The following is a 115343-nucleotide window of genomic DNA, read 5'->3' on the forward strand; positions in this document are numbered from 1 at the left end:
CGGGGAAACCATCAACTTTAGTTTAAAGGGCTATGCCGATGCAAAAAAGGTATGTGTTGCAGGCAGCTTTAACGGTTGGAAGCCCAACCAATTATTTTTAAAGCGTGTTAATAACGAATGGGTATTGCCCGTAACCATGGCTGCCGGCAACTATCAATACAAATTTATAGCAGATAATAAGTGGATAACCGACCCCTCCAACAACTGCTATGCGGTTAGTGACGGCATTACCAATTCATTTATATCGGTAGGTGCTAACCATACTTTCAGGTTAAAAGGATACAATAACGCGCAAACAGTAAGGATTGCAGGCGATTTTAACAATTGGGACCCGGAACAATATACCATGGGCCGCAAAGGCGACGAATGGGTGATCAGCATGCGGTTTAAGCCGGGCAAACACCACTACAAATACATTGTTGACGGCAACTGGATAATTGACCCCGGCAACAAACTTTGGGAACCCAACCAGCAAGGCACCAACAACTCCATTATATGGGTTGATAAGTAACCCCCCGGCCCCCTGAAGGGGAGCAAATATAATAGTTACGCTCCCCCTTCAGGGGTTGGGGGAATATCAATTTTTATAGCTATTTTAAGAGCCTTAAAATACAGCGAGGTACGGTTAAACATAAATGCAGCTTACACGGTTAGAAATCAAGGGGTTCAAGAGTTTCGGGGATAAGATCACCATTAATTTTAATGATGGTGTTACCGGTATTGTTGGGCCAAATGGCTGCGGAAAATCAAACGTGGTTGATTCGATACGCTGGGTATTGGGCGAACAAAGCACGCGCGCGCTGCGGTCGGAAAAGATGGAGAACATCATTTTCAACGGCACCAAAACCCGTAAGGCAGCCAACCTTGCCGAAGTATCGCTCACTTTCGATAACACAAAAAACATACTGCCTACCGAGTTTTCGCACATTACCATTACCCGTAAGCTTTACCGTACCGGCGACAGCGAGTACCGCCTCAACGATGTACAGTGCCGACTGAAGGACATTACCGACCTTTTCCTCGATACGGGTATCGGCTCCGACTCCTATTCTATCATCGAGCTGAAAATGATCGACGAGATCATTACCAACAAAGAGGGTTCGAGGCGTAACTTATTTGAGGAAGCTTCGGGCATATCGAAATACAAGCTTCGCAAAAAGCAGACCTTTAATAAACTAAAGAACACCGAGGCCGACCTGGAACGCGTGGAAGACCTGCTTTTCGAGATAGAAAAGAACCTGAAAACGCTGGAAAACCAGGCTAAAAAAACCGAGCGTTATTATCGCTTAAAAGATCAGTATAAAACACTCAGCATTATGCTGGCTTCGTTCCGGATAGCTTCGTTCAGTGAGTCGCTGGCTAAGATAGAAGATCTGGAACAGGCACAACGCGGCGATAAATCGGGTATAGTAGCGCAGATAGATACGCTGGAAGCCACCGTGCAGCAGCAAAAACTGGATAGCATAACCCGGGAAAAAAATCTATCGCTACAACAAAAGACCACTAACGAATACGTATCAAAAATACGTGCTTACGAGAGTGAAAAGAAAATAAAGAACGAGCAGCTGAAGTTTCAGCAGGATAAAGAAAAACGCTTAAGCGAAGAGCTTGAACGCGACCGCGGTCAGCTGAACCATGTGTTGTACAACCTTAAACGTCTTGCCGAAGAAAAGGCGCAGGAAGATGAAAACCTGCTCACCGTACAAAGCAAGGTTGCTGACCTGAAAGAAGCCGTTGACGATCTGCGCGAACAGCAAACCAACGACCGTAACCAGCTTACCGAAATCACCAATATCAACAACAGGCTGCAAAGCCAGGTATACAAGGCCGAAAAAGACCTTGATATATTGCAGATACAGCAGCAGGCTTTAGAGCAGGAAAGTCAGCGCAATATGGAGGACGCCACCAATAAGGAGGCCGAACTTTCGCACTTTAACGACGCCGTTGCCGAACTGCAAGGCCGTACCGAAGCTTTAGAAAGCGAATACCAGCAGGCAGTTGATTTTGAAACCAAACTACAGGAGCAAATTGCCGACACCGAAAGGAACATCGGCACGCTGAAAGATACCATTACCGCCGATAGCCGCAAGCTGGATGCCAAGCAGAACGAGTATAACCTTACCAAAAGTTTGGTTGACAACCTCGAAGGTTTCCCGGAATCGATACGTTTCCTGAAAAAGAATACCGACTGGGCTAAAAACGCGCCGCTGTTTAGCGATGTGCTTTTTTGCCGTGAGGAATACCGCATTGCCATTGAGAACTATTTAGAACCGCTGATGAACCATTACGTGGTTGACACGTATGACGAGGCTATAAAAGCGATCAACCTGTTGAGCAATGCCACCCGTGGCCGTGCACAGTTCTTTATATTAAGCAATTACACTACCGACAGCGTTGCCGATTCGGGCAGTGTGGATAGCAAATGGATCCCGGCGCTGAGCGTTACCGAGGTAGAAAAACGCTATCAATCGTTATGCAACCACCTGCTCAAAAATGTGTATTTGGTAAACGACGATAACGAAGAAGAATTGAACAGCGCCGACCTGCCGCCCCACGTAATTATACTGGGTAAAAGCGGTAAGTTCAATAAATCAAAGCATACCATGGCCGGTGGTTCGGTGGGTTTGTTTGAGGGTAAACGGATCGGTCGTGCAAAAAACCTGGAGAACCTGCAAAAAGAGATCAAGCAACTCGACGCGCAGGTTAATGCAGCCAAACAGCAACAGGAAGACTTGCAAGGCAAAGTAACTTCGATGAAAGCCGCCGTCAAAGCCAACGAAATTAAGCAGCAGCAACAGGAGCTTAACCGCCTGAATACCGAATTTATCACCATAAAAACTCGGCAGGAACAATACCAGGAATTTATAGTGAACAGCCTTAACCGTAAGGAAGATATTGCCCGCAAGATCAACAGTATTCACGAAGAGATGCAAACGCTGCATCCGCACCTTGCCGAACTGAAAGAGCAAAAGCTGATGCAGAACGATTTGCTGGTAGATAAGCAGGCCGAGTTTACCGAACTTACCGAACTGGTCACCGTACGTTCAAACGCTTACAACCAGGAGAATATCCGCTTCCATCAGCAGCAAAATAAGGTATTTGGCCTGATGAAAGATTTGGAATACCGCGAATCGCAGCAGGAAAGTTTGGATACCCGCATCAGGCAAAACAATGCCGAGATGGAAAAGGTGAAGGCTGCCATTCAGGAAAACTTACAGCAGTCTGGCCACTCGGATGATGACCTGCTGGAGATGTATGCCCAGAAAGAAGAACTGGAAAAGGCCACCCAACAAGCCGAGCAGGAATATTACGCGTGGCGGGGCAAAGTAGCTGAAACTGAAAACGAAATATCGGCACTGCGCCGCAAAAAAGACAATGCCGAACTGATAGAGAACGAACTAAGAGAGCAGCGCAACAGCCTTAAACTGGAACTGAACGCGCTGAAGGAACGTTTATCGGTTGAGTTTAACATTGATATACAAGACCTGTTGGAAACCGAAGTACCGGCAGACGAGAACGAAGCCGATCTGCGCGAGAAGACAGAGAAGATGAAAAAGCAGCTGGATGATTTCGGCGCTATTAACCCGATGGCGGTAGAAGCCTATAACGAGATGAATGAGCGTTATACCTTCATCCAATCGCAAAAGAAAGACCTTGCCGAAGCTAAAGCCTCGCTGTTGGCTACCATACAAGAGATTGACGATACGGCGAAAGAGAAATTCATGTCGGCATTTATTATGGTGCGTGAAAACTTTATCAAAGTATTCCGCTCGCTATTTAATGAAGAGGATTCCTGCGATTTGGTACTCACCGATCCGCAGCGCCCTTTGGAATCAGACATCGATATTATCGCGAAGCCAAAAGGAAAACGCCCGCTTTCTATCAACCAGCTATCGGGTGGTGAAAAAACACTGACGGCTACGGCTATCCTGTTCTCGCTCTACCTGTTAAAACCCGCCCCCTTCTGTATTTTTGATGAGGTGGATGCTCCGTTAGATGACACCAATATCGATAAGTTCAACAACATTATCCGTGCGTTCTCTAAAGATTCGCAGTTTATCATCGTATCGCACAATAAGCGCACCATAGCCAGCAACGATGTTATTTATGGCGTTACTATGGTGGAGCCCGGCATATCGCGCGTAGTAGCGGTCGACCTACGCGAACTGGCCGATTAAAAAACATCTTTATAGCACAAAAAAAAATGCGGTTACCTGTTTAGATAACCGCATTTTTTTGCGTTATAAGTTTATTTAGCCTTATTAAATATCATTCCCCTAAAGTGTTGATTAGTGAATGAGCTGTTTATCGCGTTCACTTGTTTTATCGAATTAACACTTAAATTACCCGATTTGGATGTAGTAGCTAAGAATTTATTATCGCTGATATAACTTATCGCATTAGCTAATAAAGCTTCGCTTGGGTCGCCAAATTCTTTAGTCAAATCGTCGTCTACAGATTTACCCGGGTAATCTGTTGTGCCGGGAGTCATACCCGGATAATACCCTCCTTTTGAAAGTGAATTTTTAGTTTCAAATTCGGGGATGTATAATTCGTACTTATTTATGTCTATCGCGAAAAAGCCAACCGGTTTACCATAAGTGGTTTCACCTACAATTTTCACATCCATATGAGGTAACAGGTTGTTAACCAACAATTCGCTTGCCGATGCTGTATTGCCTGTAACTAAAAATACTACCTTTTGTATAACTTCAGTTCCCTCTTTTGCAAACTTAACAATGTTATTTTCAGGTTTGAAGTCGCCGGCGGTTAATTGATTATTAAACACGTTCTTATTGATCAACGGAAATTTACCATCCTGCAAATTCTGGTTAAAATAATAAGTATACATCGTAGTATTATTTTTAGCGGCAGGAACTATCAAATTAGCCAGGTATTCAGATGTAGAAATATACCCGCCACCATTATACCGAAGATCAATTACCAGATCTGTAACCCCATCCTTAGCGAAATCAGCAAAAGCCGCAGCAATTTTAGGCTTCGCGTTTTTTTCAAGATCAGTAAAACTGTTAAATACCATGTAACCAATTTTATGGCTACCGGCAGTAATAGTTTTATGAGTAATTACCGGGTTAATGGTATACGTTCCCCTGCTAATTGTAGGTGTTATTATACTTCCATCGGGTTTTGATAATTTTAATGTTATATCGCTACTGTTGTAAAAAGCATTGACCAATGCTTTATTGGTAAAGCTGTTTATTTCTTTTTTGTTAACCAAAAGAATTTCATAACCTCTTTTGAAACCAGCCGAAGCGGCAGGTGAATTATCATAAACATATTTAATGTAAAATTTACCACCCACAGCAAATGCCGGTTCAAAACCAAAATCTCCTGCTGCGCCACCTAACTCACCTGAAACACCACCTTCATCAATAAATGAATATTTTGAAGTACCGGGATTTTGTTCATAGTATTCGTAAGGTAGGTTTGTAACCGGGTTAATTTTAAACTGTGAAATAGCATCTACTTCACTTTGCAAAGCATCAAGATCGGTAGGCCCGGTAAATGAGCGTGGTTTAAAGTCGTCATAAGCGGGTAATGCGTCATACCATAGATAATCCTCTTTTGCGTAAAAAAAAACAGAATCCTTTATTTTATTCAGCGCCTCATTGGTATTATCATCAGGCTTTGGGTTATCTTTTTTCTTACTGCAAGCAGCGGCCAACAGCACTACCACAGCTATACCTGCAAGGCGTAAATTTTTCTTCATTTGTAAGTGTTATAATTTGAATGTATTAACGGAAGATACGAAATATTGTTACATACAGGTTTATAAAAACAGCGCGGAACTAAAATAATCTGTTCCAGCGGCTTGCGCGCATAATTCGTCGGCTTCGGAGTTGCCTATCATCACCACATTCCGGCGCTCCAATTGATGGTCTTTTAACAATTGGTTAATAACATCCGGCTCGGGTTTGGCGCTTACTTCGTCGGCAAAGTAGCAGGTTAAATACGGCTCTAAACCGTTCCACTCGGTATGCTTTATTTTGTTGAGTTGCTGCCGCGGATTGCCGTTGGTTACAATGAAGATCTTTTTACGGTCGACCACAATAGCCTGCAATAAATCGAGCATATTTTTATACAGCAACAGCATCAGGGGTACCTTGGCGGTTAGCAGCATATCATCAAAGTTGGCGCGGTATTTTTCGTCGACATTAAATTTTTGCTGCAATACGTTAAATACCTCATCCTTACCTTTTTCTTCGTAGGTTTTAGCCATGAGACTTACCATGGCTTTGGCATCCCATAGTTCGGTATATTCCAGTAAGTTGGCATACAGGTAATAAACCTGGTACAGGTAGTCTTTTTCGGGATAAAGCACATTATCCAGCTCAAATATAAAGGCGGTTTTACGCTGATCTATATCGCTATATTTCATTAGCGGGTGTTAGTATATAAATATTGTATTCGTTAAATAGTAGTTCGGCCTCTTTTAAAAGCAGCATTTCTTCCTGTTTTAAAGGATACAATGCTTCAATATCATTATCAAGGCAAAGGGTAAGCATCAGGTGCGCGTAACTGGCCGCCTGCGGATCGGGCAGTTTGATCATAGCGCCGGGTTTCAGCATAAAATCGGGCAGGTCTTTATAGTCGCCCAGTATTACCTGCTTGCCGGTTAAAGCGTTCTTTATTTTATGCGCTGCCGCGGATGTGGCATGGGTTATTAAAGTATAAGGCATGGGTTACTGTGCAATCAATCCGTCTTTCATTAATACCTTACGGTTTGATAGTGCCGCAAGATCTTCGTTATGGGTTACGATAACAAAGGTTTGGTTAAAATCGTTCCGCAGCCTTACAAACAGTTCGTGGAGTTCGCGGGCATTGGTGGAGTCGAGGTTACCCGATGGTTCATCGGCAAATATCAGCGCCGGATCATTCACCAGCGCCCTTGCCACAGCTACTCTTTGCTGCTCACCACCCGATAACTGGTTGGGTTTATGGTGCAGCCTGTCACCAAGGCCTAACAGCTCCAGTAGTTCTGTAGCTCTTTTGCCTGCTTCAGCTTTTGATTTACCGGCAATAAAAGCCGGGATACATACATTTTCCAGCGCGTCGAACTCGGCCAGTAAATGATGAAACTGGAAGATAAAACCGATCTCGCGATTACGGAAACCGCTCAATGCTTTATTGTTCAGTTTATTTACCTCGATGTTGCCTATGAATATACTGCCCGAATCGGGTCTGTCCAGCGTACCTAATATATTTAGGAGCGAACTTTTGCCTGCGCCGGACGCGCCAACTATAGTAACAATTTCGCCGCGGTTAACTTCCAGATCTACACCCTTAAGTATTTGCAGCTGACCGTATGATTTATGTATGGATTGTGCTTTGAGCATGTTGCAAAGGTAAAAATTTAGTGAGTAGTTAATCTGCCCAATTAATGATGGGCTTAAATTAATAAAACAGTAATATAGCCTGTCAGTTTAATCTAACAAATCAACTTAATAACACACTAAACTTTCACTTAATACAAAAAAGTGTAGATTTACCGCAAATACTTTAAAAGACTATGAATATTCACGAATATCAGGGTAAAGCCATATTAAAAAGCTTTGGTGTAAGGGTTCAGGAAGGTATAGTTGCCGACACTGTTGACCAGGCTGTTGAAGCTGCACAAAAGCTAAAGGATGATTATAATTCAAGCTGGGTAGTTGTAAAGGCACAAATACATGCCGGTGGCCGTGGTAAAGGCGGCGGTGTTAAACTTGCTAAAAACCTTGATGAGGTTAAAGAAAAAGCAGGCGCTATTTTGGGCATGCAGTTAGTTACCCCGCAAACCGGACCTGAAGGTAAAAAAGTAAGTAAAGTATTAGTAGCGCAGGATGTTTACTATCCGGGCGAAAGCGAAACCAAGGAGTTTTACATCAGCGTTTTGCTTGACCGCGCTAAAGGCCGCAACATTATCATGTACTCTACCGAAGGTGGTATGGACATTGAAGAAGTTGCAGAGCACACTCCGGATAAAATATTTAAAGAAGAAATAGATCCTAAAGTTGGTTTACAGGGTTTCCAGGCACGTAAAATTGCCTTCAACCTTGGTCTTTCGGGCGATGCCTTTAAAGACATGACCAAGTTTATCACCGCGCTTTACAAAGCGTATATAGCTACCGACTCATCAATGTTTGAGATTAACCCGGTGCTAAAAACATCTGATAACAAAATATTAGCAGTTGATGCTAAGGTAAACCTTGACGATAACGCGTTATACCGTCACCCGGATTATGCCGCTTTACGTGATACTGCCGAAGAAGACCCAACCGAGGTTGAAGCAAGCAAATCAAACCTTAACTATGTAAAACTTGACGGTAACGTAGGTTGTATGGTTAACGGTGCAGGTTTAGCTATGGCTACCATGGATATTATTAAACTTGCCGGCGGCGAACCTGCCAACTTCCTTGACGTAGGCGGAACTGCTAACGCGCAAACTGTTAAAGCTGGTTTCAACATCATCCTGTCTGACCCTAACGTTAAAGCTATCCTGATCAATATTTTTGGTGGTATAGTACGTTGCGACCGTGTTGCACAAGGTGTTATTGATGCTTACCAGGAAATTGGCAACATACCTGTACCTATCATTGTACGTTTGCAAGGCACCAACGCTGCCGAAGCAAAAGAACTGATAGATAACTCAGGCCTGAAAGTATTCTCAGCTATTTTATTAAAAGAAGCTGCTGAAAGAGTTAAAGAAGTTTTGGCTAACTAAAGTTAGATTCGAGATATTAGATGTGAGATAGCATCTTAAAAACAAGAAAAGCCACGCATCAGCGTGGCTTTTCTTGTTTTATGTATAATGTTTGCTTGAGAGGGTAACGTTATATCGACTCACCCCGACATCGCTTCGCTCGTCACCCCTCTCTCCGCAAGCGGAAAGAGGGGGGTGTTATTATTTTTTTTTCAGCCCTCTTTACAGCAAAGTCGGAGAGAGGGCTGTCCAGCGAAGCGTAGACCGGGTGAGTTAATTATACACTTTGCTTAAACCCTTAACTTAGCAGCTATTCTTCTTTAAAGAGGACGATTTAAGTAAGGCAAATAAAGCATTCGCTCAACCTAAATATCATGACGTATAAGCGCTCGCTCCCCCATATTCTACAGCACCCACCTTATTATAATCAGGTACAAAGGTATGTTCGCTGCTGATGGCCATATCCAGTTCATATTGTAATGGGTAGGGCGTTTTAAGCAGGCTGCCTATCGGGATATAAGGGAACAGCTGGGCATAGGTTTGGATCTGGTTAGGACTTATCCTGCGGTAAATGAACTGACGGTGCAGATCGCAGGGCTTTTGCAGACCGGCCGCGCCAATCATTTGTATGGCGCTGCTTACCGTTAAGTTATGAAAACTGGCTACCCTCGTTTTTTTATCGTCAACCACCAAGCCTTTCATCAGGCTTTTATTTTGTGTGGCCACGCCTGTTGGGCAGGTATTGGTATTGCACTCCAAAGCTTGTATACAACCCAGGGCGAACATCATACCACGGGCGCTGTTGCACATATCGGCACCTAATGCGAAGTTCTTCACCAGGTCAAAACCTGTAGCCACCTTGCCCGAAGCGATCAGCTTGATATGCTTTTTAATGTCGAATCCCGTAAGGGCATCATACACAAAAGCCAGCGCTTCACGCAGCGGCATACCTACCGAGTTTGAAAACTCCAGCGGTGCCGCGCCTGTGCCCCCTTCACCACCATCAACCGTTATAAAATCAGGGTAGATCTGCAACGCGATCATCGCTTTACAGATAGCTAAAAACTCACTTTTATGACCAATGCACAATTTAAAGCCCACCGGTTTACCGCCCGAAAGCTCACGCAGCTTTTTGATGAACTGCATCATCTCCGTAGGGGTACTAAACGCGGTATGGTATGGTGGCGACACTACATCCTCCCCCATTTCCACCAAACGGATGCGTGCTATCTCCGGCGTTACCTTGGCCGCGGGCAAAATACCGCCATGTCCCGGCTTTGCTCCTTGCGATAGTTTGATCTCTATCATCTTCACTTGCGGCAGCACGGCTCGCTGGGCAAAGGCTTCTTCGTTAAAAGTGTCGTTTTTGTTGCGGCAGCTAAAGTAGCCTGTACCTATCTGCCATATAATATCGCCGCCGGGTTTCAGGTGATAATCGCTCAGGCCACCTTCACCGGTATTATGGGCAAAGCCGCCTATTTGCGCGCCGCTGTTAAGGGCCAGTATGGCGTTCTCACTCAACGAGCCAAAACTCATGGCCGATATATTATAAATGCTGGCCATATAAGGTTGAGCGCATTGCTCGTTACCCACCTTAACCCGTGGATGCAAATTGAGCTTTGAATGATCGATAGCGGCAATACTGTGGTTTAGCCACTCGTAACCGTTTTGGTATACATCTAACTCGGTACCGAAAGGGCGGGTATCATCAACCTTTTTAGCACGCTGATATACCACGCTGCGGTACTGCCTGTTGAACGGCGTTCCGTTGGTATCGCTCTCAATAAAGTACTGGTATATTTTAGGGCGAAGATCTTCCATCACAAAACGCAAATGCCCGAATACCGGGAAGTTGCGCACAATACTGTGCCTCGGCTGAAACATATCGTAAACGCCTAATGCAAAGATGGGTAGCAGTATAACCAATGCCCAGGCAGCCGGTGGCCAGATAATAGTCCACCCGCCTACCAAACCCAGTATTACAATGGCCGATATAACGAAAAGCTTTCTCATAAATAATAATTAAAAAATGTAAATCTAACCATAAGGTTAAACATTTTATGTACTTATGTGGTTAAACACCTACCCCATTGTCTGGCAAATGTAAATTAGAAAAATCAAATTACATGTTTAAACATCTATTTGTATATTTGTATCATAAAACAATTTAAAAACAACAATCATTACAATCATGGCAACTACAAAATGGGCATTAGACCCAACCCACTCAGAAGTACAATTTAAAGTAAAACACTTAGTAATTTCAACCGTAACAGGTTTTTTCAAAACATTTGAAGGCACTTTGCAAACCGAAGGTGACGACATTACAGGCGGCGAAGTTGATTTCTCTTTAGATGTTGACAGCATTGCTACCAACCAAGAGCAACGCGATGGTCACCTGAAATCGGCAGATTTCTTTGATGCTGAAAAATATCCAAAGATCACTTTCAAATCAACTGCAATAACCGCGGCAGGTGACGACGAATATAAAGTAGAAGGCGACCTTACCATTAAAGACGTAACCAAACCGGTAACATTAACCGCTGAATTTGGCGGCTCGGCTGATGACTTTTATGGTAACACCAAAGCTGGTTTTGAAGTAACCGGTAAAATTAACCGTAAAGATTTCGGCTTAACCTGGGATGGCGTAACCGAAGCAGGTTCTATCGTTGTAGGTGAAGACATTAAATTGATCTTCAACGTACAATTCGCTAAACAAAAATAATTTTTCTGAAGTTGATATATAGGAATGAGGCCATCTGTTTTACAGATGGCTTTGTTATTTTAAAACCTTTTTAGGAGTATATTTGCTATACTACTATGTTAATAAAAATATACCCCGAAAATCCTAACCCTAAAGCAATTGAACAGGTGGTGGAAGTATTGCGTAAAGGCGGCCTCATCATTTACCCTACCGATACCGTTTACGGTTTAGGTTGCGATATTACCAACCACCGCGCTATCGAAGCTATTTGCCGCATTCGTAATATCAAACCCGAAAAAGCGAATTTCTCGTTCATCTGTTACGATCTCAGCCATATATCCGACTATATAAAGCCCATCGATAACACCACTTTCCGTGTGCTGAAGAAAGCATTGCCGGGGCCGTTCACCTTTATTTTTAACGCCAGCCACATGGTGCCCAAGCTGTTAAGTTCCAACAAAAAAACAGTAGGTATCCGTGTGCCCGATAATGATATAGCGCGCGAAATTGTACGGGTTTTAGGTAACCCTATCCTGTCAACCTCTATTAAGGACGAAGACGAGATCATCGAATACTCTACCGACCCCGAACTGATCTATGAGAAGTATGAAGACAAGGTGGACATAGTGATCGACGGTGGATATGGCGGCAATGTGGCTTCAACCGTTATTGATTGCACATCCGGCGACTTCGAAGTGATACGTGAAGGTAAAGGCGACCTGGAACTGTATCTTTAATTATCCTGCTTAACCGCTTCGTATTTTTCTAACTGCTGCTTTATTTTACTGTATAGTTCGGTAGTGCTAAATGGCTTTGATACATAATCGCTCATGCCTATTTCCAGGCAACGCTCGTATTCCCCTTTTATGGTGTGCGCCGTCATGGCTATAATGGGTATATTCTTTTTGGGCGATGTCATATTCCGGATGTACACAGTAGCCTCATAACCGTCCATTTCTGGCATTTGCAAATCCATCAATACAATATCGTAATGACCGTCTTCTAATTTTTCAACGGCAATTTTACCATTGTCGGCAATGTCAATTTCAAATTCCTGCTTTTTAAGCACCTTTACCACCAATAACTGGTTGATCTTGTTATCCTCAACTACCAATACCTTTTTGCCCTTACCTATCCTGTTAAAAATATCCTGCCGCTCAACAACCGCTGTTTCGGCCGGTGCAAAAGGATCTTTCTTTTTAGCCTTTTTAAATGATAACCTGAAATGAAATGCCGAACCCGCGCCAGGATGGCTGTTCAGGAATATGGTGCCGCCCTGCATTTCAACCAACTGCTTAACTATACTCAAACCCAGACCTGTACCGCCAAACTTACGCACGCTGCTGTTGATGGCCTGTTCAAACACCTCAAATATCTTATCCTGCTTATCCAGCGGTATGCCTATGCCGGTGTCCTTCACTACAAACTCAACCACTATGTCATCGGCAGTTTCTTCGGCACATACTACGGAGATGCTTACATCCCCGTTATCGGTGAATTTTATAGCGTTTGATATCAGGTTAAGCAATATCTGGTTCAGGCGTACGGCATCGCCAATTAATACGGCAGGTACATCGCCACCGGTTTGGTAAGTGAGATTGATGTGTTTTTCGAGCGCCTTCGGCTGCATAATATTATAGGCCGAACTCAGTATATCCTTCAGTTTAAATGGCAGGCTTTCAAAAATGATCTTACCAGCTTCAATACGCGAAAAATCAAGAATATCGTTCAATATCACCAGCAAATTATCGCCCGAACGGATGATCGTCCGGATAAATTCGTGCTGTTCTTTATTCAGTTTCGATTCGTCAAGCAAACGCGCGAAACCCAATATAGCATTTAGCGGCGTGCGGATCTCGTGGCTCATATTAGCCAGGAATAACTGCTTTACCTTTTCAGATGCCTCGGCTTTTTCCTTCTCCCGGGTCAGGTTTTCTTCTACCACTTTAAGGTCGTGGATGTTTTTTTCAAGCTTATCGGTCATGGAGTTGAACGAGGTAGCCAGCTGACCGATTTCGTCGCTTGAGTACACCTTAACACGGGTATCTAAAATACCCTGCCCTATCAGCCTGGCCCCGTCAATAATAGCCTTTATACCCCGCTCAATACCATTACTTACCGATACCGTTATAATGATGCTGGTAGTACCAATGGTTAGCGATAGTGTAAGCAGCAGCTTCAACACAATGCCCTCGAGCCAGCGGGCGCCTTCGCCAAGCGTGTAGGAGAATACATCCTCCAGTTTGGTTACTTCGTTGTTCATGGATGCCAGTTTTTGCAACTGTACATCAATTTGCACTTGCGGGGCACCGTCCAATATCATGCTGTGCATTTTTTCGCCGATGGGAATCAGTTGCGACATCATGGCTTCGGCTTTAGACCAAGCGGTGAATGCTTTTTCGAGATAAGATACATCATGAAAATTCCTGATCAGCCTGATCATGCCGTCAATATCATCGGGATGATTACGGCCTTCTATAAAACCCTGGCGGGTGATGGCTATATCGGGCTCTTGTTTAAGCAACTCTTTACGGGCTTTGCTATCGCCGAGCGGCACCTTCAAAAAATCTTTAAACGCGATATAATCTTCTTCCTTATGCGAATAGGCATAAATACGCAGCCTCAGCACAGCGTCCTTCTGCGATTTAGACCACAAGCCCTCACCGTTTACATACGAACGGACAGAAGACAGCGTAGTAATAGCAAACCATAGTGTACACAATTCGAGCGTGATCAGCACCGCCATGATCGCTATTGTGAAATACAGTTTTCTTGATATAGAAATGTCATTCAGCTTTCTTTGCAGAATTGATATCATATCGTGCTTAGATATACGTAAGCAGTACACATAGTGCCTTACCCGTTAATTTTAATTTAGTTAATAGTGATAATATAGGATGTTAATTGATTTCAAATGGCAGATGCACGCGGCACCCTAATGTGAAATAAAACTATACTAAAAGAAGGGAAAAAGCAACTTGTTCTGCATGCAGATGACCGTTCATTATAACCATTTTGATATCGATTGCCTAATAATTTAAATAAGCAAACCGATATCAATCTTTGGTTAATAAATATTATGGCCGTATGGATTTCACAAAGGCGGGAATAGTTTCGAGATAATTTTCGGTGCCTAAATGTTTAACAAAAGCACTGCCTACAATGGCGCCGTTGGCATGTTCGCAAGCTTTTACAAAGGCCGCGTTGCCCGAAATACCAAAGCCGATAATAGCCGGATTTTTCAACTGCATAGCTTCTACCCGTTTATAATAATCTTCAATAGCGGTAGATACTTGCAGGCTGCTGCCGGTGATAGATGATGACGACAAGAGGTAAATAAAGCTGTTGCTCAAATCGTCGATCTTACGGATACGCGCTTCGGCAGTTTGCGGGGTTACCAGAAACACATTGCTCAGATTATTATCAGTAAAGTAAGATGAATAGAGTTTTTCGTACTCGTACATAGGCAGGTCGGGTACAATAACGCCGTCTACCCCAACTTCGGCGGCTTGCTTGCAAAAACGCTCCACACCATATTGTATAATGGGGTTTACATAACCCATTAATATTACGGGGATACTTACACGTTTGCGCAATTCTTTCAGTTGCTCAAAAAGGATGTTCAGCGTCATGCCGTTTTCAAGCGCCTGCTCAGAGCTGTGCTGAATGGTAGGCCCGTCGGCAACCGGATCGGAATACGGGAAACCTATTTCAAGGAAATCAACCCCGGCTTTTTCAAGCGCTTCGGCAATATCAACGGTAGTATTCAGTTCGGGATAACCTGCCGTGTAATAAATGGATAACAGGTTATTAGTTTTTGACGCGAAAAGGTTTTGTAAACGATTCATTAATATCCAAAGTGCTTTATGTATGTATCTAAGTCTTTATCTCCCCTGCCCGATAAGCAGATCACCACGTTATCAGTAGGTTTAAAGGTCATTTTTTCGAGGTAAGCTATGGCGTGCGCGCTTTCAATAGCCGGGATGATGCCCTCGAGTTGTGAGCATAGCAAACCCGCCGCTAACGATTCATCATCGGTAATGCTTACATATTGCGCCCGGCTGGTTTTGTATAGGTGCGCGTGCTGCGGACCGATACCCGGATAATCCAAACCTGCCGAAACCGAATAAGGTTCAATTACCTGCCCGTCGTCGGTTTGCATCAGAATGGTACGAGTACCATGTAACACGCCCTCGCGGCCTAAAAAAGTAGTCGCTGCCGAGTGGCCGCTGTTTACACCTTTACCGGCTGCTTCAACGGCTACCAACTGTACCGATTCATCACCTAAAAAGTGATAGAACATCCCCATGGCATTGCTGCCGCCGCCTACGCAGGCCATTACATACTCGGGCAATTCCTTACCGGTTTGTTCCAGCAGTTGCTTTTTGGTTTCGAGAGAGATAATGGATTGAAAACGGGCTACCATCTCGGGGTAAGGGTATGGCCCAACTACCGAGCCTATAATATAGTGGGTATCTTCAGGGTTACCTATCCAATCGCGCAGGGCCTCGTTAGTGGCATCCTTCAAAGTCTTACTGCCCGATTTCGCCGGAACAACCGTAGCACCCAACATCTTCATACGCGATACGTTTGGTGCCTGGCGCTCCATATCAATTTCGCCCATGTAAACTACACACTCAATACCACGCAAGGCACATACGGTAGCAGTTGCCACACCATGCTGACCAGCACCGGTTTCGGCAATCACGCGTTTTTTACCCAAGCGTTCAGCCAGTAAAATTTGGCCTATGGCATTGTTTATTTTGTGCGAGCCGGTGTGGTTCAAATCTTCGCGTTTGAAAAATATGTTGGCGCCATATTTCTCCGAAAATCTTTTGGCCAGGTATAGTGGCGATGGCCTGCCTACATAATCGCGCAATAGCTGATCGTACTCGGCTTTAAAAGTGTCATCTTCCAACACCTGCAAATATTGCTTGCGCAGGGCTTCAATATTGGGGTATAACATCTCGGGGATGTAAGCCCCGCCAAAATCACCGTAATATCCGTCTTCGTTAACTCCGTAATTCATGGGTACCAAGTTCCTTAATTATTTTAAAAGCTGTTCTTAAATCTTCAATATTCTTTACTCCCGGCGCTGTTTCAAACCGGCTGTTTAAATCAACACCATACAACTGCGGGTGTTCTATTTTTGCTATCTCACTCAAATTATCAAGGCTTATACCGCCCGATAAAAAGAATGGCACATTCAGCGTATACTTATCCAGCACCCGCCAGTCAAATGTTTTGCCCGAACCGCCATGTTTATCCGTCTTAGTATCGAACAGAAAAAAGTCGACATGGTTTAGATAAGGCTTCAATAGCTCAAAATCAAATTGCTCATCTACACCAAAAGCCTTCAATACTATTACCTTATCTTTAAACAGGGCGCAAAACTCCGGGCTTTCGTTACCGTGTAATTGTATGGCGGCAAAATTGTATTTAGTAATTAGCTCTGTGATTACCTCCGCTGTTTCACTTACAAAAACGCCTGTTTTTTGTATGGCAGCAGGTATGGCCTGCGTTACCGCTACCGGCAATTCATCTATATAGCGTGGCGAAGGTTCATAGCATATAAAACCCATATAATCGGGCGCGAGTGTGGTTAGCGCCTCAATATTACTGGGTTCACGCATGCCGCAAACTTTTATCTTCATGGCTTTAGTTAGCAATTAAAATTTTGAAACTGTTCAGCGCTTTTTTCGATAGCAGCGACTCTTCGGCCTCGTAAAAGCTATCGGCAAAGCTTTTTTCGGGGTTGATGGTTTTGATGGCCAACGCCGCGTTGCACAGCACCACGTTGTTTTGGGCCGATGTGCCCTCGCCGTTCAGCACGCTTGTAAATATCCCTGCCGATTCGGCAACGGTGTGCCCGCCTGTAATTTCGCTCGCGTTCAAGCGCTCGAAACCTAAAGCGTCTATCTTGTTGATCTTTTCGCCATCGGCCGAAAATGTTTTAAAATCGCCGGTAAGGGACACTTCATCGTAACCATCCAGGGCGTTAACTATGGTATAGTTAGCATCTGATTTTTGGTAGAGGTAAGCATACACCCTTGCCAGTTCCAGATTAAACACCCCTACCAACTGATTTTTAGGCTTCGCCGGATTTACCAGCGGCCCCAGCATATTAAAAAATGTTTTTACCCCCAGTTCGCGGCGTATTGGCGCTACGGTTTTCATAGCCGGGTGAAACAAAGGCGCGTGCAGAAAGCAAATGTTAGCCTTATCGGTACTTTGCCTCAGCTTATCCATATCGCTGGTGAACTGGTAGCCCAGGTATTCTATCACGTTTGACGAACCGCAGCCCGATGACACCCCGTAGTTACCATGCTTAGCCACCTTATAACCAGCACCAGCCACTACAAAGGATGCAAGAGTTGATATATTAAAGGTATCCTTACCATCGCCACCGGTACCGCAAAGGTCTATCAGCGAATCGGTTTGCAGATCAACCGGCAGGCAAAGTTCCAGCATGGCATCGCGGAAACCTTCCAGCTCGGCAACAGTTATGCTGCGCATGCAATAGGCCGTCATGAAGGCTGCCATTTGCGAGGTGTTGTACGCACCCTGCGCTATGTCGGTAAGTATTTGTTTTGACTGCTCCCTTGTGAAGGTTTTGTGCTCAAATAAATGATTTAATATAGCTTTCATCAGTACCGCTCTCGTTTGGAGATTTATGTTAATCAATTTCCTGCTGTTATGGCCCTGCCAGGATAAAGGGCATAAAAAAAGGGTTACCTTATGGCAACCCCTCTGTATATTATTTAAAAAACAAACATGGTTTTGCCTTACGATTACTCGTTAAGCCACCACCAGTTGTTGTTTAATACTTTCATTATTTTTTGAATGGCACAAATATGGAAATATTTTTCTGAAAAGCAAGCAGAATGATAATTTTACAGAAACGCTTCAGCAATCCGCAAAAAAACACATGGCCGACCATATACCCAAAGAAAACCCCGAAGACGATCTTGGCTTTGGCCCGCAGCCCGTACTTAAAAGTCAGCCGCTGTTAAACAAGGATGGCTCGGTAAATATAAGGCGCACCGGTATCCCATTTTTTAATACGGCCGATAACTACCATTCACTCATCACCATGAGCTGGGCCAAGTTTTGGGCGATAGTATTGAGCGGCTACCTGGTAACCAATTTGATATTCGCCTGCATATATGTAGCATTGGGCAGCACTTCGCTCGATGGGCATAGCGGCCCAACCATGGTCGACCGCTTTCAGGATGCCTTCTTTTTTTCTGCACAAACCATATCAACGGTAGGTTACGGGCATATCAGTCCGCAGGGAATAGCGGCAAACACCGTGGCCGCCATCGAATCGATGATGGGTTTGCTGGCCTTTGCACTGGCAACAGGTTTGCTTTACGGTCGTTTTTCACGACCTACGGCCAAGATCATCTACAGTAATAATATCCTGATCGCCCCTTATCGTGATGGCGGTAAGGGCGTGATGTTCCGCCTGGCCAATTTAAGGCGCAATGTATTGCTTGATCTGGAGATTGAAGTGATCTTCTCTTATAACGAACTCGTAAACGGCAAACCTACCCGCCGTTTCTTTCAACTGGAACTGGAACGCAAAGCCGTGAGCCTGCTCACCATTAACTGGACTGTAGTGCATCCGCTGGACGAGAATAGTCCGCTGCACAATATGCCGCCTCAGGAAATGGAAGAAAAACAAGCGAGTTTTTCGGTATTGCTGAAAGCATTTGACGACACCTTTTCCCAAACCATCCACTCCCGTACGGCCTACCGCCATTGCGATATAGTATGGTATGCCAAATTTGTGCCATCATTTGATCGTGATGAAGACGGCCGTATAGTGTTTGATTTAAGTAAGATCGGGAGTTATGAAGGGGTAAGTGGTTAGAAGCGTTGGGCGTCAGTTTGTAAGCAAATTCTACTTAGGTTGAGCTTTTGCTGTAATTAACGTTAGTCTGCTCTTGGGCGCAGGGCGCCATTACTTTTGAGGGCAAAAGTAACAAAACCCTTGTCCAGCAAAAGGCTTCTTTGCCGCACTTGGCCAAACCCTGCAAAGCGTGCAGAACTTGGGGCTGGAACTTTTGCCCCGCCGCGCTATCCATCCCACATGCAACAAGTTCGCTATGCCCGCCTTTGCGCTCCTACCCTCCACAGTTCTGCCCGCTTTCACCCGAAGCTGTTTGCTGACGGTGAAAAAGCCCTCTCCTTTGGAGAGGGTTGGGTGAGGCAAACACTCCATTGCGATGAACGAAGCAATAACAAATCACCTTTATTTCAATAACGAATTACGCTCTTTAGCGAACAAATCATACACCTTTCCATCTAACCAAGCCGGTAATATTTTATTGAGTAAAACGGTGAGTTTGCCCTGCCTTGTTAATATTAATGTGCGTGACCTATTTTCAACCGCGTCGGCTATAGCTTTTGCTACCTCTTCGGCGGTCATCATGTTAGCTTCGTCGAGGGTGCTTTCGCCTTGCGATTGGCCGTTTTTGTTTAAGGCGGTGTTACGGATGTTTGATGCCGTAAAACCCGGAGAGGCGGTTAATACATGGACGCCGGTTTTTAAGTTCTCTACCCGCAGCGCATCCAAAAAACCATTCATGGCAAATTTTGATGCCGAATAACCTGAACGTCCAGGTAAACCTTTATACCCTGCAATGGAAGACACGCCTACTATGCTGCCCCGGGTTTTCAATATTTCGGGCAGAGCATATTTAGTACAATAAACTGTACCCCAAAAGTTTACATCCATTAACGTTTTTAAAACTTTAACATCGGTATCTTTAAATAAAGCCCGCATAGTTATACCCGCGTTGTTGATCAATATATCAATCCGGCCAAAAGTGGTAATAGCTTGTTTGATCAAATGCGCGCAGTCTTCTTCAATGGCTACGTCGCAGCTAACAGCTAAAGCACGTATGGGATATTGTTTTTCGAGCGATTCGGTAATTTGGCATAAGGTGACATAGCGGCGTGCGCCTAATACAAGGTTAGCACCTCTCGCGGCAAATTCTGCTGCCAATGCCTTGCCTATGCCTGATGACGCGCCTGTAATTACAACGATCTTATCTTTCAACTTCATATTGTGCCTGGTACATTTGAGGCATGCCGCCAAGGTTTATTTTTGGCACCTCAAACAAGTATTTGGCCACGAATATAAACATCGCCCCATAAAAATGGCGGACGTAGTTCCAGCTAAATTTATGTGCCTTATGCACATTAAAGTTGATGATATATGTTTTAGGGAAGTAGTAATTTTTAAAGCCTTCCATCTTTAAGCGGAAAGAAATATCAATATCGTACCCGTATTTAAAGAAACGCTCGTCGAGCAAACCGGTTACGTTGAGCGCTTCGCGGCGTAATAAAAAGCAGGCGCCATTTAGCACATCAACCTCGGTGGTTTCAAACTCTTCGGCCCAGTTGGCGTATTTGCGGTTGGCGATATGCGATTTCGGGAAATATTTGGCCAGTCCGGTAAATTTAAAAAGCTTAGCCCAGCCCCTGTTAAATCCGTATTTTGAAGATGCCAGGAAATGCCCCTGGGGGTTAACCATGCGGACACTTACGCCACCGGCATGCTGGTGAGCATCCATAAAATTAATTATTTTTTCGAGAGTATCGCTGCCGGTAATCGTGTCGGGATTAATCATGAGGATGTACTCTCCATGAGACACTTTGATGGCCTGGTTGTATGCTTTTGTTACACCTATATTTTTATCGTTCTCTATAAGCTTCACTTCGGCAAATTCTGTCTTCAGCATATTTACCGACCGGTCTGTTGAGCCATTGTCAACCACAATTAATTCACAATCAAAACTATTACAAGCTTTAATTAAAGAACTAATTGACTGCCTTAACCAGGCACACATGTTATGGTTCACCACAATTACAGACAACTTCATACTTACCGGGTTAGCGAGTTTTCATACGGAACACGTGTAGCGATAGACCGCCCAAGGGTGATCTCATCCACGTACTCTAATTCCCCACCAAAGGCTATGCCACGGGCTATTGTTGAAATGCTTACTGCAAAATGTTTTATCTTTTTATTGAGATAGAAGATGGTGGTATCACCTTCCATAGTGGCACTCAAAGCAAATATGATCTCTTTCACTTCGTTACCCGCCAGGCGTTCTACCAGTGTATCCACCTCCAGGTCCGACGGCCCTACCCCATCCATGGGTGATATTAATCCGCCCAAAACATGGTATACGCCATTATATTGATTTGTATTTTCGATAGCCATCACGTCGCGGGTATCTTCAACCACGCATATCAGGCTTTTATCGCGCCGCGGCGACGAGCAGATCTCGCACACCGGCTGATCGGCTATGTTATGGCAAACTTTACAATACTGAATTTCGTTACGAAGTTTGGTAATAGCCTTACTAAACTGGTTAACCTCTTCCTTATCGCGGTTAAGCAAGTGCAACACCAACCGTAAAGCGGTTTTTTGTCCCACACCAGGTAATTTAGCAAACTCGGCAACAGCATCCTCAAGCAACTTCGACGAAAAGTTCATGTCGCGAATTTACGGAAAAGTCCGGGAAGTCGGAAAGACCGAAAGTCGGTAAGTCCGGAAGTTGAAAAGTGGCGACCTTTAGTACTCTACCGAAAATTAAATTGTTATTTATAGAAAAACTTTCCGACTTTCGAGAAAGAGCTAAAATGCTTCGGACTTACCGACTTTCGGTCTTCCGGACTTAAAAAACTAAAACACTTCCGGACTTACCGACTTTCGGTCTTCCGGACTAAAAACTAAATAAAACCCTATGTCGCCCGGTATACTGCTTACTTTTATAATTGGTTATTTTTTAGTGCTAATGGTTATTTCGTGGATCACCTCGAAAAAGTCATCTGATAACGATACCTTTTTTGTGGCCAATCGTAACTCCAAATGGTATTTGGTAGCCTTCGGGATGATAGGTACTGCCCTGAGCGGCGTAACCTTTATATCGGTACCCGGCAAGGTAGGCGCGCCCAGCGGCGATCAGTTTGCCTATTTCCAGTTCATATTGGGCAACGCGGTAGGCTTTATTATTATAGCTACCGTATTATTGCCGCTTTATTACCGCATGCACCTCACCTCTATATACAGTTATATTGAAGGCGCACTGGGCAAATGGAGTTATAAAACAGCCGCAGGGATATTTTTGATAAGCCGCACAATTGGCTCATCCTTCAGGCTTTACCTGGTGGTGATCGTGCTACAGCGTTTCATTTTCGATAGTTATGGAGTGCCCTTTGCCGCAACCGTGCTGATCTGTTTATTGCTGATATGGTCGTACACGTTTAAGGGCGGCTTAAAAACCATTATTATTACAGATAGCCTTCAAACGCTGTTTTTGGTATCGTCGGTTTTTCTATCTATCTACTTTATTTGCCGCAGCCTTAATTACGATATTTTCGAGGCGGCAGAAGCCATCAAGAACAGCAGCTATTCAAAGGTGTTTTTCTTCGAGAACTTTTTAACCAGCACCTTCCACTTCAGCAAGCAATTTTTAGGCGGATTGTTCATCACCGTAGCTATGACGGGGCTTGATCAAGACCTGATGCAGAAGAATCTGAGCATGAAAACCATCGGCGAAGCACAAAAGAACATGTTCAGTTTTACGGCTATTTTCGTGATCATCAACATCTTCTTTTTAAGCGTTGGCGCGTTACTATACATTTACGCCAGCCGCAATGGTATCAGCGTTGAAAAAACTGATTACCTATACCCTACTATCGCCTTAAAATACCTGGGCATATTACCCGCCATGGTGTTTATGCTGGGTTTAACCGCGGCTACATTCGCAACTACAGATTCGGCCTTAACGGCGCTTACCACCTCTTTTTGTGTGGATTTTTTAAACTTTAACAAACGTGACGATGTAAATAGCAAAAAGATGGTTAATGTGCGCCACTATGTACACATCGCCTTTTCGGGGCTCATGTTTTTAACCATTATCATCTTCAACTCCATTAATAATGATGCTGTGGTGGGCGCAATTTTCCGGGTGGCATCATATACCTACGGTCCGCTGCTTGGCTTATATGCTTTCGGGCTATTTGTGAGCAACAGGCAGGTAGCCGATAAACTGGTGCCTTTTGTTTGCTTAATATCGCCGGCGGTATGCTACTTTTTAAAAGCACACTCGGCCACTTGGCTGGGCGGTTATGTTTTTGATAACGAACTTATTATTGTGAATGGTTTAATTACATTCGCCGGACTATTCCTCACCTCCAAAACCAAAACAACGGTAGCTGCTTTGTAGTTTACTATACTTAAAATACTTTGTGAAAGAACGATATGACTAATGACGAAAAAATAAGACTCGCCTTTGAAAATAAAAACTGGCAGGAAATTAAAGTGACCGACTCCTGGCAGATCTTCAAAATAATGGCCGAATTTGTTGACGGCTTTGAAAAAATGGCCAAAATAGGCCCCTGTGTATCCATCTTCGGTTCGGCACGTACACATAATGATCACGATTATTATAAAACCACCGAACACATTGCCCGCCTGCTTACCGAGCGTGGCTACGGTGTAATATCGGGCGGCGGACCGGGTATTATGGAGGCCGCCAATAAAGGCGCTTACGAAGCCGGTGGCAAATCGGTAGGGTTAAACATCGAGTTACCTTTTGAGCAATTCCATAATAAATATATCGACAGGGATAAGCTGATGGAATTTGATTATTTCTTTATCCGCAAGGTGATGTTTATGAAATACTCGCAGGGCTTTATCATACTGCCGGGTGGTTTTGGTACCATGGACGAATCTTTTGAGGCCATCACCCTGATACAAACCGGTAAAATTGCCCGTTTCCCTATCGTTTTTGTAGGTACCGATTACTGGGGTGGCCTTTTCGACTGGGTAAAACAAAAAATGCTCGACCAGGAAAAGAACATCAGTCCGGATGATTTGAACCTGTACCGCGTAGTTGATACCGCCGAAGAAGCGGTAGAACACATCTTCCGTTTTTATGATAAGTATGTATTGAAGCCGAATTTTTAAGACCAGAATATCATTGCATGAAAAAACCTATAATAATACTTGCCTGCTTATTTGGTTTCATCATAACGGCGTGGGTAGTTGCAAGAATGACTAATGTGATCACCTTTCTGAGCATGCAAGGATATGCGAATAACCCAACACTGCCTTATCAAGGTAAAATGTTTGCAACACGATTGAAAGACCCTGAAAGGGGTAGTTTTATTTGTTTTAAACTTGGCGGTGAATCTTCTGTTTTTAGATGTATTGCCAAAGCAAATGATATTGTTGAAATAAAAGACGCGGTAGTTTACATTAATGGCAAAAAACAAAACGAACCTTTTGTATGGAACGAGTATTTAATTTCAACTGCTCAGCTAAATAGCATACTGGGTTACATAGAAAAAAACAACTATAAAACCGATATTATTAATGATAGTACTAACACTATTATATTAAGTGAGAATGATTTAAAAACGTATCACCTCAACCTTAAAAAGTACATTTTAATGAAAGATACTCTAAGTGCTTTATATCCGGCGTTTAAACAAGCTGGCTATAGCCCTGATAATTTTGGCCCAATAAAGGTACCCGAGAAAAGTTTCTTCGTATTGGGTGACAACAGGCACGAAGCCGCTGATTCAAGATATATCGGTTTTGTTAAAGAGAATGATGTATTTGCCACGGTAATAAATTAGTACACCTCGGGCATTTCATAAAAAAAGCGATAGTTTTCACTATCGCTTTTTTTATGATTGATTAGCTATGCTTAATTCATACTCACTTTAGGTGCTGCCTTCACCGCTTCGGGGTTGCCGGTCATCTCTATCATGTTGCTCACTTCTTCTACAATAGCTTCTGATGAGCCCGAGAAACCAACCACTTTAAAGCGGATGTTTCCGTTTTTATCAATGATGAATTTGGTTGGGATACCGTCTACCTTAAATTCAGATACCACTTTACCATGTTTACCTTCGGCAGTTTTATCATCTATCAATACTTCAAATGTGTATTTATTATCGTCGATGAATTTCTTTACGCCCGGTAAAAAGTTGTCGCCATTTTCCCAGGTATCCACAAACAGGAACTGTACGTTGGCATCCTCTTTAAACTTGGTTACCGCCATTTGCATGCCCGGGAACGAAGCTTTACAAGGACCACACCAGGTTGCCCAAAAATCAACCACTACTACTTTGCCTTTTAAATCGGCCAGTGAAACGGTTTTACCGCTAAGGTCTTTCAGCGCGAATTTAGGTGCAGGCTCATTGATCATTTGCTTGGCAAGATCGGCACGTAATTTTTCTTTAGATGCGTTCTCTAACGATGCCAGATATTCTTCGTAGCCTTTTTCGCCTTTTACTTTGGCGTAAGCCTTTTTAAGTTCTTCTTTTAATATCGCGGAGCTTTTACCATTGGTAATTGATTTTGAAGCGATATCAATTACCTTATCGTTTTGGCCGTTAGCGCCTAATATTTGCACATAGTGCTCGGTGATCTCCACATCAGGAGTTTTGTTATTATCGTATACCTCTTGCTGATATTTCAAAGCATCAGCAAATTTGCCCTGTTTAAATAAAATGAAGGCATAGGTATCGGCATCGTTGTAGTACGAGCTACGGTTATTCAGCTTAGCTTGTTTTGGCGACGCGTACATAGCACCTTCGCCGCTGTTATATTCGGCATTTAAAATATCTAACGATTGCTTCGACAGATCAGCCGCCACTTCAAGCTTTTCGCCTTTTAGTGCCAAATCCCAGGCGGCGCTGTTTAATGGCGTTGCCAGCGATGCTTTGTTTTTTACAAGTGAAGCCCATTTTTTGTAAGCCTCATAATCACCGGCCTTTAATGCTGCCGATGCCAGCTGTACCCTGAAGTTATCCTGAATGCTGTTCTTCTCATCCTTCTTTTCAGGATATTGAGCGATGTAGGCTTTGTACAACGAATCTTTTTTAGCCAGGTTTTTCTCTGTGTTGAAATCGATGCCTAATTCGCCCTTAACAAAATCACCTTTAGGGTATTTAGCTTTGATGATGGCGTTTACCGAATCAGCCTGTGCGGTTTTACGCTGCCTGCTAAATAAAAAGGCCTGGGTCATTAAATCTTTTTCGTTGGTGCTCTTTTTAAGCTCGGCCATTTTTGCTTCGGCCAATGCTTTGGTTGGCGCATCTTTGGCGTTCAGCAAAAACATCATATAGTTGTTGCGATATTCTCTTTCGCTGGCAGGGTATAATGCAAACTCCTGCTTGTATAACGAAGCTACCTTATCATTATCCGGACCGATCTTGGCAAAGTAGCCACCCATACCCGATTGTATCAGGTAGGCTTCAGAAGCGTAAGCGCCTTCAACTGGCTTAGCACCTTTATATACCGGGTAAACATAACCTTTGGCTCCGTTATCATCTACTTTTTCGCCACTGCTTATTTTAATAAAAAAGGCTTTGGCTACGGCAGGTATAGTAAACTCGCCTTTTAAGATATTACCTTCGGTTTTCAGGTCGATATCGCCTACCGGATAAGTTTTATTATCCAGAAAATATACTAAAGCTTCGGGCTTTTCGCCGGCTACGGGTGTACCCGCCGGATCATACGTAAAGCTTACTTTTTGGCCAGCCGCAGGTGTAGCGGTTGATAATTTAAGATGATCGGTTGTTTGCGCGAAACTGCTTTGCGCGGCTACCAGCAAGGGTATCAATGATAAGAGTTTGTAACTTTTCATGAGGTCAACTAATTTTTTAGTGAACTTAGAAAAAATTAAATAATTTTTATCAAAAAACTTTACTTTTTAGTTTATTACTTTGCAGGTTATGGATCAACCTGTACAACAGAAACGCCAGGCCGCTTTAGGCTTTATTTTTGTAACATTATTAATTGACGTTATTGGCCTGGCAATCATTATTCCGGTTTTTCCGAAACTGATAGAGAAACTCATACACGGCAATATCAGCGAAGCCTCCAGAATATCAGGGCTGTTACTGGTAGCTTACGCGGTAATGCAGTTTCTGTTTTCGCCATTGGTGGGTAACTTGAGCGACAAATACGGTCGTAGACCGGTATTGTTATTATCCCTGCTTGGCTTCGGCATCGATTATCTTTTCCTGGCTTTTGCGCCAACTATAGGCTGGCTGTTTGTTGGCCGTATTATAGCAGGTATTACCGGCGCGAGTTTCACCACGGCGTCGGCCTATATTGCCGATGTTAGTCCGCCCGAAAAACGCGCGCAAAACTTTGGGATGATTGGCGTAGCCTTCGGTTTGGGTTTTATAATAGGCCCGGTTATAGGTGGCATTTTGGGTAAGATAGATACGCACTATCCGTTTTATGCCGCGGCTGCTTTGGCTTTGTTAAATGCGGCTTACGGTTTCTTTATTTTGCCCGAATCATTAGATAAAGAACATCGCCGCCCGCTTGATCTTAAAAGATCGAACCCATTGGGCAGCTTGTTACAACTGAAAAAGTATCCGGCGGTTATAGGTCTCGCGGTTTGTTTGTTCATCGTATACTTCGCGGGGCATGCCGTACAAAGCGTATGGACCTTTTACACCATGGAAAAATTTAAATGGAATGAGGCCACAGTTGGTTACTCTTTAGGTTTTGTAGGCCTGATGGTTGCTTTGGTGCAAGGCGGTCTGATAAGGATAGCTATACCTAAACTGGGGCAGGAAAAAAGTATTTGGATTGGTTTATTGTTATATGCGGTAGGGATGTTCTTGTTCGGTACGGCTAACCATGGCTGGATGATGTTTGCCTACCTGGTGCCTTATGCCCTTGGCGGTATAGCAGGCCCGGCATTGCAGGGCGTAATGACCAATGAGGTACCCGCAAACGAGCAAGGTGAACTACAGGGTGGACTTACCAGCTTAATGAGTTTGAGTTCGATATTCGGGCCGTGGTTTATGACCTACATATTCTATTACTTTACCAGCCCTAAAGCGCCTGTACATTTACCCGGCGCACCTTATTACGTAGCATCAATACTAATGTTGATCAGCGCGATACTGGCCATCAGAAGTTTCAGAAAAGAGAAAGCGTAATAAGCGCTGATTACAGCATATTAATCTAACCCGCTCACGCCGCCGGACACCACGAATTTCATTACTTCGGCGGCACTTTTGTTAATGGGTTTAACTTTATCGGCAGCTATGATGATCACCTGCCCGGCAAACGAATAGGATAACGGAAAATATACCGCTACATCGCCGGGAAGATCAAGTGATTTAAGATCTTTCTTTACCAAGAAGCCAATCTTCTTCAGGCCGAACTCATTTACTTCTACTAAAACAGGTTCGCTGAACTTCTTTTCTTCGCCCACGAAAGCTTCGGTAAGATCTTTTATAGATGAATACAGGAACTTAAAGATAGGCAGGCGGTTTACCCAGCGGTTAAGCCAGCGTTTTATAGGATCGGTAATTACGTTGGTTACCAAAATGCCCGCCAGCATAATAATAACGATGACGTTAACGATACCCAAACCCGGAATATAAACCGGTTTGCCGTGCTTATCGGTCCATAGTATATCGCTTAGGTTTAACGCATTATCAATAGATGAAACCGCCCAAAACATTAAAAAAATGGCGGCGCCAAGCGGCACCACAATGAGCATTCCCTTAACAAAGTAATTAAGTAAAGCCCGTCCTAACCTCTTCATGATAATTGTTTAATAACCGCAAAAGTACATTCTTTTAAATTTAATTGAAGAAGTAAAAGCAGAAGGGTTGCAATCAGCCGCTAATTATTAGCTTAAATCAATAATTCTCTTTTTAATCGATATCTAAGTGAAAATTATTCAGCATCAGTTATGGAAATATTTAGTTTTCGAGAAGTCAAATGGTCTTTTGAGAATTTCCATATTTTCCAATGATTATTAGAAACATGAACCGGAAGGCTGACTTTTAACAATTTAATATATTCAACTGCTTCATCATTTAAATCAGCAAACGGCAATGTAAACCATAACGAAACAGTGATATCTTTTGATAACCTCAGATAGATTTGTGAATTGTGAATTCTATTATCCACTACTGGAATGCTATCCTGATCATGCAATAATTTTCCAGTTTCCGGATTGATAAATTTAAATCTCCACATTGCGGAAAGTGTAACATTTGCAAATTTATTTTCAATATCAAGGGCCTTATTTATATGCTTTTTTCTCACATAAAATTTCCATACAAACTCACTTGTTGATAAGTAATTAGTTTGAGACCATACAGGCAATCCAAAATTTCTAATCAGATACAAAATCGTTGCTTTTAAACCTACTTTTTTATCGGATACATTTAGCTCAAGAATGCATTCCGGATCAGGATTATTCGTCAACTTTTCAATAAATCCTAAAAGTAAATAATACGTTCTTGGACCTGAACCATTGTTTATCTTGTGTGCCCCACCTGATTTGATTGGAAGTCCTTCATACGAAATAAATCTTTTATCCATTTTGCGCAGTGTGCTGAATTAAATTATCTTAAAATAGTTCTTAAAACACTTTTTCATGTCAATTATTAATTCCAGAAAGAAAAAATGTAATCTTTTACGAACAGCAGGCATTTAACAGATAGTTTATCGTGCCTATCTATCTTTTATTTTAAGCGAATCAACAGTTGTATAACCTGTATGATGAATAACGTAACAGGTGTAAGACGCATGCTTCTTTTCTTTAAGTTCATTAGTCCGGTCGAAATAATTGTCCACATAAAAAACCGAATCATTGATTTGCTTTACGCTTTTCTCCGGTTCTTGATTGAATGTAATGGAGTCTTTAGGGTTCGTTTCCCGCCTTATATAATCAAAGGTTAGCAGCAATGCTTTTTGCTTGGTAAGGGTATCGGGGGCAAAAGAATATTTCACGTTACTATTGCCGCCGCAGGCAAATAAGAACATCAGGGGTATTGCGATAAAAATTAGTTTCTTCACTATTTATAAATTAAATTTTTCTTTTATTCGTAAAAGTACACCCTTTTTACCCGTTGCGAAACGTTAGTTAATATCTCGTATGGAATAGTGCCTATCTGGGCGGCTAATTCTTCTATCCTTTGCTTTTCATTAAATACGATCACTTCGTCGCCCTCCTTTACATCGGGCACTTCGCTCACATCAATCATACACATATCCATTGATACATTGCCTACCGTTGGCACAACTACGCCCTTTACCAGCATGGTGCCTACCCCGTTGCCAAACGCCCGCAGGTAACCATCGGCATAGCCTATACGAACCGTGGCAATGCGGCCATCTTTGCTCAAAGTACCATTCCGGTTGTAGCCGATAGTATCACCGGCAGCTATTTTTTTAATTTGAGAGATACTCGTTTTTAAACTCCCGATAGGTTGCAGTGAGGCATCAGATGCGGGCACAGCGGCATCAATTCCGTACAAACCAATGCCCACCCGCACCATGTCATACTGTGCACCCGGCCACCTGATGATGCCCGATGTATTGCAAATATGCTTGATCACGGTGTAGCCAAGCACCTCTTCTATTTGTTTAAATGCCGTTTCAAAAGTATTGATTTGCTTTTGAGTAAACTCATCGTGCTGTGCCGCGTCGCTGGCCGAGAGGTGCGAAAATACCGACTGGATGCGCACGTAAGGATTATCCTCCAGCATATCGCACAGAGTTTCAATCTCATAGTCTTCAAAACCGAGCCTGTGCATGCCCGTGTCTATTTTTAAATGGATAGGATAGTTAAAAATGTTGCTATCCTGAACATATTTCACAAATTCTTCAAATAAACCGAAGCTATATAATACCGGTTGCAGTTTAAATTCAGTGAGTTTTTCAAACGCGCTTACCTCCGTATTCAATACCACTAAAGGCAGCGTTATTCCCGCCTGACGCAATGCCACGGCTTCGTCGGCATAAGCAACAGCCAGATAATCAACTTTATTGTATTGCAGCATATTGGCCAGTTCGTAGGTACCGCTGCCATACGAAAACGCTTTCACCATGGCCATTACCTTTACACCCGGCTTTAGTTTGGAGCGATAAAAATTGAGGTTATTGAGCAGCGCGTTCAGGTTTATTTCCATCACCGTCTCGTGTGCCTTTTGTACCAACACCCGGCTTATGCGCTCAAACTCAAAGTTACGCGATCCTTTAAGTAAGATCGTTTCACGCCTGAATCCTAAATTATTAAGCTGTTTAATTAAAGTAATGGTATCGGTAAAGAAATATTTTTCCGGAATATCGAAATATTGCTGATGTGCCACCAACGCCTCCCCTACCCCGATAAACTTATCAACCTGCCTGGCTTTTACCAAGTCGGCCACCTGCTTGTATAATACATCCTGCTGCAAACCCGACTGGTAAATATCACTCAATATCAATGTCTTTTTCTGATACTGGTTTTGCTGGTTTAAAAAGTTCAGGGCTATCTCTAACGATTGAATATCGGAATTGTACGTATCATCAATCACCGAGCAATCGTTGATGCCGTTCTTCAGCTCCAAACGCATGCTCACGGGGGCCAAACGTTCTATGCGCTCGTCGGCCGTTACCGGGCTGTAATCCATAGCCAGCATGGTTGCCCAGCAAACAATGGCATTCTCAATAGAAGCTTCATCCCTGAACGGGATAAGGCATTCTATCTCCTCGCCCTTGTAAATGGCCCGCAGGTAATAATTCTTCTCGATAGTGGTTTCGCTGAACACATACAGATCGGCCTGGTTAAAAAATCGGCTCCATATAAAGCGTTCGGGTGTTTTTATCTCTTCCTGGTAATCCAGCAACTGCTCGTAATTGTGGATGAGTAAACGGCAATTGGCGAATAGCTTTAATTTCTCGCTGATCTTTTCCTCACGATCATTAAAACCTTCGTCGTGCGCGGAACCTATGTGGGTAAGTATCCCTATTTCGGGCTTAATAATAGCCTCCAGCCGGATCATTTCACCTGTGGTGGATACACCGGCTTCAAAGATACCCAGATCATTCCTGTCGTTTATTTGCCATACAGAAAGCGGCACGCCAATTTGCGAATTATAACTTTTAGGATTGCGTACAATGGTTTTATCGGCACTAAGTAATTGATAAAGCCATTCCTTTACAATGGTTTTACCGTTGCTACCCGTTATACCAATTACCGGTAAGTTGAATTGCGAACGATGATATGCCGCCAACTTTTGCAGCGCCATCAGCACATCTTCAACCACCAACAGGTTAGCTTCGGGGAAATAGCCCTCGGGTTGCTGCTTCAAAATAAAGTCGCGCACACCGGCATTATAAGCTTCGGCAATAAACTCGTGCCCGTTGCGCCTGCCGCTCAGCGCGAAGAATAATCCGCCTGATGGGTTGCTGATTCGGCGGCTATCGGTAAGCAGTATATTGATGCTGTTGTCGTTAACTATTTCGCCTGTAGCGTTTACTATTTGTTTTATTTGGCTGGAGGTATAACGGCTTTTGTGCATAGTGGTACGAATTTGCTTATATTTCTGTACATACAAGAATTTTAGCGAATTTTGGTTTGAATGGAACGCCCGAACGCTATAAAAATTACCGACGAAAAAGTGGCCCTTGCCAAAGCCGAAAGCTACTGTGCTTACCAGGAACGCTCGCAGCAGGAAGTACGCGATAAACTGTATGAATGGGGTTTGTGGACCGATGCCATTGAGCACATCATCAGCCAGCTGATCACCGATAATTTTTTGAACGAAGAGCGTTTTGCCAAAACTTATGCCCGCAGTAAGTTCAACCAAAAACAATGGGGTAAAATAAAGATAAAACAGGGCCTGAAATTGAAACGTGTGCCCGATGTATTGATCAAAAAGGCGCTGTTGGATATTGATGAGGACGATTATTTAAGCACCCTAACTCATATTTTAGAGAAAAAGGCCAGCCTGATAAAGGAGAAAGACAAGTTTAAACGTCGTTATAAACTACAACAATATGCTTTATCACGTGGTTTTGAAAGTGACGCGATATCGGGCATTTTGAAAGTCAGCGACTTATGAAAAACTTTCAAATATTTGCATTTTTTGCTTGCAGGGAATAGTTTTCTCTCTATATTTGCACCCACAAACAGCAAACATCTCGTTTAAAGTTTGAAACACCAACGCGAAAGTAGCTCAGTTGGTAGAGCACGACCTTGCCAAGGTCGGGGTCGCGAGTTCGAATCTCGTCTTTCGCTCAAATCCCTTCGGTTAAATGAAGGGATTTATTTTTAAAAGGTTTAGACACCTGCTCAGATGGTGGAACTGGTAGACACGCAGGACTTAAAATCCTGTTCCCGTAAACGGAGTGCGGGTTCGATTCCCGCTCTGAGTACTTGAAAAAAAGCGATTAGGTGAAAGACACTAATCGCTTTTTTATTGACGAAAAAATAATGGGCGAAATTGGATCAAGCTGAATTTGTCAACGGCATACGAAACTCTTATCCGTTTAATCCTACCGGAAAAAATTTTAGAATATTTTGAATTTACCGATGTCCGTTCGTCAGAAAATAGGCAGTTAAAAATTTAATTCCGGTAGAAGAACCTTGCTCCATCCGGTTACGATAAATCCCAGTTAGAGTCAAAAGATTTCTTGTCTGAAACAGCCATACAGAATTTCTCTATCCGGTGGTATAAAGTTGTCCCCTGTATCAAAAGATGCGGGTAAAAAGTTAAAACAAGCGGGTAGATCATCACAAAAGATTGTGAATATCACTATGGATCTGTCAAGATCAGTGATCAGGATTGTAAGAACTATCCTTTCTTTTTTGAAAGCTATAAATGAGGTAAAAAAGCGCCGGCAAAATAAACACACTCCCGAGCAATAGTGCCGTACCTAATGCTTCGATCGTTTTGTCATGACCACGAAGCTCAACCAGCGAAAGATGACCGGTTTTTAGAATCACTATATTGGGATAATGGTTGATCGTTACTGATAACAAGATCATCGCTATTTGAAATCCGGCAAGGAAACGTAAAATGATGGTTTTTCCTTGCATCATCAAATACCATAAAAGTATAAGTGAAATAGTAGCTGCTATAACAGCGGTTATTCCAATACTGTTACCAAATATCCAGGTGTAGACAGGAATATTACTCAGCCTGGCAGAAAGGAAGACCAAACCACCACATATCACTGCGGCAATGTTCATGGATACGGCCATCTTTCTAAACTGCTTTTGCTCTTCTTTTATTTTTGTTTCCCCGATCAGGTAAACTGCCGCCAAAAATCCGCAGATAGCGACCGTAAAAAGCCCTACTGAAAAACTGAACCAGCTGAACCAGCTAAAAATGTACGCGTTAAGGAAATCATGCGACGACAAATCAATTTGCCCGGAAACGGCGCTCCCGGCCACAATACCCAGGAACAGCGGCGTTATAAAACTGGAGATAGCAAATATCCGGTTATATACCATTTGCATATCATCTTTAATAGCATCATAATTGCGGAAAGAGAATGCGGTGCCCCTGGCTACTATCCCTAACAGCATTATGGTTAATGGGATATGAAGATAGATAGACATGGTTGAATAGATAACCGGGAACCCGACAAACAAGATAACAATGGCGATGATGAGCCACATATGATTTGCCTCCCAAATAGGCCCTATTGCCTTATAAAGCGTTTTACGGGTTTGTTGCCTGTCTTTTTTACCGGTGAAAAGTTCGATAATTCCGGCACCGAAATCAGCGCCACCCAACAGGAGATAAAGAAGTATAGATGTCCAGAGAAAACCAATAACTATATACAGCATAATTTTATATTATTGAACGCCCTCCTTAACATCATAAAGTATATTTACCATTTTAATTTGCCTGTAAAGCATAAAGGTTACCACTACAGCCAGAGATACATATACCAAAGTAAAAACATAAAATGAATAAGCTATGCCGGGCATTGGTGTAACCGCGTCGGCGGTTCTCATCACCCCGTAAATAATCCAGGGTTGTCGCCCCACCTCTGTTACTGTCCAGCCGGCTTCAACAGCCAAAAACCCCATAGGGGTAACGATAACAAATAGCTTAAGCAGCCATTCTTTTGTCAGCCATTCCTTTTTCTTCCAAAGTGCAAAAAAGTAAATCACCGCGGTGATCATCATTAACACACCCAAACCAATCATTATCTGAAACGCGAAATGCGTTATAGCGATCGGCGGGTGTTCATTTTCCGGAATACTGTTCAAGCCTTTTACTTCGGCTTTAAAATCGCCGTGAGCCAGGAAACTTAAAACACCGGGGATTTTTATCGCGTAGTTAACTTTCTTTTCTTTTTCATCAGGAATACCACCCAATATAAAGGGCGCGCCTTTTTCAGTTTCAAAGTGTGCTTCCATGGCTGCCAGCTTAGCCGGCTGTCTCTTAGCAACATCTTTTGCAGATATATCACCGCTAAGCGGTTGCAATAATGCGGCTACACAAGCAAACAACGCAGCAATTTTAAATCCTTTTTGATGAAAAACAACATTATTCTTCCTGATGATCATTAATGCGTGTACACCTGCTACAGCAAAACCAGTAGCTGCAAATGCAGCGAGCGACATGTGCAATGCCTGCGAAAACCAGGCGTCATTAAACATGGCAGCTATCGGGTCAATGTTTATATACTTTCCGTTTACGTAATCAAAACCCTTGGGGCTGTTCATCCAGGCGTTTGCCGACACCACAAGGATACCGGAAAGCAAACCGCTAACGCCAACAATAACGCCTGTAAACCAATGGAACCACCGGTTAAATCTGTCCCAGCCGTACAGGTAAAAACCCAACGCTATCGCTTCTATAAAAAACGCGGTTCCTTCGAGGGAAAAGGGCATTCCAAATATCGGTCCGGCATGCTTCATAAATTCGGGCCATAACAATCCAAGTTCAAATGAAAGCACTGTTCCGGAAACAGCACCGGTCGCGAAAAATATCGCAACACCTTTGCTCCAGGCTTTGGTAATATTTTTATAGTTCGGGTTGCCGGTTCTAAGCCAGATCAAATGTGATACGGCCATAAAAAATGGCATTACCATGCCGATACATGAAAAAACAATATGAAAACCCAGCGAAAGGGCCATTTGTGAACGGGCGGCTATAAAATTATCCATGTAATTTAACTATGCACAAAGTTGGTTAAAACATTGGATAGAATTAGCCCCCACTTACCTTAAATTTTAAACATGACAGTCGATTAGTAATTATATTACTATACAAGCTGCTCGCTTACAAATTAAAACTTAAAAGCAGTAGAAAAGTGATTTAATCAGAGTAACCGTGCCTCTATATTTCACCTGCGAGTAAAACGCTTCATTAACAACATTTCATTTCGGAGGTAAATTCCAATTTCACAAACTAATTCAGTGTAACAGTTAAAGTAAAATTTTAATTTCATGCTGTTTCAATTGAGTTTTATCCATACAGATTGCCGGAACACGGGTAGTATGGTAAAACAAAAAACGCCAGCCTTGAATTTTCTGTAAAGATGGTTGACGGCAATTGCCGTCAACCTTTATCATTATTCAACTGAGATTTATCACAGCGGAGAACTGGAAACCGATACCCAATCAACCCACATCATCGTTTTACTCATTACATTAATATTGGCATTGTTGAATATTGCATCATTTGGCGGCCCACCTACACAAAGATTAAACAGGATATTATGGGCGCTAAAGTTTTGCAAATTTAAATTAGGGTTACTGGAATTTGTATAGGTAGTCTGTGTAACGCCATCCAACTGAATAACTAATGTCATAACCCCCGCATTATTGATCCAGAAAACATCATAGTTATGCCATCCATCACCCGAACTGATCGGACTTTCACAAGTATTACCTAACTGATTCACGCCAGCGGCGGTTCCATAAAATAAATTGCTTGCATATTTCTCTGTGCCACCTTTGGAATAGCCTTCCATAATGTCAATTTCTCCGTTCACCGGCCAGTTTGTTTCATTGGTCATCCAAAATGCCGGCCATACACCATAGGTTTGCTTAAAAGATTTATAAACGGTGCCATCAATTGCTATTAATTTTATACGGGCCCTGATCCAGTATTTCGTATTGACAGGAGGTTTAAAGGTAGACACCGATTTTATATGCCCCGATGTATAAGCATTGGCTGCTCCCGGTTTGGTGGCTGTAAGTACCAGGCAACTGGTTTGATCATAACTGCCGATAGTAATATTGGCGGAATTGTACGTACAGTAGGATGAATTGTAATCTACTCGATTAGTCACTGTCCAATTAGCTGTGTTTAGCGTATTAAAGTCATCTCTGAAAATTTCGGTCCATACGTCGGCCGTTGTTTTTATAACGGTGGGTTTACTGATAAACCCATGGTCTGATGGTGTTTGAGATACTAATTTTTTACATGATGCGAAGCAAATCAATAAAGTTGCAACAATCATCAATTTTGAAGTTCTAATGTTCTTTTTCATTTTTTGCTTATAATTTGGTTAGTAAATTGATTAATTTCTTGTGAAGCATGAGGCCAAATTGACGCATAGGGCAATCCATAACCAGTCTGAATCCCTCCCATTTGTGAGAAGGCAGATGGCTTATACTGTTAATTTGGTTATGAAAATTTGATGGCTCGTCGTTGCTTATCCGAAGACTCCCCAACCATCCTGAATGAAAATAACCCAGGGCGGTTTCGTACCCTTCATGCGGTAACGGCTAACGGTTCCGGCGGATCTCATATACGCGTACATAATCCACCTCCATCTTTGCCGGAAGCAGGCTTTCATCGACCGACGTAGTGGTACCCGGGAAATCGCCTCCAACGGCAAAATTAAAAAGTATATAAAACGGATGTCGAAAAACGCCGGTGTTATTGATCCCGTTTTTTATATTCGAACTGCCGATCCTGGTCTTATCGACATACCAGGAAATTTCATCCTTATCCCATTCCACAGCGTATAAATGAAACTCGCCCGGCGTTGTCGGTGCTTTAATTCCGTACATCGCATGGCCATTTTTATCCCAATGGATGGTCCCGTAAACAATGGTGTCCGCATTCACGTGCTCCATGATATCTATCTCGCCACACTTTGGCCATCCTACTTCTTCAATATCGTAACCAAGCATCCAGAAGGCAGGCCAAAGACCTTTGCCCATCGGGCATTTGATGTAGGCTTCGATCCTCCCTCCCGGTATCGCAAATTTTCCTTTTGTATTTATCCTTGATGATGTATATGGCTGGCCGTATGCGCTTTCCTTTTTTGCGGTGATCGTTAAAAAACCACCTTTTACAGTTGCATTTTCAGCTTTGTAAGCCTGCTTTTCATGATTAGTGCCAAGGTTCCCGATCTCGAAATTCCAAAGCAATGGATTGATCGTTTCCCCGTCAAATTCATCATGCCATATTAAAGCGTATGTTTTTGACGAATCGCTTAAGCTACCCTGGGCTTGACTGCTACTGGCATCAACAATTGAAATAATCATTGCCAGCAGGGCAGTGTACTTTATTCTATTAATTAATAATAAACAATTCATAAAATCAATATTAGTAGGATTAATTGCTGCATTTACATCCACCCCGGCAGCTGTTGAAGGCATACCGGGGTAATTGGGTTTTATATGAATCCGATATCATCGATATAGATCGTTTCGTTAGAAGCTCCGCTAAGTTCCTGCACTATGATTTGCTGTACTTCTACAGGTCCCGTGCCGAACTGGCTGATCGGGATGGTAAAGGTTTGCCATTGGCCCTCCCTGATGGTAACATTTACCCCATCCGGCGGACTGTTCTTGATGGTTACCTGGTGCCCGTTCTTATCCGGGCCTTCAATAGCAACTCGGAGTATATTGCCGTCCGTGCCCGGTCCGCCATAAATTGATATTTTAAGTGCCGTCATCGGGATGAGGCTGATCGGTGCCCCGCCGTTGCCGATCTGGAAGCCTGCGTAGCCCCCGGTATAGGTGATCGCGACGGAGTGGGTTCCCCTTAAGACCGGCGATGTATTGTCAAACGCCGGATGATCCCCGCCATTCCAGCCCCCTGACCACCATCCATTGGCAAGCGCATCGTCATACACTACCAGCTTAAAACCATAAGCGACAGGTGAGGTCGCGGTTCCGCCAGGCGTAGTCACAGTTATGAAACCCTGCACATCGCCGGCGGGCACCTTGATCTGTATTTGGGTCGGCGTTGACGTGCCGACAATATCCACAGGCGTTGTGCCGATCTTCACACTGCTTACTTCGTTAAACGTTGTACCGGTAACTGTAATAATATCCCCGGCACCGGCATATAAGGGAGACAATGAGGTGATGACCGGAGCTGGCTGCAGAATGGTAAACGGAACACCGGCACTCCCGTATTTTGTGACAACGGTCAGGGTGTTGGAAACCCCTGATCCCCATGGCGCATTAAGGGGAATAGCCACGATAATCGTTTTATCGGTAACAAGTGCCGGGTTAAAGTAAACGGACTGACCATTGAATTCCACTGAAGATGTTGTAGACAAGTGATCGCCGATAATAGCATACAAACCATTTAACCCACCCGAAATTACGGTAGAATCTTGTTTGATACTGCTTATTGCGGTTATATTAATACTGGAATCCAATGTAATACGCTGTATCACATTATTAATGACCGTATCCTTGGCAACCGTCCTCACCCGCGTGATTACCGGGGCAGCCCCATTACCGTCCTTTTTACAAGCGCTGAACCATAAGATAACACTCATACAGCAGGCCAGTATGAGCAGTGTTGGTTGATTTTTTTGATATTTCATGCTGAATATTTTTAATGTCTATTTAAAATCATAAGGGACAGGAGGCAATAATAGCTTAGGGTTTTGAGCCGTCTCGATTGTTGGATACGGAAACACAAAATCATTATTATCCGGCACCTCTGTATTTTGGGCATAATATATAGGGCTTACATTGGCGCTGTAAATGCCCCTTAACTGATTTTTGATAACGGTTATCGCTTTGGTGTGCTGGTTACCGGTTATTCCGGCCCAGCCGTCCAACCTGTAAAGGTCAAACCAATAATCGCTTTCAATGGCAAGTTCAATTCGCCTTTCATGCATTAAATTGGCCTGGGTTAAGGTAGGCAGGGCGGTTAAGCCTGCCCTAAGCCGCACTTTGTTAAAGGGAACCAGTGCCGCAGGATCAGATGTGCTTGGAGCCCCTGCCAAAACCGCTTCGGCTTCGATAAGTAAAACCTCCGAATAGCGCATGATGTAGGTAACGTTGCCCGTAGAAAATTGCGCACCGATGCCGCCGTTGTCGGCAGGGGTTCCTACAACATATTTTTTAAGGGCCGCCCTGGAATCTTGTGCATTGACGTTACTTGGTACGGTATAGCCACCCGATGCCTGATTGAGATTAGGGTAGTAAGCGCCCGCCAGCATAATGGTGGCATACCTGCGCTCATCGCCCGGCTCATAAGCCCTTTGCAAATCAACCGTAGGCCCCACAACCCCATAACCGTCTCCGGTTCCGGTAAGTACCGAGCTGTAAGCGAAAGATGATTGTATAGAATTACCGCGGCCAAACGGAGCGCCACCTGCCCATTGCAGGGCTATTACTGATTCTTCATTGTTATTATTAGCAGTTTTAAACAGGTCGTTGTAGGTTTTCCCGTTTACTTCACCTGCATTAGGGCCGTAAAGTTTAAACTCCCCGCTGTTGATCACTTTCTCCGCTTCGGCACGTGCATCAGCATAATTTTCCATATAAAGATAAACCTTTGCCAGCATGGCTGAAGCAGACCCACTGGATACGCGCCCCTGCGCCTGGGAAGAGCCGTTCCTGATCATGTGTACACAGTTAGCTTCCGCAAATTTCAGATCATTGATAATAAACTTATAGACATCAGCGACAGGGTTTGTGTTAAGCTGAAAATCAGTGATATGGTCCAGGTTATTTTCAATGATCGGGACATTTCCCCAAACCCTTACAAGATTGAAATAAGCAAGGGCCCGCATGAGGTGAGCCTCCCCCAAAGCATTATTAACAACGTCAACAGAAACTCCGGCAGGTACCGTTTTCAAGTTATTGATCACAGCGTTTGATTGGGCAACAACCGTGAATAATGAGTTCCAGCCTTTTACAACCAGGTTATTATCAGCATTGACGGAAAAATTGCCAAAGTTAAAAACGTCGCTCGAATAAGAGCGGCTGTTACCGCCGTACATATCGCCAATAGCCCAGCTTACCTGGTTGTTCCAGTTAAACCAGGGTGTTCCGTATAGTGCCGTTGTGCTCGCCTTTATTTGCGTTGCATCTTTGTAAAAGGTTTCGAGCGTAAGTGCTGCCTCCGGCGGCCTGTTAAAGAAATCCTTTTTACAACTGATTGCTGTAAAGCTTAAAATCAAAGTTATAAGGATAATATATTTAAAATTTCTTTCCATGGTTACGTAATTATTTAATTAAAATGTAGCGTTTATACCGGCGGTAAATGTTCTTGGTATAGGATTTCGCCCATTATCAATATTGGTTAGAAATACATTTTGGTTCATCGAGCCGATCTCCGGATCGTAGCCTTTATAAGAGGTGAAAGTGTACAGGTTCTGGGCGCTGACAAATACCTTAAACTGGCTAAGTTTTACCTTACTGATCCATTTTGCGGGTAAACGGTACCCGAGGTTCAATGTCTGTATCCTCAGGTATGAGCCGCTTTCTATAAACCTGTCAGAAATAACCAGATTAGCATTGCTCGTCCCCCCTTTTGGCGCAGGGATATTTGATCCGGGGTTTTGCGGTGTCCAGAAATTTGACTGGGAGGCAAGTTGATTTTGATAGAGTGCGGAAAGACCGCCTATAGTCCGATTAAGCAAATTCAAAATCTTGGCGCCGTAGGATCCGTTCAGGAAAACTGAAAGTTCAATGGATTTGTAAGAAATGTTATTGGTGATGCCATAGGTAAACTTCGGGTTGGGATTACCGATCGCTGCCTGATCCTTCTCATTAATTACTCCGTCATGATTAAGATCTTCATATTGTAAATCACCAAGCCAGGTTCCGGATGTCTGATTGATGACAGGCTGCCCGAATTGAATAGGTGCATTTCTCAATTGTTCATCTGTTTTAAAGGCACCCAACGACTTGTAGCCATAAAATTCGCCGATGGGCCCGCCGACCACCGTCCGGGAAACCGGCAGGTTTAAAAACCCGTTAATGGCGCTGCCAATGATGGGGCCGCTATTGTTAGCAAGTGAAATCACTTTGTTGGTGTAATGAGAAAAGATAATAGTCGATTCCCATTTGACATTATTACTCTGGATATTTTTTGAGTTTATGCTGAATTCAAAACCTTTATTACTCAGTTTTCCGGCATTAATATAAGGCGGGTTTATGCCACCCAGATAATTCTGGTCACCTGAAATGTACCCAGGTAAAGGCTGCTGGAACAAAAAGTTTTTCGAGGTCTTATTATACCAGTCGAATACGATGCTGATACGGTTCTTGAATAACGAGAAATCTACACCTACATCTGTTTGTATTGAGGTTTGCCAGGTAAGATTAGGGTTAGAAAAGTTATTATAGAAAAACCCGGTACCCAAACCGGTAGGCGTAGTTACCAATGATGTCCCGAAAAGGTATCCGGGAATATCCTGGTTACCCACCTGTCCATATCCCAGGCGCAGTTTAAGTCCGCTTATTTGCTGCTGAACACCGTTCATGAAAGGCTCGTCGGAAACTCGCCATGAAGCCGCTACGGAAGGAAAATAACCTACATTATGGGAATCTGCGAAGTTGGATGACTTGTCAGCACGTATGGTAGCAGTCAGACTGTATTTGCCGTTATAGGTATATATCGACCTGGCAAATAATGATTCAAGGGATCCGCTGCCTTTAAATTCGCCGTTACGTGCTGTCGCAGCATCCCCAAGGTTCAGCGTATGGATATCATTACTGTAAAAACCCTGTACATAGGCCGACATTCCATTATAATTAAACTCCGACAGCTCATGCCCCAGCAAAGCCGTTAAATTATGCTTCGATTTAAATATGTGGGTATAGGTTAGGTATTCCTTCCAGCCCCAATATGAATTATTGGTAGATAACTCGCTTAAGGTTGCCGTCAGGTTACTGTATAACTCGCCCCAGGTGTAAGAAGGGTTAAAAAACACGTTGTTTGTAAAATTGAAATCGCCGTTTATCTCAGATCTCAATACGAGGTCTTTAGAAAAGCGGATATCACTATAGATGTTTCCATTAATTTTATTACGAATGAGGTTATTGGTGATGCTCAGCGCCTGCGCCACGGGGTTAATTACCGCACCCGTCTGATAAGAGAATGGCCCGGCAAAAGATCCGTCCGCATTTCTTACCGGCAGGTCAGGCGTATTTAACAGCGCATTATAGATAATACCGGTATTATCGCTCAAAACGGTATTTTCATTGGTGCGGCTGGCATTTATTGAGGTACCGATATCGAACCAGTTGCCGACTTTGCCATTAAGATTAGTGTGGATCGTATAGCGTTTAAAATCCGAACCGATTACCATACCCGTCTGATCCAGGTAGCTGCCTGAAATATAGTAATTAGCCGCATCCGCGCCCCCCGATACCGATAGCTGATGGCTTTGCATCGACGCACTCCTGAATATGGCTTTTTGCCAGTTCGTGCCTTCGCCTAATAAGCTCTGATCCGCAAACTGCGGGTTGGGTTTAACGCCGAATTGTGGCGCGATAGCGTTATGCAGCGTTGCATACTGCTTAAGGTTCATCATTTCTAGATACCTGGCAGGTTGTTGGAAGCCGGCATACCCATCGTATGTAATCTTTGCCGATCCGCTTTTACCGCGTTTTGTGGTAATGATGATAACACCGTTCGATGCCCGGCTGCCATAAATTGCCGTAGCTGATGCATCTTTCAGAATATCCACTGATGCAATGTCATTTGGATTGATCAATGATAATGGGCTTACCGCAGTTTCTTCAGTACCACTGCTTACATTGGCGCTTTGTAATGGAGACCGGCCACTGGTACTATAATTGGTGGCATCACCGGAAATTGGTACACCATCAATAACATACAACGGTTCATTATTCCCCTGTAAAGACGTTATGCCCCTGATATGAACCGAGGTATTACTACCCGGCGCACCGGAATTTTGGGTAATGGTCACCCCAGATACTTTACCCTGTAATAGCTGGTCGATGCTGGGCTGCGGCGTGTTGGCAAGGTCAGCAGCCTTTATCGATGCCACGGCGCCATTGATATCTTCCCGCTTCTGGGTACCGTAACCAATAACTACTACGTCAGATAGCGACCTGACCTCCTCAAGCAGGATAATGTTGATAACTTGTTGGCCGGCAGCTGGTACTTCCTGCCCCGCATAGCCAACAAAACTAAACTGTAATAAAGCATTTTCAACATCGAAGGTAATGGCATAATTACCATGGGTATCGGTAATGGCCACAATCGCAGTGCCTTTTACCTTCACCGTAACGCCGGGTATAGGCTGCCCCTTATTATCGATAACTTTTCCCCGTATCGTTTGGGGAACGTTATTATCTATTGTGGCCGGTTTTCTTTGAATAACAACGGTCTGTCCGTTTAAGGTATAGGTCAATCGCTGGTTTTCAAAAACGGCCTTAAGTGCCTGGTCGAGTGTCGAATTTTTCAGGTTAACGTCAACGGTTTTAGCATCTGTAAGCATTTCATCGGTATACAGGAATACGTAACCGGTCTGCTGCTCGATATCTTTGATAACGGTAGAGAACTGGACTTTTTGATAGTTTAAAGTTACCTTTTGTGCCAGGGCCGCATGGGAAGGCCGCAGCATTATAGTAATGAGCAAAAGCAGAGACAATCTCATAACCAGTAAAAATTTATGGGTGAACGGAGACAGCCTACACGATGGTAGCGCATAAAATTTCATATATTTGAAATATTAAGGTTTTTAGAATTGGTTTATATTGGTCTCAATTATATATCAGCGAAAATCTTAACTAAACCCGGAACGTTCGCAGCGTAACGGGTTTGCTTTTTTAGATATGCCGATAAAGTGGAAAGTAAAATTTATGGCATAACAGTAACACTCCTTCCATTTACTTTAAAATGTACAAGCCCGGTTAATTCTAATTTTTCTAATATTTCTTTAAGGTCCGCTGTCCGCGGCAGTGTGCCGACAAAGCCTTCACGTGTTATTTTGCCCTGGTAGGTAACATCGATATCAAACCAGCGCGAAAGTTTGCGCATGATCACCTCGATGCGTTCGTGGGCAAAGTTAATTTTGCCGTTCTTCCAAGCGATTGCCTGATCGCCGTCCGCAGGTTTAATGGCAATGTTATGATTCTCTATAACGGCCTGTTGCCCGGGAAGCAGCATTTTACTGATATTTTCGTTCGTAATTTTAACCGAGCCCTCCAGCAGCGTTACACCTGTATTATCTTCACCGGCATAACCCATAATGTTAAAGTGCGTACCATACACTTTCACCTCGCTGTTGTTCACCTTTACAATAAAAGGCATGCTTTTATTTTTGGCGACCTCAAAATAGCCTTCGCCGATAAGCTCCACTATTCTCTCTACGCCGCTGAACGTAACCGGGTATCTTAAGGATGACATGGCATTCAGCCAAACCTTCGTACCATCGGCCAGGGTGATTGCAAACTGCCCTCCCAGGGGCGTTGTAAGGGTATTAAAACTTCCACCCTGTGGTTTTATTTCGTCATTCGGCTGGTAAGCAATTTCGCCGTTCAATAGTTTCTTAACGGGAACCTTATTCTGGGTGGCAATAACGCCGGTCCCTTTACTGTTTAAAGGAATTTTTGAACCGTCAGCTAATGTTAATACAGCTTTATCCCGATCGGGTTGACTAACCGTTTTTTTCGCGTTAACGACATGGTTATCACGTATTGATGTTTGGTTACCTAAATACAGACCGATACATGCCGAAATCAATAAAATGGCCGCGGCAGCGTATTTCATCCACCTGCGTTTTGTATGCATTTGTCGCACGGCCGAACTTGCCACCACGTTTTCAAATATTTTATCGCGGTCAAGGTTCGGGATTTTATCTGTTGCTGAAAGAGATTGCCATACGGTTTCTAAAGATTGGTTAAGTGATTCGTCGTCGCCAGTATTGCTCATCAGTGTAAAAAGTTCAAGCAACTCTTCACGTGTACAGTTATTTTCAGCATACCTATCAAGCAGATAGTGTAATCTTTGACGATCATTAATCATGTTCATAAAGGGTTTAAAATTGCGCGGAGTCACTCAGCAATTTCGGTTTATATACTGATGACGGTGGAAAATGGAAATCGTACTGCCTGAAAAAAAATTATTGTTCCAAATAAGCAGCCATGATCAAGTACAAAGAAATAAGTGTACTGTTCTTAGGATTATTAAGGATGTATTTTTTCAGGTGCTTCAGTGTTTCGGAAAGATGATTTTTCACAGTGCTTTTTGAAAGATGCATTTTTTCAGCGATCTCATCATGGCTTAAGCCCTGAAGCTTGCTCAATTCGAAAATCTGTTGTTTTTGAACCGATAAACTGCTTAGTGCTTCATTAATTACAGCCATTAAAGAGTCTGCATCAAGCTGCTCTTCGACTGAATTTTGCGCTTCATCAATTTGCATGCGCAAGTTTTGAATGATACTTGTTTCAATTGCCAGGCGGCGCAGGAAATCAATGGTTTTATTCCTGGCTATGGAAAAGAGATAGGCCTCAATATTATTTACGTGCGCTAAATCATGACGATTTTGCCATACCTTACAAAAAACATCCTGCACGATCTCCTCCGTTACCATATCAGATTTACATATCTTATAGGTAAACCTCGCTATCCGGTCAAAATTTTTATTGTAGAGAATTTGAAATGCCAGTTCATCCCCTGCTGCTATCTTTTGCAGAATACCATTTTCGCTTTCAAAATGATTAGTTGCCGACACGTTAGGGATAATAAGACGGTAATAATTGGAAAAACAATAATATCGAAATTTAAATAGAAAATCTTAAGAATAAATAAATACCTCAGAGCGCCATCTCTAAACAAGATAATAGACCATTGTAAAAGTTGAAAACACACCTTTACTCCAATCTACGATCTTCACGCCATTTGACACCTGTAACCGATAAGAAAAACGATATTTTTATGTTTTGATTTTATAGCATTAGTTATCTTTAAACCATGATTTAGAAATAACTGGAATCAGTGAGTGATTCGTAGAGTAATTAAAATTTACATAGATAAATACCTGTATATAAAAATATTACGAACCGGTTTCGTTTCCCGCTCTGAGTAAAAAAGGAAATAACACATGGTCGTTGTTTCCTTTTTTAATGCCTACAAAATAGTATAAGTCAAATTTGGCTTGTCTTCGTTTATAAAAATTGAACCTAAATTCACTTACAATCACATTAAAAATGATCATAAAGTATTAATTTATATATAAAGTTCTTTTTCTAATATGCTACGATACGTTGGCTTTGCTAATTATCCGGATGAATCTTTTTACTCATAAGCAATATCCACAGTTGACAAGAATGGATAGTTAGGATAATAGCGATAGGAAACCTGGATATTGATCAACTTTTTATCGGTAAATGTGTAAACGTAATCCCAACTTTGGTGATCAACATCGTCTTTGGTGTAATACAACTTCATCGCTTTGGGTAAACGCCCTACCTGTGTAAGTAATATCGGGTGCATATTAAACTCCAACGGATAAGTGATGGCCCATGGATCGATACTGATTGGCTCTGTAAAACTTTCAAAAAGAATGTACGTGCCATTACCGGGATCGTCATTGGTGTAAGCTATGGCTTTCTTTAATAATCCTTGTGCATCGTATTCAAAAGCCGTACGGTAATGTACCGTTATTGGTGGAGTGCCGATAAGTGGATAAAATTTATCAAGCATAGTCATCTTTCCTGCAGCGTTGTAAGTAAATATTTCGCTGTATTCCACATCGCCATTGGGCACTTTACTTCCATCGGGTAAGTCTTTGTATTTGGGAATATAATCGATATGGTTCACACGTCCGCTCCCATCATAATTGAATTGTTCGGTATATTCTCTTGGAAAAACACCGCCCTGAAAGGTTATTCTTTTATCAACCCGGTCGTTCTTGTAAACTATATCAACCGTGGATATTGCGCCGGGTTTGCCGTTCACAAAAGGCGTGTTAGCTATTTTCATGAGTTTACCGGCCTCGTAAACAAAATCTGTAGTATGGGTCTGCGTTGGCTCCGGCAACGTAGCCTGCGTAATTGACTTGATCCTGAATACGTCGGGCACAACCGGGTCTTCAGTCTCTTCTTTCACTTTGTCTTTTTTACAGGCATCAATGGCGATAAGGCCGAGCAACAGCAGGCAGGCACGCAACTTTCTCATATATTAAATGTAGGCCATACTATTCGGAACCGTGTCATTCTTTTTGACCAGTTCTGTTAGTCTTATTTTGGTCCCCTACAAGTCCACTTATCCTTGTAATATAATCACACGCCCAATTTGTTAACCGCATAACGGTATCGCGCCTTTATCTACATTATAAATGAAACAGGCATTGCCCGTTTTAACATGCAGTTAATTATACTTAATTAGGTTTCAATATGTAATTTACAGTTTGTGAATTTCAGTCTTAAAATCAGCATTGCACCTTACATTGTATATGATATTGGGAAATTCATATTTCGTATCGCTACTTTATTGCCGACACTCTTTTATATCGTTGACCATTAATTCAGGAAAGCAATTTTTGCCTCAACAAAAATTCAAGCTGATCATTTGATACTTCCAGTTTTTCGTTGATGTCTTTAAGCTCCGCCTTTTCGAGGTATTTTGCATAGGCCGATTTGATGGTTTCGTCAAGTTCTGCTTCATTCCATGGTTTGGCCAGGTAATGGAATATTTTTCCTTTGTTTACAGCGTCTATCACGGCGGTCATATCGGCATACCCGGTAAGCAGTATCCGCATAGGGTCAGGAAACTGCTGAAGCACTTTTTCTAAAAACTCTACGCCTGTCATTTCCGGCATACGTTGGTCGGTGATCACAATATCTACAGGTTTTTCGGCAAGTATTTTTAGCGCCTCATCTCCGCTCAACGCGGTTAGTACATTGTATTTAATCCGGAACGTCGCTTTAAAAGAAAAGAGGTTATTCTCCTCATCATCCACATAAAGCACAGTGATCTTCTTTTCTGTCATACGGCATCGTTCATTTTACTTGCTGTAAAGTTAAGCATTGTAAGTTATTTGGTCAGCGTGTCGTCTTATTTTTACCGTATTGTTACTGTAAAGTTGTTTTTTGTACTCATTACCCCGTAGCTTTGCCATAATGGATAATTTTGCAGTTAATTAAGATATCCATTGAACGTTTATTAATGACAGATAAAGGAACAAAACAAGGCCCCAACGTAAGGATCAGGGCATTCAGGGCAATTGACGAACCGGAAACCTGCGAACGGTTTATCACGGGCCATACCCAGGTTTTAACCAGCATTGGTGTTACCAAAGTTACCTCCTCCAAAAACGCCTGGGCTATAAACCCAAATTCATTTGTCATCATCGTTGAATCCCTGAACGGCAGTGAGGTATTCGGCGGCGGAAGAGTGCAGGTAGCAGGCGGCACGGAGGCTTTACCCATTGAACAGGCCACAGGTGCAATGGATCCGAGTATTTATGAACTGGTTAAAAAACAGGCGCTTCATGGCACCGGGGAAATATGTGGTTTGTGGAATTCACAAACGCTGGCCGGCTATGGTATAGGAACACCTTTGCTGATCAGAACACTGATAGCGATGGCCTCACAACTGGGTATCCACTCGCTCTTTGCATTGTGCGCGCCATATACCGTTAAACCTGTAGTGAACTGCGGGATGGAACTGGTTGAAAGCATCGGTAACAGAGGTACCTTTTATTATCCAAAATTGGATTTGATAGCTACCGCGATGATCCTGAAAGATACAAATGACCTGCGTAAGGCACAACAGGAGGATCGTGAGATGATAGAAAGACTCAGAATTGGCCCCAATAACCTAAGCATAAACGAATTAAAAAATCGGGAAATCAGTATTGATTTTAAAATTCAAATCCCTAAACTTGATCAATGGAATTTAGCCTGGGCCATCGAATCGGCCATAGGGGCTACATCCCATTTCGGAGCCGTTATTAACCAAGGATAAACATGAACAATATACCAGATTTTTTGAAGGCGTTCAAGGATACAAAGAACGATTATCAACCGCTCATATTCAGGTTGGGCAATCCTCTTGATAAGAAAAACTTCGATCTGTTGTTCGAAAATCAGTCAGTTTATTTTGTTTGCGACGAAATTTACGGGCAGCTTCAGGAACTGGTAAAAAGCAAGAATCCTTCTTTAATGATCAGCGATGAAGAGTATCCGGCGTTGATAGACCAGCATCTATCCGGAAAAGACATCTCGGAATACGGTGTTTGGGTGTATTATCCTTGGAGCCGCAGGCTGGTACATCTGTTAGATGAAGACGAATTTATTGAAGTGCGCACCAACCGAAACCGGAACAAGATCACCTCAGAGGAACAGCACATCCTCAAAACAAAAAAGATCGGTATTGTAGGTTTGTCGGTAGGCCAGTCAATAGCTTTAACCATAGCTATGGAACGTACCTGCGGCGAGCTCAGGCTGGCAGATTTTGATACCGCCGAACTGAGTAACCTCAACCGCATCAGAACCGGTACCCATCATCTGGGTGTGAACAAAACCGTTATAGCGGCGAGAGAAATATTGGAGTTAGATCCATTTTTAAAGGTGAAGATCTTCAGCGATGGTTTGCAGGAAGATAATATGGATGATTTTTTTCTGGGTGGTGGCAAATTGGATCTGTTCGTGGAGGTTTGCGACGGCCTGGATATTAAAATAATCAGTCGTTATAAAGCCCGTGATTTGCAAATACCGGTAATTATGGATACGAACGACCGTGGTATGCTGGATATTGAGCGCTTTGATTTGGAGCCGAACAGGGCTGTATTGCACGGACTTGCCGATGGCCTTGATCCTGAAAGCATTAAAAACCTCAGCAACCAGGAGAAAATTCCTTATGTGTTGAAAATAGTAGGTGCCGAAACCATGTCGGCCCGGCTGAAATCATCTATGCTGGAGATCAGGAAAACGATCAATACCTGGCCGCAGTTAGCTTCATCCGTTACATTGGGTGGTGCAGCTACAACCGATGTTAGCAGACGTATCCTGCTTAACCAATTCCACGATTCAGGCAGGTACTATATCGACCTTGATGAAATAATAAGCGATCAATAGCCAACCTAAGGCACCCGCTACCCGTTTAAACCTTGTAATATCTAAAGTTCTGCAATTATGACTAAGTTCTGGCTTTGCCTGTTATTTCTTCCTATGATATGCCTGCACCAGGCAATAGCACAGCAAACCATAGTTTTTAAAGGCGAAAATGAGGTAATCGGCAAACAGGTATCCATTTTGGAGGATAGTACCGGGCGTATGGATCTTAAATCGGTACGCAACTCATCCAAATTTGTTCAATCGCAAACACAAGTTCCTAATATGCAGCTCAGCACATCGGTGTTTTGGCTGCGGTTTACTATTAAGAACGAGAGCGATGCCAAACAATTACTGCTCAGTTTGGAGTATCCTACCCTCGAAGTATGCGAGTTTTACTATCCCTTGAAAAACGGCTTTGGCATTACCGCGTTGAGCGACAGAAATAGATTTGACCAGCGAAAATATAAGCACCAGGATTTCATTTTCGATATCCACATCCCCAAAGACAGCACTGCTACATTCTACCTAAAAGTGAGAAGTAACGAACAGATGGTGCTGCCGCTTGTATTAGGCACACCACAGCATATAGCCGAAACCAAATTAACGCGCGACCTGCTTTGGGGCCTGCTTGTAGGGGTACTACTGGTGATGATCTTCTACAACACTTTTGTTTTTATTTCCACAAAAGACATTAGTTACCTTTATTATGTGCTTTACGCCTTTTTTATAGCGTTAACGCAAACTTCCCTTTCGGGTTATACCTACCGTTTCCTCTTTCCAAATTCTCCTACCTTGTTTAATATGGGCATTATCGTTTTCAACGCGTTGGGGGGTATCAGCTTTGCTTTGTTCGCGCAGTCATTTTTGGGGATAAAAGAAAAAATGCCCCGAATGGCCAAGGTATTTATATTCATTGCCCTGCTATACGCGGCCACCATTGTAGTGCGGTTGATGGGTTACTCCCTCATTAGTTACCGGATGACGGATGTGAGCGCCCTGGTTGTAACGGTAAGCATTTATATCGTAATCATCAGGCTTTCGTTCAAAGGCTACAGGCCCGCAAAATTCTTTTTACTGGCCTGGACGATGTTTTTCACCGGCGTGGTACTGTTTGTAATGCGTAACCTGGGTGTACTGCCTTACAACAGTTATACCAATTACACTATGCCTATTGGTGCAGCCATGGAAGTGATCCTGCTGTCGTTAGCACTTGCCGACCGGATAAATATATTAAAGGCTGAAAAGGAAAAAACACAAGCCGAAGTTCTGCGGGTGGTTCAGCACAACGAGCAGATAGTTAGAGAGCAAAATGTAGTATTGGAACTAAAAGTAACCGAACGTACAACCGCTTTAAGCAAAGCCAATCTCGAACTGAACAGCACACTTAAAGACCTGAAGCAAACACAGGCTCAACTGGTAGAGGCCGAAAAAATGGCATCCCTTGGTCAGTTGACTGCAGGCATTGCGCATGAGATAAATAACCCTATCAATTTCGTCACATCAAACGTAAACCCTTTAAAACGGGATATCGATATGATGATGGACGCGTTGATAACCATTGAATCGGTTGGCCTGTCGGACCTGACATCTGCCGAGAAAGAAAAAAAGATCAAGGCCTACAAAGAAGAGCTTGATCTTGATTATCTAACCGAGGAGATCAAACACCTGATCAATGGTATCAACGAAGGTGCGCAACGAACGGCGGAGATTGTGAAAGGGCTGCGCTTTTTTTCGCGGCTGGATGAGGATGATTTTAAGAGCGCGGATATTAACGAGGGATTGGATTCTACCATATTTTTGGCCAAGCACCTGTTGCACAATAAAATAAAGATAGTTAAAGTTTACGGAGACCTGCCTAATGCCGAATGCTATCCGGGTAAACTGAACCAGGCTTTCCTGAATATTATTTCCAACGCTATTTATGCTATCCAAAAAAGATTCGGCGATCAGGATGGCGGTGAAATAACCATCACTACCACCCTTGATAACGACTATATAAGGATAGCTATAAAAGATAACGGAGTGGGAATGGACGCGGCAACACAACAGAAAGTTTTTGAACCGTTTTTCACCACAAAAGAGGTTGGTGAAGGAACCGGTTTGGGCATGTCTATCGTATACAACATTATAAAAAAACACAATGGAAAAATCAGTGTTTCCAGTACTATAGGTGAAGGCACCGAATTTATCCTGGAAATCCCCATTTTTTCTGGACCAGTACCAATAAACCAATAGTTGATAACACTTTTTTAATTTAATAACGTGCCGGAAAAAATAACTATCCTTTACCTCGATGATGAGCCTAATAATCTCATGGGTTTCAAAGCATCCTTCAGGCTGGATTACCAGATCCTGACCGCCGTAGATATGCCCGGTGCTTTGGAACATTTGGAAAACCACCCGGAAATACGCGTTGTTTTTTGCGACCAGCGGATGCCCGGCTTTACCGGGGTAGACTTTTTTGAGGAGATCAGGATAAAGTATCCCCTGCCCGTACGCATCATGCTGACTGCATTTACCGATGTAGAGGCTATTATAGGCGCTATAAATAAAGGAAATATATTCCGCTTTGTAAAAAAGCCATGGACAGAAACCGATATCCGCGGTGCCATTGCCGAGGCCGACAAATTTTACCTGGCCAACTCCATGCTCATTCTTAAAAATAAAGAATTACAGCGGGCTTACACCGAACTAAATAAGTTTGCCTACAGCGTTAGTCATGATATAAGAGGCCCCCTATCCGGCATTATTGGAGCCATAGACTTGGCTAATGAGATAGACGATATCACCGAGATAAGGGAAATGCTTTCGCTGGTGAAAAAATCGGTTAATAAAATGGAGGCTTATGTATTAAGCATGCACGATTATTATAGTCTGCAACGGGGCGAGTTAAAGATAACAGCCATCGATTTTGACCAGATCGTCGGGGAACTAAACGCGATCTACTCGGTATTGGCGAAAGTAAACGGCGTAAGCTTTACAATCACAACCAAAATATGCGAGGTATTCAGAAGCGATTACGCATTACTGAGGCTGATCTTTAGCAACCTGCTATCCAACGCCTTTAAGTACCAGGACAGGAACAGCCATAATAAATCTGTAGAGGTGATCATCGAGGTGAATAATAACGTCGCGAAAATTTCAATAAAAGATACCGGGATAGGCATAATATCCAACCACGTTACTGAAATATTTAAACTATTCTACAGATCTAATTCACTGGAAGTTGGATCGGGTTTGGGTTTATACAACGTTAAAAGCGCATTGGTAAAACTAAACGGAAAAATAGAGGTAGATTCTGTTTTAGAACAAGGTTCCACTTTCGTGGTAACTATTCCATCTATCGGATCTTAGAGGGTAATTATCATTAAAAAGGGCAATTTTCAAATAGGAAATTGCCCTTTTTAATGATAGATAAACCCGAATCATAAGTTATTTGGCGACTATTGCCCTCAAATAACTTATGATATAAACGCTGCACATTAAAATAGCTTTGCAGTGTTTAAAGCGGCGGCGGCTTCAATAAGCATCATACCACTTAATTGTGTTGTAAGATCAGTAGTGCCCGATGGCTTTTTGTTCCAGTCGGGGCTTATCGTTAATGCCGGCCGGTCAATACCATTGGTAAACAATGTTTGCGCATTGTATTTCAAAAACTTAACAAGCACATCCCTGTCAGACGCTGATACATCCGGTTCCTGGGCAAGTAGTGTAAAGTATCTTATTAAGATTCCTTTAAATAATCCACCATCGCCCTGGCCCTCACTTTTCAGTATGCCGCCGGGAGTAAGTTCGTTATCATTAATAGCTGCTTTCGCCGTGCGCACGGCATCCTGTAAGTAAACACCATCTTTAGTGGTTTTGTACAATTCCAGAGCTGCACCAACATAAATACCCTGGTTATAGGTGTATTTGTTTTTACTGATCTGCCCGTCGCCATTACCGTTTATGCCATCCCAAACAATGCCTGTAGAAGGGTCGATAAGTTTGCCTTTTAACCAGGTATAAAGGCTTTTTGCCAAATCAAGATCGGCAGCATTATTATTTACACGGTTAAGCCTTACCGCAAAGATAATGGCAGGCGCGTTAGCAGGTGTATTCTTATAATCCAACTGCGATTTACGCCATGCAATACCACCACCCTGGTTGTTATTGAGCCCTGTTTTAATATCGGCCCATAACAGGTTGGCCACATCTAAAAACGCGGCATCCTGTGTTTCAATGTATGCGCGCAGGCTTGATACTGCCAGCCATTCCATATCATCATAATAATCGTTGATATAGCTATTGCCGTTGCTGTCTTTAATACCGGTAAGCAAGGCTTTCATTCTTTGCTTGTATACTTCACTTTTTGAACGTGTATAGCCATCGGTAAGTACATCAAGCACATGGGCATTGGGCCAGTAGTGAAAGGTGTTGTTACCCGCATTATCCTGCACAAAATATTTTGCGTTTGATGATAAATAGGTAGTGTAGAGTTTCTCCTGTAAAGAGTCGGCCGTTTTATCCCAGGTATAGTTAACCGGCGGGCGCTGGTTATTGCTATCATACAGCGGGAAGGCTTTATCTTTAAGGCAAGAAGACAGCACCATTGGCACAAAAGCCGCAAGTGTTATTGTTTTTATGATACTTATATTCCTGATCTTCATAATGGTTGTGTAAATAGCCTGTACCATATTACTATGGCACAGGCTTATGTTTTACTTACTTAACTGTAACCGTGTGGGTATAGGTAGCATCCGGGCTGAATACTACTTTAATGTCTGCCTTGCCATTATCGGCCGCGTGATTAAACTTAAAGCTAAAGTCATACTGCGAATTATTAACCGGCACCAGTTTATAATATGCCGCAGGTGTTGAAGCATCAGCAGGCTGATTATCTGAATTAGTACTGCCCCAAAACTCGGTGAATTGCTTGCCATCGGCCCCTTTCATGGTAAAACGGAATTTGTAACGCTCGTCGCGTCCCCAGCTTTCCTGGTGAAACACAATTGAGGCATTATCAATAGCCCAAGTACCTGCGCCGGTATAAGGCAAATCAAACCATATTTTATTATCGGCAGCAAACCATAAACCCAATGATACAATTTGATCTACCGTGGCTGATGCCGTAGTAAAATCAACCACTATACGACTCACGTTATTAGCCGCAACGGTAGTTGTACCGCCTTCAATAATTATTGATTTATCGTTTATAGAAAAGGTTTTTGGCGTACCTGCATTACGTTCAACAAAATGATATGTACCTGCCTTTAAAGAAGTATACGCCTCAAAAATACCAGCTGCTGTTTGTTTAAAATGCACGGCCTTACTCAGGTCATCACCACCTTCGGTTGCTGTACCGGTAAGAAATAGGTCGGCTGGTATCTCGCTGAAACCGGCCGGCCTTTCAACTTCCAGTATCCTTTTTTCGGTACCAACCTTTACGTTAATCCCTTTTGACGACAGGATGGTCCATTTCAGTTTACCGGTTGCCAATGCTTCTATACCCGCAAGCTGCGCTATCTTGTTCAAATCTTTGTAAGCAATGGTCAGCTTATTTTGTAAGCCGTTCTGATCTGAGGGGATAGTGTATATCGGTTTAGAAAAATCGCCGTTCTCTTTATCAAAAGCTACTTCGTAAAGTACAAAGCCATTATCTGCTGATTTTGCCTGCTCCCATTCAAAAGCGATAGTACCAGCAGGCGGATCAAGCTTAACAAACTTATTATTTTCCGGTAAAAAAAGATTTTTAACTTCAGTTACATTGGTATTTTGCAGCGTTATATCTTTTTTACAGCCTGCAAATATGGTTGCTATAATAACTGCAACAGTTGTGCAGTAAAAAAACTTTTTCATATTAATTTCAATGATTAATGTTGTGTGAAAAAAACTATTACCATCCCGGGTTTTGGCCCAAATTAGGGTTAAGCGCACGCTCATCCTGTGGTATTGGCCATAGGTAAGCCCTGTTCTTGTCGAAACTACGCTGATTGGCACGGATGTATCCATTATCAACACCCGCCGGGCCAAATTTGGCACCATGAGCCCATCCGTTCAATACTACCTCTGCAGTTTTCCAGCGGCGGATATCGAATATCCGCAAGCCTTCCATAGCCAGCTCAACGCGGCGCTCGTTACGCACTACATCGCGCAAGCCGGCCTGGTTAAGTGAAGCGTTGAAATTTAACGCGGCAGCTTCGGTGAAACCGGCACGTGTACGTATCGGTTTAATGGTAGCGTTCCATATAGTTGCATCTAACTGGTTAAGCTCATTTTTAGCCTCGGCATACATTAGCAGCACATCGGCGTAACGTATCAACATCAGGTTTAAGCCCGAGTTAAAGTTATTACCCGAGGTAGGATCATAATACTTGCGTGTATAATAACCTGTTGGTGAGCTGATAGCGCCGGATGCGTACTCATCGAGTTTTTTATCCTGATCAGGATCAGACCCCGGTTTGGTGTAGATCACCTGGATGCTATTGTCCGGTTTTTTCCACTTGTATTCATTGTAAACAACGGTATTGGTAAGCCTTGGGTCGCGGTTAACGTAAGGGTTATTCTCATCATATTCCGATCCCGATTCGGTCACTTTTTTACCGTTCAGCATTAAATAGCTATCCACCAGTTCTTGTGTTGGGGCAAGCGCGTTTAAACGTGCGCCAACGGCAAGCGGGGCCATATCAAAAAAGTTACCGTAAGTTCTGGTTTCGGGCACGTACTGCAAATCGAATATCACCTCGCTGTTGTACTCATTAGCCGGTAAAAACAATCCTTCGTAAGATGCAAATAAACTGTAGTTACCATTAGCTCCATTAATCAGCTTTTCGCACTCGGTTACTACATCCTGCCAACGGCTTTCATATAATAATACTCTTGCCTTTAATGCAATGGCTGCTCCTTTGGTTATACGTCCCCTATCCTTATCTGTGTAGGCGGTATTAACAGGTAAATCGGCCGAACTTTCTTCAAGTTCTTTCAATACAAAATCAATTACCTGTGCTTTTGGCGTACGGCTAACGGTTTTGGTTTCCTCTACCTTCGGATCTTTGGTGAACAAAGGCACATCGCCAAACCAGGTACTCAGGTAAAAATAATGCCATGCACGTATAACCCGTGCTTCAGCTTTCATCCTTGCTTTAAGGGTAGCGTCCATTGAGGTAACCCTGTCAACATTCTCTAAAAATATGTTTGCAGTTTTTATGCCCGCATAATGGTATCCCCATTCGCCTTTCAGCCTGCCTAACGACGGATCATAGGTACCGGCGGCAAGTGAGGCCACGCCTTCGTTATCGCCGCGGCCATTATAGGCATTGTCAGACATCGCTTCGTTATAAAAGAAGTAATTGCTGGTAAATAATTGCGAATATGCTGTATTTAATACACTGTTTGCTTTTTCAGTAGTGGTCCAGAAGTTAGCATCTGTAAACACGTTGGTTGGTACCAGATCAAGTTTTTTACATGCTGAAGTAAAGCTTACCAGTATGATTAAAAAACCTGTTTTAATAATATTTGATCTTTTCATAATGGTGGTAAATTAAAGTGTAATATCGAGTCCGAAACCATAATAAACCGGGGTTGGATAACCGCGGCCGCTATTGGCACCGCCTATCCCCCTGCTATTATCAAACTCTGTTGATTCAGGATCGATGAATTTCATGCCCGAAAGGGTGATCAGGTTTTGACCCGACAGATAAGCCCTTACCTTTTGCATACCTACTTTTTTAGCTATGCTTAAAGGAAGTGTATAACCTATCTGGATATTTTTTAAACGCACGTATTGGGCATTATATAAATACAGATCAGATCCTCTCCTAAAGTTGTTAGTGTTCGACTGGCTGCCGTTAGCCGCTAAACGCGGGAATTCGGCATCCGGGTTTTTCGGTGTCCAGTAATCCAGCTGGTGCTGGTACATTACCTGCGAGTAGTTAAAGTGGAACGGTTCAATCAGTTCACCACGTAAAAACATACTGCGTTTACCCACACCTTGTAAAAAGATATTGGCATCAAATTGTTTAAATACTACATTGTAAGTAAAGCCGAATGTATAACGTGGAAAAGGGTTACCAAGCACAAATTTATCGTTCTCGTCAATAACGCCATCTTTGTTTACATCCACAAATCTGATGTCGCCGGGCACCACCGTTAAACCGTTTGGTTTTGGTCCGTTATTTACTTCATCTAAGTTTTGGAAATAACCATCGCGTTTGTAACCTACATAAGAGTTCATAGGCAAACCGGTTTTTAACAAAACCTGCATCTCATCATAACTGGTAAGCTGTTGCCCGCCTTCAAAGTATAATACTTTGTTTTTTGAATCGGCTATGTTAAAGCTAATGGTGTGTTTGAAGTTTTTAGTTTTTATGCGATAGCTCGCGTTAACTTCCCATCCTTCATTTTTAACCTTGCCGGCGTTAAAGTTTGGTAAACCTGCTCCAAATGCTCCGGGTACTGCCGGACTTACCAAAATATCGCGGGTAATTTTGTTGAAGTAATCTAAAGATAATGTCAGGTTATTTTTAAAGAAACCGGCGTCGGCACCAATATTAAAGGTAGAAGCACGCTCCCAGCGGATATCGGGATTAGCAAAACCAAAATTTATACCACCAACCGGCGAGTTATTAAAACCATATACATTTTGCGTACTTGAATAGGTACTTTGGTATTGATAGTTGCCTACGTTTTGATTACCTAATACGCCATACGATCCCCGAATTTTCAGATCGCCGTATTTATTACGGTAGCTTTCCATAAACTCTTCCTGACTGATGCGGTAACCTGCCGAAATTGACGGAAAGAAAGCATTACGGTTTTGTTTGCTAAACTTAGATGATGCATCGATACGGAAGTTAAATTCGCCGTAATACTTGTTATCATAATCATAAGTAGCACGACCGAATAATGAGTTTAAGCTACTCTCGTTAGTTTGATTAAGCGAGATATTTGAACTCGTTGGATCAATTACTGTTCCGGTAACGGGCACACCTAACTCCGGGTCGGTATATTTTAAACGGATATTGTTTCCTTCTGATGTAACAGATTCATTGGCTACACCAACCAACACGCCCAAACTATGTTTCTTTGCAAATACCTTGTTGTATTCGGCAATTAACTGTGTGTTCAGAAATATACTTTTGTAGTTAAGGTCATTACTGTTCCTATCGACACCATAAGTACCTTTGGGTAGGTAGTTTACCTGTTTAACACGTTCAAAAGTGTGATTGCTGGTAATATTGCTGCCAAACACCCCCTTAACTTTAAAATCGCTTGTTACAGCAAATTCGGCGTTCAGGTTGGCTGTAATAGCATCGTCATCCGCTTTGCGGTATCCGCCTTGCTCCAATATACCCAACGGATTAAACTCGGCCAGTACATCATTAGTAAGGTAGTTACCGTTTTCGTCCTTAATTTTATAATAGGTTGGTGTACGGCCAGCATCAACTATAAGGGTGGAGGTATTGTAAGAGTGTTCTTTACGCTCGTTACGTGTATAGGTAAGTATACTGGTTAACTTCAGTTTACCTATTTCGTTGATCATGTTGATACGGTAGTTATACCTGCGTGCGCCGTAATCAGGTCCAACAAGGTTACTACGCTGATCGAGCAAACCGGCCGATACGAGGTAACTGTTTTTTTCGTTACCGCCGGTAACACTAACATTATGATTTTGCTGGATAGCATTTTGTAGTATAGCATCCAAAAACCATTCATTATCACCCTGGGTTTGATAATCGCGAATTTGCTGCGCGCTGTAAATTGGCTGCAAACCCGCGTTAACTACGGCTTCGTTACGTAAAATAGCATTTTCGTAAGAGTGCACCGGTTTATAGTTTACTTTAGGCACCTGCACGCCCGCCAGGCCATTGTAGGTAATAGTCGCCTTAGTATTCTTTTTACCTTTTTTGGTGGTAATTAAAATTACACCGTTTGCCGAACGCGAACCGTAAATGGCAGCGCTGCCCGCATCTTTAAGAACGGTTGCCGTTTCAATGTCTGACGGGTTGAGGTTGTTGATCGCATTAAGATCTTCATTGATAATACCATCAATAACCAGCAAGGGCGAGTTATTACCCAGCGTACCCAAACCACGAATGTTGATATTTGGTGTTTGGCCGGGTTCAAGGTTTTTTTGCTGAATAACCAAACTTGGTATAGTACCCTGTAATGCCTGTATAGCGCTGGTTACAGGTTTACCCTCAATAACAGCGGAGTTTACCTGATCAATAGCGCCAACTACGCTCGATCTTTTTTGAGTGCCGTAACCTATTACAACCACCTCGTTAAGTGAGGTTTGCATAGTACTTAACTGTACATTGAGTGTTGTTTTACCGGCAACCGGCATTTCTTGCACAGTATAACCTATAAAGGTAAACACCAGTACGCCATCATCAGGTACGTCAATAGTGTAATTACCGTCGGCATCGGTAACTACGGCAAGCGTTGTACCTTTTAGTTTAACAGTTACACCAGGTAAGGGCTGCTTGGTTTCGTCAGTTACGCGGCCTTTTACTTTTACCTGGTTTTGCGACAAAACCCTGCCCGAAGCTACTGTTTCGGCAGGCTGGCGTTCATCTATTACAATGACATCGCCAATTATTTTGTACGACAGGTTAAACTGTGTAAGTAATAAGTTAAGCACTTCGCTGATGCTTTTATTGGTAACATCGAGTGATACTTTATACGATTGTTTTAGCGCATTATCAGTATACGCGAACTGCACGTGCTTATCGGCAGCAATGTTATCAAGCACTTCGGTAAGCTTTGCTTTTTGCAGTTTAAGCGTAACTGATGCCTCTAAAAACTTTTGGCCGTAACTATCAGTTGCAAAGGCTGTAAGGCACATTAGGCAAATAATAAAACAGGCAAGCGAGGTAATTTTCATTAATATTAATACATAACGAATCACTCCATTATAAAACAGAGATTTATTCATAATTTTGAGAAAATTAAAGTGTTAGAAATTAAAGTGTTTTGTTTGGAATTGCACCCCCGAATAAACACTTATTGATAACCCAGCATTTTAAGATCCCTATTCAAATCCCTTGAATAGGGTTTTTTATTTTAAGTCTACGTCACGCTCATATATTCGAAATCAGGTTTAATAAATAATTGGTTAAACAGAAACTTTAATGAACAGCTAACAGCCTTTGCCTTTTAAATGGTAGTCGCCGCTTTCCAGCGTCGCCTTACCTTTTACCAGCCTGGCTATTACTTTCATTATATCTTTTAACGGCACATTGGTAAAGTTTGCCGTTATAGAACATGCCGATAGGTTTTGATCGGCTTTAATATTTACATTGAATTTGCGGCGCAGCACACTCACTACTTCGCCAATAGGCGATTTTTTGAATATGAGTTCGCCATCGCGCCAACCTGCAAGTGAGCTGATATCAACCCCGGTGGTTTTTACAATAGCGCGGGTGCGTTTATTATACAGTACCTCTTCGGTTGGTTGCAGGTAAATAGTGTTAAATATGGCGGCATTACCGGCAGAAGGCATCACCCCTACCTTACCGCTAAATACATCTACTTTGGTTTCGTTATCATCAGCATAAGCCTTAACGTTAAAACTGGTGCCCAGCACATGCGTAGTTAAGGCACCTGTACGAACAGTAAAAGGCATATCCGCGTCATGCTTTACATCAAAAAAGGCTTCACCCTCAAGGCTAACTTCGCGTTTATCGCCACGAAAAATTTCGGGGTATTTTAGTTTTGTACCGCCATTAAGCCAAATCTTAGTGCCATCGCCAAGAGTAATATTGATCATATTACCCGGCGCCGCAACAAGTTCAATGGTTTTTACCGGCGCAACATAATCAAGTATAGCGTAACGATAGTAATACGACAGTACAAACAGGCCTCCTAACATGGCAGCTGCTGCCAACCACCCGTAAACGCTTTTCCTAACAGGTTTCTCCTGCTCATCAATCAAGTTAACAATATTATTATAAACCTTTTTGCTATCAAACTTAACCGCGTTGTTTTCAGTTTCAACCTTATCAAGATCGAGGTTATGAAAATGTTTTTCTACAAGTTCTTCCTGTAAACGTATATCGGCTTCGGAGGCACGCCCTTTACCACGCTTGTTAAAATCAGATCTTCCCATTGGTTTATATGTGTAAGATGTAAGCAAACACACCTACCCCCCAAACCAAATGAAGATTTTTTTATTTTAATATTATTTTCGGGTAAATACAGAGAAAAGCGCGGCAATGGTAAGGTAATCTGTTAGCCCGGTAGTACGCAAATAACGCAAGGCAATGGTCATTTGGTTTTCAACTGTTTTTATGGAGATGTTGAGGCGTGAGGCTATCTCCTTGTTAGATAAGTATTCCTTACGGCTCAATATGAATATTTGGCGGCACTTTTCGGGCAATTCAGCAACATTCTTTTCCAGCAGGCGCGTTATATCATGTTGCAGGGTTTCGCTATCAGCTGTATAATCTTCGATCAACTGTTCCATAGCGGTTACATCAAGCATGGCTTTTTGCGAACGGATATAAGCCAACACCCTGTTCTTAATGGCCACCTTTAAGTAGGCATGTACATTATCAACATTTAATTGCTGACGCTTAGCCCAAATATCAATAAAAAGTTCCTGCACCAGGTCTTCACAAACATCCCTGTCGCGAAACAAATTGTACGCCGCATGAAATACTTTTGAGGCATACCTGTTGTACAGAATTTCAAACGCACTACGATCATCGTAACGAATCAATTCTAACAACCGTGCATCGGGCCACATCTGTTTCTCCTTCAAAAGCATATTTAAACTGCTGCTGTAACGGTTTTGCTAATTGGTATGCATAGTTACAGTTAACAAAACTAAATAAAAAAGTTTGTCTTTTAATCAGCAATTATTTTGCAAATCATTTAACATTCAGGCAGCTGGAAAATCGGGGGCAATGTTCTGAATACTCAAAGTACAACAGGCATGCATTAATAATAATATTACTACTTCTTTACAATCTTATAGGTTTTAGTTGTTTTATCCAGATTCACCTTTATAACATATACGCCGGCATCTAATTCAGCCAAATTCACCTCGGCTAAACCATTGTTGTTTTTTATTTTATTTGCGAATAGCGTTTTGCCCTGAAGATTGCGCACCTCTATCCCAACAAGTGTGGATGTATTGCCATTGAGGTTTATCTTTAATACATCGGTAAACGGGTTTGGATAAAATGTTACATCCCCGCTTACAACAAAGTTTTTCTTAAATACTCCCTGGCATTCTTTATCGGTACTTATTGATAATTCATTGTTGCCGGTTTGCAATGATAATAACATATCGCCGGTTGTATTAGTATAGGACGCACCATTAAATTGCACCTGGTATTGCGTTGCGCCCTCCATTTTCAGTGTGAGCATATTGGTAGCTTTATCGGCAATTGCAAATACAGCAAGATCCTGGGGCTCGGTGATCACCAAGGTATAGCATTGTTTAATATTACTGCCATCAATGGTTATACAGGCTTGGTACGAGCTTGCCTGTAAGTTACCAACTGACAGTTCAGCGGTGAAGCCCTTGGTTAAATTCACACCATTCCCGGTTATAGTGGCAGTGTAGTTCAAAGGTATATCAGCATTAATATTTATACTACCGTTGTTGCTGTTCTTACAGGTTTCTGAAGTTGCAGATACTTTAAAATTAGTAACCGGAATATCATCTACACTATTAAACAAGTTAGTGAGCAAATTAACTTTTCCGGTAGTCATGTAAACAATATCAGGGTAACCGTCTTTATTCATATCACTTACCAGGGCATTAATTAACATGGGTATGGCATTAGCATCGGTATACTGCTGAATGTTAGTAAATGCTTCTTTATTGATATTATTATTTATTACCTGGTTACGCAGCAATATTATATTGTTATTGTTAACGCAAAAAATATCCGGTCTTCCGTCACTATCAAAGTCACCGATGCCAATGGATGAAGATTCATTATTGTCTATAGATAGCTTTAATGATAAAGGCGCTGCAACCTTAATTAAGCCCGCGGTACTCTGGTTCAGAAAAATAACTATTGTACCTGCATTGTAGCTAATTAATTCAGGTTTGCCATCATTATTAACATCCCCGGCAATTAAATTGCTTGAATTAAGCTCACTTACCAATACCGAAGGCTCAAATGCAATCGTATCCTTTACCAACAAACCTTTGTTTCGTATAGCTTTGATAACATTTTTATCGTTCACAGTTTCACGATAAACAATATCATTCCAGCCGTCTCCGTCGAAATCTGTGATTAAAAAGTTCAATTGCTGCCCCAAACCGGCAATGCCATCGGGCAATTTTTGTTTAAGGAATGGACTAAAACTTATATTGCCCCTACCTGACTGATTTAAATATAAATTGAAGGTGTTTTTCGCAAAACTGCCGGCTACAATGTCGGGTTTACCATCATTATTTATATCAGCTATGCTGTAAGAGTTTTCGTTGGAACCAACAAGAATTACATTTCTAAAAGTATACCCACACTCTTCGTTATACTGATTTTCATACAGCATCAGCCCGTTGGCGGTTTTTAAAAGAATATCATCTTTGCCATCGCCATCAATATCTGATGTGGATAGGTTCGTTGCAAAAAAGGGAGCATTTACCTCTCCCACCTTTACAAAGTTTAGCGGGTTTCCTAACTTATCTGTACCTGTGCCTTTGTAAATATTTATAACTGAAACCTGTGATGTAGATTTAAGAACCAGCATTTCTTTCTCATTATCTCCATCCAAATCGGCCAATACCAAAGGTCCTGTATCATCGGTGGCAAGTAACTGCCGTGTGCTGCCGAATGTATTTGCGCTAAAATCAAATCCTTTGCCATCACCCGCCAACGGTGCAAATACCCTTGCCGATTTGGCATAAAGCCTTGTAGTATTGTCAACTACTTTTATTGACTGCTGCAAAGCTCCTTTGGGCACCTTTGCAGTAATACTTGTTTCTGTTATACGATCAATTTGGGCTTTTTGCGCTCCAAAGTATACTACGCTTGCAGTTGTATTAAAATTATTGCCATTTATAGTAACAACTTCTCCTGCCTTAGCCGCGGCAGGGCTAAACGACGTTATTGCCGGCGCAATATCATTTTCGGCCGATGCAGCTACATTTTCATATATCTGAAACGCTAACCGATAGTTTTCAAACATCACTATTTCAGGTTTACCATCATTGTTCAGATCTTGAAAGCCTAAAACATCGGGAGTATATATTTTACCATTATCAAGACCTTCAAGTTGCGGAAAAGCTATATAATCTTTATAATTAAATGGTTTATCGCTACCGGGCAGATGCTGATAAATGAGCATAGAATCGGCCTGATCACTATGCCCCGGTTCTTTTTCTTTTATGAAGTCAAGCAAGCCGTCGCCATTAATGTCAGCATAATTAGTCCCAAAATCTCCGACATAGCCAACCGACACCTTAGAGCCAAATGTTAAGGGCTGACCGGGCTTGGTTATATTTTTATAAAAATCCTCATTAATATAAGCATCGGGCTTATTATCATTATCAAGATCAATAAATTTTAAAAGCTCTGTTTGGGGTAAATTGGTAGAAACTCTGATAAATAAGGAATCGCTTAAAGAGCCCGGTTTATTCTTGTTTTTAAAAACAGAGAAATATTCGTTGCTAACAAGCGGATAAGTGATTAACTCCTGTTTGCCATCCCCATCCAAATCTGCCAGTTGTGATGAAGCAAAATTGCCGGGCAACTTCATCATATTGTAGGTACTTAATTGATCAGATACCTCGGTAAGGCCATTTCTAACAACCATTAAGCCGTCATTAAAATAGTCACTGCGCCCATCTTGGTCAATATCGGCCAGGTAAAATTCTTTGCCAACGGAATAACGCGATTTTATAGTAATTATCTGTGCCGGCTTAAACACCAGTTTTCCTTTAACCGATGCATTAATAAAACAGGTTAACTCATATGCATCGTTAAGTATACGTGTTGGAATAAGTACATCAGTAAGCCCATCGGCATTAACATCACTAAGCCGAAAATTCTCCATTAAACCATTTCCAATTTTGTATGGTGTTTCAAGGGTATTACAATCTATTGGTTTTAAAAGCCCTTTATTACGCCTTATTTCAATCCCGTTTTCGTCGGCGGCGTATACAATATCTACAAACCCATCGCCATCAAAATCGGCAAACTGGGCCATTCGCACGTTATGTTCAGAATTAATTATCTTGAGCCTGAAGTCGCGTTTGCTGATTTGCCGGGGCACTTTAAGCACAGCATTAAACAGCACCGTAGTTGATATTGAACGACGCTCACTTTTATTCAGCACAGTTATTGCCCCGCGGATGGCGCCGGCCGGTATTATTGCCTTTACAACAGTATCGTTAAACGATGTTACTTTGGCTTCGCGGCCTGCAATGTAAATTTTCGCAGCCCCGGTGCCATCCATCAGGTTGCGCCCTTTTATAGTAAGTGTACTGCCCATGGCGGCCCGTAATGGAGAAAACGAACTTACAAACGGAACATTTGCAGGTTTATAGCGTATCAGTTGTAAATTACCTGTTAAAACATCTGTTAAAACAAGATCGGGCATACCATCGTTATTAAGATCCTGTATTTTTAAAAACACAGCCGGCATTTTAAGGCCCAGTCTTATTTCATCGTCAAACCAGGTTGCCTTTGGCTTATCTGTAGCAGCTATATTTTTTAATATGGACACAGTTTGATCGCTGTTGGCCGTGGCAAGGTCTATTTTTCCATCACCGTCAAAATCGGCTACTTCAATACCTCTTGTATCATTACCTATTGTAAGCTTCTCTTTTAAATTGAATGCCTCTGTAGTAATTACGCCATTTGCTAACAGGTTATTTTTGTATACATAAAGCTCATTTTTAGGATATACACAATAAATGAGCTCGGGTTTGTCATCGCCATCTATATCAGTCACTGCAAAACGATATGGAGCATCAGCAAATTTAAGATCGACCCTCACTAACGATGCTGCACCTAATTGCCCGTTGCTGATACGGTTTTCAAAAACAAACAGTTGTCCATTGCCAATGGCTATTACTTCAGGCTTGTTATCGCCGTTCATATCAGCTATTTCAAGCTGATCATAACTTTTTCCGTTAGTTTCATAATCAACACTTAAGTTAAATGAAGATGCCGATATATCGCCGGGAAGTGTGCTATTCTTTAATATTTGTAATAAACCATTATTACCTTGGTATATGATATCCGGCTTCCCATCGCTATCTAAATCACCTATTGCCGAACTGTAAGCAGATGCATTATAAGGTAATAATACATTTTGAAATGATGAAGCCGAAATGTTAACTCCGGTGGAAATATTATGGCAAACAATTATTTTACCCTCGGCAGTAAAGATTACTATATCTGTTTTGCCATCTCCATCCATGTCGCGTATGATGGCCTTTCGCGGTTTACCCGGCAGCGGTATCTCAAATTGGGTATTAAAAGCATCATCAAAAGAAGCGCTGTTAACAGCATTCAAAAGAACAGCCAGTTTTTGCGCATTGAAATCTGCCGTAATAAGATCTTGCTTTCCGTCATTGTTGATATCGCCAATGTTAGTAGATATTGAAGATACTGACGTTATGTTTGTAGCAATCTCTAAGTTTGAACCGATCAACGGATTTTTAAGCGGAAAGGTGTTATAAAAAGGCTTATAGGCAGTACTTTGTAATCCTTTATTTAAATTAAGTACCGTAATATTACTACTCCCGGCACCAACCGGTACCTCAACAGTTATTTTACCGCTATTTGCAGAAAGCAATTTAGCTTTCACACTACCAAACATTACCATATTTTTAGCAGCACTGTTATCAAAGTTATTTCCGTTGATAGTAACTACGCTACCCGCGTTGCCCTTTTGTGGATTAAAAGAGGTGATAACAGGAGCTTGCCCAAAAAGGCGCCCGGCAAAAAAGAAAAAGATAAATGAAAATGTAAGTTGTAAAAATTTTATCATGAATATTTAATGTGGTAAGGTTACAGAATACAGCATTATCGCAAAGCTCAATTTCCAGTCGGTAACAAAATAATGAATAAAAACGTTTAAATACCAATGAATAACAAAAGTTAAACATTAATTAACAACCCTAATTGCAGTTACAGCATGCGGTATTTAAATAATGATGACATACATAAAATATCATCAGGTTTATTTACAAGGAAGGCCGTGTTTTATTAAAGCATTGGAAGTTTGGGTGATCAGTAAATTACGAGTACAGGCATAGCTCTTTTGGCACAATTTAAAAACTTTACAGGCGGATATTAAGCTTATGAGATGTTAATAACTGCCTGTATTTACCTTATGCTCAACCAATTATTATTTCTATTTTTGTCTCACTTAATTAATTTAAATTCATGAATAAGTTTTTAACTGCTATGTTTTTTTTAAGCATAGCTTTTTTAGGGGTACATGCGCAGCAGCCACAGTATACCCGTTCGGTTCTTACAAGCGGCGTGCATCCCGGCACGGTCACATTGTCAGATGGTCAGATACTTACCGGTTATGTATCAAACAATAATTACACCCGTAACCAGGATGAGTGTATTTTTTATACCGATTACAATGATCAACGAACCAGGAAAATATATAAACCTAAAGATATTGCCGGTTATTCAATTGAAAACGATCGTTATAAAAGCGTACCATACAGTGGTAATATTGCCTTTGGAAAGGCAGATCTGCATTTTTTGTATATCATTAAACCGGGAGCTATCAACACTTTAATCTATTATATTGACGGTGGAGAACAGCCCGTATGGCAAAAGGGCAATGATGCTCCTGTAAGTAATTCGTTGTTACTTTTTAGTTTTAAAAAGAATATTTTAAAGCTTGTGGGCGATAATGCGGAAATTGCCGGCAAAATAGATCGTAAAGAGAGCGGATATAACCTAACCGGTATTAAAAACATAATTAACGAATACAACACCTGGGCGGCAGCACAAGTTAAATAATAGTGTTTTTAAACCTAAACCCATACTTATAATGAAAATAGTTAATGGCATGCTGGCCCTGCTTATTGCATGCTGCGCCCAGTCTTCAATTGCTCAAAAGCTAAAAACTGAAGTTGTAAATTACAGTTATAATTTACCTCCATCTGTCCCGATAAAGGGCATCACCAATTACCAGGTTAAGTTTGAACCTGCCTATGAGGCCCGTAATCAACAATTAATAAAAGAGTATCAGGAGCCGTTACAGGCAGCCCGGGATAAATATCGTACCGAATCTGCTGAATATCCCAAATTGCTAAAAGCCGCAAACGACAGGTATGACAAAGAATTGGCTGTATACAACAAAAAATCGTTAGGTAAAAAACTTACTGAAGGTGCATTGTTAAATAGTGGCAAACCGGTGCGCGAAGTAATACCTCGGCCTTACATTACCGAGGTTGCAAAGCCAGTTTTACAATCAAGCTATGATTACGGAATGATAGCCGATACCTATGTACAATTGCAGGGGTACGAAAAAAACCCGGCTAATGCCTTGAAAATTTTGGTTTTGATGTATGGTTATGACCATACCGTTCCCCGAACTATGGATCAGCAAACCGACAACCTGAGTATTGGCGGCAGCACCGGCACCCGTACTTATAAAGCCACTTTATACCACACCGAATTTTCGTATCGGCACCCTATGGCCGTAAAGGTTTTTACGCCCGACGGCAAGGAGGTATTGAGCCTTACGCCACCGGAACTTAACAGCTATAAAGTATATAAAAGTGCTGAAACCGACCAGCCTAAACGTATAAATACTGAGCTGCTGATAAAAACCAATGAAGAAAAGGTATTACAGGATAACCTGAAATTTCTGAACACTTTATTGAATGATAAGTTTGCCTTTTCTAAAGTATCACGGGCGGCAACCTTATATTATATCAAAAATGGCGACAATGGTTATACCGACCTTACAACTGCATTTAATGAGGCTTCAGCCGGATTACTGACATTGCAAACCGACGCAGCTAATGCCCGTACCAAACTGCAAAAGGCTGCCGATATATGGAACACTGCTTTAAAAGAATCTGATCTTTTAAATAAAAAGGCTCGTATTAATAAAGACATCACGCTCGGCATTTATTTCGACCTGCTGGAGGTGTATTTAGCACTTGGCGATGTAATAAACGGGCAAGCATCATTAGATAAGATCAATAGCATGAGCCTCAGCAACGATGATAGACGTAACAAGCTGCAATTTGATATGCTTTTTGCCGAACTTAAAAACAGACAACAACACAATTAAAAGAATAATCAATTATGAAATATTTATTATACCTGGTAACATTAGCTTTTTGTACTCATGCTACTGCACAAATAAAGGTTACCCAAGGCAGTAACAGCCAGCCATTCACACTTACAAAACACCCTTCATTTTCATCATACAGTAATGCTACTGCCAACTACTTTATAACAAGCCGCACCGAGCATTTTGAGAATATCAACAATATGGTTGTAGCCGATAAAACCGGTAATATCATTGCAGCTAATGATGTTAGGTTAAATATGGGCGTATTCAACAATACTTATGGGGTTGATAAATTAATTGTAACCGGCAACGGGCCTGTGGTTTTTGTTGAAAATCATAGCAAAGCAGCTTTAAAAAATACATTTTCAGTGCGTTCTGTAGATAATAACGGTACAATAAGCAATACTGAAACGGTTATTGGCGTTATCGACTTTTTAAAGATGTCTAATCCCGGTAAATGGTATGTGGCTTTATCGCCCGATCATAAACATATTGCTGTTGTGGCACAAAGCCCGCATCAAAAAAACATCCCCGATCAATTTACTTATTACCTGCTTGATGAAAATTTTAAAGAGACAGGCAAAGGGCAATTTAGTTTTGCCGGAAACACGAAAGAAATAAGCGTATGGGACTTTTTAGCCTCTGATAAAGGTGATCTTTATTTGCTGTCTGAAGATTACGATCAATCGTACAAATTACCAATGATTTATAAATACAGTATTAATGGCCAACCAACAATTATCCCTGTTTTATTACCCGATCCTAAATTGCGTAACCTAAGTTATACTTATAAGGTTAACCCGGATGGTGATTTAATTATAGCCGGTTATACGCAAAAAAAACAAAGTTTTACAGCAGGTGACGTTCAGGCTACAGGCACTTATCTTTTTACAACAGCAAAACCTGCAGAGCCTAAAATATTTGCCTTTGAAAAACCGGTGACCAATATGACAGCCATTAATATAATTTTCAACGGTGATACATTTTATTTGATTGGTGAACAATTTAAAGAAGAAAAGGAACAATTTAAAGGCAATGCCTTATCTGCAGCTGCGCTTGATGATGTTTATAACTACCAGCACAACGATGTAGGCGTTACCGGCTTTAGCGCCGCTTTTGTTAAAAAATTCGACATATTTATGTCGCGTAAATGGGTTGGCCACGAGTACGATCAGGATTTGGCAATAGCATCAGGTATAATGAACAACAAACTGGCGCTCATTTACAATGATGAGTATGGCAAGTATATTGATGATAAGTTTCGCCGTTACACTAAATTGCCGGTCGCGGTTTTGATAACAAACGACGGTTTGATGGAAACACCTGTAAACTTTGCAAAACAACTTGATGTTGTAGTTAGCACTTACACGCTTTACCCGCAATTTTTTAATAACAGCGATGGTAAAATGGTATTGATAAGCGGCAATATGCAATCCGTTAAAACAGTGTCATTCCAATAATTTATAATCCTTTTAACATTACTCATTCATACTTATAGCTATAAGTGTGAATGAGTAATTAGGCTATATGCAGGCCATTTGCATCAACTGTGAGAACCTCGCTCATATAATTGAGAAAAGGGCGCATGTGTTGCACAGATTGATCTGCTAATTGCAGAAAGTTATCCGACAGTACTTCGCTGTCAGTAAATCTGCGCATCACCAAATATTGTTTATAGCGAAGCAAATCAATTGCTTCATGAGTGCTATCATACCCCTTCGGACTGGTTTTAAGCTGCTCCCCCTGAAGCTGACCGAACTCGGTAACAAAGTTTTTTTGGCCGATGATTTTTCGTAAAGGTGTGGCATCAAAAGCGATGTCTTCCCTAATTAGCTTTAAATCCTGCGCGTTTGGGCCCCAAAAGCCACAAAGTATAAAGCTTTTATCACCCGGCTCCAAATGATAATAATAACCACCCCGCCGGTGTTTACCTGCCCTTTTGTAACGTCCGCCCCAATAAGTGCTAAAAGGCGTTTTATCTTTAGAAAAACGCACATCCCTGTAAATGCGATAAAGACTTTTAGCACCGCTGGTGGTTTCGAGTACATCATGCTTATTTATCGCTTGTAAAAGGCTATCAGCAAAACCAGCAATATATGCTGCCTGTTGCTGATAAACAGCTTTATTAGCCGCAAACCAGTCGCGGTTGTTATTTGCCTTCAGCAGTTTAATAAAGTCAAATGCGGATGATGGTATTAAAACAGTGTTCATTTATTTGCCAAGATATATAAATTGTGCCTTACAGCATTCGTTTGCCTATATTTAACAAGCGGGAAAAATTGTACTGCTGCAATATAATGGGGCAAACATTGTATATCATGTTTGCCAAAAACACCAATAAAGCAATTACATATTGCTGGTGGATAAGTGCATAAATACTTGTTAAAATAAAGAACACCAGGCATAAAAAATGAAAACGTTCGTACATTATTATAGTGGCCTTGTATTGCATTGCCCCAAACCTGTTGCTTATTACCGGCGTATCATTTTTAAACCAATCGCCGTTTTGTACAAACTTACGAATGAAGCGTGCCCCGGCTTTCACATAAAATTTAGGATTTTGGCTAAGTTGTAACCACCCGGATGGAATAAGCAGACTTAAAAAACTAACGGCAATTAAATACCAACACATGGTTAATGCGTCCGCTTTAAGCCAATAATAAACTACCGGTGCAAAGCAAAGTATCGTCCAAAAGAAGTTGACCAATTGCCCCATAAAGCCAAGATAAATAATATAAAGCTATCACAGTATTTATATACTGCTGCCATTAACTATGGCAATTTTATTTTTCGTAGTATTTGTAACCTATCATTTTTACTGCCTTCACTACCCTGTTTTTATGCGAAACCCGAAAAACAAGCATCATGTATTCATCCGATTCGGTATCAATAAACCCCATCTGAAAACCATGAAGTTTTAATATTTTTTGATACTGTTCCAGTACGCCATCATATGAAACAGATGCATCATTATGCCAAGTTGTTGTTGCCGGCAGCTGAAAAGCCACATTGTAATTTTTTTTCAAGGCGACAGAAATACGCCATTTGAGGGTTGAAATATCCGCTTTCCAATCTATACTCATTATATAAGGGATATGATGATCGTCTGCAAATTCGGCAATGCTGTATAATGGTTCGCCACTGCCTCCCGAAACATCTTTTGTATTGAGTTTGTTAATAAACGGCGTCAATATTTTATGATAATCCGGTTTTGTTACTTCGCGCATAAGTTGCAAATAGCCTGTTGTTACTTGCCGGCTAACCTGCCCGGTTATAAAAAGTTGCTCCTTTTTAACACCCGGAACAAAATCACTACAATGCAAACGCTGCGGCAAAAAAATATAAAAGCTGGTCAGCAAGGTTAAAAAACATATAGTTTTCCTTGACATTACTTTTTTCATAAGTAACAGATTTACCGTTTATTAATACAACAAGTAAAATGTATTGTTTTAAGCAACCACTAACTTTTGCTTCTTCTATAATTATGGGGTATTTTTTCTACAATAAAATCAATGTTTTATTGCCCAAAACGTTTAATTCGTTCAAATTATTCATCATCTATGCAAAAAGCGCTGTTGAAAGAAATCGGTATCAATATTGTATAACGTATATCGCATACACCAACAATCATTATGAAAAAGAACATACTTGTTATCGAAGACGACCCGGCTATGCTGGATTCTATCGGTAAACTATTAGCTTTTAAACAAATTGAATATATTGGAATAGCCGGAACAAACAATATCCTGAAAACCCTTGCAGAAAGCCAGCCGGATCTGGTACTTACAGATTATGCCTTGCCAGGCATGAATGGCGGAATGATTTGTAAAACAATTAAAAACACACCATCGCTTGCGCATATTCCGGTTATTTTAATGACAGCCTATCATAAAGAGGCAATTGCTTTAGGGCATTTTGGAAACGATGGATACCTCGCAAAGCCTTTCGATAACAGAAAACTGTTAAAAATGATAGATAAACTTTTGAATTAAGCTTTAATATAAGGCAAATAATATTGCGGCATTCAACAACTTGAGTATAGCTTTTAAAGTTCCAATTTGAAAGATGTACCATTGAAGGTTACCAGTCCTGTTCCTTCTGTACCAAACCATAAGCGGCCCAGTTTATCTTTAAAAATAGTATTGACAACATCACTCGGAAGACCATCTTTTACTGTGTAATTAGTTAAATTCTTTCCGTCAAATCGCCATACACCTGCATCTATAGTCCCTATCCACAAATTGCCTGTTTTATCTTCGGCAATTGTCCAAACTCGCGCCATTGTTCCGGGATTGGATTTGACTGATAAACTCCCTTTTTTCATAAACTCAGGGTTTCCTAATTTATGTTGCGCTGTAAAGTTCACTAATGTTTTCCCATCATATTTGAATAAACCATAACCATTGTTACCAAACCAAAGGTTTCCGTGTTTATCTTCATATATAGCCCGTACAGCCGGTCCGGATAACCCTTTATCGGTAAACCAGGTAAAAGTTTTTCCGTTAAAGCGGCAAACACCTTTGGTTTGCGTACCAAACCAAACATTCCCCTTGCTATCTTTAAAAGTATAATATACCGCATAGGCACTCAACTGTTCGGGCGATAAGCCGGCAGCAACCGTTTCAGGAAACGGCAGGTAAGTAAAAGTGCTATCACTGTAACGGTATGCACCCGCGCCTGCGCCAAACCAAAGATCATCGGGTTTTAATTGCCAAACACTGGTAAGATGACTTGTAAACTGCAGCTTATCATTAGATGTGAATGTTTTGAAGTACTTGCCATCAAATCTGGATACTTCGTACCCACCTGTACCAAACCATAGGTTTCCGGCTTTATCCTGCTGTATGGATTGCACCTGATTACCTGTCAAGCCATCCTGATGAGTGTACTGGATTATTTTTTTTCCATCGTATTTATAAACACCATAGCCATCTGAACCAAACCAATAGTTCCCCTCCGAATCCTGGTAAATAACACGGATGTTTTTAATTGAGCGATTTGTTAAGGTATTTTCTAAAAATGCAGCGCCATTTCCCTTTTGTATTAGATTGGTATTGCTTGTGGTATCGGCCGGTTCTTTACCGCTATTAGTATTACAACATACTATCAGTAAACATACAGGTAGTTTTAAATATTTCCATAAATGAATAAACGCAATTTCCTTCATGATACAATTAGGTTTCAGGTTAAAAACAGATTATCATTATCTGATTTATAATACCGGTAATGACCGCAAACGTATAATTTAGTATCAGAGTTTTGGTTAAGAATTATGTAAATAAAAATGTAAAATCTGTAAAAATTAGCCCTACAGATAATATACTTCGAAAGAAATGCTTGTTTAGTAGCAGAACAAAAACGTTCGTATTTTCGCAAGAAACATCAAAACCAATTTGCGAAATGCTGGTTTATCCCATCACATAAAACTAATATTATCTATCATAAATAATAGTTACTATCTTTCTCCACAAATAATAACGAATGCTGACAATCAATAATTACGAAGAATACGCCGCGCATTTAGGGAAAGATATGGGTTTTTCTCAATGGCACACGATAGACCAGGAGCAAATTAACAAGTTTGCCGACGCTACCTTAGACCATCAATGGATACATGTAGATGAAGAAAAGGCAAAAACCGAAGGCCCGTTCAAGTCAACCATCGCGCACGGCTATTTAACATTAGCATTGATACCATACTTGTGGAAACAGATAGCTGACGTACGTAATATTAAAATGGAGATCAATTACGGCATCGAGTCTTTCAAGTTTGGCCAGGCTGTATTGGTAAATAATGAGGTGCAGTTAAAGGCTAAACTAAAATCTATCGCTAACTTAAGGGGCACTACCAAAGTGGTAATTGAAGCTACCCTTAATATTAAAGATCAAACTAAACCCGCCTATACTGGCGATGTGGTATTTTTATATCACTTCATTTAATATATAAACAACCAACTTACTGAACCGATAATGGAAAAGTTTACCCTGAAAAAGATAGACGTCTCCACTAATCAGTAAAATAAATTATGCCGTCCGGTGCAACAACTTGCCGGGCGGCTTATAAAATATTCTTCCTGCCCCACTCTGCCAGCAAATTCATTATATCATTAAGCGAACGGCCTTTTTCAGTTAAGGTATATTCAACCTTTGGTGGCACAACCGCATATACTTTACGATTTATAATACCATCGGCTTCCAGCTCTTTTAAATGCCGCGATAATACCTTTAACGCTATGCCCGGAATTGTTTTATGCAGTTCCCCAAACCGTTTCGGCCCGGTGATCAGCAACCAGATAATAACTGGTTTCCACTTACCTCCTACTATGCCAATCGCCGCTGTTATGGGGCAATCGCAAACCGGTATGTCTTTTTTTTCAATTATCTGATTATCTAACATATTGACATTCAATATTAGTGACAAAAGTGTCAATACTTGACAATTGTGCCATTACTTGACAAAAGTAAAGTATTGAACTAATATTGTCAAAAAAAGCTGTTATGAAAATTATTATTGTAGGTGCTACAGGCACTATTGGAAAACATGTAAGCGCCGCCTTACAGAAAGATCATGAGATATTAAAGGCAGGTTCAAAAAGCGGCGATTTGCAGGTAGATATCTCATCGCCCGAATCGATAGAAAACTTCTACAAGCACGCCAGGGAATTTGATGCCTTGGTTTGCGTAAGCGGCGATGGTCACTTTGGCCCTTTATCCGGTATGACTGATGCCGATTTTAAAGTTGGTGTAAACAGTAAATTGATGGGACAGGTAAACCTGGTACTTATAGGCCAGCATTATATTAATTCTAAAGGCTCGTTTACGCTAACCTCTGGCTCACTGGCTGAAGACCCGGTATTGCTGGGCGCCAATTTAAGTACCATGAATGGCGCCATCAATGGTTTTGTACATGGTGCTGCTATTGAGTTGGAGAACGGGGTACGCATTAATGCCGTAGCACCCGGAGTGGTAGAAGAGTCTCCTGTATATTTCCCATTTTTTCCGGGGCACATACCTGTTTCAATGAATAGGGTTACGCAAGCCTATATTAAAAGTGTATTAGGTGCACAAACCGGTCAGGTGTTTAAAGTAATTTAACAATTCTGTTCATCGGTATAACCCAACCAGGCAGGTGTGTCGGCAGTATTTGCCTGGTTGGGTTTAAAACTTACAACACATATAATTTCGTATCCCGAAGAATTTGCTTAATATAGTCGGTTATTTAACCGATGGCTTTTGCCGGTTGTATTGTCAATTATCTCACAATTCAATTTTTAATATGCGCGCTATTTCCTGGGCCGACCTTTTGGTGTTCTTCGTTTACTTTATTATAGTGGCTGTTTATGGCTACATGGTGTACCGCCGCAAAAAGGCGGAAACCAATTCAAGTTCGCACAGCTTCTTTTTGGCCGAAGGGTCGTTAACGTGGTGGGCCATCGGCGCATCTATCATCGCGTCAAATATTTCGGCCGAGCAATTCATCGGCATGAGCGGCGACGGCTTCTTTGCCGGTATAGCGGTGGCTATTTACGAGTGGGTTGGCGCGGCCGCGCTTATTATTGTGGCGGTTTTTTTTATGCCGGTGTATATCAAAAACCGCATCTACACCATGCCGCAGTTCCTGCAAGACAGGTATAACAGCGGCGTAGCATTGGTAATGTCTATCTTTTGGCTGTTCCTGTATGTGTTTATCAACCTTACGGCTATACTATATCTTGGCGCGCTGGCTATTAACAGTTTACTTGGCGGGCAATACTTCCACGAGATCCTGATCGCGCTGGCCATTTTCGGGGTGATCATAGCGTTGGGCGGGATGCAGGTGGTTGGCTATACCGATGTGATACAAGTAGCAGTGCTCATCATCGGCGGACTGGCAATTACCTACCTGTCGCTTACCATTGTGAGCGATAAGTTCGGCTTTGGCAGCAACGCGTTCATGGGTTTCAAAATGCTGCTGAAAGACGCGCCTGATCACTTCCATCTCATTTTTAAAAAACCCGCGCCGGGCGCCTCTATGGAAACCATAAGCAAGTACCTTATACTGCCCGGTTTTGCCATGTATGCAGGCGGTCAGTGGATAAGCAACCTCAACTATTGGGGTTGTAACCAGTACATAACACAGCGTGCGTTAGGTGCCAATATCCATACCGCGCGTACCGGTATTTTATTCGCCAGTTTTTTAAAAATACTGATGCCTGTAATTGTAATGCTGCCGGGTATTGTGGCCTTCGTATTATATAAAAACGGACACCTGCCACAACTTGCCAACGGTAAAGACGGCGCTTATTCGGCCATATTATCTTTCCTTCCATCGGGCTTGAAAGGACTTTCGCTGGCAGTATTAACGGCTGCTATCGTGGCATCATTAGCGGGTAAAGTGAATAGTATAGCTACCATTTTCACGTTGGATGTTTACAAAAAATACCTGAACGTACAAGCCCCAGAACGTAAAATGGTATGGATGGGCAGGATAGTCATTATAGCGAGTTTACTGATCTCAGTTATACTTACCTGGAACGATACTTTGGGCATAGGCCGGTCCGGTGGTTACACCTTCGTGCAAAAATATTCGAGCTTTGTTAGTCCGGGTGTGCTGGCTACCTTTTTATTGGGTATGTTTTGGAAACGCACTACGGGCGAAGCCGCCGTTATTGGTATTATTACCGGCTTAGTGGCTTCGGTATTCTTTAATAAGTTTGCCGTAAGCGTACTGGGTAGCGAAACATGGTTGTACACCGCCTTTAAAAACCCTGCCGGGGAAATGGAAATCCCATTCTTTATATCATTGAGCTGGTCGTTCTTACTTACCTTTTTTGTGATGATAGGCATCAGTTTAGCCCGACCGCAGGCACAGGTTAAAACCATACAGGTTGACGCCGGTATGTTTAAACTGAAAGGTTCATCAATAATTGGTATCGCTATTATATTGCTGCTGCTATCGGTTATTTATGTGCGCTTTTGGTAGTTTTAGCTGAAAGGTAAAAGGGGAAAGGTTAAAGGTAAAAGCAGAAAGCTGAAAGCAAAAAGTATTTTTGCCGACGCTTGGCTCCGGCCAAGTGTCAGTTATTACCCGGCCTCCGGCCGTTCGTAAAACATAGTTGGTATAAAACTGCGGCGGGACGCTGCGGGATAGCCGACACTCGGCCGGAGCCAAGTGTCGGCATCATCTTTTTAAGATGATCTAATTTTCTGAAGCTTCCTGATTCCTGACTCTTATCTCTTGCTTCTATCCCTCACGGCCTGAGGCAAGTCTTTTTCAAAACAATCGTATCGTTCCACTGCTGTTGCTTTTCGGGGCTGAAAAAGCGTGCCGGGGTTTCAAGCTTGCAGATCCGGATGTTCTTTTGCTTGCAGTGTGCCGCTATCGCGTTGACCTGCACACGCATATTGGGGATACCGTTAAATGTTTTGCGGGTAAAGTATATCGCTTTTAAATTGGGCAGAGTATCCATAAGGCTTACAATATCTTTCCATTGCTGCACGTGGCTGTCAATAAAATCATCGTCAATATTGGTTTCTTCACCATCGGGTACATCAAGGGCGTGTATCAGGTCGGCAAAATCAATTTTGTGCCTGGCCATAAACACCTGCTTTTCTGCGAGCGATGCCTCTTTTAGTACGGGCTCATTAAAACATTCGGGCAGTAGGTGCCACAGGAAATTACGTGCCCTGCCATAAAAAAAATCAGGACCGCCCGGGATATCCGGATTAAAAGTACCGAGTATCAGTGTTTCTGTTTTCGCGCTCACCTCGTGATCCCTGAATTTATGCAATACTACTCCCATACCTATATGTTCCGTTTCTGTTTATACAGCGGGCAAATTAGCAAAAATTAAATTGGCACAGTATAAAGTAGAAAACGGGAGATATTATACGCCAACTTTTGTGCAAAATATTTGTTTAATTTTTGGCCGACAGAACTAAACCATTTGAGTTGAAAAGCGTCTAAAAACATGTAATTTTATATTAAAATAAAACCGGTATGAAAAAGCTCCTTTTTGCAGCACTGCTGATCGCATTTACATCATATCAAACCATAGCGCAGGTACTGCCCCGCCTTGATAAATATAACCTCGAAACCGCAGAAGGTGCTATTGATGCCGATAGTGTAGCCCTAAAAGTTGCCGATTTCCTTTTTAAAACACCATTGATACGCGACGATAACAGCCGCTTACGTGCCGGTGTATTTTTAAATAAATGGATGGAGGCCACGCCTACCTATACCTTTATGATAGACGAAGACATTCTGGATAACTTTGAAGGCGATTTCGACCTGAAAGACCTTTATATGGCAGCCCTTACCCGTTTCACCCTGCAAAACCCTAACGAAAAAAACGAAGACAAAATATCCGTTGAGGCCATGAAACAGGTTTTGGCCTATGCCAATGATGATGACAATATGGTGCTCCTCTCCAAACGAATGGAAAAACTGATAGCCGCCAACGAAAAGGGGAAACTGGAGAAGGCACTGTAGTTTGAAATTCAAAAGTTAAAAGTCAAAATTCAAAAAAGTCATACTGGGTAGGGTTAGGATGACAATCGACCTGCTTATGCCGTATTGCTGCTATTAATAATCCAACTTTAATGCCCATATTGTGGCATGAAGAAGTACTATATCCTTATCATACTTTTCTTTGCAGGGCTCATTGTATCGGGTATAAACCCGCACGATTATTTCACCTGGCTGCTGGAAGTTTTTCCGGCTATTATTGGCTTAGTGGCACCGGCGCTTACCTTTAAACGTTTCCGGTTCACCATGCTCACCTATACCATGATACTGGTACATAGCTATATTTTATTTACCGGCGGGCATTATACCTATGCCGAAGTGCCGCTGTTTGATTGGATAAGAGACGTTTTTCACCAAAGCCGTAATAATTACGATAAAGTAGGTCACTTTACACAGGGCTTTGTACCGGCCATGATAACACGTGAGATATTTGTACGCGGCAAGGTGATACAAAGCAAAGCATGGATGGCGTTTTTAACCATATGCGTGTGTACTACAATTAGTGTACTATACGAGTTTCTGGAATGGGGTGTATCCTTACTATCGGGTCAATCCGGCGATTCATTTTTAGGTACGCAGGGATATGTTTGGGATACCCAGTCGGACATGCTTTACGCCATGATAGGCGCTATTTGTATGGTGATATTTTTAAGTAAGGTACAAGATAAGGCCATAGAACGCAGCAAAGAACTCCCTGCTTAAAGGTCACATCCCTTTTTTGAATTTTAACTTTTTAATTTTGACTTCCCTACGGTAAAGCCGGACTTACCTTTTGTACCGATATTACGCTATCTACCACAAATTCGCTTACACCGCGCCATGGCAGGGCATGCAGGTATTCTTTGTAGTGCACTTCTATAAAGGCCCCTGCGCTGCTGTTGAGTACCTGGGCTACTTTGGGGTCGGTAACCGAAAACATGAATTCGTTTGATTGTATGGAGCCCTGCACCTGCGAGCGTATACCGCTTTGTATCAACCTGCCTTCGTAGGTTTTAAAGATGTAGCCTTTGTGCACAAAGTAATTCATGGCGCCGGCCTTGGTGCCATCGCCAAATACAAAATAATAGCGGTAATAGCCAAAGCCAACTACAAGCAGTATTACTACGATAGAAATAATGGTGAGCGTACGTCTTTTCATGCGGGTTGATTGTTGGCCTAAATATAATAACAATAGGCCATTATTGTTTGAAAATGCACCGCCTCATTACAGCATTATTTTTTAACCAGTCTGCCCTTTATCATCCATACCGCGTTACGGTTGCCATACGCATTGGTTGATGTAAGCGCTATTACCGTATCATCATTAAGTACGCATAACGAGTTCCATAGCCCATGCTTATCATTGGGTACACTGAACGGTGTAGTTACCTGCTGAAAGTTCATCGCTTTGCTATCGCCTACGGCTATCTGCATGCAGGCCTGTTCCCAATTATGCCCGCGGCCCTGGGTGCTTTGGTAGGCGAGAATGGTTTGTCCGTTATGTAATTGGCGCAAATATGGTGCGCCCGCGTAAACGCTATCGGGCAATGGTACAGCAAGCGCGTAATTACGTTCGGCATCATTTGCATCTACGGATTTCTTCCAGTTTTGCTTAAAGGTATTGCGGATGATGGACGGCTTGAATTGCCCAACAGCGTTATCTTCTATCGAAAACGCAATCGTTTTTTCACCCTTCAAAATGATGGGTACCGGCATGCCATCACGGTGACGGGGCCGAAAGGAAGCTATTTCGGGTTTCTCAGTCCACGTTAAGCCATTATCTGCCGAACGGAATATGGAGATATTTTGCTCATTTGATTTCCTGTAAACACCTTCATCCGAAAAGTATAACTGCACCTCGCCCGATGGTAGCTGTATTTGCGCGGGTTCCCAGCAACCGTTCTCAAATTCGGCACCGGCTTCATAGATCAGGCGTTCATCCTGCCAGGTTTTACCACCATCGTAACTTTTTTTGGTACGGATGCCAAAGTGCTTGGTAGTATCGGTAACGCCCTTCACCTTATAAGGGCGCGGGTTGTATGATGCCAGCAACGAATGGTCTTTTAGCTCCAGTATTTCGGGCACGGCCATATTAATGCCCTCTGCCCTCACGGCAATCACTACAGGTGCAAGCCATGTTTTACCCAAGTCTTTACTGGTACTGCACTCTACCCCACCCCGGCTTTCGTAAATACAAAGCAGGTCGCCGTTGTACAGTTGTATCATGCGGCCATAATTAGCGCCTCCATTATCAGCTAAGGGAGCAACTTGTTTTAAGGTTGATTGATCCCACACGATGTTGTAAGCCGGCTTTTGTACCTTATTTTGCGCCAGGGTAATACATGGCAAAATGCTAAAAACAAGCCAGATCCATTTACTGTTCATACAGGTAAATATAGATCAATAGCGTATTGTTACTGCCTTTAAAAGCTTGTAATATTTTGTTTACGGACTAAAGGATTAGAATACCCGGTATTCTAATCACCCACAATTTGGACACAACTAAATACGGTTTGGAAACACCGCGCTACGGTACTTGCTTCATCTTTGTACTGTTAATTTAAAACAACAAGAAAATGCAAAAGACAATATTTATAACAGGAGCATCTACAGGTTTAGGAAAAGCGACCGCCAAATTATTTCAGGCAAAAGGCTGGAATGTTATCGCTACCATGCGCGATCCGGAAAAAGAAAAAGAACTTACCCAACTGGAAAATGTTACACTTTTACCGCTCGACGTTACCAATACCGAACAAATTAAAACTACTGCAGCAAAAGCCATTTCCTTACACACTATTGATGTGGTATTCAACAACGCGGGCTACGGACTTGTTGGCGCATTGGAAGCCCTTAGCGACGAGCAAATTGTAAAACAGATAAACACCAATTTATTAGGCGTTTTGCGTGTTACCAAAGAGTTTATCCCTAACTTCAGGGAAAAGAAAAGCGGTTTATTTATCAGCACTACCTCTATCGGCGGCCTGTTCACTTTCCCGCTGAACTCTATTTATCACGCGGCCAAATTCGCTATAGAAGGCTGGTCGGAAGGAATGTCGTTTGAACTGGGCTTGCACAATATCGGCATCAAAACTATCGCGCCGGGTGGTATCGTTACCGACTTTATCAGCAGGTCGCTTGATCAGGGTACGCATCCCGCATACCAAGAATTACAGGACAAGTTATTCGGGGTAATGGATACGATGATGGAATCGGCCTCCACTGCCGAATATATTGCCGAAATAGTGTATGAAGCCGCTACTGATGGCAAAGACCAGGTGCGCTACGTAGCCGGTGAAGACGCGAACGCTTTATACAAAAGGCGACTGGAAATTGGTACCGAAGATTTTAGAAAAGAGATAAGAACGCAAATAATAGGCTAATAATTAAAACAACAGGCAGCGTAGGCAAAACTACTTTGCCTGTTGTAAGTTTGTAAAACAAGTAAGCACATGAAGATCATCAATTCCATAACCGAATTTCATCGTTTGGTATCCTTACCCGAGCCTTTGCACCCGCTGGTAAGTGTAGTGCGGGTTTCGGATATGAACTTTGCTGATAACGATATCTGGAACCAGTTCTCGCTCAACTTCTATTGCGTATCGCTTAAGAGGGGCATTATGGGGAAAGTAAAATACGGGCAGCAGTATTATGATTTTGATAAAGGTCTCATGACCTTTGTTGCACCCAAACAGGTACAAGCGCTTGATGCACCGCATATTGATGTATTGGGGCCCGATTTTGGGGTGGGATATGCCTTGATGTTTCATCCTGATTTTCTGTACAAACACCCGCTTGCCACCACTATAAAAGGCTACGGGTTCTTTTCTTATGCTGTAAACGAAGCGCTGCACCTTTCGGAAAAGGAAGAGAAGAACGTTGCCGAAATATTTCAGAAAATCGCCGACGAATACCAATACATTGATCGCCACACACAGGATATCATCCTCTCACAGATAGACCTGTTATTAAACTACAGCAATCGTTTTTACGAACGGCAATTTATTACCCGCAAAGCCGTAAACCATGATGTGCTCACCAAAATGGAGAATTTATTAGCTGATTATTTCGATAATAAAGAAACACTGAGAAGTGGCCCACCTACGGTTGAACTCCTGGCCAATCAGCTCAATCTTTCGCCCCATTACCTAAGCGATCTGTTGCGTTCGCTTACCGGCCAAAGTGCCCAGCAGCACATTCAGGACAAACTGATTGATAAAGCCAAAGAATATCTTTCAATAACCAGCCTTTCCGTTGCCGAAATTGCCTATCAGCTGGGTTTTGAATATCCGCAATCGTTCAATAAATTGTTCAAAAAGAAAACCAATACCTCACCGCTGGAGTTTAGGCAAACGTTTAATTAAAGCGGGTTTATGAGGGTCAAAAGCTGACACCTAACTGTAACCCGGTACTTAGTGAAGCAGGAAGATCATTACCAAACCTCACCGGAAACGGTACTGATACAAACAGACTGGCATCTTTTCCTTTCTTTATCACCTGATTAAATACAGGCGTAAAACCAAAGCGCCCGTTACTTTCAAATGCCATTCTGCCTATAAAAGTAAACCCGTGCTTAAAGCGAAACATAGCCCCGGGGTGGAATAATATTGTGCTAACCTTTGAGATGTTTTTTTCCGTCCGGATGGTTGGCGCCACCTCAAAACTAATACCGAACCTGTCACTTTTTATAATGTTCATACCAAAGGGGAAGCCAATGTTGTATACGTCGCCAAAGTTGCTGTGAAAGCTCCGCTGCGTTAAAGTGCCAATTGGGTTGAGCACGCTAAAATATCCGGTAACTCTCGGGTACGATGCCGGTTGCTGGCCGTGGGCGATTTTTACCGTAGTGCTAAATAATATAAAGAAAAGTAGATAGCCTTTTAGCCCGCTTAATTTGAGCAGTTTAAAAAATTGTGTGTTTGGGTGCATGGCATATTGCTGTTATGCCTGCAATACTACCTAATGCCGAAACTGAAAAATTGTACGGATTTATCTACTTGTATCCTTTTTACTTTTGAGGAGACTTTTTTTATATGCGGATGGATTTTGACCGGTTTGCTTTTTAAATATGCGGTTAAAATGGCTTTGATCTGAAAAGCCTGTGAGGTAAGCGATCTCGGTTAATGAATAGTCGGTATTAGTCATAAAGCTGATCGCTTTTTCAATCCTCATCTTACGTATATAGTCGCCAAAGGAAAGGTTATCGAAGTACTTAGAGAACTCGCGCGATAGATACGTTGGGTTAATATCCAGCTCATCAGAGGCCTGCTGCAAACTTAAACTCAAATTAGTATCCATTTGATCCTGAATCATGTTTTTAAGCTCCTTTGCCCATTCAGGTGCTTTTTTCAACCCGGATTCTTTAAGGTATTTATGATACACTTCTAACAGTAATTGCTCTGCCGGCCCTGCCTGTGTATGCTTTAATTTGTACAAATGGGTTGCCCAGCTGTACAAACCATCGTAAATAACCATCCCTAATTGCAGCAGTTCTTTATCACTCTTAATGTTATAAGCTAAACCCGAAAAAATGGCTTCGAGCCCGGCCGACTGTGCAGCAATTTCATGATGATCGGTATCGGCTCCCCTAACAATGGCGGCTATACGGTCAAGCGCGGCATCTTTGAGGCGATGCTTTTTCAGAAAATAATCAAAAGTACACTGATCTGCATAATGGGTATATTCTACATCAGGCATGTCGAACGGAATGGCGCCCAGTTCGGCAGCCTTTTCCATAACCTTATCAAAAGGTTCAAAAAATATCTCCGCATCCTTATCAATAAATCTTTTTATAAGCCACGGGCAGGCAATACGATCAATTTTAGGGCGATGACGGGTTATCCACTTCATATATTTCACAAAGATATATTGAATTTAGCACTACTTTCATAACCGGCGCTTTATCATGCAACAGCATTTCGATATAAACCAACAATCCCTCTAAAAAACTTCACAAAAAATTTGCACAACCAAATAGTTGCATTATGTTTGAGCAACCAAATGGTTGTATTATGATTGAGAGAAGAGATGTTTTCCAGGCAATTGCCGACCCTACCCGCAGAATGATCATTCAAAAGCTATCACAGGGGCCATTAAACATAGGCCAAATAGTTGAGGATTTTGGCATGACCCGGCAAGGTATCGCCAAACATATTAAGGTTTTGAGCGAATGCGGCATGATCTCGATAACTCAAAAAGGCAGGGAGCAGTTTTGCGAAGCCCGGCTAAACCAACTGGATGAGGTGATCGACTGGGTTCAGGCATCGCGCAAGGTGTGGAACCAGCGTTTCGAAAAACTGGATCAATTTCTTAAAGACACAAAGCAATAAATATCATGGATTCAAGCAAAAAAGAACTTCTTATCAGCCACCTATTTGATGCGCCACAGGCAATTGTATTTCGCGCGTGGACGGATGCCGAACAATTAAAACACTGGTACGCCCCCGATGGCTGCACTATTGAATTTAAAGCCATTGATACCACGCAGGGTGGAACATTTCATTCCTGCATCCACGACCCGGTACATGGCGACTGCTGGATCACCGGTACCTACCTCGAAGTTTTACCGCCTCAAAAATTGGTTTTCACCATGGCGCTTTCTGATGCGAGCGGACAAGCTGTTACCTCCCTTAAAGCAGGCAAACCCGAAGACTGGCCCGAAGAACTGATAACAACAGTTACTTTCGAGCCTTACGGCAATCAAACCAAGGTAACCATACACCAAACTGTTTTAGAGGAAGAGGCTAAGAAAACCGGAGCTTATCAAAGCTGGATCAAAATGTTCAATAAACTCAACGCGTTATTGAATGAAAAAAAATAATAATGTAATTTACTGACTTTAATATAGTTTACCTAAACAATGGGCATATCCAACATCATGTATATAAAAACAGCAGTAATTTTATTATCCACATTGCTTTCGTTTATTAATTGCAACAACGAAAATATGGATAAGCCTAAGTATATACTTTTTGAACACATAGGTACAGAGGAAAAGCCCATTCCACCTCGGTATATTAGTACAAAGAGATTAGATATATCTTTATCCAAAAAGGAAATATGGTTTCAAAGTATGATTGTAACCGATGAACGATCATACATAACTCTTAAAAAATTCATGGATGAGTCAAAACTTTTTGACCCCAAAATTCAACCTCACATGGAATATGGAACTTTTAAAGTTATAAAAGAAGGGAAATTACTTTATTTAAACGGTGTAAACTCACGGAAATTTTTCAAAGAAGCTATCGATTATCTGACACTCAAAAAATGCGATATAAATCTTATAAAAGGTCTTAATTAAACATTAGCTATTTATTCAGATAATTGAGTTTTACAATTACCCTCCCGATCTACCACTTGCTTTAGATTCACAAATACTGCAATATCACCTTCCATTCATCCAGCTTTTCATCAAACGTTTTCCATGTGTTGGCACCGCTTGGCGAGGGTAGCCTATGGTAGGTGATACCGGTTTGTTTTAAAGCGTGTTTGTTATAAAATTGTTCGGCGGCTGTGCTGGCAAAAAAGACGCGTTTTATATTGGGGTATTGCTTGTGAAAGGCTTCAAAATCGTTAGGCACTTCATTTTTGATATTGCTGTCGGCGCTGCCTATGCATTCGCAGTTTTGCAGTACATCCCAAAGGGCAATGTGGTGATCTAACAATAGCCGGGTTTTAACGCTGTAGTCGGTAGTGAAGAGCACCTGCAACAGCGCAAACATGATCTTCCAAAAGTGATTGCCCGCATGCCCGTAATACTGTTGCAGCCTGAGCGAACGCTCGCCGGGCATGGTGCCTAATATGAGTATTGTAGATTCCCGGTTAACTATGGGTAAAAAGGCTGTTTTCATGTATTGGTATTGCAAATAACGAAAATAGGTGGATATCATTGTTCGATTATCCCCTTATATTCGGGAGAAAAGAGCGGAAATTTTGCGCTTTATCCTTACTTGGTCAGGCTCAACGACAAAAGCAAACCGCATAGTTAACTCACCCGGTCTACGCTTCGCTGGACCTGCGCGCAAGCAAGCGCAAAGAGGGCAGGATTAAATAAAAATAAAAAGCCCCTCGTTACGCTTGCGTAGAGAGGGGCGACGAGCGAAGCAATGTCGGGGTGAGTCAATATTGATCAGCTTTTAAATTCTCTCGAACACCTTTGGCACCTACCGCACAACCAGCACCCAGCCCGAAAGCTTTTCACCGGGTTTAACATCTATCACATAATAATAAGTGCCAGCAGGTACGGGTTGCCCCATGTATCTGCCATCCCAGGCTTTGGTGTAGCCTGTGCTGTTAAAAAGCATCTGCCCGTAACGGTTAAATATGCGGGTTTGTGATGCCGGGTAGGTATCCAGCGCGGTAACTGTCCAGGTATCGTTAACGCCATCGCCATTGGGGCTAAATGTATTGGGGACGATCACTTTTTTATAAACGCGCACATTCACATCGTCGGTAGCGATACCGCAGCCATCGGCAGATATTACGTGCAGGGTGTAGGTAATATCGCTTTGCGGATCAGCAACCGGGTTAAGCGCCGTGGTGCTGCTGAGGTAGGTGGCGGGTGTCCAAAACCAGGTGACGTTGGTACCCGTTGCTTTACCGTTTAGGGTAACGGATTGGCCTTCCATCATTTCAAGGTCGGCTCCGGCCTGCGCGCCTGCCTTTTTCAATACGTTCACGGTTACGGTACCCGTAGCACTGCAGCCCGAACTATTGCTTACCATAACGGTATAGGTGGTATTATCTGTAGGATTGGCAGTGGGATTCGCCACCGTAGCGTCCGACAAACCCGTTACCGGCGACCACAAATACGATGTACCTCCCGACGCGCTCAACGGCGTGTTATCGCCCTCGCAAATGGTAGCATCGCCACTTAAAACAGCCGTAACAGAGGGGTTTACAAGCACGCTCACCTGTGCTGTTGATTTACAACCGCTGGATGATGTTACCGTAACCTCATAATCGCCGGAGTTGGCGGTAGTAGCCTGCTGTATGGTGGGGTTTTGCAGGGCTGATGTAAAGCCATTAGGCCCCGTCCAGGCATAAGTAGTCCCGCTGGATGCGCTTAACGTTAGCGGACTGCCTTCGCAAACCGGTGAACTTACCGTGGCTACAGATTCGGGCGCTACCTCAATATTCAGCGTAAGTTCGTTAGATACCACCTGGCAACTTGCCGAACCGATATTGGTGGCCTCGGCACTGGCCAAACGATACCGGTAGATTCCGGCTATGGCGGGTTCAAATTTCACCGTGTACGTTTTAGCTGTAGCACCGGGAATATCGGTATAACCACTGCCGCTGTTCACCTGCCATTGGTAAGCCGGGTTAATGTAACCGGTAGATACATCGGCGCTTAAAGTATATGTTTGGTTGGTATTGGCGCATGCCGCCAAGGTAGTTACTGCCGATGTATTGCTGAAACTGGCCTGCATCACCGGGCCGCAGGGCCTGAAGGTAATATCATCCAAACCCAAATCGTTAGCCGGGGCACCGCCATTACTATTGTTGGTGATCTGAATGGTAATGTCGGCCACATCATTAGGCATGGTGAAATAAAAACCTTTTTGTACCCAAACCGGACCACCGCTGGTGCGCGGCACGGTACCGGTAGCTTGCGTTTTAATAACGCTGCCATCGTTCTTCAATATCGAAAATGTAAGATCGGGCGGACTGATATCATTACTGCGCAGCAGGTTAACCACCCAGGCCGAAAACTCGTAGGTAGTACCCGGGCATAAACCGGTGATCTGCGCCTTGTAAAAATAATCTGTTTTGGTAAAGCTGGCATTCACCACCATCATGTAACCGCCGCTGTCGCCGGTATGGTCGGTGGTTGACCACCATACGCTACCCGAGCCTGCTGTTGTATTTTCAATGGTGTACGAGCCATCGGTAGGGAAATCTGCCGATGAGTAAGTATAACTGGTAAAGGCAGAACCCAAAGCCCCGCTATGTGTTGCCGAGCCCGCGCCGAAATCGATTTTACGCACCGGGTCGCCCAGACTGCCCGTACATAACTGGGCCATGCCCGCACGCGGTATAAACAGCATAGTGATACTTAAAATAAAGCTGTAAAGCCCATACCATTTAAGCCGCGACGGTGAGATCCTGTACATTTTTAAGCGTTAAAAAAGCGCCTGCATAATACAGGCGCTAATATTTATATAACATGCATGCCGATAATTAGGGGAAAATCCGCGGCATGTTTGGTTAAAGATGCCGCGGATAAGTTAATGCCGGTAATGTGTATCGTTAAATAAGATAGATGTATCGACGAACAGCCGTGCCGGCCTCTCCCCCAAATCAATCCACCCTTATTTTCCGGATTCGCTGGTTGGCATAATCGGCCACGTAAATATTGCCTGCCGCATCAGTAGCTATACCCTGCGGACTGTTAAATGCAGCGGTACTTCCGTCGCCATCGGCAAAACCTGCTACGCCTGCCGTGCCTGCCACTACGCTTAATACCTTATCGGTACCTATCCGCAAAATACGGCCGCCCGAATCAGCTATGTATAAATTGCCTGTGCCATCAATACTCAAAGCCACCGGACTGCCCACCAAACCTGTGGCCGATTGACCGCCCGCGTAAGTACTCACCAAAAGGTTAACGTCAATTTTGCGGATAACGTTGTTTAGCGCCTCGGCCACAAAAATATTACCCTTATTATCAACGGCTATACCTGTTGGTTTATTGAAATAAGCGGCCGTACCTGTAGCGTTAACATACCCTGCAGTTCTGATACCCGCAAGCGTTGTTACCACACCCTCCGGGGTAATTTTGCGGATGAGGTTGTTACCTGTATCGGCCACGTACAAGTTGCCTGCCGCGTCAATAGCGATACCCGATGGGGTATTGAAATAGGCGTTAACACCTGTACCATCGCCGTACCCGGCAATGCCATAGCCTGCAAAGGTGCTCACCGTACCATCGGTAGCTATTTTACGGATGAGGTTATTACCGCGGTCGGCTACGTAAATATTGCCTGCCGCGTCGGCAACCGATGCCGAAGCCGCGTAAAACTGGGCCGAAGCGGCATCTCCGTTTACAAAGCCAAGCGTACCAGTACCGGCCAGTGTAGTTACATCGCCCGCCGGGGTAACCTTGCGGATAGCGCTGTTGTAAGAATCGGCAACGTAAACATTTCCGGCGGCATCGGTACTTACCCCCATCGGGTAATTAAAATACGCCGCCGAACCCTGTCCGTTAATAAAACCGGCTGTGCCGTTACCTGCCAGTGTGGTTACAGTACTGCTTACCGTTGCCGCATCGTTACTCACGCTAAAGCTGATAACAGCGCCATAACCCGTGCCTGCGCTATTGGTAGCATAAGCCCGTAAATAATAGGTAGTACCCATAGTAAGCCCGCTTAGGGTACTGCTGAAATTCATGAGGCTTACCGTTTCAGATGTTTTTGAATCGGCAATGGTAGGCGCCTGGTTGCTGGTGCTGTAGCATACCCCGTAGGCGCTGATGCCATATTCGGTATTGGCGGTTAAAAAGCCGCCCGTCCATACATTTTTTGTAGCGCCGTCAATCACCACATCGGTGGTGGTTAACTCGGGGATAACAGTTACGGTGTCGCTTTTATTGCAACCCATTAAACCGGCGGTCATCAATAGTATTACAGTTAATAGTTTTGGAAGATATTTTTTCATGGTGTTGATTTTTATATAAGGGTTCATTATTGGCTTAGTTCCAGCTTAATGGTATCGGCCTGCATGGCGGTAAAAATGCCGTAGCCGTTAGTGATGTTACCGGGCGGGTTAGTGAGCTGCTGCGATGATGTATTGGCATTGCTCTCCAGTATATCGGCATATTCTTTATTCACCGTAAATAGTATGGCGCGATAGGTACCTATGTAATTAAAGGTGCGGTAATACATTTCGTAAGCGGCAGTTTGCTTGGCATTAATGCTGAAGTTTACCGGGGCGTTGTTACGCGCGCCCACTACTGTGAACGGACTGATCTCGTCGTTTTTGAAAGTGAGTATATGGTAAAGCGAGTCGGGGTTGTTCCACCTGAAAACAATAGCTACCGAATCTTCAGAACCCGGCCCGGTTACGGCCCTTGGTATTATCAGCGTGGTTTTTGATGCCGTGTAGCCTGATGATTTAACCGGCATAGTGGTGGTTGCCGATACCTGCTCGTTATTGTAGGCAAACTGCAAAGTGTACGTTTTACCGGTTTGCAGATAGGCGGCATTGGCGTAGGTATACGTACCTGTAGCGGTTTCTTGTAGCTCAATACGCTCTGTACCGTCGGAAATTTCGGGTTTTAGACCGGTGATGAGCGCTCCGTAGGATGCGGTATCGTCAAAGGCCTTTTGCTGATAAACCTTCATGCTTACGGGTTGCCCTGCTACCAGGTAGGCTACGATAACTGCACGGCTGCCAATATCTACAGTTGTTTCTTTTTTGCAGGAAGTATAAACAGCAACCACGATGAACAACAGGCTATATATTAATCTTTTGATCATTATTTTATTTTTAGGCTAAGGGTGATGTTTGGCGTAAAGCCGAGGTATTTCACTGTAGTGGTGATCACCTGGTTATTGCGGATGTAGTATTCGTTATACCAGGTATTAACATGGTTATACACGTTAAAGAAAGAGAAGCCGATACTGCCGCGCTTGCTGCCGTCGGTCTTCAGCAGGTCGTAAGTTGCCGAAAGATCCAAACGGTGATAGGCGGGCAGGCGTTCCGCGTTCTTTTCGCTTACCGAGAGGTAATTGATCTTGCCGCCATCAAGCGTGGTTAGCGTATAGGTACCTATAGGCGCGGTGTACGGGTGCCCGGTGCTGAAAATAAAGGTGGCGGCAAAACTCCAGCGCTGCCAGTGGTACATGTTGATTGATTTAAACTCGTGGCGGATATCCTGGTTGGCCGCGAAATAATCAGTACCATAGTTATCAAACTTGTTTTTTGCTTCGGCAAGGGTATAGCTGATCCAGCCGGTGTACATGCCCGCCTTTTTTTGCAGCAAAAACTCTATCCCCTTCGCATAGCCCGATCCATTGTAGAAGTTTTCGGTAACAGTAGTGGTTTGCGCAGCGCCAAAACCGCCGCCGCCCATAAACGGCGCTCCACCGCCGCCACCTTGTTGCCTTATAGAATATTCGGTTAGGCCGTTAAGCTTTTTGTAGTAGCCTTCCACATCAAACAAGTAGTCGTTGGTTTCGTAGCTAAAGCCGCCAATAAAATGATCGGCCGTACCTACCGGGATGTTGCTGTTATTGGCCAGCACCCAAAAGTTCCTGTCGCCCCCGGCCACATCCTCGCGTATTACCCTGTTGGTAAACTGGTAGAACCTGCCGGTTGCTCCCTTTACATTAAACTTATCGGTAAGTTTGTAGGTGAAAGATAAGCGCGGTTCGGTATACAGTTTGCCCGTTGGCGAAAAATAAGTAGCGCGCACACCCGGCTGTACATGCAGGTTATCAGTAGGATTAATATCCAGTTCAGTAAAACCACCCGCGGTGATGCCGGTATTATGCTGATCTATCAGTGTAGTGGTATCGTTTTGGGTGAAGGTATAATCAATAGCCTGGCGCGTAGCGAAGCCGCCGAAAAGCACCTTCATTTTTGAACCTGTTTGCCATTCCCAGTCCGATTTCAGGCTGAAATCTTTCAGGCGATTATTCTCCAGTATCCCGTTGTTGATGGTCGTCGTGGTGCTGCTATCCACAATAGTGCCGGTTGTGCCCCGGTTACGGTCGCTAAAGAACCCCGAATAACTGGCAACCGTGCTGCCAAACAGTTTTCGGCCCGGCGAGGTTGTCCATTTGATACTGGTACCGAGGTTACCGTAATGCGTATCGTCGTTGATATTGAGGCTGCCGCCCGATGAGGTCTGGAACGATGGCAGCGTCATCTCACGACTGTTGTCAAGCCTGTCGGTACCGTTATACAAACTCCAGGTAATGGTATTTGATGATGAAGGCGTGTAGGTATACTTCGCGTTCATATCATAAAAATAAGACGAAGGCGTGGTTTGGTTGGCGAACCCTCCACGGCCGCCCCCCATCCCTCCGCCCAGTCCCCCGGCAGGTCCACCACGGCCCCCGGGGTTTGTATTGGTAGTGGCCGTATTAAACTGGCCAAACAATTTATCGTATAAAGGCCCCTGGTACGAGCGCCTGAAAGCCACCAATGCCGACGATTTACTGCCTATAGGCGCTTCGGCGTACACATTAGTACTCAGCAAACTCAAATCGCCGCCTATACTGGTTTCCTTTTTATTGCCATCCTTGCCACGAATTTCGGTAACGCTCGACAGGCGACCGCCATATTTGGCCGAATAGCCACCCTTGTACAACTCCACATCGCGCACGGCATTGCTGTTGAACGCGCTGAAGAAACCATACAGGTGATCAACCTGGTAAACGGTAAAACCATCAAAAGTTACAAGATTTTGGTCGGGCGTACCGCCGCGCACGTAAGCGCCGGATGATGACTCGTTAGTAGCGCTGATGCCGGGCATCAGCTGAAAGGCCCGCATAATATCGCGTTCGCCAATGTTAGGCAGCTTATCCAGCATGGCGGGGCTTAATTGCAGTACGCTCACTTTTTTGCTATCGGTATTGAGTACTCCACTTTTTTTGCCCGCTATGTTTACCTCGTTTAGGGTATTGTTCATGGCCGGGAACAACGAGAACGATACGCCGCCTTTTACGCTATTGCTATCCAGCCTGAAAATATCCGATTGATACCCTACGTAGGATACCTCTACCACCGATGTATCTGAAGGGATATTCAGTATGGTAAAATTTCCGCTGGTATTGGTTTGGCTTATCAGGTTTGCTCCGCGAATTTTAACGGTAGCGCCGGGCAGCGATTCGCCGGTATTCTGGTCGGTAACGCGTCCCGTTAGGGCAAACATAAAGTGCTTTGGCGGATGTTTGGGTTCGGGCAGCTTTGCCGGTTTAAAGTTGCGGCTTAACTGTTGCAGTTGGTATTGCCTTTTTAAACGGGGCAGGTCATCGGGCTGCTGTAGTATATAAATGGTGCCATCGTTCTCTATCCAGTATTGCAGGCGGTTTTCGCGGCAAACCTGCTGTAAAACATTCTTTAACGATTCTACAAAGAAATGCTCGTTCACATCCATGGTGTGCAGCGAGTCGCGCTCAAACACAATGGGGATATTATAGCGGGTGGCCAACGTATCCATCAGCTGATCGAGCGCGCAGGTAAAAAAATGATCGATAGTGATCGATTTCAGTTTTTCCCGCGTGGTTTGCTGCCCATAGCTAAGGCTGCAAACAAAGGAACATGCCACAAAAACAAAAAGTACTTTTTTCTTCATCAACTTAAGGGGAATGCCCTAAGTTGCATGTAAGCTTACCTGTTATAAAATAAATGAGATAAGCACCCGTAATATGTAGACCAAAACGCTACTTGTGCCGAAGTTTTTAAACGGCTTTGCCGATCATACGGTCAATTACCTCTTTATAATTTTCGCTGTAAGGCACCTCAGCACCCTCCAGTTTAATACGCCCCTTGCGGATAGATTGGATATAACCCAGGTTTACGATGTATGACTTATGCGTACGGAAAAACTGGTTGGCCGGCAGCTGCTCTTCCAAAGCCTTAATAGTAATGCGCGACAGTAGCGGCTTTGGCTGATCTTTACGGAACAGCTTCACGTAATCTTTCAAGCCCTCTATATAAGTGATTTCATCATGGCTTATGCGGATGAGGTTATAATCGGCATGTACAAACAGGTGGCCGCGGGTTTTACCGGTTTCGGTTACCTGTGTGCGACTTTGCATATCAAATAAATGCAGGGCTTTGTTGCAGGCTTTTAAAAAGCGTTCCAGCGGTACGGGCTTCAGCAGGTAATCAACCACGTCAAGCTCAAAGCCATCCATAGCAAACTCCTGGTATGCCGTTATAAAAATGATCATGGGTTTTTGCGACAGGCTTTTCACCAGTTGCAGGCCGGTAATGCCCGGCATCTGTATATCGCAAAAAATCAAGTCAACCTGCTGCTCGTGCATTACCTGCATGGCCTGCGCTGCCGAGCGGCAACTGGCCACCAATTCGAGGCGGTCAATTTTTTTAATGTTATCTTCCAGTAACTCAAGCGCCAGTGGCTCATCATCAATAATTATACAACGCATATCGGCCTCCAAAAAAAGGGTGTGGTGTTTGCAATCAAAGTAACAGGGTTTGCTTTACATTAACAGGTATTTTAACATTATTTAACGCGTTCGTCGCCACAATATGCTCACTCGTCGAGTGTTTTGGTTTTTGGCTTGTTTAATTCATTCCTTTGTTATATGAATAAATTAGTGTTCAGGCCGTGGTTCTATAATATCATTCCGTTGCTGGTTTGGTTCCTGCTGCTGGTGCTGCCTTTTGTAAGCGGTCCGGCAAACATACCCGATGCTATGCGCCATCATTTTATTACGCAAATACTCATCTCCAATACGTTGCTGCTGGTGATGTTTTACATACATACTTATTTTGTATACCCCTTACTCACCAATAAAGGCTGGGCTGTATATACCATTGGTTTGGCGGCCCTGTTAAGCGCTTACTGGCTATGGTGGTTTTTTTTACGCACCGAACCACCCCACCCGCCGCATGAGTTTGCACGCGGCTTTCGCGATAGTTTACAAGGGCCGGGATACGCACCTAACGGCAAACCTGGCTTCGGCAGGCGCATGGGCGGCGGCCCTGGAGCTTTCATTCCCGTATTTTCGCCCATGATAGCTATACTGTGTAGCTTTTGCTATCGCATTTTAATGGAGAACGCATCGCGCCAGCAACTGCTGAAAGAACGCGAAACCATACACCTGCGTACCGAGCTTAACTTTTTACGCTCGCAGATCAACCCGCACTTCCTGTTCAATATACTGAATAACCTTACCTCGCTGGCCCGCAAAAAGTCGGACCATTTGGAACCTGCCATCGTTAACCTGTCGCAACTGATGCGCTACATGCTTTACGAGAGCGATGACAACAAAGTGGCACTCACCAAAGAGGTAAATTACCTGAAAAGCTACATCGATCTGCAAATGCTGCGTTTTGGCAATGAGGTAATTGTAAAGCTCGATTTTGACGACAAGTATGATGGCATACAAATTGGCTCGATGCTGCTCATCTCGTTAGTAGAGAATGCCTTTAAACACGGTACCAGTTCGGCCGATATGGTATCGATATTTATCACGCTTAGAATATTGCCCGGCAATAAATTATGCTTTAGGGTGATGAACAATGTTAACAACGACGACAGGAATGCCGACAATACATCGGGCATAGGGCTAAAGAACATGCAGCGACGGCTGGCCATACTTTATCCCGATAAACACGAACTAAAAATAACAAACGACGGCATACTGTTTACCGCCGAACTTACCATCGATATCACTTGATCTATGGTTATATAATTAGATAACACACAATTTTCCGATCACCCTTTAAAATATATTTATGAAAATATACAGGCTTTTTTGTGCCCTTATTTTGCTCGTCTTTACGGCGGGGGGCACATATGCGCAATCAAATTATATAGTTACCGGCACGGTAAAAGATTCTACTGGTACTACCCTGCCGGGCTCAACAGTAAAACTTATTTCGGCCAGGGATACCGTGCTGACTGCTGCCGATATAAACGGACAGTTCAGCATTAAGGCGACAGCTACAGGCACTTATAATTTGCAAATACAATCCATAGGCTACCAAACTTTAAAGAAAAGCATAGTTATCAGCAGCGGGCAAACCGCGCTGGGCAACATGGTGCTGGCCACCGAAAGCAAGCTGCTTGCCGGGGTAAATATAGTGGAAGTAACACCCGTTAAAATAAAGGAAGATACGGTAGAGTACAATGCCGCGGCCTACAAAGTACGCGATGGCGCGCCGGTTGAAGATGTACTGAAAAAGCTGCCCGGTGTAGAGGTGGATAAAAGCGGCAACGTTACCGCGCAGGGCAAAAGCGTTACCAAAGTACGGGTAAACGGTAAGGATTTTTTTGGCGGCGATGTTAAAACCGCTACCCAAAACCTGCCTGCCGATATTATACAGAATATACAGATCATTGATGATTACGGCGACCAGGCCAACCTGACCGGGCTAAAAACCGGGGAATCTGAAAAGGTGCTGAACATTACCGTTAAAGCCGATAAAAACTACGGTTACTTTGGCCAAACCAGTTTTGGCGAAGGTGCCGACGCGCAGCAGGGTGTATTAAGTAAGGATGAAGCCAATCGTTACGTGGCATCGGCCAATGTGTTCAGTTTTAATGGCGACAGACAATTGGCCTTTTTGGGTAACCTCAACAATACCAATACCAACTTGTTCACCTTTGGCGGAGGCGGGCCACGTTCAGGCGGACCGGGTGGACGTCAGCAGGATGGCGCGAGTGCTTCGTCGGGTGGTATTACCACAGCGCGTTCATTAGGCTTTAACTATCGCGATCAGTGGAGTAAAACCGTGAGTGCGTATGGCAGCTACAGTTTTTCGGACAATACGGTGAATACGCTAAGTTCAACCATACAAACCAATACCTCGTTAACCGACCCAAGCGTAAACAACATTGGCAGTAACCAAACAGACAGCAAAAAGAACCACCGTTTCAATTTCAATATTGAGTATAAACCCGATGCTGCCAACTATTTAAAGTTTACCCCAACGGTAACTTATGCCGGTGTAAATACCGACCAAAGCGGATCGAGCAATTTGATACGCAACGGCGAAACCATTACTGATTATAATTTCAACTCCATCAGTAATTCATCGTCGCCAAATTATGGGGCTAACTTATTGTACAACCATAAATTTAATACCACCGGCCGTAACTTCAGCGTAAACATCAGCGGTGGCCGTGCCGATGTAAACAAGTACCAAAACCCGGTATATACTTATACATCGGGCGTAGCAAATACCCCGCTGAACCAGCAGATCAACACCGATGTTAAGCTCGATAGCGTAGGCGCGGCATTATCATACATAGAGCCGTTAAGCACCAAATCATTTTTAGAGGCCAACTACGCCTATCATTACGCCTACACCACATCTGACAAGGCTACCGACACGCTTAACCTTACAACCAACCAGTTAGACCGTTACGGTTTGCTAAGCAATAATTATAATTTCGCTTTCATTACCAACCGTTTAGGGCTTAACTATCGATTCATTGATAAAAAGTATAACTATACTTTAGGCATAGCCGCGCAACCAACCACGCTTAACGGCAACTCGGTTACCACAGGTGTGCAAACCCACGTAACTACTTTTAACATAGCGCCAAGCGCAAGGTTCATCTATAATTTTTCGCGAAGCCAGTCGCTTAGCTTAAACTATAGCGGGGCAAGTAACCAGCCATCGTACTCGGTATTGCAGCCCGTTACCGATTTCTCCAATGCATCGTACCCAACACAGGGTAATGCCGACCTGAAACCGGAGTTTAACAACAACTTATCTATCCGATATAACAAGTTCAATTTTGAAAGCGGGAATGTGTTGTTCACCAACTTATCGTTCACCAAAACGGATAACAAGATAGTGGCCAATACCATCACCTATCCAAAACTTTACGCGCCGGATAGCAAGCTGGCAGGTACCATATTAACCCAGTACCTCAATGCCGATGGCTTTTACAGCGGGTCGGGGTCGTACACTTATTCAAAACCTTTTGAAAAGCGTAAGTATACCCTGTCTTTCAACGGTAACGTAAGCTATAACAACAACATATCGTACATCAGTAATATTGATGCCGACAGCTACGCCATGACGTCGCAAAAGAATATTGCCAAAAGTTTGGTACTAACACAAGGCTTGCGTTTCCGTACCGACCTTACCGATATTATTGATGCCGAACTTAACGGCAGCTACAGCCTTACCAATACCAGCAATTCTATAGCCCAAGCCAATGTGAACAATAGGTTCAGTACCATAAATTTAGGGGTTAACGGCAAAAACTATTTATGGAAGGATTGGACATTGAGCTACGATTATACCAAGATCATATACAAAGGCTACACGGGGGCAACTAATCCAAACGTGTTAAACGCTTATGTAGAACGCCGCTTTCTTAAACAAAACACCGGGACAATACGCTTGGCGGCCTACGACTTGTTTAACCAGAATACAGCATTTAGCAATACCCCATCGGGCAGTTACATTACCCAAACAAACAGCAACAAGTTAGGCCGATACTTTTTGTTAAGTTTCACCCTGCGCCTGCAAAAATTTGCAGGTAAAAGACCCGGTCCACCGGATGGTGGCCCGGGCGGACCGGGTGGTGGTGGCATGCGCCCCGAGGGCGGCCCGCCACCGGGAGTATAATATTTTGTTAAGCTTTTGTTTAAGTTGGCTTTGTTATATTTGCGTGAGGCGGTCGTTACAACACCGTCTCCCTTTTTTAATTGCTGATCACTACCAAACAAACATAATGGCCTTACCCAACATCTTTACAAAACCCGTAGCCGATGGCGTTATCGAGCGCATTAACCGGCTTACCCCTACCACTCAACCACAATGGGGTAAAATGAGTGTTTCGCAAATGCTGGCACACTGTTGTGTTGCGTACGAAATGGTTTATGAGCCCGAAAAACATCCAAAACCCGGCGCTTTAATGAGGTTTATTATAAAGGCGATGGCAAAAAACATGGTGGTAAGCGAAACGCCCTACAAACGGAACAGAAAAACCGCGCCCGCGTTTGTAATTACCGGCTATGTAAACTTTGATAAAGAAAAGGCCCGCCTGATAGGCTATATCCAAAAAACACAGGAACTTGGCGAAAGCCATTTCGACGGCCGCGAATCGCATTCGTTCGGCCCATTGAGCATACAGGAATGGAACAATATGTTTTATAAGCATATCAACCACCACCTTACCCAGTTCGGGCAGTAATTATGGTTCGAAGATGGTAAGGCTCTCCGCACGCTTCCTATCTCAGCTGTTCGAAGTCAGGAGACTTGGAACAGCAATTGGGAGAATCTTTTAGCTTTGACAACTTTTAAAAAGTTGTCAAAGCTTTTCTTAGATTTTCTTACAACGAGTTCCTTAACGTAACCCTGAAAGGTATAGCGATATGTTCAGTAGAGCTATTAAGTACTAACTCGGCCGTCTTCTCACCCATTTGTTTAAAATCGGTGGAGATGGTGGTGATGCCGTTGAGGATGATCTTTTTAACCGGGGTTTCGTTGTAGGAGATTACGCCCACATCCACACCTACCTCCAGTTTGTCGTGCATTATCTTTTCTATCAGCTGCACCAAATGGTCTTCAATAAGGTTGATGTATACGTTGCCCTTGCTGATGGTTTCGTTTTCTAAGGAGTTGATCACTTCGTAATCGAACGCATAGCGGGTACAAAACTTCGTAAACCCGGTAAGTATCTCTTTTGAATAATAAGAATGCTCGGGGAAGATGATCTTGACGGTGCTGTACTTGCTCAACTGTGGCAGCAGTTCTTTAAGGGCGTTGTAAATATCCAGCTCAAAGTCTTCGTACACCGCGCCAAATTCACCGGTTACGCCTTTTTCAAGCTTATCCATCAGTATCAGTTTATCCTTCGGGAAGGCATTGATCACACTGTAGGCGTTCTCGGGCTTATCAATAAAATGGGGTATTACTACCAGCTTGTTGTAGTCGTTTATTTTATCCTGAATCAGCTTTTTAAACAGCAGCAGGTCGCTGTTATAAATGTAGAAATCGATAGCAGCGTTGTTGCCTAATGTAGATGCAAAAGCATCATACATGATCTTTTTATGGCTGCTTAACTTGTTAAATAATAGCAGCACTTTTATGGGCTGATTGAACTGTGTTTCGGCGATAAAGTACCCCTTGCCGGTTACCGATTTAACGATGTTCAGCTTTTTAAGTTCTTTATAAGCGCGCTCGATAGTATTGCGTGAGGTTTCTAAAGCGATGCTGAAATCATAGATGGACGGCAGTATCTCGTCCTTTTCTATTTTGCCCGCCTCAATAGCCCGCAGTATAGAATTTACAATCTGGATGTATTTAGGGGTAATAGAATTTTCGTCTATCGATACTATCTTTAAGTAATTCTTCATTCCTTTAATGCTACTGTTATTTTATCCCCCTCATTCGTCAAAGCCCAATTCCGTTAAGTTAAAGCTTCTGCAATAATTTACTCATCCGGTCGTAGCTTCGCCCGACCACCTTCTCTGCTACGCAAAGAAGGATTTTTGCTTTTTTTACCCTCTTTGCGTAGCAGAGAGGGTCGACCAACATAGCGTAGTCGGGGTGAGTTGATTAAATTAATGACATTACGCCAAACGATAAAGTTAAATTAATTTACAATAGCTCCGCTTGCTTTTTACCTTATTACTTTTACTTCTTTAGGTGCCTGTATATCGGTTTTGATGGTGCCGTTGGCCAGTTTGGTGTGTTTAATTTTCACCGCGCCATAAGGTGTCGGGAAAGTGCCCTCCACAAATTTCAGGTCGGCAAGGTGCGGCGTTATTTTGATCACCTTGCAACCCGGTGCCATTACCTGCACGCCCAAAACATGCTCGGTCAGCCACGAGGTTGGCCCCGACGACCAGCCATGCGACAGGCTATGTCTCAACTTGGTATAGCTAAAATTGCCATAACGGGCATGCACATCCACTTTTCCGGGGGGTACCAATTCATCTATACGGGCGGCGTTCTTCATCCAGTCGAGGTCAAAATCTTCCCAAAAGGCGGTAGCGCCTAAGTCGAGCATGGCTCCCCAGTAGTCACGTATATTATCCACCGCTCCCTGGTAATCGCCGGCTTTGGCTTTGGCCTGTAGCATGTAGTAGCCGTAAAAAGTAGAGAAACCTTTGGTACCGTCCACGGCTATTACTTCCTTGTTCGCTTTTTCGGCGGGCATTAAACCGGCCATGGCCAGCAAGGCCGCGGCCTCTTTATTACCGGCTGCATCAGGTACGCTTTGGCGAAGTTTGGCTACCGCGTCCAAACATTTTTTGGCGGTTTCGGTATCGTTCAGCACCTTGCAAAGTTCGGCGCCGTTGGTGAGGGCCATTACCATCATGGCCTGCAAACCGGCGTGTATGGCGGGTTTGTTACTGTAAGTCGGCCAGTCTAAAAAGCGCCAGCCGTCTAAATTTTCTTCGTTACCTTTTATTTTGCTGATCATTTGGTTAAGCAGCCCCACCAAATATGGTTTTTGCTGCTTTAAATAATCGAGGTTGCCATGGTAATAATACCAATCGCGCTGAATCATCACCCACCACATGGAGTACGAGCTGATACCGTTCATCCAATCGGGCAGCGGGGTTTCGCCTTTTACCAGGTCCAAGCTTTTTGGCACTACCTCGTTATAACCGAATACCGAATTAACGGTCATTACTTCAGGGTGCATATCCCCTATCCATACCAGCCTGTCGCGTTTTATACCGTCCCAAAGGTATTGCTGCATATTGAGGTGCACCGTGTAGGCACCTGTAGCCCATATTTTATTCAAGCGTTCGTCGCTGCTTTTAAATGAGCCAACATAGGGTATGTCGCGATAAATCAGTATCGCCCTTGCTTCCTTCAAAAACAGTTCGGTGTTGGGGTCAACCAGGTCTATACGCACGAAACGGAAACCGGTATTACCGTATTCCATCATACCGCCCCTTGCTATTTCTATCACAAAATCACGCACGGCGTGGTCGTTGGTTGCACCGGTAACGGTGTCAACATTAGCCATCGCCTCACTGGCCGATTCACCAAAACGTATACGCACCTTTACCCCGCCTTCGCGCGGCATCATGCCGGTTACCAGTTGAATCCCACCGTGCAGTTCCTTGCCATAGTCAAGCAGGATGCTGGATTGATTTGTACCATTATTCTTTAAAACCGTCATGTGGCTGTTCACCAGTTCGGCCTGCCCTATGCCCGGCAAGAGCAGGTTCTTGGCACTCGTTACCAATTTGCCGGTAGTATCCGATTGCCAAAGCACCCTTTGCGGGGTAAGATAAACACGCACACGGCTTTCCTTATCGGCCACACGATTGGGCTGATCGTTAAATACGGGCGGCAATTGTGCCATGGCGTTCAGGCCGGTTAATAAAACTGATAACAGTATATAAATATGTTTCATGCGCTTCATGCTGGGGCTAATTTAATAATTGATGGCAGTAACAGTAACCGGGCCTTTCAATCCGGATGGTTCTAAGTTACTATTTGGATTGTAAGGGTTATTGCTCGTCCACGTTTTGCGTTGCGCTTCGGGCAGTTTGCTATCACCTATGAGGCGGTTAACCCAGGTATTCACTACCGAAATTTCCACGGTGTTATCGCCATTCTTTATCGCGTTGCTAATATCCACGCGAAGCGGGTAAGTCCATACGCCGCCTACATCAACACCGTTAACTTTTATTTTGGCCATTACTTTTACATCGGTAAGGTTTAAGTAGATCCGTTCGCCCTTTTTAGGCCTTTTGATCTTAAAGCTATTTTTGTACACTGCCGTACCCGAATAATATTTAATGCTTTCGTCTGCCGATTCTGTCCAGTCGGTCAATGTTTTAAATTCAACCGTCTTTTCCGGGCCGCGCATTTTAGTATTAAAGGTAACCTGCCATGGGGTAGTAATTTCGGCCAGGGTTTGTTCCTGCGGGTAATTTACAGGATTAACGTTTAAAGCCTCTACCGGTTTACGGAACACGATGAACGCGCTTTGCAGCGACGCTAACTTTAGCGGTACCGTAATAGCATTATCGCTTTGCGAAAACTCGGGTAATACACGCGTGGTTCCGGTTACGGGATCCCAAAGTTCGGGTTGTTTGCCTGTAAGCCTGAATGCCGGGCTGATGCTGATCGTTTTTTCGCTTTGGTTGCTCACAAAATAAATTTCGCCATCGGCAGTGGTACGGTGAATGTACAGCACAGGCGGCTCGGCAGGTAAGTTAAAATCGGGAATGATCTTCAACATAGCCAAGGCGGCAGGCATATCCATACCGGCCATTACCAAACCCTTGCCCACCCTGCGCGATTTTACGGTAGTACCATTCACACTACCCCATAACGCGGCAGCTAATTTTTTCACCTGTTCATCGGCCTGCGGGTATCCCTGCAAACTCGGCGAACGCTCGGGTGCCGGGCCTAATATGTTAGCGCCTTCGTTTACCAGTTCGGTTATTTTGGCCAGCAGTTCTGGTCGCATGGTTTCCAGTTTTGGTAAAACCAGCAGGTTATAGGTCATGCCATCCGGCAGTACCATTTTGCCATCCACTATCTTAATACGGTTGTGTATCACTTCGGCGTTAATGTAATCGTAGGCGTAACCTATGGGCAGTTTAGGGTCGGTGATGCCTGTCATTTTAGGGGCATCTTCTCCCATAAAATAAGCTACATCGGCCACGTATTTGCCTTGCTGCAGCATCATGTTGCTGCGTTTAAGGTAACCCGTAAACAGATCGAGGTAGCTGAACCATACATTATGGCGGTTAAATTCGCTGCCAAAATTGGCGTTAATGCCGGGTACAATATCATCGGTAGGCTGCTCAATAAAAACGTGCAGCAGTGTATTATTAATACCCTCGGTAAAAAAGCGGTCGCCGCGTTGTTTCATCATGTACGGGTAACGCACATAAGCACGGCCACCGGCTGTAAATGATTCTGCCGAAACTTTGGTTTTGCCGTAGATGTGCGCCGCTGACGAAGCCGCCCTGTTCTCGATATTACCCAGTTCGCCCTCGCTCCAAAACTCGCCACCAATCTCGTCCGACTGCCCGCCGTATTGCAAAAACTCTCCCGGAAAACCCCAGTGACCATAGTTTTCCAACCAGGTATGCAAGCCGTATTTATGGCTTATATCGCGCAAGCCGCCTACATAATCATAGGCTACCCTATCGGCAATAAAGCGGCGTAAGTCCCACAAAAAGCGGTCGCTCTGATCCTGGCTGCCTACTACGTAACCTTTTATAACCGGCATGTACGGCATAGGGTCGTAACCGTAGTTCGCTTTAAACTTGCTGATCATCCCGTCGGTCCAATTTTGGCCACCGGTTTCGTAGCTGTCTTCTACCGTTACGCGCCATGTTTTGCGATCTTCTGCCGGTACACGTTTCATTATCTCGCCCAAAAAACCGTGGAAATGGCTTTCCACATGCTCCTTGCTCATTTTATCAACTTCCAAACCCGTACCTTCCGGCGATGCAGGACCATTTTTTACACCTGTAGGCAACATGCCCATGCGCAAAATTGTCCAGTCGCCTTGCGGGGCTTTCCACTTCAGGATACCATCGGCAGCCATAAACTGGCTCACATCAATTACCGAAGCAGGGTCGATAACTAGTGATTTATCCTGCACCACGGGCTGCACCGGCCATTGGTACTCGTTCCAGTAAGGCAGCGGGGTTTGAAACATTTTGCCCAGTGTTTTTTCAACAAAACGCTCAACCACCGGCGTTCCCGACAGTTGCAGTTCGGTAATGCCCAGGCCCGAATTGTTGTTAAGCACCAGCCTGAATTTCTTTGAGGTGGTAGCCGGAATTGATACAGCCACCGGGCCATAAGGATCAAAACCTACGTTAAGGCTTTCGTTACTACGATCGATCAAAAAGCTCTTGATGGTTTTATAGGTGCCATTTTCGTTAACCTGCAACTCGGCATCGGCCCGCATCCAGCGTTTGGCAAAGTTGATCACCAGGCTGCGGGCGGTAAAATCTTTCTTGGTTTCAAGATCTATCGTAAACGATTTTGATTCGGGGATGATGGCCGAACTGAATAAGTTGCCATCAACAATGTTGGCGATATCTTTTACCGGTACCGATGTAGTAACGATAGGTTTGAGTGCCGATATGCTATTATCTTTAATTGTTTTGAATGCTAAAACCTTCACATCCTGAAAATCACCTTCAGGCTTATTAAGCATTACGCTGATGCTTTTTCCGCCGATAGCGCGGGTTTCTGACGAAGTCAAATAACGCATAGCCTGGGTTGGTTTTATCCATGGCCCGCCCGACTGGCTCCAACCCGGACTATTGAAAATACCGATCTCGATATTCAGTTCTGTAGCGGTTTTTAAAGCCGTGTGCAAAATATCCCACCACTCGTCAGTAAATATTTTCACCTTACCGTAGGGCGTGGTTTCGTAACCTATGTTGCCGATAAACGCACGGTTGATCCCTACCGATTTCATGGCATGCAAATCTTTGATCACACCTTCTTTTGATAGATTGTCTGACATCCAGTACCAGTAAATACTGGTTTGGATAGAATCCGGAGGTGTTGCAAAGCCTTTTTCTAAGGGGGTATAAACCTTAGCGCCCCGAACCAAAACCTTCCTTTGCTGGCCTTTACAGACTATAGATACCGAAAAGATAGCCAATAGCAGGCAGATGCGTTTTGCCATAATTATAATTGTATAAGTGGTTAGTACCGGCGGCTATACGGTTACAGCTTTGCCCGGCGAATAATGTTTTAGTTCGATGATATCTCCGGGCAATGCCTTGGTATTCCAAGATGAATGGATGGCTAATGCCGCGCCAATGGCGGTAGCCTGCGCCATTGATGCCGCGAAAACTTCCACACCCGGAAAAACAGCCGACAGCAGGTTCATATAAACGGCATTCTTGCTAAAGCCGCCATCTACAAAAATGCGTTTTACGGCTGTGCCTTGTAGTACCAGGTTGGTAGAGTGTACCTGCTGATGCATAATATCCAGCATCAGCTGATGATAGGCTTCCGTTTCGTTCTCAAAAATATGGAGGTCGCGGGTTTTAAAGATGGATTCTTTTTGCAGCGGATCAGAAGCTTTGCTTTGCGGGATGTGATGTTGCAGTTTACCGATCACCTGCGGATCGTAAGGAATAGACCGGAACCGGATCACATCCGTACCGAAATGTTCGGCAATGCGCTTTACATGCTGCTCGTGCTCGTAACCGGCAAACAGGCGCGAAGCTTTTACGGGCTTGCCCTGGTATTGCAAATAGCACAGGCAATCGTCCTTCAGTTCATCACCGGTTAATGGCGACTGGTTAAAGGGATTCATGCTGATGCACCAGGTACCGGTGGAGATGAGTATAAACGGTTCACTAAAACTTACGAGGTACGGGATGAGCGCTGCCGAGCTATCGTGCAGGCCAATGCCCACCTTGTAATCATTACCGGGGAAGATGGCATTCAGCACTTCTTCTGTATCTTTTAATTGGGCCAGCTTTGGAGCGATGCCTTCCTTTTTTATCCATTGATGGTAATCGTTATCATCAAAATTCCATAAAGCGGTATGGCAGCCTATGCTGGTAATATCCGAATAATAACTACCTGACAGTAAAAAGCTCAAATACTGCGGCAAATGCAGCGCGTATTTTAACTGCGCGAACTTTTCGGGCTGCTCATTCTTCAGTCGGAATAACTGCAGCCCCGAATTAAGACTGCCCAAAACGGGCGAAGCGGTATCTGCCGCGAATTGGCTTTCGCCGCCATAAGTATCGTACAGGTATTTACTTAGGTGGTCGGGGTATTCTTTAAGGTAATTGTATAGCGGAGTTAGCGGTCGGCCGTTTTCATCTACATACACAAAACTGGCGCCATAGGTGCTGAAATTTACGGCCATCACCTTAAATTGCTTTAGCCTGAAAATTTCGCTCAACGAATCAAAAACCGATAAGCGCAGGCTTTCGAGGTTTTCGCAAGGGAAACCATCCTCATCAACAGTTTCTATAAAGCGTGCCGATTTTTCGTACACAATTCTATAATTCTCGTCGAAAAGGAACAGTTTCTTGTTCGTTTTACCTGCATCAAATATGGCTATAACCGGTGTTACCTGCATGCTATAGTCCCGTTGAAACCGCTTTTAAACCACGTTCCTGTATCAACTGATTACGTGCCGCCGTGCCGCGGAACAAGGCCAGTGGCTGTATAGCGCCGCCTGCACGTAAACGCGCTTCGGCCAGTATAGGGCGCACATCAGTGCGGTAGGCCTGTTGTAAAATCTCTTGTGCCTGCACTACATCATTATCCTGCTGGGCCTGCACCAAAGCAGGCTGATCAACCAGTAATGCCTGCGCGTAGGCAATCTTGATAGCTTCTACTGATTGCAACAAGTCTTCAATTGGATCTTTCACGTTGTGCGATGCATCTATCATCCAGCCGATGGCTGTAGCGTGGTTCATGCCGCGGGCATCCATACCTTCTACCAGTTCGTTGAAGATCAGGAAAAGTTGATATGGGTTAATGCTGCCTACGGTAAGGTCATCATCGCCATATTTTGAATCGTTAAAGTGGAAACCGGCCAGTTTGCCTTCCATCAGCAATAAGGAAACTATTTGCTCAATGTTGGTACTGCCTAAATGGTGACCCAAATCGACCAGTGTTTGTGCTTTTTCGCCCAGTTTTGACGATAGCAGGTACGATTGCCCCCAATCGCCAATGGTGGTTGAGTAAAAATTAGGTTCGTAAGGCTTGTACTCTACCCAAACTTTCCAATCGTTAGGCAGGGCTTCGTAAATATGTTGCAGGCTATCCAGCGTACGCTCAAAAGCACCACGCATATTCAGTTGGCCGGGGAAGTTTGAACCATCAGACAACCAAACCGAAAGTGCCTTTGAATCGAGCTCGGCACCGTATTTTATTACTTCGATATTGTGTTCGATAGCTTGCTGACGAACGGCTTTATCTACATGGTGCAGCGAGCCGTATTTATAGCTGTGTGCCTGTGAAGGCTGATCTTGAAAAGTATTTGAATTTACCGCGTCGAAATGTAAACCGAAGTGGCTTGCATAAGCTTTTATTTCAGTTGCATTCTCCGGGATATCCCACGGAATGTGCAGCGATATGGAATTGCTCGACTTGTTAAGCGCGTGGATCAGGCCAACATCGGCGATCTTCTCTTCCAGGCTACGCGGCTCACCGCCACCCGAAAAACGACCGAAACGTGTACCGCCCGTGCCTAATGCCCAGCTGGGTATAGCTATCTGAAAATCTATTAGTTTTTTAATTACACCCTCAACATCGCTTACACCTTCGGCCACAAAATCAAATTTGCGTTTGTGGGTATTTAATAATGATTGATTGTGTTCTTCTATTAAGTGCTTCCCTAATTCCATTTAAATTGTATTTATTGGTAAAGCAGCAGGCATCCCATCATTTACGCCTGCTGCTGTATTTTAATTATCGTACAAAGGCCATGGCCACGCCGCCATCAACATTGAGGGCGTTACCGGTTGATTTGCTTAGCAAACCGCCTACAAAAACGAAGCAGGCATTGGCAATATCTTCCGGCAGTATGATTTGGTTAAGCAGGGTGCGTTTAGCATAATATGCAGGCAGCTCCTCCACTGTAACACCGTAAGCCTTAGCACGACCTTCGGCCCAGCCACCGGCCCAAATATTACTGTCGCTGATCACCGCGTCGGGGTTTACCACGTTAACACGGATACCATCGGCACCCAGTTCGGCAGCGTTTAACCTGCTCAGGTGTAGCTGCGCGGCTTTGGCACTGCCGTAACCGGCATTGTTAGGCCCGCTAACTAAGGCATTTTTACTCACAATATTCAATACATCGCCACCAATAGCTTGTTTTTTAAGTATAGCTACGGCTGCCTGCGTTACAAAGAACTGGCCTTTCACCAATACATCATACAGCAAATCCCAATCTTTTTCGGTATGATCTAATATCGATTTTGATATAGACAGACCGGCGTTGTTCACCACAATATCCACCCCGCCAAAAGCCAGCGCGGCAGCACTCAAAGCATCTTCTATCTGATCTTGCTTGGTTACATCTAATATAGCGGTAGCATAAGCATCTTTGCCGTATAATTTTTTAAACTCTTCGCCGGCGCTTTCCAGTCGTTCAGCGTTCATATCGTTTAAAACCACTACAGCGCCTTCTTCCACAAACTTTTTAGCGATGGCTTTACCAATACCACCCGCGCTGCCTGTAATCAAAGCAATTTTACCTGATAAGGCTTTCGGCTTAGGCATGCGTTGCAGCTTGGCCTCTTCCAGCAACCAGTACTCAATGTTGAAAGCTTCCTGACGTGGCAATGAAGTATATTCAGAGATAGCCTCGGCACCCTTCATCACATTGATAGCATTGATGTAAAATTCGGCCGCTACCCTCGTTGTTTGTTTATCTTTTGAGAAAGAGAACAAGCCCACACCCGGGTAAAGTATAATTACCGGGTTGGTATCGCGTATGGCAGGGCTGTTTGGATGCTTGCAGGTTTCGTAATAATCGGTATACATTTTACGGTAAGCCTCAAAAGCAGGTGCCAGTCTTTCTTTGATAGATTGGATATCCGACAGGTCTTCGCCCGGCGCTAACTCCAATACCAGCGGACTGATCTTTGTCCTCAAAAAGTGATCGGGACAACTGGTACCCAGCGGTGCCAGGCGATCAAGATTGTTAGAGTTGATAAATTCCAATACACGGGTATCATCGGTAAAATGACCGATCATGTGTTTTTGGCTTGAGCAGAAACCGCGCAAAATTGGCGCTATAGCAGCAGCCTGCTTTTTACGATCGGCTTCGGGCAGGCTCTCTATTTTTTGTCCGCCAAAAACAGAACCTTTTTTACCGTAGTTCTCTTCGAGGTACTCGGCACAACGCTCAATTACTTCCAGCGTGTTGATATAGCTTTCATAAGCGGTATCGCCCCAGGTAAACAACCCGTGCGAACCCAGCATAATACCCCTGATACCCGGATTTTCATCCAGGCAATGGCGCAATTGTAAACCAAGATCAAAACCCGGTTTTTGCCACTCAACCCAGCCTATGGTACCGCCAAAAAGTTCCTGTGTTATTTTTTTACCGTCTTTTGCTGCCGCAATAGCAATTGCAGCATCAGGGTGCAGGTGATCAATATGTTTGAACGGAAGGAAACCATGCAAAGGTGTATCTATTGACGGTGCTTTTGAGTTAAGATCGTAAATGCAATGGTTAAACAGTTCAACCATTTCATCCTCATAATCAAGGCCCCGGTATACATTCTTCAGGCTACGCAGGCGATCGACATATAATGCCGCCAGTCCGCTTTTTTTAAGCGTGCCAATGTCACCACCCGAACCTTTGATCCACATTACCTCAACCTCCTGCCCGGTAAGCGGATCTTTAGTGATGGCCTTACAAGAGGTATTGCCACCGCCATAATTGGTAAGCCTTAAATCGGCCCCCAGCAAATTAGACCTGTAGATCAGCAGGCCTACTTCATCGCCCTTTAGTTTTTCGGCTTCAGCCTCATCCCAAAGGTAACTCACATATTTAAAATCGACGTTTGATTCCGGATTTGACATATTGTATTTTCAATTTTTATTTAAGGTTTTATAGAGTTACCATAACCTACTATCAACACCGATAGCACAATGGTAGCAATGCCTGCAATTACCGTTGCATAAGTTTTTTTGTTTACACCTTTCCACTCTTTTAGTATTATGCCCCATACATTGGCTATAAGCATAATAAAGGCCATGTGCAGTATCCACGAGCTTGGGCCATTGCCCAGCTTGCTTTCGCCCATGCCGTAAAAAAAGAACTGCAAAAACCACGTAGTACCCGCCAGTGCCGAAAACAGGTAATTAGCCAGCAGCGGCGTACTCTTGTCGGTGTAATTGCCAAAGGTTTTATTGCGCGCGTTCAATATCATACACCATATAAAGTTGGTGGTTAAACCGCCCCACAGTATTATTATATAGGTAACGTTATTTTGAAAAAGGAACTCACCCTCACCCGGATGCGATGCCTTCCATATAGCGTTTGCCTCGTTGGCCATATCCTTACCAGCATCAATACCGAAAGCGAAACAGGCGCTCAATATCCCCGATACTATAGCCACGATAATACCGAGCTTAAACTTGTATTCGGTATTACCCGGGCTCACTTCTTTATCCTGCGATAATTCTTTTTCTTTCATGGTACCCGCCTTACCGCAAATAACAATACCGATAACGCATACCAATATGCCCAGCAAAACCATTTGCCCCCAATGGGTGGTAAACAGTGTGTTAAGGCTATCCTTACCCTCTTTAGGGTAAATATTATAATATACCGATGGTATAAGCGCGCCAAAAACCGAGCATAAGCCCAAAATAATGGAGCTACCCAGCGCTACCCCGAGGTAACGCACTCCCAAACCATAAGTTAACCCGCCGATGCCCCAAAGCACACCGAAAAAGTAGGTCAATAAAATAATGCTGCCGTTGGTATGGCTAATAATTTCGGCAAAACCGGGTATGGTTAGCCAGGCAGCAAAAGGTGGCACAATAAGCCACGAA

91 protein-coding genes and 2 tRNA genes (2 of these 93 running past the window's edge) are annotated in these 115343 nt (G+C 43.2%); 34 read left to right on the forward strand and 59 right to left on the reverse strand.

What is annotated here, in order from left to right:
* Both ABD894_RS04975 and smc read left to right on the forward strand, forming a co-directional pair.
* On the forward strand, window positions 1-511 hold the final stretch of the coding sequence (locus tag ABD894_RS04975; RefSeq protein WP_345209886.1) for a glycogen-binding domain-containing protein. 923 nt of this gene lie to the left of the window's left edge; the window shows 511 of its 1434 coding nt (coding positions 924-1434); the start codon falls outside the window, past its left edge; the stop codon is at window positions 509-511.
* A 124-nt stretch (window positions 512-635) separates the two neighbouring features.
* Entirely contained in the window at window positions 636-4178 is a 3543-nt protein-coding gene (gene smc / locus ABD894_RS04980; RefSeq protein ID WP_345209887.1) for a chromosome segregation protein SMC, read from the forward strand.
* A 71-nt stretch (window positions 4179-4249) separates the two neighbouring features.
* Here smc and ABD894_RS04985 read toward each other — a convergent pair whose 3' ends face one another.
* Genes ABD894_RS04985 through ABD894_RS05000 form a run of 4 tightly spaced genes read right to left on the reverse strand, consistent with a single transcriptional unit; the run spans window position 4250 to window position 7358 of the window.
* Window positions 4250-5731: a S41 family peptidase gene (locus ABD894_RS04985; RefSeq protein WP_345209888.1), complete on the reverse strand. Its 1482-nt coding sequence runs from the start codon at window positions 5729-5731 to the stop codon at window positions 4250-4252.
* A 60-nt stretch (window positions 5732-5791) separates the two neighbouring features.
* Window positions 5792-6400, reverse strand: a complete 609-nt coding sequence (locus ABD894_RS04990; RefSeq protein ID WP_345209889.1) for an HAD family hydrolase — start codon at window positions 6398-6400, stop codon at window positions 5792-5794.
* Window positions 6390-6701, reverse strand: coding sequence for a hypothetical protein (locus tag ABD894_RS04995; protein ID WP_345209890.1), 312 nt, complete (start codon window positions 6699-6701; stop codon window positions 6390-6392). Before ABD894_RS04995 ends, ABD894_RS04990 begins: the two co-directional genes overlap by 11 nt.
* A gap of 3 nt (window positions 6702-6704) precedes the next feature.
* Window positions 6705-7358: an ABC transporter ATP-binding protein gene (locus tag ABD894_RS05000; RefSeq protein WP_345209891.1), complete on the reverse strand. Its 654-nt coding sequence runs from the start codon at window positions 7356-7358 to the stop codon at window positions 6705-6707.
* A gap of 173 nt (window positions 7359-7531) precedes the next feature.
* On the opposite strand from ABD894_RS05000, the gene sucC reads away from it, so the two are divergent.
* Complete coding sequence (gene sucC / locus ABD894_RS05005) at window positions 7532-8725, forward strand: ADP-forming succinate--CoA ligase subunit beta (protein WP_345209892.1); 1194 nt, start codon at window positions 7532-7534, stop codon at window positions 8723-8725.
* Window positions 8726-9076: 351 nt separating this feature from the next.
* Here the strand turns inward: sucC and ABD894_RS05010 are convergent, their stop codons facing one another.
* On the reverse strand, window positions 9077-10717 hold the full coding sequence (locus ABD894_RS05010; protein WP_345209893.1) for an FMN-binding glutamate synthase family protein: 1641 nt from the start codon (window positions 10715-10717) through the stop codon (window positions 9077-9079).
* A 178-nt stretch (window positions 10718-10895) separates the two neighbouring features.
* Here ABD894_RS05010 and ABD894_RS05015 point away from each other — a divergent pair, with 178 nt between their 5' ends.
* Both ABD894_RS05015 and ABD894_RS05020 read left to right on the forward strand, forming a co-directional pair.
* A complete protein-coding gene (locus ABD894_RS05015; protein ID WP_345209894.1) occupies window positions 10896-11429 on the forward strand; it encodes a YceI family protein in 534 nt (177 codons plus the stop codon).
* 95 nt (window positions 11430-11524) lie between these two features.
* Window positions 11525-12145: an L-threonylcarbamoyladenylate synthase gene (locus tag ABD894_RS05020; protein ID WP_345209895.1), complete on the forward strand. Its 621-nt coding sequence runs from the start codon at window positions 11525-11527 to the stop codon at window positions 12143-12145.
* On the opposite strand, the gene ABD894_RS05025 is transcribed toward ABD894_RS05020, so the two are convergent.
* From ABD894_RS05025 to trpD, 5 genes are all read right to left on the reverse strand, one after another.
* Window positions 12142-14154, reverse strand: a complete 2013-nt coding sequence (locus ABD894_RS05025) for an ATP-binding protein (RefSeq protein ID WP_345209896.1) — start codon at window positions 14152-14154, stop codon at window positions 12142-12144. The two genes, ABD894_RS05020 and ABD894_RS05025, sit on opposite strands and share 4 nt — an antisense overlap.
* A 331-nt stretch (window positions 14155-14485) precedes the next feature.
* Window positions 14486-15256 (reverse strand): tryptophan synthase subunit alpha, encoded by a 771-nt coding sequence (gene trpA / locus ABD894_RS05030; protein WP_345209897.1) that lies wholly within the window; start codon window positions 15254-15256, stop codon window positions 14486-14488.
* Complete coding sequence (trpB, locus tag ABD894_RS05035; RefSeq protein WP_345209898.1) at window positions 15256-16437, reverse strand: tryptophan synthase subunit beta; 1182 nt, start codon at window positions 16435-16437, stop codon at window positions 15256-15258. The genes trpA and trpB overlap by 1 nt, the downstream gene beginning before the upstream one ends.
* Window positions 16421-17062: a phosphoribosylanthranilate isomerase gene (locus tag ABD894_RS05040; protein WP_345209899.1), complete on the reverse strand. Its 642-nt coding sequence runs from the start codon at window positions 17060-17062 to the stop codon at window positions 16421-16423. The genes trpB and ABD894_RS05040 overlap by 17 nt, the downstream gene beginning before the upstream one ends.
* A 4-nt stretch (window positions 17063-17066) precedes the next feature.
* Entirely contained in the window at window positions 17067-18056 is a 990-nt protein-coding gene (trpD, locus tag ABD894_RS05045; protein WP_345209900.1) for an anthranilate phosphoribosyltransferase, read from the reverse strand.
* A 280-nt stretch (window positions 18057-18336) separates the two neighbouring features.
* Here trpD and ABD894_RS05050 point away from each other — a divergent pair, with 280 nt between their 5' ends.
* Window positions 18337-19284 (forward strand): ion channel, encoded by a 948-nt coding sequence (locus ABD894_RS05050; protein WP_345209901.1) that lies wholly within the window; start codon window positions 18337-18339, stop codon window positions 19282-19284.
* 381 nt (window positions 19285-19665) lie between these two features.
* Here the strand turns inward: ABD894_RS05050 and ABD894_RS05055 are convergent, their stop codons facing one another.
* From ABD894_RS05055 to recR, 3 genes are read right to left on the reverse strand one after another with little or no spacing between them, the layout of a single operon-like run.
* A complete protein-coding gene (locus tag ABD894_RS05055; RefSeq protein ID WP_345209902.1) occupies window positions 19666-20481 on the reverse strand; it encodes an SDR family oxidoreductase in 816 nt (271 codons plus the stop codon).
* On the reverse strand, window positions 20465-21301 hold the full coding sequence (locus tag ABD894_RS05060) for a glycosyltransferase family 2 protein (RefSeq protein ID WP_345209903.1): 837 nt from the start codon (window positions 21299-21301) through the stop codon (window positions 20465-20467). The genes ABD894_RS05055 and ABD894_RS05060 overlap by 17 nt, the downstream gene beginning before the upstream one ends.
* A gap of 2 nt (window positions 21302-21303) precedes the next feature.
* On the reverse strand, window positions 21304-21921 hold the full coding sequence (gene recR / locus ABD894_RS05065) for a recombination mediator RecR (protein ID WP_345209904.1): 618 nt from the start codon (window positions 21919-21921) through the stop codon (window positions 21304-21306).
* Between the two features lie 250 nt (window positions 21922-22171).
* Between recR and ABD894_RS05070 the strand changes: the two genes are divergently transcribed.
* From ABD894_RS05070 to lepB, 3 genes are read left to right on the forward strand one after another with little or no spacing between them, the layout of a single operon-like run.
* Window positions 22172-23656, forward strand: a complete 1485-nt coding sequence (locus ABD894_RS05070; protein ID WP_345209905.1) for a sodium:solute symporter — start codon at window positions 22172-22174, stop codon at window positions 23654-23656.
* A gap of 35 nt (window positions 23657-23691) precedes the next feature.
* Window positions 23692-24399, forward strand: a complete 708-nt coding sequence (locus ABD894_RS05075) for an LOG family protein (RefSeq protein WP_345209906.1) — start codon at window positions 23692-23694, stop codon at window positions 24397-24399.
* 17 nt (window positions 24400-24416) lie between these two features.
* Window positions 24417-25073: a signal peptidase I gene (gene lepB, locus ABD894_RS05080; protein WP_345209907.1), complete on the forward strand. Its 657-nt coding sequence runs from the start codon at window positions 24417-24419 to the stop codon at window positions 25071-25073.
* 71 nt (window positions 25074-25144) lie between these two features.
* Here the strand turns inward: lepB and ABD894_RS05085 are convergent, their stop codons facing one another.
* Window positions 25145-27091, reverse strand: a complete 1947-nt coding sequence (locus ABD894_RS05085) for a TlpA family protein disulfide reductase (protein WP_345209908.1) — start codon at window positions 27089-27091, stop codon at window positions 25145-25147.
* 88 nt (window positions 27092-27179) lie between these two features.
* On the opposite strand from ABD894_RS05085, the gene ABD894_RS05090 reads away from it, so the two are divergent.
* Window positions 27180-28406 (forward strand): TCR/Tet family MFS transporter, encoded by a 1227-nt coding sequence (locus ABD894_RS05090; protein ID WP_345209909.1) that lies wholly within the window; start codon window positions 27180-27182, stop codon window positions 28404-28406.
* 20 nt (window positions 28407-28426) lie between these two features.
* Here the strand turns inward: ABD894_RS05090 and ABD894_RS05095 are convergent, their stop codons facing one another.
* The 4 genes from ABD894_RS05095 to ABD894_RS05110 all read right to left on the reverse strand — a co-directional run bounded on the left by ABD894_RS05095 (window position 28427) and on the right by ABD894_RS05110 (window position 32774).
* Window positions 28427-29020 (reverse strand): DUF502 domain-containing protein, encoded by a 594-nt coding sequence (locus ABD894_RS05095; protein ID WP_345209910.1) that lies wholly within the window; start codon window positions 29018-29020, stop codon window positions 28427-28429.
* A 134-nt stretch (window positions 29021-29154) separates the two neighbouring features.
* Complete coding sequence (locus tag ABD894_RS05100; protein ID WP_345209911.1) at window positions 29155-29808, reverse strand: hypothetical protein; 654 nt, start codon at window positions 29806-29808, stop codon at window positions 29155-29157.
* A 132-nt stretch (window positions 29809-29940) separates the two neighbouring features.
* A complete protein-coding gene (locus tag ABD894_RS05105) occupies window positions 29941-30285 on the reverse strand; it encodes a hypothetical protein (RefSeq protein WP_345209912.1) in 345 nt (114 codons plus the stop codon).
* A 23-nt stretch (window positions 30286-30308) separates the two neighbouring features.
* Complete coding sequence (locus ABD894_RS05110; RefSeq protein ID WP_345209913.1) at window positions 30309-32774, reverse strand: bifunctional UDP-N-acetylmuramoyl-tripeptide:D-alanyl-D-alanine ligase/alanine racemase; 2466 nt, start codon at window positions 32772-32774, stop codon at window positions 30309-30311.
* Window positions 32775-32834: 60 nt separating this feature from the next.
* Between ABD894_RS05110 and ABD894_RS05115 the strand changes: the two genes are divergently transcribed.
* From ABD894_RS05115 to ABD894_RS05125, 3 genes are all read left to right on the forward strand, one after another.
* Window positions 32835-33317: a regulatory protein RecX gene (locus tag ABD894_RS05115; protein ID WP_345209914.1), complete on the forward strand. Its 483-nt coding sequence runs from the start codon at window positions 32835-32837 to the stop codon at window positions 33315-33317.
* A 103-nt stretch (window positions 33318-33420) separates the two neighbouring features.
* Window positions 33421-33493 (forward strand) — tRNA-Gly (locus tag ABD894_RS05120).
* Between the two features lie 52 nt (window positions 33494-33545).
* Window positions 33546-33630, forward strand: a tRNA-Leu gene (locus tag ABD894_RS05125).
* Window positions 33631-34027: 397 nt separating this feature from the next.
* Here ABD894_RS05125 and ABD894_RS05130 read toward each other — a convergent pair.
* The 11 genes from ABD894_RS05130 to ABD894_RS05180 form a co-directional block, all read right to left on the reverse strand.
* Entirely contained in the window at window positions 34028-35050 is a 1023-nt protein-coding gene (locus ABD894_RS05130) for a cytochrome d ubiquinol oxidase subunit II (protein ID WP_345209915.1), read from the reverse strand.
* A gap of 9 nt (window positions 35051-35059) precedes the next feature.
* Complete coding sequence (locus ABD894_RS05135) at window positions 35060-36382, reverse strand: cytochrome ubiquinol oxidase subunit I (RefSeq protein WP_345209916.1); 1323 nt, start codon at window positions 36380-36382, stop codon at window positions 35060-35062.
* A gap of 425 nt (window positions 36383-36807) precedes the next feature.
* A complete protein-coding gene (locus tag ABD894_RS05140) occupies window positions 36808-37713 on the reverse strand; it encodes a glycoside hydrolase family 16 protein (protein WP_345209917.1) in 906 nt (301 codons plus the stop codon).
* 238 nt (window positions 37714-37951) lie between these two features.
* On the reverse strand, window positions 37952-38833 hold the full coding sequence (locus tag ABD894_RS05145) for a glycoside hydrolase family 16 protein (protein WP_345209918.1): 882 nt from the start codon (window positions 38831-38833) through the stop codon (window positions 37952-37954).
* 17 nt (window positions 38834-38850) lie between these two features.
* The gene (locus tag ABD894_RS05150) at window positions 38851-40017 is read right to left on the reverse strand and encodes an IPT/TIG domain-containing protein (protein ID WP_345209919.1); all 1167 of its coding nucleotides are present in this window, start codon (window positions 40015-40017) and stop codon (window positions 38851-38853) included.
* Window positions 40018-40035: 18 nt separating this feature from the next.
* Complete coding sequence (locus ABD894_RS05155) at window positions 40036-41643, reverse strand: RagB/SusD family nutrient uptake outer membrane protein (protein WP_345209920.1); 1608 nt, start codon at window positions 41641-41643, stop codon at window positions 40036-40038.
* An 18-nt stretch (window positions 41644-41661) separates the two neighbouring features.
* Window positions 41662-45060 (reverse strand): TonB-dependent receptor, encoded by a 3399-nt coding sequence (locus tag ABD894_RS05160; RefSeq protein ID WP_345209921.1) that lies wholly within the window; start codon window positions 45058-45060, stop codon window positions 41662-41664.
* Between the two features lie 203 nt (window positions 45061-45263).
* Window positions 45264-46436 (reverse strand): FecR family protein, encoded by a 1173-nt coding sequence (locus tag ABD894_RS05165; RefSeq protein WP_345209922.1) that lies wholly within the window; start codon window positions 46434-46436, stop codon window positions 45264-45266.
* Between the two features lie 91 nt (window positions 46437-46527).
* Complete coding sequence (locus ABD894_RS05170) at window positions 46528-47139, reverse strand: RNA polymerase sigma factor (protein WP_345209923.1); 612 nt, start codon at window positions 47137-47139, stop codon at window positions 46528-46530.
* A 563-nt stretch (window positions 47140-47702) separates the two neighbouring features.
* Window positions 47703-48584, reverse strand: coding sequence for a hypothetical protein (locus tag ABD894_RS05175; protein WP_345209924.1), 882 nt, complete (start codon window positions 48582-48584; stop codon window positions 47703-47705).
* Window positions 48585-48933: 349 nt separating this feature from the next.
* Window positions 48934-49398, reverse strand: a complete 465-nt coding sequence (locus ABD894_RS05180) for a response regulator (RefSeq protein WP_345209925.1) — start codon at window positions 49396-49398, stop codon at window positions 48934-48936.
* 176 nt (window positions 49399-49574) lie between these two features.
* Here ABD894_RS05180 and ABD894_RS05185 point away from each other — a divergent pair, with 176 nt between their 5' ends.
* Genes ABD894_RS05185 through ABD894_RS05200 form a run of 4 tightly spaced genes read left to right on the forward strand, consistent with a single transcriptional unit; the run spans window position 49575 to window position 54820 of the window.
* Window positions 49575-50375, forward strand: a complete 801-nt coding sequence (locus ABD894_RS05185) for a hypothetical protein (protein WP_345209926.1) — start codon at window positions 49575-49577, stop codon at window positions 50373-50375.
* Window positions 50376-50377: 2 nt separating this feature from the next.
* Window positions 50378-51487 (forward strand): Rv1355c family protein, encoded by a 1110-nt coding sequence (locus tag ABD894_RS05190; protein WP_345209927.1) that lies wholly within the window; start codon window positions 50378-50380, stop codon window positions 51485-51487.
* Between the two features lie 57 nt (window positions 51488-51544).
* Window positions 51545-53701, forward strand: coding sequence for a sensor histidine kinase (locus ABD894_RS05195; protein ID WP_345209928.1), 2157 nt, complete (start codon window positions 51545-51547; stop codon window positions 53699-53701).
* A 27-nt stretch (window positions 53702-53728) separates the two neighbouring features.
* Window positions 53729-54820 carry a sensor histidine kinase gene (locus ABD894_RS05200; RefSeq protein ID WP_345209929.1) on the forward strand — a complete coding sequence of 364 codons (1092 nt, stop codon included), beginning with the start codon at window positions 53729-53731 and terminating at the stop codon, window positions 54818-54820.
* A 128-nt stretch (window positions 54821-54948) separates the two neighbouring features.
* Here ABD894_RS05200 and ABD894_RS05205 read toward each other — a convergent pair whose 3' ends face one another.
* From ABD894_RS05205 to ABD894_RS05235, 7 genes are all read right to left on the reverse strand, one after another.
* Window positions 54949-56115: a glycoside hydrolase family 76 protein gene (locus ABD894_RS05205; RefSeq protein WP_345209930.1), complete on the reverse strand. Its 1167-nt coding sequence runs from the start codon at window positions 56113-56115 to the stop codon at window positions 54949-54951.
* Between the two features lie 55 nt (window positions 56116-56170).
* Window positions 56171-57304 carry a SusE domain-containing protein gene (locus tag ABD894_RS05210; RefSeq protein WP_345209931.1) on the reverse strand — a complete coding sequence of 378 codons (1134 nt, stop codon included), beginning with the start codon at window positions 57302-57304 and terminating at the stop codon, window positions 56171-56173.
* Between the two features lie 37 nt (window positions 57305-57341).
* On the reverse strand, window positions 57342-58973 hold the full coding sequence (locus ABD894_RS05215) for a RagB/SusD family nutrient uptake outer membrane protein (RefSeq protein WP_345209932.1): 1632 nt from the start codon (window positions 58971-58973) through the stop codon (window positions 57342-57344).
* Between the two features lie 12 nt (window positions 58974-58985).
* Window positions 58986-62291 carry a TonB-dependent receptor gene (locus tag ABD894_RS05220; protein WP_345209933.1) on the reverse strand — a complete coding sequence of 1102 codons (3306 nt, stop codon included), beginning with the start codon at window positions 62289-62291 and terminating at the stop codon, window positions 58986-58988.
* 294 nt (window positions 62292-62585) lie between these two features.
* A complete protein-coding gene (locus tag ABD894_RS05225) occupies window positions 62586-63554 on the reverse strand; it encodes a FecR family protein (RefSeq protein WP_345209934.1) in 969 nt (322 codons plus the stop codon).
* Between the two features lie 72 nt (window positions 63555-63626).
* Window positions 63627-64208 carry an RNA polymerase sigma-70 factor gene (locus ABD894_RS05230; protein WP_345209935.1) on the reverse strand — a complete coding sequence of 194 codons (582 nt, stop codon included), beginning with the start codon at window positions 64206-64208 and terminating at the stop codon, window positions 63627-63629.
* A 194-nt stretch (window positions 64209-64402) separates the two neighbouring features.
* Entirely contained in the window at window positions 64403-69409 is a 5007-nt protein-coding gene (locus ABD894_RS05235; protein WP_345209936.1) for an FG-GAP-like repeat-containing protein, read from the reverse strand.
* 398 nt (window positions 69410-69807) lie between these two features.
* On the opposite strand from ABD894_RS05235, the gene ABD894_RS05240 reads away from it, so the two are divergent.
* From ABD894_RS05240 to ABD894_RS05250, 3 genes are read left to right on the forward strand one after another with little or no spacing between them, the layout of a single operon-like run.
* On the forward strand, window positions 69808-70404 hold the full coding sequence (locus ABD894_RS05240; RefSeq protein ID WP_345209937.1) for a hypothetical protein: 597 nt from the start codon (window positions 69808-69810) through the stop codon (window positions 70402-70404).
* 31 nt (window positions 70405-70435) lie between these two features.
* Complete coding sequence (locus ABD894_RS05245; protein ID WP_345209938.1) at window positions 70436-71689, forward strand: hypothetical protein; 1254 nt, start codon at window positions 70436-70438, stop codon at window positions 71687-71689.
* Window positions 71690-71703: 14 nt separating this feature from the next.
* Window positions 71704-73152: a hypothetical protein gene (locus tag ABD894_RS05250; RefSeq protein WP_345209939.1), complete on the forward strand. Its 1449-nt coding sequence runs from the start codon at window positions 71704-71706 to the stop codon at window positions 73150-73152.
* Between the two features lie 58 nt (window positions 73153-73210).
* Here ABD894_RS05250 and ABD894_RS05255 read toward each other — a convergent pair whose 3' ends face one another.
* The 3 genes from ABD894_RS05255 to ABD894_RS05265 all read right to left on the reverse strand — a co-directional run bounded on the left by ABD894_RS05255 (window position 73211) and on the right by ABD894_RS05265 (window position 74919).
* Window positions 73211-73903 carry a DUF2461 domain-containing protein gene (locus ABD894_RS05255; protein WP_345209940.1) on the reverse strand — a complete coding sequence of 231 codons (693 nt, stop codon included), beginning with the start codon at window positions 73901-73903 and terminating at the stop codon, window positions 73211-73213.
* 28 nt (window positions 73904-73931) lie between these two features.
* The gene (locus ABD894_RS05260) at window positions 73932-74324 is read right to left on the reverse strand and encodes a glycosyl-4,4'-diaponeurosporenoate acyltransferase CrtO family protein (RefSeq protein WP_345209941.1); all 393 of its coding nucleotides are present in this window, start codon (window positions 74322-74324) and stop codon (window positions 73932-73934) included.
* 151 nt (window positions 74325-74475) lie between these two features.
* Window positions 74476-74919, reverse strand: coding sequence for a DUF6630 family protein (locus ABD894_RS05265; RefSeq protein ID WP_345209942.1), 444 nt, complete (start codon window positions 74917-74919; stop codon window positions 74476-74478).
* Window positions 74920-75324: 405 nt separating this feature from the next.
* Between ABD894_RS05265 and ABD894_RS05270 the strand changes: the two genes are divergently transcribed.
* Window positions 75325-75684, forward strand: coding sequence for a response regulator (locus tag ABD894_RS05270; protein WP_345209943.1), 360 nt, complete (start codon window positions 75325-75327; stop codon window positions 75682-75684).
* A gap of 53 nt (window positions 75685-75737) precedes the next feature.
* Here ABD894_RS05270 and ABD894_RS05275 read toward each other — a convergent pair whose 3' ends face one another.
* Window positions 75738-76859, reverse strand: coding sequence for a ligand-binding sensor domain-containing protein (locus tag ABD894_RS05275; protein ID WP_345209944.1), 1122 nt, complete (start codon window positions 76857-76859; stop codon window positions 75738-75740).
* A gap of 314 nt (window positions 76860-77173) precedes the next feature.
* Here ABD894_RS05275 and ABD894_RS05280 point away from each other — a divergent pair, with 314 nt between their 5' ends.
* Window positions 77174-77632: a MaoC family dehydratase gene (locus ABD894_RS05280; protein WP_345209945.1), complete on the forward strand. Its 459-nt coding sequence runs from the start codon at window positions 77174-77176 to the stop codon at window positions 77630-77632.
* A 118-nt stretch (window positions 77633-77750) separates the two neighbouring features.
* On the opposite strand, the gene ABD894_RS05285 is transcribed toward ABD894_RS05280, so the two are convergent.
* Complete coding sequence (locus ABD894_RS05285; RefSeq protein WP_345209946.1) at window positions 77751-78089, reverse strand: winged helix-turn-helix transcriptional regulator; 339 nt, start codon at window positions 78087-78089, stop codon at window positions 77751-77753.
* Window positions 78090-78190: 101 nt separating this feature from the next.
* Between ABD894_RS05285 and ABD894_RS05290 the strand changes: the two genes are divergently transcribed.
* Together ABD894_RS05290 and ABD894_RS05295 are read left to right on the forward strand one after the other, a co-directional pair.
* The gene (locus ABD894_RS05290; RefSeq protein ID WP_345209947.1) at window positions 78191-78787 is read left to right on the forward strand and encodes a short chain dehydrogenase; all 597 of its coding nucleotides are present in this window, start codon (window positions 78191-78193) and stop codon (window positions 78785-78787) included.
* Window positions 78788-78968: 181 nt separating this feature from the next.
* Complete coding sequence (locus ABD894_RS05295) at window positions 78969-80654, forward strand: sodium:solute symporter family transporter (RefSeq protein ID WP_345209948.1); 1686 nt, start codon at window positions 78969-78971, stop codon at window positions 80652-80654.
* Between the two features lie 268 nt (window positions 80655-80922).
* Here the strand turns inward: ABD894_RS05295 and ABD894_RS05300 are convergent, their stop codons facing one another.
* Complete coding sequence (locus ABD894_RS05300) at window positions 80923-81474, reverse strand: uracil-DNA glycosylase family protein (protein WP_345209949.1); 552 nt, start codon at window positions 81472-81474, stop codon at window positions 80923-80925.
* A gap of 197 nt (window positions 81475-81671) precedes the next feature.
* On the opposite strand from ABD894_RS05300, the gene ABD894_RS05305 reads away from it, so the two are divergent.
* Both ABD894_RS05305 and ABD894_RS05310 read left to right on the forward strand, forming a co-directional pair.
* Window positions 81672-82163, forward strand: coding sequence for a hypothetical protein (locus tag ABD894_RS05305; protein ID WP_345209950.1), 492 nt, complete (start codon window positions 81672-81674; stop codon window positions 82161-82163).
* 126 nt (window positions 82164-82289) lie between these two features.
* Window positions 82290-82901, forward strand: a complete 612-nt coding sequence (locus tag ABD894_RS05310; protein ID WP_345209951.1) for a DUF2238 domain-containing protein — start codon at window positions 82290-82292, stop codon at window positions 82899-82901.
* Between the two features lie 46 nt (window positions 82902-82947).
* Here the strand turns inward: ABD894_RS05310 and ABD894_RS05315 are convergent, their stop codons facing one another.
* Together ABD894_RS05315 and ABD894_RS05320 are read right to left on the reverse strand one after the other, a co-directional pair.
* A complete protein-coding gene (locus ABD894_RS05315; RefSeq protein ID WP_345209952.1) occupies window positions 82948-83337 on the reverse strand; it encodes a hypothetical protein in 390 nt (129 codons plus the stop codon).
* A gap of 74 nt (window positions 83338-83411) precedes the next feature.
* Entirely contained in the window at window positions 83412-84563 is a 1152-nt protein-coding gene (locus ABD894_RS05320) for a sialidase family protein (protein ID WP_345209953.1), read from the reverse strand.
* 191 nt (window positions 84564-84754) lie between these two features.
* Between ABD894_RS05320 and ABD894_RS05325 the strand changes: the two genes are divergently transcribed.
* Together ABD894_RS05325 and ABD894_RS05330 are read left to right on the forward strand one after the other, a co-directional pair.
* The gene (locus ABD894_RS05325; RefSeq protein WP_345209954.1) at window positions 84755-85558 is read left to right on the forward strand and encodes an SDR family oxidoreductase; all 804 of its coding nucleotides are present in this window, start codon (window positions 84755-84757) and stop codon (window positions 85556-85558) included.
* Between the two features lie 69 nt (window positions 85559-85627).
* Window positions 85628-86539 (forward strand): helix-turn-helix domain-containing protein, encoded by a 912-nt coding sequence (locus ABD894_RS05330; RefSeq protein ID WP_345209955.1) that lies wholly within the window; start codon window positions 85628-85630, stop codon window positions 86537-86539.
* A 16-nt stretch (window positions 86540-86555) separates the two neighbouring features.
* Here the strand turns inward: ABD894_RS05330 and ABD894_RS05335 are convergent, their stop codons facing one another.
* Entirely contained in the window at window positions 86556-87104 is a 549-nt protein-coding gene (locus tag ABD894_RS05335) for a hypothetical protein (RefSeq protein ID WP_345209956.1), read from the reverse strand.
* A gap of 60 nt (window positions 87105-87164) precedes the next feature.
* Entirely contained in the window at window positions 87165-88025 is an 861-nt protein-coding gene (locus ABD894_RS05340) for a chromate resistance protein ChrB domain-containing protein (protein WP_345209957.1), read from the reverse strand.
* A gap of 161 nt (window positions 88026-88186) precedes the next feature.
* Here ABD894_RS05340 and ABD894_RS05345 point away from each other — a divergent pair, with 161 nt between their 5' ends.
* The 3 genes from ABD894_RS05345 to ABD894_RS05355 all read left to right on the forward strand — a co-directional run bounded on the left by ABD894_RS05345 (window position 88187) and on the right by ABD894_RS05355 (window position 89478).
* A complete protein-coding gene (locus ABD894_RS05345) occupies window positions 88187-88504 on the forward strand; it encodes an ArsR/SmtB family transcription factor (RefSeq protein ID WP_345209958.1) in 318 nt (105 codons plus the stop codon).
* A 5-nt stretch (window positions 88505-88509) separates the two neighbouring features.
* Window positions 88510-88995 carry an SRPBCC family protein gene (locus tag ABD894_RS05350; protein ID WP_345209959.1) on the forward strand — a complete coding sequence of 162 codons (486 nt, stop codon included), beginning with the start codon at window positions 88510-88512 and terminating at the stop codon, window positions 88993-88995.
* Between the two features lie 126 nt (window positions 88996-89121).
* Entirely contained in the window at window positions 89122-89478 is a 357-nt protein-coding gene (locus tag ABD894_RS05355; RefSeq protein WP_345209960.1) for a hypothetical protein, read from the forward strand.
* Window positions 89479-89545: 67 nt separating this feature from the next.
* Here ABD894_RS05355 and ABD894_RS05360 read toward each other — a convergent pair whose 3' ends face one another.
* The 6 genes from ABD894_RS05360 to ABD894_RS05385 all read right to left on the reverse strand — a co-directional run bounded on the left by ABD894_RS05360 (window position 89546) and on the right by ABD894_RS05385 (window position 98299).
* A complete protein-coding gene (locus ABD894_RS05360; protein WP_345209961.1) occupies window positions 89546-90028 on the reverse strand; it encodes a DNA-deoxyinosine glycosylase in 483 nt (160 codons plus the stop codon).
* Window positions 90029-90340: 312 nt separating this feature from the next.
* On the reverse strand, window positions 90341-92293 hold the full coding sequence (locus ABD894_RS05365; RefSeq protein WP_345209962.1) for a T9SS type B sorting domain-containing protein: 1953 nt from the start codon (window positions 92291-92293) through the stop codon (window positions 90341-90343).
* A 187-nt stretch (window positions 92294-92480) separates the two neighbouring features.
* The gene (locus tag ABD894_RS05370) at window positions 92481-93836 is read right to left on the reverse strand and encodes an NHL repeat-containing protein (protein WP_345209963.1); all 1356 of its coding nucleotides are present in this window, start codon (window positions 93834-93836) and stop codon (window positions 92481-92483) included.
* Between the two features lie 26 nt (window positions 93837-93862).
* Window positions 93863-94657, reverse strand: a complete 795-nt coding sequence (locus ABD894_RS05375) for a DUF4249 domain-containing protein (RefSeq protein ID WP_345209964.1) — start codon at window positions 94655-94657, stop codon at window positions 93863-93865.
* Entirely contained in the window at window positions 94657-97482 is a 2826-nt protein-coding gene (locus ABD894_RS05380; protein WP_345209965.1) for a TonB-dependent receptor domain-containing protein, read from the reverse strand. Before ABD894_RS05380 ends, ABD894_RS05375 begins: the two co-directional genes overlap by 1 nt.
* A gap of 106 nt (window positions 97483-97588) precedes the next feature.
* On the reverse strand, window positions 97589-98299 hold the full coding sequence (locus ABD894_RS05385; RefSeq protein WP_345209966.1) for a LytR/AlgR family response regulator transcription factor: 711 nt from the start codon (window positions 98297-98299) through the stop codon (window positions 97589-97591).
* Between the two features lie 159 nt (window positions 98300-98458).
* Between ABD894_RS05385 and ABD894_RS05390 the strand changes: the two genes are divergently transcribed.
* The 3 genes from ABD894_RS05390 (at window position 98459) to ABD894_RS05400 (ending at window position 103035) form a co-directional block, all read left to right on the forward strand.
* A complete protein-coding gene (locus tag ABD894_RS05390) occupies window positions 98459-99556 on the forward strand; it encodes a sensor histidine kinase (protein WP_345209967.1) in 1098 nt (365 codons plus the stop codon).
* Between the two features lie 58 nt (window positions 99557-99614).
* On the forward strand, window positions 99615-102467 hold the full coding sequence (locus ABD894_RS05395) for a TonB-dependent receptor (RefSeq protein WP_345209968.1): 2853 nt from the start codon (window positions 99615-99617) through the stop codon (window positions 102465-102467).
* A 106-nt stretch (window positions 102468-102573) separates the two neighbouring features.
* Window positions 102574-103035, forward strand: coding sequence for a DUF1569 domain-containing protein (locus ABD894_RS05400; protein WP_345209969.1), 462 nt, complete (start codon window positions 102574-102576; stop codon window positions 103033-103035).
* A 139-nt stretch (window positions 103036-103174) separates the two neighbouring features.
* Here ABD894_RS05400 and ABD894_RS05405 read toward each other — a convergent pair whose 3' ends face one another.
* The 7 genes from ABD894_RS05405 to rhaT form a co-directional block, all read right to left on the reverse strand.
* Window positions 103175-104200 carry a GntR family transcriptional regulator gene (locus ABD894_RS05405; protein WP_345209970.1) on the reverse strand — a complete coding sequence of 342 codons (1026 nt, stop codon included), beginning with the start codon at window positions 104198-104200 and terminating at the stop codon, window positions 103175-103177.
* Between the two features lie 266 nt (window positions 104201-104466).
* Window positions 104467-106230 (reverse strand): alpha-L-rhamnosidase-related protein, encoded by a 1764-nt coding sequence (locus ABD894_RS05410; protein WP_345209971.1) that lies wholly within the window; start codon window positions 106228-106230, stop codon window positions 104467-104469.
* A 12-nt stretch (window positions 106231-106242) separates the two neighbouring features.
* Window positions 106243-109479, reverse strand: a complete 3237-nt coding sequence (locus ABD894_RS05415; protein ID WP_345209972.1) for a glycosyl hydrolase — start codon at window positions 109477-109479, stop codon at window positions 106243-106245.
* Window positions 109480-109512: 33 nt separating this feature from the next.
* Window positions 109513-110898 carry an FGGY-family carbohydrate kinase gene (locus ABD894_RS05420; RefSeq protein ID WP_345209973.1) on the reverse strand — a complete coding sequence of 462 codons (1386 nt, stop codon included), beginning with the start codon at window positions 110896-110898 and terminating at the stop codon, window positions 109513-109515.
* Window position 110899: 1 nt separating this feature from the next.
* Window positions 110900-112174 (reverse strand): sugar isomerase, encoded by a 1275-nt coding sequence (locus ABD894_RS05425; protein WP_345209974.1) that lies wholly within the window; start codon window positions 112172-112174, stop codon window positions 110900-110902.
* A gap of 64 nt (window positions 112175-112238) precedes the next feature.
* Window positions 112239-114365 (reverse strand): bifunctional aldolase/short-chain dehydrogenase, encoded by a 2127-nt coding sequence (locus tag ABD894_RS05430; protein ID WP_345209975.1) that lies wholly within the window; start codon window positions 114363-114365, stop codon window positions 112239-112241.
* A 20-nt stretch (window positions 114366-114385) separates the two neighbouring features.
* Window positions 114386-115343, reverse strand: the 3' portion of a protein-coding gene (rhaT, locus tag ABD894_RS05435; protein WP_345209976.1) for an L-rhamnose/proton symporter RhaT. It continues 125 nt past the right edge of the window; 958 of the gene's 1083 nt are visible here — the last part of the coding sequence; its start codon lies beyond the right edge, outside the window; its stop codon occupies window positions 114386-114388.

It is taken from the genome of Mucilaginibacter gynuensis, from assembly GCF_039541195.1.
In the GTDB taxonomy this organism is placed as follows: domain Bacteria; phylum Bacteroidota; class Bacteroidia; order Sphingobacteriales; family Sphingobacteriaceae; genus Mucilaginibacter; species Mucilaginibacter gynuensis.

What these genes read in the sequence shown, in the direction of transcription:
- ABD894_RS05085 (WP_345209908.1), bottom strand. Translation starts at nt 27,091, where the DNA reads ATGAAAAGTTACAAACTCTTATCATTGATACCCTTGCTGGTAGCCGCG.
- ABD894_RS05310 (WP_345209951.1), top strand. Translation starts at nt 82,290, where the DNA reads ATGAAGAAGTACTATATCCTTATCATACTTTTCTTTGCAGGGCTCATT.
- recR (WP_345209904.1), bottom strand. Translation starts at nt 21,921, where the DNA reads ATGAACTTTTCGTCGAAGTTGCTTGAGGATGCTGTTGCCGAGTTTGCT.
- ABD894_RS05215 (WP_345209932.1), bottom strand. Translation starts at nt 58,973, where the DNA reads ATGAAAAGATCAAATATTATTAAAACAGGTTTTTTAATCATACTGGTA.
- ABD894_RS05375 (WP_345209964.1), bottom strand. Translation starts at nt 94,657, where the DNA reads ATGATCAAAAGATTAATATATAGCCTGTTGTTCATCGTGGTTGCTGTT.
- ABD894_RS05325 (WP_345209954.1), top strand. Translation starts at nt 84,755, where the DNA reads ATGCAAAAGACAATATTTATAACAGGAGCATCTACAGGTTTAGGAAAA.
- ABD894_RS05315 (WP_345209952.1), bottom strand. Translation starts at nt 83,337, where the DNA reads ATGAAAAGACGTACGCTCACCATTATTTCTATCGTAGTAATACTGCTT.
- ABD894_RS05355 (WP_345209960.1), top strand. Translation starts at nt 89,122, where the DNA reads ATGGATAAGCCTAAGTATATACTTTTTGAACACATAGGTACAGAGGAA.
- ABD894_RS05020 (WP_345209895.1), top strand. Translation starts at nt 11,525, where the DNA reads ATGTTAATAAAAATATACCCCGAAAATCCTAACCCTAAAGCAATTGAA.
- smc (WP_345209887.1), top strand. Translation starts at nt 636, where the DNA reads ATGCAGCTTACACGGTTAGAAATCAAGGGGTTCAAGAGTTTCGGGGAT.
- ABD894_RS05210 (WP_345209931.1), bottom strand. Translation starts at nt 57,304, where the DNA reads ATGAAAAAGTTTTTTTACTGCACAACTGTTGCAGTTATTATAGCAACC.
- ABD894_RS05095 (WP_345209910.1), bottom strand. Translation starts at nt 29,020, where the DNA reads ATGAAGAGGTTAGGACGGGCTTTACTTAATTACTTTGTTAAGGGAATG.
- ABD894_RS05415 (WP_345209972.1), bottom strand. Translation starts at nt 109,479, where the DNA reads ATGGCAAAACGCATCTGCCTGCTATTGGCTATCTTTTCGGTATCTATA.
- ABD894_RS04990 (WP_345209889.1), bottom strand. Translation starts at nt 6,400, where the DNA reads ATGAAATATAGCGATATAGATCAGCGTAAAACCGCCTTTATATTTGAG.
- ABD894_RS05070 (WP_345209905.1), top strand. Translation starts at nt 22,172, where the DNA reads ATGTCGCCCGGTATACTGCTTACTTTTATAATTGGTTATTTTTTAGTG.
- ABD894_RS05130 (WP_345209915.1), bottom strand. Translation starts at nt 35,050, where the DNA reads ATGCTGTATATAGTTATTGGTTTTCTCTGGACATCTATACTTCTTTAT.
- ABD894_RS05150 (WP_345209919.1), bottom strand. Translation starts at nt 40,017, where the DNA reads ATGAAATATCAAAAAAATCAACCAACACTGCTCATACTGGCCTGCTGT.
- ABD894_RS05110 (WP_345209913.1), bottom strand. Translation starts at nt 32,774, where the DNA reads ATGCACAAAAGCCGTTATACCTCCAGCCAAATAAAACAAATAGTAAAC.
- ABD894_RS05275 (WP_345209944.1), bottom strand. Translation starts at nt 76,859, where the DNA reads ATGAAGGAAATTGCGTTTATTCATTTATGGAAATATTTAAAACTACCT.
- ABD894_RS05190 (WP_345209927.1), top strand. Translation starts at nt 50,378, where the DNA reads ATGAACAATATACCAGATTTTTTGAAGGCGTTCAAGGATACAAAGAAC.
- ABD894_RS05290 (WP_345209947.1), top strand. Translation starts at nt 78,191, where the DNA reads ATGAAAATTATTATTGTAGGTGCTACAGGCACTATTGGAAAACATGTA.
- ABD894_RS05285 (WP_345209946.1), bottom strand. Translation starts at nt 78,089, where the DNA reads ATGTTAGATAATCAGATAATTGAAAAAAAAGACATACCGGTTTGCGAT.
- ABD894_RS05400 (WP_345209969.1), top strand. Translation starts at nt 102,574, where the DNA reads ATGGCCTTACCCAACATCTTTACAAAACCCGTAGCCGATGGCGTTATC.
- ABD894_RS05390 (WP_345209967.1), top strand. Translation starts at nt 98,459, where the DNA reads ATGAATAAATTAGTGTTCAGGCCGTGGTTCTATAATATCATTCCGTTG.
- ABD894_RS05010 (WP_345209893.1), bottom strand. Translation starts at nt 10,717, where the DNA reads ATGAGAAAGCTTTTCGTTATATCGGCCATTGTAATACTGGGTTTGGTA.
- ABD894_RS04985 (WP_345209888.1), bottom strand. Translation starts at nt 5,731, where the DNA reads ATGAAGAAAAATTTACGCCTTGCAGGTATAGCTGTGGTAGTGCTGTTG.
- ABD894_RS05260 (WP_345209941.1), bottom strand. Translation starts at nt 74,324, where the DNA reads ATGTGTTGGTATTTAATTGCCGTTAGTTTTTTAAGTCTGCTTATTCCA.
- ABD894_RS05140 (WP_345209917.1), bottom strand. Translation starts at nt 37,713, where the DNA reads ATGAAAAAGAACATTAGAACTTCAAAATTGATGATTGTTGCAACTTTA.
- ABD894_RS05365 (WP_345209962.1), bottom strand. Translation starts at nt 92,293, where the DNA reads ATGTACAGGATCTCACCGTCGCGGCTTAAATGGTATGGGCTTTACAGC.
- ABD894_RS05270 (WP_345209943.1), top strand. Translation starts at nt 75,325, where the DNA reads ATGAAAAAGAACATACTTGTTATCGAAGACGACCCGGCTATGCTGGAT.
- ABD894_RS05220 (WP_345209933.1), bottom strand. Translation starts at nt 62,291, where the DNA reads ATGTGCCTTACAGCCTTTGCAACTGATAGTTACGGCCAAAAGTTTTTA.
- ABD894_RS05195 (WP_345209928.1), top strand. Translation starts at nt 51,545, where the DNA reads ATGACTAAGTTCTGGCTTTGCCTGTTATTTCTTCCTATGATATGCCTG.
- ABD894_RS05380 (WP_345209965.1), bottom strand. Translation starts at nt 97,482, where the DNA reads ATGAAGAAAAAAGTACTTTTTGTTTTTGTGGCATGTTCCTTTGTTTGC.
- ABD894_RS05280 (WP_345209945.1), top strand. Translation starts at nt 77,174, where the DNA reads ATGCTGACAATCAATAATTACGAAGAATACGCCGCGCATTTAGGGAAA.
- ABD894_RS05165 (WP_345209922.1), bottom strand. Translation starts at nt 46,436, where the DNA reads ATGAACATGATTAATGATCGTCAAAGATTACACTATCTGCTTGATAGG.
- trpB (WP_345209898.1), bottom strand. Translation starts at nt 16,437, where the DNA reads ATGAATTACGGAGTTAACGAAGACGGATATTACGGTGATTTTGGCGGG.
- ABD894_RS05160 (WP_345209921.1), bottom strand. Translation starts at nt 45,060, where the DNA reads ATGAGATTGTCTCTGCTTTTGCTCATTACTATAATGCTGCGGCCTTCC.
- ABD894_RS05205 (WP_345209930.1), bottom strand. Translation starts at nt 56,115, where the DNA reads ATGAAGATCAGGAATATAAGTATCATAAAAACAATAACACTTGCGGCT.
- ABD894_RS05235 (WP_345209936.1), bottom strand. Translation starts at nt 69,409, where the DNA reads ATGATAAAATTTTTACAACTTACATTTTCATTTATCTTTTTCTTTTTT.
- ABD894_RS05240 (WP_345209937.1), top strand. Translation starts at nt 69,808, where the DNA reads ATGAATAAGTTTTTAACTGCTATGTTTTTTTTAAGCATAGCTTTTTTA.
- ABD894_RS05300 (WP_345209949.1), bottom strand. Translation starts at nt 81,474, where the DNA reads ATGGGAGTAGTATTGCATAAATTCAGGGATCACGAGGTGAGCGCGAAA.
- ABD894_RS05430 (WP_345209975.1), bottom strand. Translation starts at nt 114,365, where the DNA reads ATGTCAAATCCGGAATCAAACGTCGATTTTAAATATGTGAGTTACCTT.
- ABD894_RS05360 (WP_345209961.1), bottom strand. Translation starts at nt 90,028, where the DNA reads ATGAAAACAGCCTTTTTACCCATAGTTAACCGGGAATCTACAATACTC.
- ABD894_RS05185 (WP_345209926.1), top strand. Translation starts at nt 49,575, where the DNA reads ATGACAGATAAAGGAACAAAACAAGGCCCCAACGTAAGGATCAGGGCA.
- ABD894_RS05340 (WP_345209957.1), bottom strand. Translation starts at nt 88,025, where the DNA reads ATGAAGTGGATAACCCGTCATCGCCCTAAAATTGATCGTATTGCCTGC.
- ABD894_RS05265 (WP_345209942.1), bottom strand. Translation starts at nt 74,919, where the DNA reads ATGCGCGAAGTAACAAAACCGGATTATCATAAAATATTGACGCCGTTT.
- ABD894_RS05175 (WP_345209924.1), bottom strand. Translation starts at nt 48,584, where the DNA reads ATGAGAAAGTTGCGTGCCTGCCTGCTGTTGCTCGGCCTTATCGCCATT.
- ABD894_RS05395 (WP_345209968.1), top strand. Translation starts at nt 99,615, where the DNA reads ATGAAAATATACAGGCTTTTTTGTGCCCTTATTTTGCTCGTCTTTACG.
- ABD894_RS05345 (WP_345209958.1), top strand. Translation starts at nt 88,187, where the DNA reads ATGATTGAGAGAAGAGATGTTTTCCAGGCAATTGCCGACCCTACCCGC.
- ABD894_RS05335 (WP_345209956.1), bottom strand. Translation starts at nt 87,104, where the DNA reads ATGCACCCAAACACACAATTTTTTAAACTGCTCAAATTAAGCGGGCTA.
- ABD894_RS05405 (WP_345209970.1), bottom strand. Translation starts at nt 104,200, where the DNA reads ATGAAGAATTACTTAAAGATAGTATCGATAGACGAAAATTCTATTACC.
- ABD894_RS05370 (WP_345209963.1), bottom strand. Translation starts at nt 93,836, where the DNA reads ATGAAAAAATATCTTCCAAAACTATTAACTGTAATACTATTGATGACC.
- ABD894_RS05145 (WP_345209918.1), bottom strand. Translation starts at nt 38,833, where the DNA reads ATGCCTTCAACAGCTGCCGGGGTGGATGTAAATGCAGCAATTAATCCT.
- ABD894_RS05100 (WP_345209911.1), bottom strand. Translation starts at nt 29,808, where the DNA reads ATGGATAAAAGATTTATTTCGTATGAAGGACTTCCAATCAAATCAGGT.
- ABD894_RS05060 (WP_345209903.1), bottom strand. Translation starts at nt 21,301, where the DNA reads ATGAAGTTGTCTGTAATTGTGGTGAACCATAACATGTGTGCCTGGTTA.
- ABD894_RS05225 (WP_345209934.1), bottom strand. Translation starts at nt 63,554, where the DNA reads ATGGGAAGATCTGATTTTAACAAGCGTGGTAAAGGGCGTGCCTCCGAA.
- ABD894_RS05255 (WP_345209940.1), bottom strand. Translation starts at nt 73,903, where the DNA reads ATGAACACTGTTTTAATACCATCATCCGCATTTGACTTTATTAAACTG.
- trpA (WP_345209897.1), bottom strand. Translation starts at nt 15,256, where the DNA reads ATGAATCGTTTACAAAACCTTTTCGCGTCAAAAACTAATAACCTGTTA.
- ABD894_RS05295 (WP_345209948.1), top strand. Translation starts at nt 78,969, where the DNA reads ATGCGCGCTATTTCCTGGGCCGACCTTTTGGTGTTCTTCGTTTACTTT.
- ABD894_RS05135 (WP_345209916.1), bottom strand. Translation starts at nt 36,382, where the DNA reads ATGGATAATTTTATAGCCGCCCGTTCACAAATGGCCCTTTCGCTGGGT.
- ABD894_RS05180 (WP_345209925.1), bottom strand. Translation starts at nt 49,398, where the DNA reads ATGACAGAAAAGAAGATCACTGTGCTTTATGTGGATGATGAGGAGAAT.
- ABD894_RS04995 (WP_345209890.1), bottom strand. Translation starts at nt 6,701, where the DNA reads ATGCCTTATACTTTAATAACCCATGCCACATCCGCGGCAGCGCATAAA.
- ABD894_RS05425 (WP_345209974.1), bottom strand. Translation starts at nt 112,174, where the DNA reads ATGGAATTAGGGAAGCACTTAATAGAAGAACACAATCAATCATTATTA.
- ABD894_RS05155 (WP_345209920.1), bottom strand. Translation starts at nt 41,643, where the DNA reads ATGGAAAGAAATTTTAAATATATTATCCTTATAACTTTGATTTTAAGC.
- lepB (WP_345209907.1), top strand. Translation starts at nt 24,417, where the DNA reads ATGAAAAAACCTATAATAATACTTGCCTGCTTATTTGGTTTCATCATA.
- ABD894_RS05385 (WP_345209966.1), bottom strand. Translation starts at nt 98,299, where the DNA reads ATGCGTTGTATAATTATTGATGATGAGCCACTGGCGCTTGAGTTACTG.
- sucC (WP_345209892.1), top strand. Translation starts at nt 7,532, where the DNA reads ATGAATATTCACGAATATCAGGGTAAAGCCATATTAAAAAGCTTTGGT.
- ABD894_RS05050 (WP_345209901.1), top strand. Translation starts at nt 18,337, where the DNA reads ATGGCCGACCATATACCCAAAGAAAACCCCGAAGACGATCTTGGCTTT.
- ABD894_RS05000 (WP_345209891.1), bottom strand. Translation starts at nt 7,358, where the DNA reads ATGCTCAAAGCACAATCCATACATAAATCATACGGTCAGCTGCAAATA.
- ABD894_RS05320 (WP_345209953.1), bottom strand. Translation starts at nt 84,563, where the DNA reads ATGAACAGTAAATGGATCTGGCTTGTTTTTAGCATTTTGCCATGTATT.
- ABD894_RS05015 (WP_345209894.1), top strand. Translation starts at nt 10,896, where the DNA reads ATGGCAACTACAAAATGGGCATTAGACCCAACCCACTCAGAAGTACAA.
- ABD894_RS05090 (WP_345209909.1), top strand. Translation starts at nt 27,180, where the DNA reads ATGGATCAACCTGTACAACAGAAACGCCAGGCCGCTTTAGGCTTTATT.
- ABD894_RS05040 (WP_345209899.1), bottom strand. Translation starts at nt 17,062, where the DNA reads ATGAAGATAAAAGTTTGCGGCATGCGTGAACCCAGTAATATTGAGGCG.
- ABD894_RS05250 (WP_345209939.1), top strand. Translation starts at nt 71,704, where the DNA reads ATGAAATATTTATTATACCTGGTAACATTAGCTTTTTGTACTCATGCT.
- ABD894_RS05305 (WP_345209950.1), top strand. Translation starts at nt 81,672, where the DNA reads ATGAAAAAGCTCCTTTTTGCAGCACTGCTGATCGCATTTACATCATAT.
- ABD894_RS05350 (WP_345209959.1), top strand. Translation starts at nt 88,510, where the DNA reads ATGGATTCAAGCAAAAAAGAACTTCTTATCAGCCACCTATTTGATGCG.
- ABD894_RS05055 (WP_345209902.1), bottom strand. Translation starts at nt 20,481, where the DNA reads ATGAAGTTGAAAGATAAGATCGTTGTAATTACAGGCGCGTCATCAGGC.
- ABD894_RS05330 (WP_345209955.1), top strand. Translation starts at nt 85,628, where the DNA reads ATGAAGATCATCAATTCCATAACCGAATTTCATCGTTTGGTATCCTTA.
- ABD894_RS05245 (WP_345209938.1), top strand. Translation starts at nt 70,436, where the DNA reads ATGAAAATAGTTAATGGCATGCTGGCCCTGCTTATTGCATGCTGCGCC.
- ABD894_RS05420 (WP_345209973.1), bottom strand. Translation starts at nt 110,898, where the DNA reads ATGCAGGTAACACCGGTTATAGCCATATTTGATGCAGGTAAAACGAAC.
- ABD894_RS05075 (WP_345209906.1), top strand. Translation starts at nt 23,692, where the DNA reads ATGACTAATGACGAAAAAATAAGACTCGCCTTTGAAAATAAAAACTGG.
- ABD894_RS05410 (WP_345209971.1), bottom strand. Translation starts at nt 106,230, where the DNA reads ATGAAGCGCATGAAACATATTTATATACTGTTATCAGTTTTATTAACC.
- ABD894_RS05025 (WP_345209896.1), bottom strand. Translation starts at nt 14,154, where the DNA reads ATGGCGGTGCTGATCACGCTCGAATTGTGTACACTATGGTTTGCTATT.
- ABD894_RS05115 (WP_345209914.1), top strand. Translation starts at nt 32,835, where the DNA reads ATGGAACGCCCGAACGCTATAAAAATTACCGACGAAAAAGTGGCCCTT.
- trpD (WP_345209900.1), bottom strand. Translation starts at nt 18,056, where the DNA reads ATGAAAGCTATATTAAATCATTTATTTGAGCACAAAACCTTCACAAGG.